This window comes from Acidaminococcus sp., assembly GCF_057597765.1.
Map to the genome: position 1 here is coordinate 1 of NZ_DBMBXK010000007.1, position 115,343 is coordinate 115,343.

92 protein-coding genes and 3 tRNA genes (1 of these 95 running past the window's edge) are annotated in these 115,343 nt (G+C 54.6%); 21 read left to right on the top strand and 74 right to left on the bottom strand.

Features of this window, described 5'->3' with window-relative positions; all coding sequences use genetic code 11:
- Positions 1 to 167 precede the first annotated feature (167 nt).
- Both ACZOF8_RS05985 and ACZOF8_RS05990 read right to left on the bottom strand, forming a co-directional pair.
- Positions 168 to 1,418, bottom strand: a complete 1,251-nt coding sequence (locus ACZOF8_RS05985; protein ID WP_022488252.1) for a dicarboxylate/amino acid:cation symporter — start codon at positions 1,416 to 1,418, stop codon at positions 168 to 170.
- A gap of 31 nt (positions 1,419 to 1,449) precedes the next feature.
- Positions 1,450 to 2,634 (bottom strand): MalY/PatB family protein, encoded by a 1,185-nt coding sequence (locus tag ACZOF8_RS05990; protein ID WP_487426674.1) that lies wholly within the window; start codon positions 2,632 to 2,634, stop codon positions 1,450 to 1,452.
- Positions 2,635 to 2,866: 232 nt separating this feature from the next.
- Here ACZOF8_RS05990 and ACZOF8_RS05995 point away from each other — a divergent pair, with 232 nt between their 5' ends.
- Positions 2,867 to 3,442, top strand: a complete 576-nt coding sequence (locus tag ACZOF8_RS05995) for a MarR family winged helix-turn-helix transcriptional regulator (protein ID WP_487426675.1) — start codon at positions 2,867 to 2,869, stop codon at positions 3,440 to 3,442.
- Between the two features lie 36 nt (positions 3,443 to 3,478).
- Here the strand turns inward: ACZOF8_RS05995 and ACZOF8_RS06000 are convergent, their stop codons facing one another.
- The 7 genes from ACZOF8_RS06000 to ACZOF8_RS06030 all read right to left on the bottom strand — a co-directional run bounded on the left by ACZOF8_RS06000 (position 3,479) and on the right by ACZOF8_RS06030 (position 11,553).
- Complete coding sequence (locus tag ACZOF8_RS06000; protein WP_487426676.1) at positions 3,479 to 4,585, bottom strand: ABC transporter ATP-binding protein; 1,107 nt, start codon at positions 4,583 to 4,585, stop codon at positions 3,479 to 3,481.
- A gap of 3 nt (positions 4,586 to 4,588) precedes the next feature.
- Positions 4,589 to 6,313 carry an ABC transporter permease gene (locus tag ACZOF8_RS06005; protein ID WP_279125680.1) on the bottom strand — a complete coding sequence of 575 codons (1,725 nt, stop codon included), beginning with the start codon at positions 6,311 to 6,313 and terminating at the stop codon, positions 4,589 to 4,591.
- Entirely contained in the window at positions 6,300 to 7,394 is a 1,095-nt protein-coding gene (locus ACZOF8_RS06010) for an ABC transporter ATP-binding protein (protein WP_022488257.1), read from the bottom strand. The genes ACZOF8_RS06005 and ACZOF8_RS06010 overlap by 14 nt, the downstream gene beginning before the upstream one ends.
- Positions 7,395 to 7,447: 53 nt before the next feature.
- Positions 7,448 to 8,485: an ABC transporter substrate-binding protein gene (locus ACZOF8_RS06015; RefSeq protein WP_022488258.1), complete on the bottom strand. Its 1,038-nt coding sequence runs from the start codon at positions 8,483 to 8,485 to the stop codon at positions 7,448 to 7,450.
- Positions 8,486 to 8,751: 266 nt separating this feature from the next.
- Positions 8,752 to 9,231 carry an L-2-amino-thiazoline-4-carboxylic acid hydrolase gene (locus ACZOF8_RS06020; protein ID WP_288174892.1) on the bottom strand — a complete coding sequence of 160 codons (480 nt, stop codon included), beginning with the start codon at positions 9,229 to 9,231 and terminating at the stop codon, positions 8,752 to 8,754.
- Between the two features lie 61 nt (positions 9,232 to 9,292).
- On the bottom strand, positions 9,293 to 10,276 hold the full coding sequence (locus ACZOF8_RS06025; RefSeq protein ID WP_487426677.1) for an agmatinase family protein: 984 nt from the start codon (positions 10,274 to 10,276) through the stop codon (positions 9,293 to 9,295).
- Between the two features lie 47 nt (positions 10,277 to 10,323).
- Entirely contained in the window at positions 10,324 to 11,553 is a 1,230-nt protein-coding gene (locus tag ACZOF8_RS06030) for an Nramp family divalent metal transporter (protein WP_022488261.1), read from the bottom strand.
- Positions 11,554 to 11,745: 192 nt separating this feature from the next.
- Between ACZOF8_RS06030 and ACZOF8_RS06035 the strand changes: the two genes are divergently transcribed.
- On the top strand, positions 11,746 to 12,528 hold the full coding sequence (locus ACZOF8_RS06035; RefSeq protein ID WP_308664181.1) for an IclR family transcriptional regulator: 783 nt from the start codon (positions 11,746 to 11,748) through the stop codon (positions 12,526 to 12,528).
- Entirely contained in the window at positions 12,525 to 13,748 is a 1,224-nt protein-coding gene (locus ACZOF8_RS06040; protein WP_487426678.1) for a hydantoinase/carbamoylase family amidase, read from the top strand. The genes ACZOF8_RS06035 and ACZOF8_RS06040 overlap by 4 nt, the downstream gene beginning before the upstream one ends.
- Before the next feature lie 221 nt (positions 13,749 to 13,969).
- On the opposite strand, the gene ACZOF8_RS06045 is transcribed toward ACZOF8_RS06040, so the two are convergent.
- The gene (locus ACZOF8_RS06045; RefSeq protein ID WP_022488264.1) at positions 13,970 to 14,614 is read right to left on the bottom strand and encodes a GntR family transcriptional regulator; all 645 of its coding nucleotides are present in this window, start codon (positions 14,612 to 14,614) and stop codon (positions 13,970 to 13,972) included.
- A 160-nt stretch (positions 14,615 to 14,774) separates the two neighbouring features.
- Here ACZOF8_RS06045 and ACZOF8_RS06050 point away from each other — a divergent pair, with 160 nt between their 5' ends.
- From ACZOF8_RS06050 to ACZOF8_RS06070, 5 genes are all read left to right on the top strand, one after another.
- The gene (locus ACZOF8_RS06050; protein WP_022488265.1) at positions 14,775 to 15,788 is read left to right on the top strand and encodes a TRAP transporter substrate-binding protein; all 1,014 of its coding nucleotides are present in this window, start codon (positions 14,775 to 14,777) and stop codon (positions 15,786 to 15,788) included.
- A gap of 69 nt (positions 15,789 to 15,857) precedes the next feature.
- Positions 15,858 to 16,400 (top strand): TRAP transporter small permease, encoded by a 543-nt coding sequence (locus ACZOF8_RS06055; protein ID WP_022488266.1) that lies wholly within the window; start codon positions 15,858 to 15,860, stop codon positions 16,398 to 16,400.
- Complete coding sequence (locus tag ACZOF8_RS06060) at positions 16,397 to 17,695, top strand: TRAP transporter large permease (RefSeq protein ID WP_022488267.1); 1,299 nt, start codon at positions 16,397 to 16,399, stop codon at positions 17,693 to 17,695. The genes ACZOF8_RS06055 and ACZOF8_RS06060 overlap by 4 nt, the downstream gene beginning before the upstream one ends.
- A gap of 10 nt (positions 17,696 to 17,705) precedes the next feature.
- Positions 17,706 to 18,869 carry a mandelate racemase/muconate lactonizing enzyme family protein gene (locus tag ACZOF8_RS06065; protein ID WP_022488268.1) on the top strand — a complete coding sequence of 388 codons (1,164 nt, stop codon included), beginning with the start codon at positions 17,706 to 17,708 and terminating at the stop codon, positions 18,867 to 18,869.
- Between the two features lie 139 nt (positions 18,870 to 19,008).
- The gene (locus ACZOF8_RS06070) at positions 19,009 to 19,944 is read left to right on the top strand and encodes a LysR family transcriptional regulator (protein ID WP_441374121.1); all 936 of its coding nucleotides are present in this window, start codon (positions 19,009 to 19,011) and stop codon (positions 19,942 to 19,944) included.
- Between the two features lie 136 nt (positions 19,945 to 20,080).
- Here the strand turns inward: ACZOF8_RS06070 and ACZOF8_RS06075 are convergent, their stop codons facing one another.
- Both ACZOF8_RS06075 and ACZOF8_RS06080 read right to left on the bottom strand, forming a co-directional pair.
- Positions 20,081 to 21,388, bottom strand: a complete 1,308-nt coding sequence (locus ACZOF8_RS06075) for an SLC13 family permease (protein ID WP_022488270.1) — start codon at positions 21,386 to 21,388, stop codon at positions 20,081 to 20,083.
- Positions 21,389 to 21,409: 21 nt separating this feature from the next.
- Positions 21,410 to 22,750 carry an enolase C-terminal domain-like protein gene (locus tag ACZOF8_RS06080; RefSeq protein WP_154487975.1) on the bottom strand — a complete coding sequence of 447 codons (1,341 nt, stop codon included), beginning with the start codon at positions 22,748 to 22,750 and terminating at the stop codon, positions 21,410 to 21,412.
- A gap of 199 nt (positions 22,751 to 22,949) precedes the next feature.
- Here ACZOF8_RS06080 and ACZOF8_RS06085 point away from each other — a divergent pair, with 199 nt between their 5' ends.
- Positions 22,950 to 23,870 carry a LysR family transcriptional regulator gene (locus tag ACZOF8_RS06085; RefSeq protein WP_154487976.1) on the top strand — a complete coding sequence of 307 codons (921 nt, stop codon included), beginning with the start codon at positions 22,950 to 22,952 and terminating at the stop codon, positions 23,868 to 23,870.
- Positions 23,871 to 24,316: 446 nt separating this feature from the next.
- On the opposite strand, the gene ACZOF8_RS06090 is transcribed toward ACZOF8_RS06085, so the two are convergent.
- Positions 24,317 to 24,823, bottom strand: a complete 507-nt coding sequence (locus tag ACZOF8_RS06090; protein ID WP_288174905.1) for an HAD family acid phosphatase — start codon at positions 24,821 to 24,823, stop codon at positions 24,317 to 24,319.
- Between the two features lie 422 nt (positions 24,824 to 25,245).
- Between ACZOF8_RS06090 and ACZOF8_RS06095 the strand changes: the two genes are divergently transcribed.
- Positions 25,246 to 26,442, top strand: coding sequence for an ATP-binding protein (locus tag ACZOF8_RS06095; RefSeq protein WP_154487978.1), 1,197 nt, complete (start codon positions 25,246 to 25,248; stop codon positions 26,440 to 26,442).
- Between the two features lie 854 nt (positions 26,443 to 27,296).
- Here ACZOF8_RS06095 and serA read toward each other — a convergent pair.
- Both serA and ACZOF8_RS06105 read right to left on the bottom strand, forming a co-directional pair.
- A complete protein-coding gene (serA, locus tag ACZOF8_RS06100) occupies positions 27,297 to 28,886 on the bottom strand; it encodes a phosphoglycerate dehydrogenase (RefSeq protein WP_487426679.1) in 1,590 nt (529 codons plus the stop codon).
- Between the two features lie 322 nt (positions 28,887 to 29,208).
- Positions 29,209 to 30,192, bottom strand: a complete 984-nt coding sequence (locus tag ACZOF8_RS06105; protein ID WP_022488281.1) for a DNA recombination protein RmuC — start codon at positions 30,190 to 30,192, stop codon at positions 29,209 to 29,211.
- A 150-nt stretch (positions 30,193 to 30,342) separates the two neighbouring features.
- Here ACZOF8_RS06105 and ACZOF8_RS06110 point away from each other — a divergent pair, with 150 nt between their 5' ends.
- Complete coding sequence (locus ACZOF8_RS06110; RefSeq protein WP_022488282.1) at positions 30,343 to 30,951, top strand: TetR/AcrR family transcriptional regulator; 609 nt, start codon at positions 30,343 to 30,345, stop codon at positions 30,949 to 30,951.
- A gap of 41 nt (positions 30,952 to 30,992) precedes the next feature.
- On the opposite strand, the gene ACZOF8_RS06115 is transcribed toward ACZOF8_RS06110, so the two are convergent.
- From ACZOF8_RS06115 to ACZOF8_RS06125, 3 genes are all read right to left on the bottom strand, one after another.
- A complete protein-coding gene (locus ACZOF8_RS06115; protein WP_481143558.1) occupies positions 30,993 to 33,107 on the bottom strand; it encodes a heavy metal translocating P-type ATPase in 2,115 nt (704 codons plus the stop codon).
- A 42-nt stretch (positions 33,108 to 33,149) separates the two neighbouring features.
- Positions 33,150 to 33,434, bottom strand: a complete 285-nt coding sequence (locus tag ACZOF8_RS06120; protein ID WP_487426680.1) for a DUF6110 family protein — start codon at positions 33,432 to 33,434, stop codon at positions 33,150 to 33,152.
- A 451-nt stretch (positions 33,435 to 33,885) separates the two neighbouring features.
- Entirely contained in the window at positions 33,886 to 34,434 is a 549-nt protein-coding gene (locus ACZOF8_RS06125; protein WP_441374114.1) for a helix-turn-helix domain-containing protein, read from the bottom strand.
- Positions 34,435 to 34,603: 169 nt separating this feature from the next.
- Here ACZOF8_RS06125 and ACZOF8_RS06130 point away from each other — a divergent pair, with 169 nt between their 5' ends.
- Positions 34,604 to 36,097, top strand: coding sequence for an alanine/glycine:cation symporter family protein (locus tag ACZOF8_RS06130; protein WP_481143560.1), 1,494 nt, complete (start codon positions 34,604 to 34,606; stop codon positions 36,095 to 36,097).
- 13 nt (positions 36,098 to 36,110) lie between these two features.
- Positions 36,111 to 37,307 carry a MalY/PatB family protein gene (locus ACZOF8_RS06135; protein WP_441374113.1) on the top strand — a complete coding sequence of 399 codons (1,197 nt, stop codon included), beginning with the start codon at positions 36,111 to 36,113 and terminating at the stop codon, positions 37,305 to 37,307.
- A 201-nt stretch (positions 37,308 to 37,508) separates the two neighbouring features.
- Here ACZOF8_RS06135 and ACZOF8_RS06140 read toward each other — a convergent pair whose 3' ends face one another.
- From ACZOF8_RS06140 to ACZOF8_RS06220, 17 genes are all read right to left on the bottom strand, one after another.
- On the bottom strand, positions 37,509 to 38,816 hold the full coding sequence (locus ACZOF8_RS06140) for a transposase (RefSeq protein ID WP_441374112.1): 1,308 nt from the start codon (positions 38,814 to 38,816) through the stop codon (positions 37,509 to 37,511).
- Positions 38,817 to 39,317: 501 nt separating this feature from the next.
- Positions 39,318 to 45,944 (bottom strand): YadA-like family protein, encoded by a 6,627-nt coding sequence (locus ACZOF8_RS06145; protein ID WP_487426681.1) that lies wholly within the window; start codon positions 45,942 to 45,944, stop codon positions 39,318 to 39,320.
- Positions 45,910 to 48,351 (bottom strand): ESPR-type extended signal peptide-containing protein, encoded by a 2,442-nt coding sequence (locus ACZOF8_RS06150; protein WP_487426682.1) that lies wholly within the window; start codon positions 48,349 to 48,351, stop codon positions 45,910 to 45,912. The genes ACZOF8_RS06145 and ACZOF8_RS06150 overlap by 35 nt, the downstream gene beginning before the upstream one ends.
- 742 nt (positions 48,352 to 49,093) lie before the next feature.
- Positions 49,094 to 49,366: a type II toxin-antitoxin system RelB/DinJ family antitoxin gene (locus tag ACZOF8_RS06155; RefSeq protein WP_022487549.1), complete on the bottom strand. Its 273-nt coding sequence runs from the start codon at positions 49,364 to 49,366 to the stop codon at positions 49,094 to 49,096.
- 457 nt (positions 49,367 to 49,823) lie between these two features.
- Positions 49,824 to 51,431 (bottom strand): gamma-glutamyltransferase family protein, encoded by a 1,608-nt coding sequence (locus tag ACZOF8_RS06160; RefSeq protein ID WP_022488014.1) that lies wholly within the window; start codon positions 51,429 to 51,431, stop codon positions 49,824 to 49,826.
- 419 nt (positions 51,432 to 51,850) lie between these two features.
- Positions 51,851 to 53,164: an ATP-binding protein gene (locus ACZOF8_RS06165; protein WP_302157633.1), complete on the bottom strand. Its 1,314-nt coding sequence runs from the start codon at positions 53,162 to 53,164 to the stop codon at positions 51,851 to 51,853.
- Positions 53,165 to 53,270: 106 nt separating this feature from the next.
- Positions 53,271 to 54,539, bottom strand: a complete 1,269-nt coding sequence (gene pepT, locus ACZOF8_RS06170; RefSeq protein WP_308664510.1) for a peptidase T — start codon at positions 54,537 to 54,539, stop codon at positions 53,271 to 53,273.
- Between the two features lie 477 nt (positions 54,540 to 55,016).
- The gene (locus ACZOF8_RS06175; RefSeq protein ID WP_487426683.1) at positions 55,017 to 57,188 is read right to left on the bottom strand and encodes a Tex family protein; all 2,172 of its coding nucleotides are present in this window, start codon (positions 57,186 to 57,188) and stop codon (positions 55,017 to 55,019) included.
- A 522-nt stretch (positions 57,189 to 57,710) separates the two neighbouring features.
- On the bottom strand, positions 57,711 to 58,379 hold the full coding sequence (locus ACZOF8_RS06180; protein ID WP_022487548.1) for an energy-coupling factor transporter transmembrane component T: 669 nt from the start codon (positions 58,377 to 58,379) through the stop codon (positions 57,711 to 57,713).
- Positions 58,376 to 59,185, bottom strand: coding sequence for an energy-coupling factor ABC transporter ATP-binding protein (locus ACZOF8_RS06185; RefSeq protein ID WP_154487986.1), 810 nt, complete (start codon positions 59,183 to 59,185; stop codon positions 58,376 to 58,378). Before ACZOF8_RS06185 ends, ACZOF8_RS06180 begins: the two co-directional genes overlap by 4 nt.
- A complete protein-coding gene (locus ACZOF8_RS06190) occupies positions 59,182 to 60,045 on the bottom strand; it encodes an energy-coupling factor ABC transporter ATP-binding protein (protein WP_022487546.1) in 864 nt (287 codons plus the stop codon). Before ACZOF8_RS06190 ends, ACZOF8_RS06185 begins: the two co-directional genes overlap by 4 nt.
- Positions 60,038 to 60,607 carry a tryptophan transporter gene (locus ACZOF8_RS06195; RefSeq protein WP_022487545.1) on the bottom strand — a complete coding sequence of 190 codons (570 nt, stop codon included), beginning with the start codon at positions 60,605 to 60,607 and terminating at the stop codon, positions 60,038 to 60,040. The genes ACZOF8_RS06190 and ACZOF8_RS06195 overlap by 8 nt, the downstream gene beginning before the upstream one ends.
- A gap of 110 nt (positions 60,608 to 60,717) precedes the next feature.
- Positions 60,718 to 61,071, bottom strand: coding sequence for a TetR/AcrR family transcriptional regulator (locus ACZOF8_RS06200; RefSeq protein ID WP_487426684.1), 354 nt, complete (start codon positions 61,069 to 61,071; stop codon positions 60,718 to 60,720).
- 282 nt (positions 61,072 to 61,353) lie between these two features.
- A complete protein-coding gene (locus ACZOF8_RS06205) occupies positions 61,354 to 61,797 on the bottom strand; it encodes an Hsp20/alpha crystallin family protein (RefSeq protein ID WP_022487543.1) in 444 nt (147 codons plus the stop codon).
- A gap of 263 nt (positions 61,798 to 62,060) precedes the next feature.
- Positions 62,061 to 62,873, bottom strand: a complete 813-nt coding sequence (locus tag ACZOF8_RS06210) for a C39 family peptidase (protein ID WP_022487542.1) — start codon at positions 62,871 to 62,873, stop codon at positions 62,061 to 62,063.
- Positions 62,874 to 62,971: 98 nt separating this feature from the next.
- On the bottom strand, positions 62,972 to 63,670 hold the full coding sequence (locus tag ACZOF8_RS06215) for a TetR/AcrR family transcriptional regulator (RefSeq protein ID WP_022487541.1): 699 nt from the start codon (positions 63,668 to 63,670) through the stop codon (positions 62,972 to 62,974).
- 110 nt (positions 63,671 to 63,780) lie between these two features.
- Complete coding sequence (locus tag ACZOF8_RS06220) at positions 63,781 to 65,049, bottom strand: S-layer homology domain-containing protein (RefSeq protein WP_487426685.1); 1,269 nt, start codon at positions 65,047 to 65,049, stop codon at positions 63,781 to 63,783.
- A gap of 334 nt (positions 65,050 to 65,383) precedes the next feature.
- Here ACZOF8_RS06220 and ACZOF8_RS06225 point away from each other — a divergent pair, with 334 nt between their 5' ends.
- The gene (locus tag ACZOF8_RS06225) at positions 65,384 to 65,728 is read left to right on the top strand and encodes a heat-shock protein Hsp90 (protein WP_302574495.1); all 345 of its coding nucleotides are present in this window, start codon (positions 65,384 to 65,386) and stop codon (positions 65,726 to 65,728) included.
- A 38-nt stretch (positions 65,729 to 65,766) separates the two neighbouring features.
- Here the strand turns inward: ACZOF8_RS06225 and fumC are convergent, their stop codons facing one another.
- From fumC to ACZOF8_RS06265, 8 genes are all read right to left on the bottom strand, one after another.
- Positions 65,767 to 67,143 carry a class II fumarate hydratase gene (gene fumC, locus ACZOF8_RS06230; RefSeq protein WP_279128303.1) on the bottom strand — a complete coding sequence of 459 codons (1,377 nt, stop codon included), beginning with the start codon at positions 67,141 to 67,143 and terminating at the stop codon, positions 65,767 to 65,769.
- A 176-nt stretch (positions 67,144 to 67,319) separates the two neighbouring features.
- Positions 67,320 to 69,248 carry a TRAP transporter permease gene (locus ACZOF8_RS06235; RefSeq protein ID WP_347567413.1) on the bottom strand — a complete coding sequence of 643 codons (1,929 nt, stop codon included), beginning with the start codon at positions 69,246 to 69,248 and terminating at the stop codon, positions 67,320 to 67,322.
- 22 nt (positions 69,249 to 69,270) lie between these two features.
- Positions 69,271 to 69,822: a DUF1850 domain-containing protein gene (locus ACZOF8_RS06240; protein ID WP_022487536.1), complete on the bottom strand. Its 552-nt coding sequence runs from the start codon at positions 69,820 to 69,822 to the stop codon at positions 69,271 to 69,273.
- A 9-nt stretch (positions 69,823 to 69,831) separates the two neighbouring features.
- Positions 69,832 to 70,830 carry a TAXI family TRAP transporter solute-binding subunit gene (locus ACZOF8_RS06245; protein WP_022487535.1) on the bottom strand — a complete coding sequence of 333 codons (999 nt, stop codon included), beginning with the start codon at positions 70,828 to 70,830 and terminating at the stop codon, positions 69,832 to 69,834.
- Between the two features lie 532 nt (positions 70,831 to 71,362).
- Positions 71,363 to 71,438, bottom strand: a tRNA-Lys gene (locus ACZOF8_RS06250).
- A 45-nt stretch (positions 71,439 to 71,483) separates the two neighbouring features.
- Positions 71,484 to 72,710: an NAD(P)-dependent oxidoreductase gene (locus ACZOF8_RS06255; protein WP_022487534.1), complete on the bottom strand. Its 1,227-nt coding sequence runs from the start codon at positions 72,708 to 72,710 to the stop codon at positions 71,484 to 71,486.
- Positions 72,711 to 73,196: 486 nt separating this feature from the next.
- The gene (locus ACZOF8_RS06260) at positions 73,197 to 74,138 is read right to left on the bottom strand and encodes a threonine ammonia-lyase (protein ID WP_022486604.1); all 942 of its coding nucleotides are present in this window, start codon (positions 74,136 to 74,138) and stop codon (positions 73,197 to 73,199) included.
- Positions 74,139 to 74,202: 64 nt separating this feature from the next.
- Complete coding sequence (locus tag ACZOF8_RS06265) at positions 74,203 to 74,514, bottom strand: hypothetical protein (protein WP_022486605.1); 312 nt, start codon at positions 74,512 to 74,514, stop codon at positions 74,203 to 74,205.
- Between the two features lie 296 nt (positions 74,515 to 74,810).
- On the opposite strand from ACZOF8_RS06265, the gene ACZOF8_RS06270 reads away from it, so the two are divergent.
- A complete protein-coding gene (locus tag ACZOF8_RS06270; protein ID WP_229778445.1) occupies positions 74,811 to 75,806 on the top strand; it encodes a gamma-glutamyl-gamma-aminobutyrate hydrolase family protein in 996 nt (331 codons plus the stop codon).
- A 108-nt stretch (positions 75,807 to 75,914) separates the two neighbouring features.
- Here the strand turns inward: ACZOF8_RS06270 and ACZOF8_RS06275 are convergent, their stop codons facing one another.
- The 5 genes from ACZOF8_RS06275 to ACZOF8_RS06295 form a co-directional block, all read right to left on the bottom strand.
- The gene (locus ACZOF8_RS06275; protein WP_487426686.1) at positions 75,915 to 76,076 is read right to left on the bottom strand and encodes a hypothetical protein; all 162 of its coding nucleotides are present in this window, start codon (positions 76,074 to 76,076) and stop codon (positions 75,915 to 75,917) included.
- Between the two features lie 48 nt (positions 76,077 to 76,124).
- Positions 76,125 to 76,277, bottom strand: coding sequence for a hypothetical protein (locus ACZOF8_RS06280; protein WP_022488018.1), 153 nt, complete (start codon positions 76,275 to 76,277; stop codon positions 76,125 to 76,127).
- 186 nt (positions 76,278 to 76,463) lie between these two features.
- Positions 76,464 to 77,798 (bottom strand): RNA polymerase factor sigma-54, encoded by a 1,335-nt coding sequence (gene rpoN, locus ACZOF8_RS06285; RefSeq protein WP_022488019.1) that lies wholly within the window; start codon positions 77,796 to 77,798, stop codon positions 76,464 to 76,466.
- A 116-nt stretch (positions 77,799 to 77,914) separates the two neighbouring features.
- A complete protein-coding gene (locus tag ACZOF8_RS06290) occupies positions 77,915 to 79,099 on the bottom strand; it encodes a MalY/PatB family protein (RefSeq protein WP_022488020.1) in 1,185 nt (394 codons plus the stop codon).
- A 102-nt stretch (positions 79,100 to 79,201) separates the two neighbouring features.
- Positions 79,202 to 80,452 carry an Nramp family divalent metal transporter gene (locus ACZOF8_RS06295; protein ID WP_487426687.1) on the bottom strand — a complete coding sequence of 417 codons (1,251 nt, stop codon included), beginning with the start codon at positions 80,450 to 80,452 and terminating at the stop codon, positions 79,202 to 79,204.
- Between the two features lie 343 nt (positions 80,453 to 80,795).
- On the opposite strand from ACZOF8_RS06295, the gene ACZOF8_RS06300 reads away from it, so the two are divergent.
- A complete protein-coding gene (locus tag ACZOF8_RS06300; RefSeq protein WP_022488022.1) occupies positions 80,796 to 81,791 on the top strand; it encodes a LacI family DNA-binding transcriptional regulator in 996 nt (331 codons plus the stop codon).
- A 164-nt stretch (positions 81,792 to 81,955) separates the two neighbouring features.
- Here the strand turns inward: ACZOF8_RS06300 and ACZOF8_RS06305 are convergent, their stop codons facing one another.
- Together ACZOF8_RS06305 and ACZOF8_RS06310 are read right to left on the bottom strand one after the other, a co-directional pair.
- The gene (locus ACZOF8_RS06305) at positions 81,956 to 83,218 is read right to left on the bottom strand and encodes an Nramp family divalent metal transporter (protein ID WP_487426688.1); all 1,263 of its coding nucleotides are present in this window, start codon (positions 83,216 to 83,218) and stop codon (positions 81,956 to 81,958) included.
- A gap of 147 nt (positions 83,219 to 83,365) precedes the next feature.
- Complete coding sequence (locus ACZOF8_RS06310) at positions 83,366 to 84,340, bottom strand: dihydrodipicolinate synthase family protein (RefSeq protein ID WP_022488024.1); 975 nt, start codon at positions 84,338 to 84,340, stop codon at positions 83,366 to 83,368.
- A 298-nt stretch (positions 84,341 to 84,638) separates the two neighbouring features.
- On the opposite strand from ACZOF8_RS06310, the gene ACZOF8_RS06315 reads away from it, so the two are divergent.
- The gene (locus tag ACZOF8_RS06315; protein WP_487426689.1) at positions 84,639 to 85,601 is read left to right on the top strand and encodes a metallophosphoesterase family protein; all 963 of its coding nucleotides are present in this window, start codon (positions 84,639 to 84,641) and stop codon (positions 85,599 to 85,601) included.
- Positions 85,602 to 85,635: 34 nt separating this feature from the next.
- On the opposite strand, the gene ACZOF8_RS06320 is transcribed toward ACZOF8_RS06315, so the two are convergent.
- The 20 genes from ACZOF8_RS06320 to ACZOF8_RS06415 form a co-directional block, all read right to left on the bottom strand.
- Complete coding sequence (locus ACZOF8_RS06320; RefSeq protein ID WP_487426690.1) at positions 85,636 to 86,223, bottom strand: hypothetical protein; 588 nt, start codon at positions 86,221 to 86,223, stop codon at positions 85,636 to 85,638.
- Between the two features lie 325 nt (positions 86,224 to 86,548).
- Positions 86,549 to 86,625 (bottom strand) — tRNA-Val (locus ACZOF8_RS06325).
- A 45-nt stretch (positions 86,626 to 86,670) separates the two neighbouring features.
- On the bottom strand, positions 86,671 to 87,375 hold the full coding sequence (locus ACZOF8_RS06330) for a DUF554 domain-containing protein (RefSeq protein WP_487426691.1): 705 nt from the start codon (positions 87,373 to 87,375) through the stop codon (positions 86,671 to 86,673).
- A gap of 9 nt (positions 87,376 to 87,384) precedes the next feature.
- On the bottom strand, positions 87,385 to 88,401 hold the full coding sequence (locus ACZOF8_RS06335; RefSeq protein WP_487426692.1) for a ParB/RepB/Spo0J family partition protein: 1,017 nt from the start codon (positions 88,399 to 88,401) through the stop codon (positions 87,385 to 87,387).
- Complete coding sequence (locus tag ACZOF8_RS06340; RefSeq protein ID WP_022488029.1) at positions 88,391 to 89,155, bottom strand: ParA family protein; 765 nt, start codon at positions 89,153 to 89,155, stop codon at positions 88,391 to 88,393. The genes ACZOF8_RS06335 and ACZOF8_RS06340 overlap by 11 nt, the downstream gene beginning before the upstream one ends.
- A 391-nt stretch (positions 89,156 to 89,546) precedes the next feature.
- Complete coding sequence (gene pepT, locus ACZOF8_RS06345; protein ID WP_487426693.1) at positions 89,547 to 90,788, bottom strand: peptidase T; 1,242 nt, start codon at positions 90,786 to 90,788, stop codon at positions 89,547 to 89,549.
- 286 nt (positions 90,789 to 91,074) lie between these two features.
- The gene (locus ACZOF8_RS06350) at positions 91,075 to 91,506 is read right to left on the bottom strand and encodes a hypothetical protein (protein ID WP_022488031.1); all 432 of its coding nucleotides are present in this window, start codon (positions 91,504 to 91,506) and stop codon (positions 91,075 to 91,077) included.
- A gap of 356 nt (positions 91,507 to 91,862) precedes the next feature.
- Positions 91,863 to 92,576, bottom strand: a complete 714-nt coding sequence (gene rsmG, locus ACZOF8_RS06355; RefSeq protein WP_022488032.1) for a 16S rRNA (guanine(527)-N(7))-methyltransferase RsmG — start codon at positions 92,574 to 92,576, stop codon at positions 91,863 to 91,865.
- The gene (gene mnmG, locus ACZOF8_RS06360; protein ID WP_022488033.1) at positions 92,573 to 94,453 is read right to left on the bottom strand and encodes a tRNA uridine-5-carboxymethylaminomethyl(34) synthesis enzyme MnmG; all 1,881 of its coding nucleotides are present in this window, start codon (positions 94,451 to 94,453) and stop codon (positions 92,573 to 92,575) included. Before mnmG ends, rsmG begins: the two co-directional genes overlap by 4 nt.
- A gap of 17 nt (positions 94,454 to 94,470) precedes the next feature.
- On the bottom strand, positions 94,471 to 95,841 hold the full coding sequence (mnmE, locus tag ACZOF8_RS06365; RefSeq protein ID WP_022488034.1) for a tRNA uridine-5-carboxymethylaminomethyl(34) synthesis GTPase MnmE: 1,371 nt from the start codon (positions 95,839 to 95,841) through the stop codon (positions 94,471 to 94,473).
- A 291-nt stretch (positions 95,842 to 96,132) separates the two neighbouring features.
- Positions 96,133 to 96,870 carry an RNA-binding cell elongation regulator Jag/EloR gene (jag, locus tag ACZOF8_RS06370; RefSeq protein ID WP_288310325.1) on the bottom strand — a complete coding sequence of 246 codons (738 nt, stop codon included), beginning with the start codon at positions 96,868 to 96,870 and terminating at the stop codon, positions 96,133 to 96,135.
- 43 nt (positions 96,871 to 96,913) lie between these two features.
- On the bottom strand, positions 96,914 to 97,537 hold the full coding sequence (locus ACZOF8_RS06375) for a YidC/Oxa1 family membrane protein insertase (RefSeq protein WP_022488036.1): 624 nt from the start codon (positions 97,535 to 97,537) through the stop codon (positions 96,914 to 96,916).
- A 26-nt stretch (positions 97,538 to 97,563) separates the two neighbouring features.
- Positions 97,564 to 97,773 carry a membrane protein insertion efficiency factor YidD gene (yidD, locus tag ACZOF8_RS06380; RefSeq protein ID WP_022488037.1) on the bottom strand — a complete coding sequence of 70 codons (210 nt, stop codon included), beginning with the start codon at positions 97,771 to 97,773 and terminating at the stop codon, positions 97,564 to 97,566.
- 15 nt (positions 97,774 to 97,788) lie between these two features.
- Entirely contained in the window at positions 97,789 to 98,127 is a 339-nt protein-coding gene (rnpA, locus tag ACZOF8_RS06385; protein ID WP_022488038.1) for a ribonuclease P protein component, read from the bottom strand.
- A 77-nt stretch (positions 98,128 to 98,204) separates the two neighbouring features.
- On the bottom strand, positions 98,205 to 98,339 hold the full coding sequence (gene rpmH / locus ACZOF8_RS06390; protein WP_075579283.1) for a 50S ribosomal protein L34: 135 nt from the start codon (positions 98,337 to 98,339) through the stop codon (positions 98,205 to 98,207).
- A gap of 140 nt (positions 98,340 to 98,479) precedes the next feature.
- Positions 98,480 to 98,956, bottom strand: coding sequence for a pyridoxamine 5'-phosphate oxidase family protein (locus ACZOF8_RS06395; protein WP_154487992.1), 477 nt, complete (start codon positions 98,954 to 98,956; stop codon positions 98,480 to 98,482).
- A 49-nt stretch (positions 98,957 to 99,005) separates the two neighbouring features.
- A complete protein-coding gene (locus ACZOF8_RS06400) occupies positions 99,006 to 100,418 on the bottom strand; it encodes an amidohydrolase (RefSeq protein WP_288310329.1) in 1,413 nt (470 codons plus the stop codon).
- A gap of 62 nt (positions 100,419 to 100,480) precedes the next feature.
- Positions 100,481 to 101,539: a GTPase gene (locus ACZOF8_RS06405; protein ID WP_441368988.1), complete on the bottom strand. Its 1,059-nt coding sequence runs from the start codon at positions 101,537 to 101,539 to the stop codon at positions 100,481 to 100,483.
- Positions 101,536 to 102,594, bottom strand: coding sequence for a GTPase (locus tag ACZOF8_RS06410; protein WP_441368987.1), 1,059 nt, complete (start codon positions 102,592 to 102,594; stop codon positions 101,536 to 101,538). Before ACZOF8_RS06410 ends, ACZOF8_RS06405 begins: the two co-directional genes overlap by 4 nt.
- Before the next feature lie 13 nt (positions 102,595 to 102,607).
- Entirely contained in the window at positions 102,608 to 103,549 is a 942-nt protein-coding gene (locus tag ACZOF8_RS06415; RefSeq protein ID WP_022488043.1) for an asparaginase, read from the bottom strand.
- Positions 103,550 to 103,732: 183 nt separating this feature from the next.
- Here ACZOF8_RS06415 and ACZOF8_RS06420 point away from each other — a divergent pair, with 183 nt between their 5' ends.
- Complete coding sequence (locus tag ACZOF8_RS06420; RefSeq protein ID WP_288310336.1) at positions 103,733 to 104,908, top strand: M48 family metallopeptidase; 1,176 nt, start codon at positions 103,733 to 103,735, stop codon at positions 104,906 to 104,908.
- 61 nt (positions 104,909 to 104,969) lie between these two features.
- Here the strand turns inward: ACZOF8_RS06420 and ACZOF8_RS06425 are convergent, their stop codons facing one another.
- The 3 genes from ACZOF8_RS06425 to ACZOF8_RS06435 form a co-directional block, all read right to left on the bottom strand.
- Positions 104,970 to 106,298 (bottom strand): uracil-xanthine permease family protein, encoded by a 1,329-nt coding sequence (locus tag ACZOF8_RS06425; RefSeq protein WP_022488045.1) that lies wholly within the window; start codon positions 106,296 to 106,298, stop codon positions 104,970 to 104,972.
- Positions 106,299 to 106,307: 9 nt separating this feature from the next.
- Positions 106,308 to 106,892 (bottom strand): xanthine phosphoribosyltransferase, encoded by a 585-nt coding sequence (locus tag ACZOF8_RS06430; protein ID WP_022488046.1) that lies wholly within the window; start codon positions 106,890 to 106,892, stop codon positions 106,308 to 106,310.
- A gap of 125 nt (positions 106,893 to 107,017) precedes the next feature.
- Positions 107,018 to 107,091, bottom strand: a tRNA-Gly gene (locus tag ACZOF8_RS06435).
- Positions 107,092 to 107,304: 213 nt separating this feature from the next.
- Between ACZOF8_RS06435 and ACZOF8_RS06440 the strand changes: the two genes are divergently transcribed.
- Complete coding sequence (locus ACZOF8_RS06440) at positions 107,305 to 112,035, top strand: EAL domain-containing protein (protein WP_487426694.1); 4,731 nt, start codon at positions 107,305 to 107,307, stop codon at positions 112,033 to 112,035.
- Positions 112,036 to 112,116: 81 nt separating this feature from the next.
- On the opposite strand, the gene ACZOF8_RS06445 is transcribed toward ACZOF8_RS06440, so the two are convergent.
- Positions 112,117 to 112,848 (bottom strand): gamma-glutamyl-gamma-aminobutyrate hydrolase family protein, encoded by a 732-nt coding sequence (locus tag ACZOF8_RS06445; protein ID WP_154487997.1) that lies wholly within the window; start codon positions 112,846 to 112,848, stop codon positions 112,117 to 112,119.
- Positions 112,849 to 113,175: 327 nt separating this feature from the next.
- Here ACZOF8_RS06445 and dnaA point away from each other — a divergent pair, with 327 nt between their 5' ends.
- Both dnaA and ACZOF8_RS06455 read left to right on the top strand, forming a co-directional pair.
- Entirely contained in the window at positions 113,176 to 114,327 is a 1,152-nt protein-coding gene (dnaA, locus tag ACZOF8_RS06450; protein ID WP_154487998.1) for a chromosomal replication initiator protein DnaA, read from the top strand.
- 925 nt (positions 114,328 to 115,252) lie between these two features.
- Positions 115,253 to 115,343, top strand: partial view of a hypothetical protein gene (locus ACZOF8_RS06455; protein ID WP_022488051.1) — the beginning only. The gene runs 533 nt beyond the window's last position; 91 of the gene's 624 nt are visible here — the first part of the coding sequence; the start codon lies at positions 115,253 to 115,255; the stop codon falls past the right edge of the window.

Sequence of the window (115,343 nt, forward strand, 5' to 3'; positions counted from 1 at the left end):
CATCCCATATTTACGTGAAATAGAAATACACCCTTCGTCACTGTTCAAATATTCCAGTACTATTTTTTTCTTAAATTCATAGCTGTGTTTTGCCATAAAAAACTGCCCCCCAATTGTTAGATTTTTGGTCTAACAATTGGGGGTCAGCTCACAACAGCTCCTTTTTTTCATGTAGCTTCCATGGTCGCTGCCATTCTTTTTCCTTCGGCCTGTTTCAGCCAGTCCTTGCCGTGGACCAGCCGGGCGATGATCATGGCCAGGCCCGTATCTCCGGTTACATTGATGGCGGTAGCGGGAGCATCGGTAATGGTCCCGATCAGCACCATGATGGGAATGGAAACGGTGGGGAATCCGAAAACCGATACGATGAAGATTTCTGCCACATATCCTCCCGCCGGGATACCACCCATGACGATGGAAGCAATGACGGCCACTACAATGGACATGATCAGGTTCCGGGGGGTGGCATAGTTGATGCCGAAAGCCGTGCACAGGAGGGAAATCTTCAAAATCTGGATGATGCAGGCGCCGTCTTTGTGGAGGTTGGCCCCCAGAGGAACGGCCAGGTCGGCCACATCATCCGGGATCCCGATCTGTTTGGCATGGAGCAGATTGATGGGCAGGCTGGCGGCAGAAGAACAAGTCCCCAGGGCCGTCAGGGTAGGAGCCGCAGCCCCTTTCCACCAGGCCCGGACTCCTTCCATACCGGCGCCCAGATAGGCCATCACCGTCTGGGACACCACAAAGTACGCCAATACCACAAAGAGGTACAGGATGATGCCTTTGGACAGGGGACCGATCACTTCATTGCCGTATTTCCCGATCAGGATGGCAAAATAGCAACCCAACCCCAGCGGCGCCAGTTTCATGACGATGTTGATCACATTCACGATGACGGCGGTAAGGCTGTCCATGGCCCGGACGATGGGTTTGCCTTTTTCACCGGCCATGATCACCGCAATGGAGAAAATGACAGTAAACACGATCAGGGCCATCAGATTGGCTTTGGAGAACAGTTTGGGAAAATCCCCTACGGTGAACATCCCCAGCACATTCAGGCTGCCGGAAGCATTGGTCACATCCTTGGACATATCCAACACCACTCCTTTGCCGGGATCCAGGATGACCGCCGGGATCATCATAAACAGGCAGGCGATGATGCCCGTGATGAAGGTCCCCGCCAGGAAATAGCCCATGATTTTCTTCAGCTTGGACAGGTCGTCCATCTTGGCAATGGCAGAAGTCAGAGAACAGAAGATCAGCGGGACCACACAACAGTACAGCAGATTCAGGAAGGTATCGGCAACGGGCTGCAGGATTTCTGCCCCTTCTCCCCAGAACATCCCGACGATGCCGCCAATGATCATAGATGCCAGCAAAAGGAAGGAAGATTTATAGGTTTTCCAGATTTTTCCCATGATGCAACAACTCCTTTGTGTGCTTCCCGGCTTACCGGCAGTGTTTTTCCAACGCGTCTTTCAGCTGATGGAAGGCCTTTTCCACCGTGGACCGGGGACAGGCCATGTTGAACCGTTCGAACTGGGCGGTAGCCGGTCCGAAGATCTTCCCGGAATCCAGCCACAGTTTGGCTTCATCCACCACCAGGTGTTCCAGCTCTTCATCGGTAAACCCATACCCGGAGAAATCGATCCACACCAGGTAGGTCCCTTCCGGTTCTACAAAGGTAGCCTTGGAGAAGTTTTCCTTCACGAAATCCCGGACCCAGGCGATGTTCCCGGCAATGTACTCCACCAGTTCCTTCACCCATTCATCCCCTTTGGTGTAGCAGCTCTTCACTGCCACCTGGCCCATGATGCTACCCTGGCTGTAGCCGGCGGCGGCATTGGCTTTCCGGTAACGCTTCCGCAGCTCTTCATCCGGGATGATGATATTAGCCGGCTGGAGACCTGCCACGTTGAAGGTCTTGCTGGGAGAATTGTACAGCACCAAGTTCTTCCGGTATTTTTCATCCAAAGTCAGGAAGCTGGTGAAATGGTGGGGAGCATAGACGAAATCGCAGTGGATCTCATCATCCATGATGATTACGTCGTGTTTCAGGCAGATATCCCCCATCCGGGTCAGCTCTTCTTCCGACCACACCCGTCCTGCCGGGTTGTGGGGGCTGCACAGCAAGAATACTTTTACATTGTTGTCTTCGATTTTTTGCTCAAAATCAGTGAAGTCTATGGTATATTTTCCATTTTCATAATGGAGCTGGCTATTGACGAATTTCCGGCCATTGTCTTCGATCACTTCCCGGAAGGGGTAGTACACCGGCTGCTGGATCAGCACCGCATCCCCCGGCTCCGTGAATGCCTTCACCCCGGTGGCCAAGCCATAGACCACTCCGCAGCCCAGGGTCACCCATTCCGGCTGGATGTGGTAGCCGTGATGGACGGAGAACCACCGGTCCAGCGCTGCGTAATATTCGGCATCCGGATCCGTGTAACCGAAGATCCCGTGGTCGATCCGTTTGTGGAAGTCAGCCAGGATCTCTTCCGGCAAGGCGAAATCCATATCCGCCACCCACATAGGCAAAAGATCCGTGCGTCCCTTCCGCTGCATGCCGAAGTCATATTTCAGGCAGCTGGTGTTCTTCCGGTCGATGATCCTGTCAAAATCGTAATGTCCCATGATTTCATTTCCTCTCTTTATTTTAGTTTAGTATTTAAACTTTTCTGATGGCTTTATTGTATCTGATTTTTCTAACACTGTCAATGATTTTTGTTTAGTTTCTAAACTGTTTTTATTGTTGTACAATTCTAATCAATTTATTTCCTAGAATTTTCCTTGACTTTTGGTTTGTTTTTGCTTAATATTGTTTTTGTATTAACCATTTATTTTTTATTTAAAGAGAGGTTCTATCATGCTTTTAAAAAACGATAGTTCTGAGATTAACGAAAAGCTCAATTCCGCTTCTCCAGATCCCAGTTTCATCAACACCACTTTCCAGACCCTGAACAACCGTCACCAAATCATCTATGAATTCGTCATGCGCTATGATGATTACATCTATGACACCCATGATTACGGCACCGGGGTGCCCTTGACCATGATCGAATCCCACACCTTGACCTATATTGATGACTATCCGGGGACTACGGTGACGGAACTGACCCATTTCTGGCATAAGACAAAGGGAGCCATCTCCCAGATTGTCACTCGCCTGGAACAGAACGGCCTGGTCAGCAAACAAAAAAAAGCAGGCAATGCCAAGCTGGTCCGGCTCTATACCACGGAAGCCGGGGCCCGTGCCAGCAATGCCCACAAAATGTACGATATCATCGATATCACCAAGACTTTGGGAGAAATCGGAGAAAAATGCACACCGGAAGAGATCGATACTTTCTTCCGGGTCATGCAGGTCTACTATGGAGTGATCAGCAAAGATTTCGAAGAAAACCAGATACCCAAAAGGCAGGGACGGCGGAAGAAGAAATAAAAGACGGGGCTGTTGCGTACGCAGCAGCCCCTCTTTTCATACCAACTGTCTCCTGGCCCGTTCTTCTTCTTTGCCAGGATCTTCTTCCGGATACCACATGACCTTCACCAGGTTGACCCGGCATTCTTCTCCTTCGGCAAAAGTAATCCGATGGGGAGTCTGGACCTTCAGGAGCTGATCGCCCATGCGGACCAGATACTGAGTAGAATCGGTGAGGAAAATCCGGCTTTCGATCTTTCCTCGGAATCCCTTGGTCCGGTTCAAGTCGATTTCATTGGGCCGGATGGCAATGACCATCTCCCGGTCCACATTCTCCGGGATGGGAAGATCCAAGGTCTGTTCTGAACCTCCCCGTACATAGACTTGATTGTCCTTTAAATAAACGTGCAAAAACGTAGATTGTCCCAAGAAACTATGGACAAACCGGTTGCACGGCCGGTTGTACAGATTTTCTGGGGTATCGATCTGGACGATGTTCCCCATATCACAGACCATCATCCGGTCCGAAATGGCCATGGCTTCGCTCTGGTCATGGGTCACGAAAATGATGGTGAAGCCGAATTTCTGCTGGAGGCTCTTGATTTCGAACCGCATGCTTTCCCGGAGTTTGGGATCCAGGTTGGACAAAGGTTCGTCCAGCAGCATGACCTTAGGATTGGTGACGATGGCCCGGGCCAGGGCGATCCGCTGCTGCTGTCCTCCGGAAAGATCGCTGGGATAGACTTCTTCCATCCCATCCAGGCTGGTATGGTGCAGGGCCTCTTTCACCCGCTGTATGATGTCCGCCTTGGGCAGCTTCCGGATCTGCAGCGGGAACGCTACATTTTCGAAGATATTCATATGGGGCCAGACAGCGAAGGCCTGGAACACCATCCCCAATCCCCGCTCTTCCGGAGGCACATAGATGTTCTTCTCTTTGACGGAGACGGGGCGGCCGCACAGTTCGATTTCCCCTTCTGACAGGTCTTCGAACCCGGCGATCATTCGCAGGGTGGTACTTTTGCCGCAGCCCGATGGTCCCAGGAAGGAAAAACATTCCCCTTCCCGGACGGTCAGGTTGAAATCATTGACAGCTGTGATGGTGCCCAATTTTTTGGTGGTAAAACGTTTGGTCACGTGCCGCAGCACAATTTGGTCAGTCACGTTTTACACCCCCTTCTTGTCTTTGGTGATCTGGGTAACGATGAAATTGCAGATGATGATGATGCAGATGGCCACGGCCGCCAGCGCCGAAGCCTGGGGGATCTGTCCGCTGTCCCGCAGGGCGAAGATCTGCACCCCCAGAGTCCGGGTATAGGGTCCATAGAGCAGGATGGAAGTGGTCAGTTCCCGCATGGAGGGCAGGAAAATCAGGAAGAACCCAGCTACCATGGCCGGCCGGATCAGAGGCAGGGTGATGTCTTTCAGGGATTCCGTATGAGACGCTCCACAGGCACGGGCCGCTTCTTCCAGGGACGGGTGGACCTGCTGGAGGGATGCGGAAGCGCTCTTCATAGAGAAGCTCAGGTACCGGGCCATGTATGCCACCAAAATGATCCAGATGGTGTTATACAGACTGATGCCCAATTGGCCGGACCAGGAGAGGATGACCCCGATAGCCAGCACAGTCCCAGGGATGGAATAGGGCAGGACGGACAGCATTTCCAGGATTTCCTTCCCTTTGGGTTTGATTTTGATGACCACGTAGGCAATCATCACGCCCAGGAACATACAGAGGACCCCGGCACTGATGGACAGGAACAGGGAATTCTGGATGGCATCCATGGTCTGTTTGCTGGTGATGATGCTGTGGAAATTGTCCAGGGTGAAGTTCGCTGGGATCAGCGGCAGCCCATAGGCTTTCACCAATCCTTCCAGGAAGATCATGATGAGGGGGACCAGCACGATGAGGACCAGAGTCAGCACCGCAAGCAGCAGCAGAGGATATTTGGCTCCCCGGAGCTTGATTAGGGTGGGGCGCATGCTCTTGCCTTTGATGATATCATAGGACCCGCTGGAAAGGACCACTTTCTGCAGGATCAGGGCCATGGTGACCACAAAGACCAGGAGGATGGACAGTGCCGCGCCTTGGCGGATCCCTTCAAAGCTGCCCCCAGCCCGGTCGATGTAGGCATAGATTACCGTAGGCAGGGTATAAATCTGTTTGGAGAAGCCCAGGATGGCCGGCACCCCGAAATGGGCCAGAGAAGAAATCAGGATCAGCAGGGCCCCTGCGGAAATGGCCGGAGTCACCAGTGGGATGGTGATTTTCCGGATGACGGTCCCCTGGCTGGCCCCAGCGATCCGGGCACTTTCTTCCAGGGTGGGATCCATCCGTTCCAGGGCGCTGACCACCTGCATGAACACAAAGGGGAAATAATAGGAGACTTCCACGAAAATGATGCCGCCCAGGGAATTGATATTGAACGGCGGCGACGCCAGGTGGAAGGTGTTCATCAGCCAGGTGTTCACATAGCCGCCCCGTCCCGAAAGGAGCATATCCCAAGCCATGGCCCCGAAGAAGGGGGGGAACATGTAAGGGATCATGAACAGGGCCCGCATCAGGTTCTTGCAGGGGATATCGCTGCGCCCCAGCAGCCAGGCATAGAAAAGACCGATAATCGTCCCCACCACCGTCACGCTGAGGCCGATGATGACAGTATGGGTCATGGCACTGATATTATCCTGGCTGAATACAACGGTCTTGAACATCTCGATGTCCAGATGCCCTTCATAGAAGAAGGCATTGTAGACGATCATGAAAATGGGGATAAAGACGATGACGAACAACAGGACGAAGCTGACCAGCGTCATGGCCTTATCCAGGCTGAAGGTTTTTCCGTCCAGGGCCGCCAGATCGGATGTCCCCTGGCGGGTTCTACGCAGATTCATCATGGTCCTCCTTTCTGGCTTCATAATACCGAGGCTGGAGGAAACGCAAACCCACTTCCTGGCCTTCCTCCACCTTATTGTTCTGCATCACATCCAGGGCATTGACCTGCATCCGGATCTCCCGGTTCCCCAACTGGATGAAATACACGTATTCGCTTCCCAGGAACACGCTCCGGGTGATTTTTCCCCGGATAGGAGACTGGTCGTCAAAGACCATATCGTTGAGCCGGCTCCCCATTTCCATGGGCTTGCCGCTGGCAAAGATTTCCGGAGGGCATTCATCATAGAGGAATTTCTCTCCGGCCACCAGATAGGTGTGTCCATTTTCCCGCACCAAAGGGAAGAAGTTGGATACCCCGATGAATTCAAAGACAAACCGGTTGGCCGGCCGCAGGATGATGTCCTCATCTTCCCCGATCTGGCACAGCTTCCCTTCCCGGTCCATGATGGCCATCCGGTCACACAGCTGGAGAGCCGCCTCCTGGTCATGGGTGATGTACAGGATGGTAGTCCCGATATCATGCTGGATCAAGCGGATCTCGGTGAGCATTTCTTCCCGCAGCTTGGCATCCAGGTTGGTGATGGGTTCGTCCATGACGATCACTTCGTCGCTGCTCACCAAAGCACGGGCGATGGCCACCCGCTGCTGCTGCCCCCCGGAAAGCTGGCTGGGGAGATGTTCCTCGTATCCCAGCATCCTTACCTGTTCCAGGGCATGATGGGCTCTTTCCTTCATCTCTTCTTTGGGCAGCCGCATCTTTTTCATGGGATACAGCACGTTTTCCAGCACGGTCATATGGGGCCACACCGCATAATCCTGGAATACCACCCCGATGTGACGATGCTCCGGCGATACGTCGATACCTTTTTCCGCGTCGAACAGACAGCGGTCCCCTACATAAATGGAGCCTGTCTCCGGTTTGATGAACCCCAAGAGGCAGCGGACCAAGGTTGTCTTGCCGCAGCCGGAAGGGCCGACCAGACACATGATCTGGCTTTCTTCCACGGTCAGGGAAAGATCTTCGAAGATGCACTTTTTCCCATAGTGGAAGGTAATATGGTTGAACCGAACATCGGCCATACTTTCACCTCCTGAAAAACGGACGGCAGACTGTCCTGCCGTCCGTTCCGACGTTAATTTTTCTTGAAGATGGCATCGAATTCATCCAGTACATTCTTGGCATTGGCAGCTAGTTTCTCCAGATCCACCTTCATGGCATTCTTGGCGATTTCCTCAATGGTCACACCCTTCTGTTTCACATCTTTGCGGACGGACAGCATATTGTTTTGTACCAAGACTTCCTGCCCTTCTTTGGAAAGGATGAAGTCATAGAGCTTTTTGGCATTTTCCTCATTCTTGGCTCCCTTCACCAGGGCGATGGGGCTGTAGATGGAGATGATGTCCTGCTTCGGATAGACGAATTCGATGGTGGAACCTTTGCTCTTCAGGTTTTCCGTGACATAATCCAAACACATCCCTACTTTATAAGCACCGGCCGCAATCTGGTTGTGGGTTGCAGTGGTCCCGGACTGGAGTTCCGTGCCGTTTTCCTTCAGTTTTTCAAAATAGGCCTTTCCGTACTTGGAATTGGAAATCAAGGCTCCTACAGCATATTTGGTAGTCCCCGCTGTTCCAGGATCCGTCATGACAATCTGGCCCTTCCATTTGGGATCCAGGAGATCATCCCAGGTCTTGGGTGCTTCTTCCTTGGAAACTTTCTGGGGGTTGTAGGCAATGCCCATGTTCATCATCCGGGCCCCCGTATAATAACCTTCCTTGTCGATGAAGACTGGATCGATGGCCTTGGCTTCCGGAGAACTGTATTTCTGGAGGATTCCCATTTTCTTGAACCCGATGTAGTCTGCCGGGTCCCCTACCCAGATTACATCTGCCGCCACCTGGCCGGATTTCGCTTCCGTAGCGATTTTTGTAATGACCTTCCCCGTCCCGGCAAAGTAATAATCCAGTTTGATGTCCGGATATTTCTTTTCAAATGCTTTCTTGATGGCATTCAGCTGATCTTCCTGCATGGAAGAATACAGCATTACCGTATTCCCTGCAGATTTTTTGTCCTGTTTGGAACCAGGAATCGCCCCGCCTCCGCCACAGGCGCTGATCCCTGCAGCAAGCACGCACAGCATCCCTACAGACAGCCACTTCTTCAGATTCATGGTAATTCAGCCTCCCTTATTGAAATCTCTTTCCCGGGTAGAATACTTTATGTGCTAATTTTACCATATTTTTACTGAATATTTACATGTTTTTTACAATTCAAATAAAATTAGCTGATAGTGTATAGTATTTAACAACTACATCGCTCAATTCTCATAAAGCCCACCTCCAACAGTTCTTTTGCATAATGGCTTAAGCAAAAAAAGACTGTGCAGGAATCCTGGACATATCCTGTCCATATCCTTGCACAGCCCCTTATATCTTTTTATTTCTTCATCCGGAAGCAGAAGGTACAGTGATGATCTTTGTACATAATATGGTCATGCACACATTCCAGGTCTTCATTGTATCCTTTGCAGATGGCCGGATCGATGTTTTCACAGTAGATGCGGCCATACTTCTCTTCCCCGGCGTCCATCCAGGTCTTGGCGAATACGCACCGGTCGAAATCCTGGTTGATTTCATCCTTGCCATATTCCGTATCATATCCGAACAGCTCGCTGCGTTCCATGTCATAATTGGGCAGATAGGCAGCCAAATCGTTTTTCTGACCCCGTTGGGCAGCTCTGCGGGCAATATCTTTACCCCGTGCCACACCCCAGTCGATGACGCTTTGTTTCAGGATTTCCAGGCCTTTTTCTCCGAATTCCTTTTCCAGATTCTTTGCCAGGATGGAAAAAAATCTGGCGAACAGGACAAACATGGAAACTGGTTCATCCATTTTTTGCGGTTTCAAGTTTTTCACTCCCCTTTTATTACAGGCAGTCCAACTGTGGTTTGGCCAGCTAGACAACCAATCAAACGAATTATTTGCTGTCTCTGATGTGCTGTGCCAGACCGTTCAGGTAATACAGGAAAGCCCAGTTGACCACATGGGCCGCCGTCTGCAGAGTAAATACCTCAGGGTAGGTTTCCACAAAGTCAATCCCCCGTGCTCCTGCCAGCCCTGCTTCATGGAGCATCATGAGCAGTTCATAAGAGGTCAGCCCACCCATATCCTGAGGTGCCTGAGGCATATTGGCTGCATCCAGGCTGTCTGCGCAGACGGTGATATAGATATATTCCGTATCCTTGCTGACCACTTCCAGAGCTTTGGAAATAGAGGCTTTCCAGCCGTCTTCATGGACATCGATGGCACGGATCACCGTGGCACCGTATTTCATGGCATTGTTGTATTCTTCTCGATGGTTTCTGGGCCCCCGGATGCCAATGTGGGCAATCTTGGTGGGATCCATGTTGGGATCGTTATATACCCGATAGAAAGGAGAACAACGGGACAGTTCATCATCACCGAAATGAGAGTAGTTGTCCAAATGGGCATCGAAATGCAGAACGCCTACCTTTTTCGGGTACCGTTTGGCAATTTCACTGATGATGGGATAAGCAATGCCATGGTCACCACCAATGGTAATGGGAATGATTTTGGCATCGGCCAGTTTGCCGATCCGTTCCCGGATGGATTTAAAGGTGAAGTCATAGTTCCCGTTCTGGGTGGCAACATCCCCGGAATCAGCTACCTTCAGATAGTCGAAGCAGTCCAGATTATAATCCGGCAGGAACCCGGTGTAACGGATGGAAGTGGACCGGACTGCCTTCGGGCCTTCCGTAGTGGAAGAATAGCCACCGATGGTGCAGCCCCCTTCCCATGGCACCCCTACCACTGCTGCATCGATTTTCTTCAGGTCCTCATCATTTTCAATGACAGACAGATTCAGCCAGGACGGAACCCCGCTGTAAATCATATTGGGCAGGAAATTGGGATCATAAATCGTAGGTTTGCTTTCTCTCATTTCAGAACATCTCCTCTAAAAATTAAACAGACAGGTCAAAGACCTTCTTATAACAAACTGATGACACTGCTGACACCCAGGATCAGGGAAATCACGAAGATGGCAGCCCCCAGGACATTTTCCAGAGTACTGTTGGCAAACTGGCCCATGATTCTCCGGCTGGCCGTCAGATAAATGGTCACACCTACCACAACGGGAAGTACCACACCATTGACCATCTGGGCCGCCATAATCAGAGCAATGGGATTGAATCCGGCCCCGGCAATGACAATACCCGTCAGGAGCACCAGGAAGTTGGTAATGGTATACCGTTTGTCACTGCGGTTGGTTTCCCAACCGAACAGTCCGGCCAGTACATAAGAAACGCCCATGGGAGTGCAGACGGCACTGGAAACCCCGGCGGCCACCAGACCGATGGCCATAAAAGGTTTGGCAAAAGTCCCCAGAGTGGGTTCCAGCTGGATGGACATATCCATGGCATTCCGGACAGGCATCCCCAGCATAACCGTTGCCGCCGTTACCATAATGGCCCCGGTAACGATGCCCCCGATGATCATGGGGACATTGGTCCCGAACCGGCAGAGCGGCAGTTCATCGGTGCTGTGCCAGGTCCGTTTGGCGGAAGCGGCATGGAGGAACATATTGTAGGGCACTACCGTAGTCCCAATCAGAGACAAACAGGTCATCAGCCCGCCTTTAGGAATATTGGGCACACATCCAGCCAGCAGTTTTCCCAAATCCGGTTTCACCACGAACATGGTCACCAAGAAAACCACAGCCATAATAACCACACAAGCTCCCAGCAATTTTTCCAGGTATTTAAGGGCATCCCCGGCAAAACTCAGGAGCAGCAGGATGCAGAAGCCCCATACTGGCGCAATGATTCGGGTAGAAATTCCCGTAAGGGCACTGATGCCAATAGCCGTCCCAGTCAGGTCCCCGCTCATATAAGCAAAGCCGCCAATGGTAATGGCCACGGCCACCAGTCCGCACAGCAGATTCCGCAGCACAGGCCGGTCTTCAAAATCCTTCACCAGATTCTGAGCCAGCCCCATCTGGGTCACAATGCCCAACCGGGCAGCCATACCCTGCATAACAATCACTGCAATAACCGAGAAGATCACGCACCAGAACAACTGAAACCCATAATCAGCCCCGGCTTTTGTGGAACTGGTTACCGTCCCCGGTCCGATGAACGAGCCCACAATCAGGAATCCAGGTCCCAGTGCCCCTAATTTTTCCCTTAGGGTAAACTGCTTTTCCTTCTTTTCTGCCATAATACTCTCCCCTTCGCAAGTAAATTTCTACGCCGCATTACCCTAGCAACTCGCTCTTGATTGACTACATTATCGTTTTTATTTTTGCATTGTAGTTTTGTACATTTTTATATCACTCTATTTTCTGTTTGTCAATCAAATTCTTTTGTGTTACTCTAATAAAGAAAATCATGCTGCCAAAGGAGGGCATTTATGGAAAAAAAGTTACAGAAACCCATCCAGTCCATCCAGCGGGCCGTACAGATACTGGACTGTTTTACGCCTACGGATCCCAGCCTGCCACTGTCTGCCATCAGTGAAAAAACCGGGCTGAACATCAACACCACCCGTGGGCTGGTCAATACGTTAGTAGAAAGCCAGTTGCTGCTCCGGGACCAGGATACGGGCTGTTACAAATTGGGATATTACTTCGTAACCAAAGCCTCCATGATCCGCCAGGATATCGACCGGTATGTAGAACTCTTCAAACCACTGGTGGATGCGGCCGCAGAAAAATACCATTTCTCTGCCAGCCTGCAGATGGTTTATCAGAACCAGATTTTCAGCGTCTACTGTGCCTACCCCACCAAACAGGCCTACTACATCGTTATGAGTGAATATACCGATCTGCCCCTCCATGCAACCAGTTCTGGAAAGCTGCTGCTTCTGGATCAGATTACCCATGGCCGGAAAAAATTATTGGATCAGCTGGAATACAAGGCTTTTACCCCAGCCAGCATCCGGTCCCGGGAGCAGTTGGAGGCCCAGCTGAAAACCATCAAAAAGAATGGGTATTCTACAGAAATCGAAGAGTTTGTCAATGATGTAGGCAGTCTGGCAGTCCCCTTGTATGATGAAAAAGGCCGGCTGCTGCTGACTCTCAGTGCCACCTTCTTTGTAAAATCTCTTCCCAAAATCAAAGAGGACCTGCTGAAAGATTTCCAAAAAGCCATTGACACCTGGAAACAAGTTTTAAAAAAAGGAGAATGTTTATGAAAACACTAAAAGATCTTTGGCTGGATCTGTTCCGGCCCCTTTCCTCCTTTGGCTATACCGAAGGCCAGGGAACAACCCGCCTGTCCTGGTCCCCTGCCTTTCTGGCTGCCCAGGACTTTCTTCAGCAATATGCGGGAAAAAATGGCCTGCATTGTGAAAAGGACGGCTGGGGGAATCTGTTGATGACCGTACCGGGGAAAGAAGACCTTCCGCCGGTCTACACAGGCTCACACCTGGACACGGTCCCCCATGGCGGAAAATATGACGGGGCCTTGGGAATTACTGTACCACTGGCCATTGCCCGCTTCTGGCGTGAAAAAGGATTCCTTCCCCGCCGGCCGCTGACCATCATTGCCTTTGCCGAAGAAGAGGGGACCCGGTTTGGAACACCTTGCATGGGCAGTCAGGCTCTTACCGGCAGACTTCAGGGACAGTCTCCGGAAGCATTTGTCACTCCAGATGGCTGCCCATTGCCCCAGCTCCTTCAGCAGGCAGGGCTGAAAGGCGATTTTTTTGCCCCCCATCTGCTTCCGGGAAAATGTTTCCTGGAACTCCACATTGAACAGGGCCGCTCTTTGGAAGATGCCCAGCTGCCTCTGGGAATTGTATCCGCCATTGTGGGGATTCGGCATTTCATGATCACCGTCCAGGGCAAAGCCAACCATGCCGGCACCACTGCCATGAAAAACCGTCAGGATGCCCTGGCCGCAGCCGCTGCGGAAATCACCGAAATCTACCAGAGCGCTCTGGCCTCTCAGGGACAGTATGTGGCTACCGTCGGTCATATCCGTGTTTCTCCCGATGCCGGAAATGTAATCCCAGGGGAAGCAGAAATGTCTTTGGAAATCCGTGCCGCAGAAGATTCCGTTATGGACCAGGCCATTGCTCGTTTCAAAGAATTTTCTCATGGTTTGGAGCAGCAGTATGATGTAATTTTCTCCTGGAAACAGCTGGACCAGATTCCTCCACTTCCTATGGACCGGAAAATCATGGAACTTTTTAAAGATTATGCCACGAAAGAAAGTGTTCCTTTCCAGATACAACCCAGTTGGGCAGGTCACGATTCCATGATAGTGGGCCATTTTCTCCCCACCGCCATGCTGTTTGTTCCCAGTAAAAACGGGATTAGCCATTCCCCGGAAGAATTCACTTCAGCAGAAGATATTGGGCAGGCAGCTGAAGTCCTGGAAAAAGTGCTGATGCATCTGACGATGGAGTAAAAAGGATTCCAGGTCAGATCAGATTTCCAAAAAAGAACAGGTTGTTGCAAATGCGTAATTTCACGCATGCAACAACCTGTTTCTTTTCACTAGATAACGTTAAGACGCATCATGAAAACCCTTAGGACTGTGCCAATAATATGTTATTCACTTTTCACTAAAATATTATCCCAGAAAAAACATTTGATACAAGTCCGGATACAACAAGTTTATTTTAATAATTATTGATTGGACAAACTCCGTAATGCCGTTTCTCTGGAACCTTTTAAATGGTACAGCATGGCATCTCCCGCCTTTTCCCGTTCCCCCATGAGAATTAGATCGATAATTTTCTGATGTTCTTTAGCCGCTTCCTTATGCCTTTCCCAGATATCACTTCCTGAAAGGACACGGATCCGCATATGCTGGTCAAAGATATGGGCCAGCATGTTTCGGAAGTAAATATTCGAACACCCTTGAGCCAGGAGCCTATGAAAACGATCATCCAGTAGCGCGAATTGTTCTGGATCCGGTGCAGCTTCAATCAGTTGCTGTGAACGATCACGTATCTCATGAAGCCCTTTTAAATCCAAATATTTTAAATCATTTCTGATAATAAAAGGTTCAAGCAACATACGGGCTTCGAAACTTTGGTTGATTTCATTTATCGTCAAAGGCCTGACCATAACACCCTTTTTAGGAAGGACAGTAACCAAGCCCTCTTGTTCCAACCGTGTCAGAGCTTCTCGAATAGGAGTCCTACTGACCTCCAGTTCTTCCATAAGAGCTGTTTCATTCAGGAACCCATTACTTTCATACTGGCATCTTAAGATTTTGTTTTTGATTGCATAATAAGCTTTATCCCGTAAACTCATCATGACAGCCATTTCACCTCTATTCCAGTCCGCTCTTGTATACAACAGATATATTTCAATTATACTGGATATATCCTTTGGATGCAAAAAAATTCTATGCTAGAATCAAATTAGAAAGAGTGAACGGAATTTTTAGAATCTTTAATGAACTGTTTTGAAGGAGGAATCTGCAATGAACGTCAAAAAAACACTTGCGGCACTGTGTCTGGCATCGTTGGCCGTATTCGCTCTCACTGGCTGCGGAACTGAAGAAACTGGGAAAGCAAAAAGTGAAGGCGGCAAAGTCCAAATGGATTTGGCTACCGCTTATTCGGCAGATTCTCCCGCTGGCAAAGCCATGAAGAAGTTTGTAGATGATGTCAAGAAAAAGTCCAATGGAAGTATTGAAATCAATCTGTTTACAGACGGAACTTTAGGAAATCCCAAAGACAACTATTCTTCTGTAGCCAGTGGCGATCTGGACATGACGATGTCCGGATTGGAAGGACTTGACTTGTATGCTCCAGAATACACTTTCCTGGATGCACCCTTCCTAATGAAAGATTTGAAACAGCAACAGGCTATTCTGAACAGTGGTATTGGTGATAAGCTCAAAGCCATCTATAAGAAAAATGGCTTTACCACTCTGGGCTTCCACAACCGGGATATCCGTGAACTGGCCGGGACAAAGCCCATTAAAACACCTGCCGATCTTCAAGGATTAAAGCTGCGGTTGCCAGGCATGAGAGTCTATGTGGATACCTGGAGTCAACTGGGTGTCAGCTCCACCACCGTTGCCATGAACGAACTGTACACGGCACTGCAGACCAAAGTAGCCGAAGCTTGCGAAGGTGGATATGAACAAATGGCAACTTTAAAACTGTATGAAGTACAGCCTTATATCATGGAAACCAACCATGTATATGAATTTGTGGGTCTCTATATCAATAACAAGGCGTTCGAAAAATTGACTCCTGACCAGCAAAAAATCATTCAGGAATGTGCAAAAGAAGACTTGGCCTATGCTGACAAGCTGGCAGAAGAAAGCCGTCAGGAATACAAACAGCAATGCCAGGACAAGGGCATGAAAGTCGTTGAAGTTGATCAAGCTGCATTCCGCAATGCACTGGAAAATTACTATAAAGAACAATTCAGCAGCAAATGGACGGTCACCACGTATGATGAAGTCATGAAATACGCCAAATAATTCCCAGCATAAGGGTGCCGCACTATAAAGTACGGCACCCTTTCTCTTAGAAAAGGAGGGTATTCTGTCATGTTCCATAAAATTGCACGGGGATATTTGAAAACTGTTGAAGGCATCTGCATAACTCTTCTGTTTATCATTTTTCTGCTGATGGTTATTCAAGTTCTCTGCCGTCTCTTTACCATTGGCCAGAATTTCACAGAAGAACTGGCTCGTATCTGCTTCTGTCTGATGATTTTTTTGGGAGCACCGCTGACTCTTGCAGAAGGAGCTGATATCTGTGTGGATATGGTCGTCAATAAATGCCCGCCTAAACTACAGAAAGTCATTAATATCCTGATCAATATTCTAACCTGTGTTTTTTCTGTGCTCTGTCTTAAAAGTCTCATGGTTCTGATTAATACCAACACAGGAGTTTCTGCAGTAGCACTCCCCTGGATAAAAATGAACTGGATTTATTCTGCCATGTGTGTTGGATTTGCTTTTCTCTTTGTGGTAGCAGTATGCAAAATCGTCGCTCTGTGCAAAGGCTGCCCGGATACCATGGATATCAACAAAGAAGAAAAAGCTATCGCCCGGAAAAAAGAAAGTGAGATGAATTTGGGAATATGACTACGAACACGATTATTATCATGCTACTGGTTTCCATGCTGGCTCTCTTCCTGCTGAAGGTTCCAGTCTATATCAGTATGTCTCTGGCTGGCTGTGCCGTTCTGGCTACCCGCTTTGGAATGAAATGGAGCCTTCTCAGCCAATATCTCTACACTGGCGTAGATTCCTTTACTCTTCTTTCCATCCCGCTTTTCCTGCTGGCTGCAAAAATCATGAATACCGGCAGCATCACAAAAAAGCTCTTTTCTTTCTGCATGAAGGTTGTTGGATGGCTCCCTGGAGGTTTAGGCCATGTAAATGTTCTTTGTTCTGTAATTTTTGCCGGCATGTCTGGTACAGCTGTATCTGATGCCGGTGGGCTTGGTTCCATTGAAATCAAAGCCATGAATGAAAACGGTTTTGATAATGACTTTTCCTGCTGCGTTACGGCCGCTTCCTCAACACTGGGGCCTATTATTCCCCCTTCCATTCCTCTGGTCGTCTATGCAACCGTATCCGGGGCCTCCGTAGGTGCCCTGTTTATGGCTGGAATCATCCCTGGCCTGGTCATGGCCATTTTGATGATGGTACTGGTCAGTGCTTATGCTATTATGCGTCACTATCCCCGTACCAAATTTCCCTCTGGAGGCGAATTTTTTACCGCTCTTAAAGACGGCTTCCTCCCGCTGATGGCTCCTGTTATTCTGCTGGTAGGAATTTACGGGGGTGTCTTCACCCCTACAGAAAGTGCAGCCATTGTAGTTTGTTACAGTCTGTTTTTAGAAATCTGCATTTATCGTGAACTGACTCTGACAAAATTTATTTCCATCCTGAAAGAAACCTTCCGGGATTCTGTTACCATTGCTCTGATCATTGCCGGTGCCACTTTCTTTGGGTACGTGGCAACTCGTGTACGGATTCCCCAGCTGATTCTGAAAGAAATGACGGGGCTTGTTTCCTCTCAGTTCATGCTGCTCTTGCTGATCAATATTTTCCTGCTGATTATCGGCTGTTTCCTGGAAACCGCTTCCGCCATCACCATTGTTGTACCGTTGATTATGCCGCTTCTGAAAGCGTACCATGTAAATCTAACGCAGTTTGGCATCATCATGGTATTGAATCTGATGATTGGCCTGTTAACGCCTCCTTTTGGCCTGGTTTTATTCGTTGTCAGCAAGATTGGGCATATATCGGTAGGTCATTTCTCAAGAGCACTGCTTCCCTGGCTGGCCTGTCTGCTGATTGCCCTGATGCTAATCACATTTATTCCCTCCATCAGCCTGTGGTTCCCCACTTTCCTGGGCATGACCGTTTAGGAGGCCTGTTATGAAAATAACCTCTGTGAAAGGGATTCAACTGCGTTGTCCCTGTGATGAAATCCATGACGCTTTAAGCACCTCTACAGCACGACAGGCCTTCCTGATCCGTGTTGATACAGACAAAGGAATTTGGGGAATTGGAGAAGCCTTTTCTTTTGGAGCCCCTCTCAATGTCCTTCAAGCACTGCTTGATTACCAGATTTCTCCCATTATTTTGAGTAAAGAGGCGGAAAACATTGAAGAGCTTTGGCAAACCATGTATTGGCGCACCCTGGCCAACGGCCGTCGCGGTCTGACAATGGCTGTCATTTCAGGTATTGATACCGCTCTCTGGGATATTCTAGGCAAAGCTGCTCATATGCCCATCAGCCATCTTTTGGGAGCATCTTCCAATAAAGTTCCCACCTATGCCAGTGGAGGATTTTATGCTCCTGGAAAAGGACTGGACGGACTTCAACAAGAGCTGTACGGATACCGTAAAAAAGGCTATACCAGTGCAAAAATAAAAATAGGCCGCACGAATACCAATGTTTTTCTAAAATATATGGCCAACCAGAAAGATACAGTCAGTACAGAAGAAGATTGGAGGCGGATCCAAGCAGCTCATGAAATCATGAAAGATGGTACTTTGATGGTCGATACCAATGCTTCCTGGACGGCCGATCAGGTGATTCAAAATACGCCTCGCCTTCTGGACACTGGTGTGCAGGTCATTGAAGAACCTCTTCCTTTCGAGGATATTGCTGGCTACCGAAAAATAGCCCATGCCGCACCAGAGTTGATTACTGCAGGGTGTGAGACTCAGCAGGGCCTTTCCAATTTTAACCATCTAATGACTGAAAATCTTATTGACATTCTCCAACCAGATGTAGGCTGGGCAGGCGGCATATCTGAAGTCAAAAAAATAGGAACAGCCGCATTGACTGCCGGAAAAAAGATTTCACTGCATTGTTTCGGTTCTGCCATCCTGTTTGCAACCAGCCTGCAGGTCGCGGCATCCATGACCAATACCATTGCCATGGAGTCAGAAGAAAATCCAAATCCGTTGAAGACTGGTATCTTGAAAACTCCCTTTCAAACAGATGCCGCCATGAATTTTCTGGTTCCTGACAGTCCCGGTTTGGGTATTGACATCGATTGGGACTGTGTAGAAAAGTATGTTGTAAAATAAAAAACAGCGTAAGGATAAGAAAAAACCGTCGAATTACCGACGGTTTTTTCATTTTTACCAAATATGATAAAATCAATTAAAATATTATTTCAATGAGCACAATTAATTTAGAGAAACTGCAGGGAGGTTCTTTCCACTTATGGATACCAGACTTATTGAACACATCCTGAAAATTGCAGAAGAAAAGAGCATCACCAAGGCGGCGGAAAAGCTGTTCCTGACCCAGTCGGCCCTGAACCAGCAGCTGCTCCACCTGGAACATGAGCTGGGGACGCCTCTTTTCAAGCGCAGCAAGGTAAACTGGGGCCCTACCCGGGCCGGGGAAATCTACCTGGAAGGGGCCCGGGAAATGCTCCGGGTGAAGCAGAACACCTACAGCCAGATCAGCGACCTGACCCACGGATACACGGGAACCATCCGGGTGGGGATGACTCCCGTCCGGGGGCCGGACATGTTCATCCATGTGTACCCGGCTTTCCACAAGGAATATCCCAACCTGGTGGTGGTCCCCTATGAACTGAACGTGTTCCAGATGCAGAAGCTGGTCACTGCCGGGGATCTGGATCTGGGGTTCATGACTCTGTTCGGGAGCCAGCGGGACGACAATGAATATGAAGACCTGTATGAAGAGGATATCCTCATTGCAGTACCGGAAGACTGGAAGCTGGAAGGAGAATTGCCGGCGGCAGAGGGACAGCGTCCCCGTCTGCCTCTCCTGGCCCTGAAGGACCGTCCCATAATCCTGCTGCGGAAGCAGACCACCATGCGTCCGGTGCTGGACCGACTGTTCCGGGCCCGGCAGATGGTGCCCCGGATCCTGTTTGACACCGCCAATCCGGCCACCATCCTGGAAATGGTCCGAGCGGGAATCTGCTGCGGTATTGTGGCGGAATCCACCACCCGGGGCTTTGAACAGGGGATCCGGTATTATGCCTTTGAAAAGCCCCTCCACTGGAACGTGGCGGTCAGTTATCCCAAAGGAGCTTTTTTGAATCAGGCAGAAAAGCTGTTCATCCAACAGGCCCGGGAATACTGGATAAAGAAAGCCAAGGCTAAAGTGCAGAGTAAAGAGTAAAGAGTGCAGAGAAAAGATAAGAGTGAAGTGCAGGACGTAAAACAGACCCAAAGGGCCGCTCCCGCGCAGGGGCGGCCCTTTGGGTCTGTTGGTTTCCAAGGATGTATGGTTTTGATACATTGTTGGCGATGGAAGATCACCGGAAGATGCCCAGGGCATAGCCGGCCACCAGCCACAGGATGTTCATGATCCACAAAGGAGCGAAGGAGAACTTCACATAATCCTGGAGCTCGGTCTGGTCCGCCAGGTCGCAGGCCAGGTAAATCTGAGGCTGGGCCACCGGGGAAACCATGGCCCCCATGTTCATCAGAAGGGTCATGACCACGATTTCCTTGGGCACGCCGTAGTTGGCGCTGACCCCGGCCACAATGGGCACCAGGGCATACTGCCAGATATCGTTGGTGAAGATCAGCATCAGCGGAGCACTGAAGATGGCGATGATCAGGTACACCCAGGGTCCCAGGACGCTGGGGATGATGCCCACCAGGAACTGGACCATGGCGTCCATCATGCCGCTCTTGGACAGGACCCCTACCACCACGCCGGACAGGAACACGGCGCAGGCGGTGGAATACATTTCTTTGGAGTACTTCTTCAGCAGCTGGTTCTGGAGGCTCAGATCCGGATAGTTCACGGTAAGGGCGATGACCAGGCCCAGGGCGAAGATCACATAGCCGGGAGCAGGCACCACACTCAGGCCCACAATCAGCAGCACGGTGAGCAGCAGGTTGAACCAGAACAGTTTGGGCCGCCGGAGTTCGGACTGGTCTTTCTTTTCCAGGTCTTCCATGATGACGCTTTCATCCACCTGGCCGGCGCCTTTCTTCATCTGGAACCGGGCCAGCAGCACAGCCAGCCCAAGGCACATGGCAATGTAGATCAGCATCAGGGGCAGCATGTGGACGAAAATGTAGTTCTGAGGAGCGGGAATCCCGTCCAGCAGGGTGGCTGCCCGGAGGGTACGGCCGTTCCAGGGCGTAATGAACAGGGCGCACATGGTGGCGGAGCACAGGAGCAGCAGACATTTGGGATCGATCTTCAGCTTCTTGTACAGAGGCAGCATCATGGGCACGGTCACCAGATAGGTGGAGGTTACGCTGCCGTCGATTTCCGTAATCAGAGAAACGAACACGGTAATGATCATCACAATGGTGACGCTGAGCTTGGTCCGCTTCAGCAGGAATTCCACCATGGTGTCGAACAGTCCCACTTCATTCATCAGAGAGAAATAAGGCAGGGAGAAGAAAATGATGAACATCAGGTCCCGGGTCTTGCCCAGGCCGAATTTCACGTAATCGCAGACTTCCTTTACGTTGGCCCCCAGCAGGAAGGCCCCGATAATGGGGATGATGGTGAAGGCAAACAGAGTACTGACTTTCTTTTTCAGCAGCAGTGTGGTGATGAGGATCATCATCGCAAAGCCGACAAAGGCCGCAAAGCTCATGGATAGGTTCCCCCTTTTCTCTTACCGCACCAGACAGGGTTTCTTGCAGTCGTATTTCCAGTTGGGGATCAGGTACTGCATGGCCATGGCGTCGTCCCGGTCGTGGGAAGGCATCTGGTTGTACAGCTTGTTGGCTTCCATGACCCGGTCCATGTCCAGGGTGACCCCCAGCCCCGGTTTCCTGGATACTTCCAGGAACCCGTCTTTGATCTGGGGAGTATCCTTCAGCAGGTTCTGCCCATCCTGCCAGATCCAATGGGTATCCAGAGGAGCCGGATTCCCCGGTGCCGCAGCCCCCACTTGAGCGAAGGTGGCCAGGGTGATGTCAAAGTGGTTGTTGGAGTGGCTGCCCCAGGTAAGGCCCCATTCCTTCAGCAGAGCTGCCATCCGCAGGCTCCCTTCCATACCCCAGAAGTGAGGATCCGCCAGGACGATGTCCACGGCCTTCAGGGCGGCTGCATGGTAGAACTGGCGCCAGTTGGTGGCGATCATGTTGGTGGCTACCCGGAGAGAAACGGCGTTCTTGAATTCCGCCATCACTTCCCGGCTGGAGAAGCCCGCTTCCGGGCCGGTGGGATCTTCGATGTAGCTCAGGACCCCTTCCATGGGTTTGCACAGCCGGATGGCCTCATCCAGGCTCCAGGCCCCGTTGGGGTCGATGTTGATCCGGGCATTGGGGAATGCTTTCTTCAGAGCCCGGCAGGTGTCCATTTCATAAGACCCTTCCATGACCCCGCCTTTCAGCTTGAAGTTCCGGAAGCCGTATTTTTCGTGGAGGATCTGGGCTTCTTCCACCACCTGTTCGTGGGTAAGGATTTCGCCTCGGCGGTACCGGAACCAGGGATCCTTGCTGTCAGATTCGTCCAGGTAGGGCAGGTCCGTTTTGTTCTTGTCAGATACATAGAACAGATACCCCAGCATTTCCACCTTGTCCCGCTGCTTGCCTTCCGCCAGCAGTTCGCACATGGGAACACCCAGGTACTGGCCCAGCAGGTCCAGGAGAGCACATTCCAGGGCCCATTCTGCCCGGACCACGAATTTCAGTTTGGAAATGTCCAGGGTCTGGATCCCTTCCCCGTCATCTCCTTCGGCTTTTTTGCCTCCTCTGTGGATGGTGCCCAGGATGGAACGGTATTTGCCGATTTCCTGCCCCACCACCAGGGGAATATAGCTGTCCAGACATTCTTTCGTATATTCGCCCCCGTGGATTTCCCCGATGCCTTCATGGCCGGCATTGTCGTGGAGAATCACCAGGTTCCGGGTGAAAAGCGGTGCGTGGGCCCCGCTCAGAGTCATTTCCATGCTGTCATACCCGGCTACGGGGATGACCTTCATATCTGTTACAATCGGTGTAGTTGCCATTGTTTTTCCTCCTTGCAATCCTTATCGCGCGCTTTTGAATGTTTCAAATTGTCTGTAATCAATATAGCCAATTTGCTTTTCCCTGGCCAATATGTAATAATGATTCCTGCAATCAGTTTTGCTAATATTATCTGATTATTTGAATAGTTTTTCTAAGAGGCACTCTTACTTTTTCTAAGTCTGCAAGGAGGCTTGTTTTATGGATACCCGTCATCTCCAGTACATCCTGACCATCGCCCAGAAGCAGAACATGACCAAGGCGGCGGAAGAGCTGTACATTTCCCAATCCTCCCTGAGCCAGTACCTGGCCAAACTGGAACAGGAAATCGGTGTGCCGCTTTTTGAAAGGACTCGGAACCGGATGCTCCTGACTCCCGCAGGAGAATTGTATGTGGAAGCGGCCCAGCGGGTCCTTTCCATTGAAAAGCATCTGTACGAAAACATCCGCTCCATGAACAACAAAAGCCACATCACCCTGGGTCTCACTTCCCAGCTGTGCCTGAAAATGCTCACGGCGGTGGTCCCCAGTTTCAAGGCGGAATTCCCGGAAGCCACTGTGGAAATCACCGAAGGGAACGTGATCGATCTGAGCCGTATGCTCCAGGAAGAAGCCATTGACTGTGCGGTGATGGCCATCCATGACACTTCTCCCTTTTCCCCGGACCAGGTGGATATCCTGGGGGTGGAGGAAATCCTGCTGGCAGTACCCAAAAACCATCCCTACTGCAAAAAAAATCCAGGGGATACGTTCCCCTGGAAAGATCTGGAGGAAGAACTGGGCGAAGACAATTTCCTGATCTGCAAAAAAGGCTCCACCCTGAGGGAAGTGACGGACCTGATTTTCGAAGCCATCCGCCTGGACCCCAGCACCATGTGCGAAACCAACAGCATCGTCACTACCCGGGCCATGGTGGCCATGGGCATCGGCATCACCTTTATCGGAAAATCCTGCATGGAATATGAAAACAAGATCCATTATTACCGGCTGGATCCCCCGGTGACAAGAAAATTCGCCCTGGTCCGCCGGAAGAACTGGGTAATGCACACCCCGGAAAAAAAGCTGTGTGAAGAGATCCGGAAATATTTCAAAAGGAAAAGTGTGAAGGCGCTGATGAAGTGAAAAAGGGGCTGTTGCATGGGCAGCAGCCCCTTTCTGTCAACGGTCAGCGGCAGGGGATTCTATGGGATTACACGAAAACAACAAATGTTTTAGGCTAATTTTGCACGAAAACGATAAATCTTTTTATGATTTTCTCCGTGTTTTTAAGCGACTTTGAATAAATAGATTGCTGCAGGGGCTGTACAACAGGCCGTCTGCGGGCGGCCGGGCCTGCCGCCCCTACGGACCCGGTACAATCGTATTGTCCATTGCAGTAGTGCCCTGCCGGGAGGCCGGGACGGGCTTGCCTGCAGCAAGCCCCTACGCCGTTGGGGTCAAGGGTCCGGGCGAAATCACAATAACGGCATTGCCGAAGCCCCCGTTTCTCCGACCATTGGTAACCATAGTCCGACAGCAACGAGGTAGGGGCGTGCCGCAGGCCGTTGACCGTTAACAGCTGACCGCCTTCATTTCCCCATATGTTCCAGGATCACCTGGCTCTGCTGCTTTTCGGCGGCTTTTTTCCAGGTTTCCCGGTTCTTCTTGGTGGGTGCCGGTTCGGATTCCCCGAAAATGGCCCGTACCCAATGGCCGTCGGTGGGGTTGGGCATGAGGATGAATTTTTTCCCGAACAGGTCCTTGTCCTTTTCCATCAGGGCATTCCGCTGATCCACGTCCTTTACATAGTACACCCGCTGGAAATCATTCAGGCTGTCCCCCAGATACACGGCAATATTGTGGGTCTGGGCGATTTTTTTCTGTTCCTTTTCCTTGTTGGAGGTGTCGACGAGCACGGTAAGATGATCCTTATCTGCATAAGGGAAGGACAGGTCCTGGAGGTTCTTCAGGGCATAGCCGTAGGTGCCTTCTCCCTGGTCCCGGCTGGTGACGTAGAACACTTCCACTCCTTTGGATTTACAGTAGTTGAGGAAATCCAGGGCTCCGGGCCATGCAGGTCCCCAGCAGTCCGGCAGTCAGGATGGCAGTCATCAGTTTTTTCATGGCAGTTCCCTCCGTGTATATTTATGCTTTTATTTGCATATTATATAGCTTTTAATAAAATTCTGCCATGGGTATTTAAAACAATATTGGTTGTACGAAGGTTGTATTTTGGGTTGATATACCCCGTAGGGGATGACCCAGGGTTGCAACCCAATCCCGCCCGGTCGTCCCGGACCTGCTGTACCGATTGTTGGGGCATTGGCGGGCGGCTCTGGCGGCATTTTGCTTTGCAAAAGTCCTGAACCGGCCCCTACGGAGTCGATTTTATCATTTCATATGATTATAAGCTTTATGGAACTCTTGATTTTATATTTTTTGTTAGTCTATACTTTACGGTTTTTTATATATATGATAAAGTGTTAAATATAGAATTTTATTGAAAGGGTGTGAATCCATGATTCTTCGCACACACTACTTGGAACAGGCCATTCCTTTTGTGGACCAGGACCTGATCAAAATTTTCACCGGGATCCGCCGCTCCGGGAAAACCGTTTTGATGAAACAGATGAGAGACTGGCTGCTGGACCATGGACGCCATCCGGAACAAGTCCTGCTGTTCAACATGGAATCTCTGCAAACCCGCCGCAAGGCGCAGGAAGGCCGTTTGTACGATGATATCCTGTCCTATGCCAAGGCCCATCCCCAAAAGCTCTATCTTTTCTTTGATGAAATCCAGGATATTCCAGACTGGCAGATTTTCATCAACTCCCTGCGTGTGGATATTGACTGCGATCTGTATATAACCGGTTCCAATGCCACCCTTCTTTCCAATGAACTGGCCACCTGCCTATCCGGCCGTTATATCCAAATTCCGGTCTATCCTTTTTCCCTGAAAGAAGCCCGGGAGTTCCAGAAGCAGCAGGGAACCTTCCAATCCGATGAAAAACTTTTCCAGGACTATCTCCGGTTTGGGGGCTTCCCACAACGTTTCTATCTGCCGGACGCCGCCTCCGCAGAAACGTATCTGCGGGATCTGTTCGAAGCGGTGGTCCTCCGGGACGTGCTTTCCCGCCACAAGACCCGGGACACCGTTTCTCTCCAAAGGGTCCTGGCCTTTGTCCTGGACAACATCGGCAATCCCTGTTCTGCCCGCAAAATCAGCGGGGCCCTTACATCTGCCGGCCTGAAGACATCGGTTCCCACGGTCCTGAACCAACTCCAGTGGTTCCAGGATGCCTTTATCATTGAACAGGCTTCCCGCTACGATATTATAGGCAAAGAACTGCTGACCACAACGGAAAAATACTACGCCGCTGATCTGGGCCTGCGCAATGCCATCAAATCCAGCGAAAAACTGGATATCAGCAAGCTGTATGAAAACCTGATCTATCTGGAAATGCGCACCCGGGGCTATCAGGTCCGGGTAGGGAAACTCAAGGACCAGGAAATCGATTTTATCTGCCAGAAGGGACGGGAAAAGTTGTATATCCAGGTGGCCTATCTGCTGACTCCCAAAGACATGGACCGGGAATTCGGCAATCTGAAAGCCATCCAGGACAATTATCCCAAATACGTCATCAGCAGCGATCTGGCAGACATGAGCCAGGATGGTATCATCCACAAGAATATCCTGGAATTTTTGTTGGAATAAGGGGCTGCCGCCTCCTATGACTGCCCCAATTGCCGTCTCCCTCCTCACTGCCATCCCACAAAAGTCCCAAATAGGATGGATACGCACAGGACTATAGCCACCAGGCTGTAACAGGGCAGGATGAACCGGTACCACCGCTGCAGGGAAATGGCCGAAAAGTGTTCTTCTATACTTTATGAAAATCTTATTTCTAGGTTTTTATTAGTCTACACTTTACGGTTTTTGGTTTACTCTCTTCGAGGAAACAGATTTGATGGGGCTAAAATAAATTTCGTACTAAAAATATTTGATTTTTGATATTTTTAGTACGAAATTTATTGATTAGCTTGTCTATTTCCCTTGAAAAATATTTTTCATAAACAGAATCCCCGGTGTGGCCACACCGGGGATTCCTGTGCTTCAAGAGCACTGTCAACATTTTGCCTGCTGCCAGTATATCATCTGACCTGGAGAATTACAAGACAAGGGAAATCAGCCGCCTGTACCCCGTAAGGGATGACCCAGGGCTGCATCGCAATCCCGCCCGGTCATCCCGCATACAGGACAACCGATGGAATGGAGGCCGGGATGGGCTCGCCACGGCAAGCCCCTACGCCGTTGGGGTCAAAGGTCCGGGCGAAATCACAATAACAGCATTGTCGAAGACCCCGTTTCTCCGACCGTTGAAACCATGGTCCGACAGCAACGAGGCAGGGGCGTGCCGCAGGCCCGCCCTTCCCGGCCGGCTGCAAAAAAACGCAGCCCGAAAGCTGCGTTCTCAATAAAAGGAACCCGCTGCCCGGGTTCCTTCCTTCCGCTAGTGACTAGTGACCAGAGACCAGTGACAGAACGGCTGCCTGCGGCAGCCGTTCTCTTTACAGGGTCACAAAATCCGCGCTCTGGATCCCGTCCAGGCCGGCGATCATCTGCAGGGTGGCTTTTTCCACCGGGCTGTCCACGGTCATGATCATCATGGCGTTGCCGGTTTTGGGCTTCCGGGCCACCTGCATGTTGGCAATGTTCACATGAGCCGCCCCCAGGAGGGTCCCCATCTGGCCGATCATCCCGGGCTTGTCGTCGTTCTTGGCCAGGATCATGTAGTGTTCCGGCACCAGGTCATAGTGGTAGCCCTGGACTTCCGTAATGTGGGGCTTTTCGTCCGGTGCCACCATGCCGGCGGCGGTGAATACCTTGTTCCCGCTGGAAATCTTCACGGATACCCGGTTCAGCCGGTCTTCCCCGTTCATCTTCCCTTCCACCACGGCCACCCCACGGGTTTCCGCAGCCAGTTCCGCATTGACCATGTTCACCCGTTCCTTCAGGATGGGATCGAACAGGCCCTTCAGGATGCTCCGGGTGATCAGGGTGGTTTCCAGGTTGGCGGCAGGGCCTTCATAAACCACTTCCACCTTATCCACCGGATCCTTTTCCAGCTGGTAGTACAGTTTGCCCAGGCATTCACCCAGCTGCAGGTATCCCAACATCCCTTCCAGTTCCTGAGGATGGAGGGCCGGCAGGTTTACCGCGTTGGGCACCATCTGACCATTGAGCACGTTCACCACTTCCTGGGCAATGGAAATGCCCACCTTGTCCTGGGCTTCCACGGTGTCCGCTCCCAGGTGGGGCGTCAGCACGCACTGGTCCAGACCGATCAGGGGAGAAATGGGTTTGGGTTCGTCCACCAGCACGTCCAGACCGATGCTGGCCACCTGGCCTTCCTGGATGGCTTCCGCCACTGCCTGTTCATTGTACAGGCCGCCCCGGGCGCAATTCACCAGACGGACGCCCTTCTTGCATTTCTTCAGTTCTTCCTTGCCGATCATGTTGATGGTTTCTTCCGTTTTGGGAGTATGGATGGTGATGATATCGGCCTTGGCCAGCAGATCATCCAGGGTTTCGCATTTTTCCACACCCAGCCGTTTGAACCGGGCATCCGGGATGTAGGGATCGTAGGCGATGACCTTCATTTCAAAAGCCTGCATCCGTTTGGTTACCAGGGTACCGATCCGGCCCAGGCCGATGATCCCCAGGGTCTTGTGGTACAGTTCCACTCCCTTCAGGTTCTTCCGGTCCCAGACCCGGCTTTCGATCATCTTCTGGGCCCGTACGGTGTTCCGGCAGGAGGCCAGCATCAGGCCGATGGTGTGTTCGGCAGCGGAAATCACGTTGGCTTCCGGAGTGTTCACTACAATGATTCCCCGTTTGGTGGCACCTTCGATATCGATGTTGTCCACCCCGTTGCCCGCACGGCCCACCACTTTCAGGTTCTTGGCCGCCTTGTAGAATTCTTCGTTGACTTTGGTGACGCTGCGGACGATGATGGCGTCATAGGCCCCTACGATCTTCAGCAGCTCTTCCCGGGGAATGTCGAACTTTACATCCACTTCCAGGTCCGGCTGGGCCTTCAGCATTTCCACGCCCTTGTCCGAAATCCGTTCCACCACGATGACTTTTTTCTTGTCCATGATTGTCTCTCCTTCGCCCCTCACGGGTACCTTGTATAAAATAAAAACTCCCGTGCCTGACCCCCTAAACGGGTATGTCAAGGACGGGAGAACCTCTCACGTGGTGCCACCTTATTTCGCTGCACTGCAGCCTCATTTCCAGGATAACGGCTTGGCCGGATGGGTTGCTGCCCCCATCGTCTCAGGAGTGGATTCCACAGGGTCTTCCGCTGCTTCCCACACCCAGCAGCTCTCTGGAAGAAAAGGCCTTGTGTACTTGGTTCCTTCATGGACAGTTTATTCAGTATATCTATTTAGGTACATCAAGCACTTGCTTACGATTTTACTCATTCTCTACTGTATTGTCAAGTGCTTTCGTAAATTTTTCTGCCCGGTCCAGGTGCTTTTTCAGAATCCGCGTACGGTCCCCCACGGACTCCATGGCGGACTGGGCTTCGGCCAGTTTCTTTTCCGCCCGTTCCACTGCCGTTTCGAAGGCACCCAGGTCGGTGTTGATCTGGGCCACCAGCCGCCACACCTGGCTGGTCTGTTTCTGGACCACCAGGGTACGGAAGCCCATCTGGAGGCTGTTCACCACAGCGGCCAGGGTGGTGGGCCCCACCAGGGTCACCCGGTATTTCCGCTGGAGTTCGCTGATGAGGCCCGGCCGGGACACGGCTTCTGCAAAAAGCCCTTCCAGAGGCAGGTACAGCAGGCCGAAATCCGTGGAATAGGGAGGGGCGATGTATTTGTCCCGGATGTCCCTGGCCTCGCTTTTCAGCCGGATTTCCAGCTGTTTCAGGGCCAGGGTTTCGGCGTCGGCGTCTCCGTCTTCCCGGGCCTGGACCAGCCGCTGGTAGTCTTCCAGAGGGAATTTAGCGTCAATGGGCAGCCATACAGGGGCATCCCCGGTGCGGCCGGGCAGCCGGATGGCAAATTCCACCCGTTCCTGGCTCCGGGGACGGATGGCCACGTTGGTGCCGTACTGTTCCGGAGCCAGCATGTCTCCCAGCAGGTTTCCCAGCTGCATTTCCCCCCAGATCCCCCGGTTCTTCACATTGGTCAGGACCTTCTTCAGATCCCCCACGCCCTGGGCCAGGGACTGCATGGACCCCAGGCCCCGGTTCACCATAGCCAGCCGGTCGCTGACCACGCTCATGGACAGGGTCACCTTCTGGTCCAGGCTGTCCCGGAGCCGGTCCGCCTCCTCCCGGGCCTGCTGGGCCCGGACTTCTTCCTGGGCCCCCAGGGATTTCTGGAGCTGGACCAGCAGCACGATCAAAACAAGGAGGGCGCACAGCACCGCCCCCAGCAAAATGGTTTCCATGACAGTTTCCGCCTTTCGTAAAATTCTTCTTCCATTATAGCAAAAAAGAAGGGCAGCAAACAGGTGTTTTTGCCTTTACCCCCTCCCTTTTCTGCGTTATAATTAAATTAATCACATAACTAATTATTTTAAGTAAAGAGGGGAGCAATCATGCACAGACGGAATTCGGAAGAAACCATGCAGCGGCTGATGGATGCCGGGGCGGAACTGTTCGACAAAAAGGGATACCACAATGTTTCCATCAAGGAGATCGGCCGGCTGGCCGGATGCAACAGTGCCCTGATTTCCTATCATTTCGGCAGCAAACAGGCCCTGTACCAGTCCATTATCGACAGCCAGCTGAAAGTGCTCCACCGGTTGGAAGAATCCATCGAAAAAGAGGAAAAACCGCCTCTCCAGCGGCTGAAGAAATACCTCCACGCCATTTTGCAAAGTCAATTGGATCCCCACCAGCACATGATCATCCTGTACCAGGAACTGCTCACCCCCTCCGGGCTCCTGAACGACGATTCCTGGCAGCGGCTCACCCGGCTGGGAGACTACATCCAGAGCCTGCTGGTAAAAGCGGTGGAGGCTGGCGAGCTCCGGACACCCCAGCAGGACCACGGCTATGAATATGTCACCTTCATCCTGACGGCCATTACGGAAATGCTGTTCCTGATCAAAGACCGGCCCCTGTCCCTGAACCCGGAAGGATGTCCGGCGGAACAGCTGCTGGATAAGCTGATCGGGTTCGTGCTGGAACCGTTGAAGCCGTGAAAAAAATGGTGTGTTGCACAGAACGCGCAACACACCATTTTTTACGCTTCCATCAGATCCGTCATGCTGTGGAGACTGATGGCAATGGTTGAACCATTGTGGAGCAGGGCTGTGGTGGCCGGGGGCAGGATACCCATGACCCCCAGGCCGATCAGGCCTGCATTGAAGGATACCACGAAATCGTAGTTGAAGTTCACCCGCTTCATCAAGAGGGTGCTGATCTGTTTCAGCACCACCAGCTGCCGCAGGTCGTGAGCCGAAATGGTGATGTCCGCGATTTCCCGGGCAATATCCGCCCCTTCGGCAATGGCCACACCGGCATCCGCTTCGGACAGAGCCGGGGAGTCGTTGATCCCGTCTCCCACCATGACCACCCGGTGGCCGCTGGCTTTGGCCTCTTTCACGAACCGGGCCTTGTCTTCCGGCAGCACTTCCGCGTAGAACTTGTCCACGCCGATTTTCGCCGCCACTGCCGCCGCAGTCCGTTCGCTGTCCCCGGTCATCATCACCAGCTGTTTGAAGCCGGCTTTCCGCAGTTCCCGGAGCACCGCCGGCGCTTCCGGCCGGAGCGGATCCTGGATGCAGATAATGGCCACCAGTTTCCCGTCCAGGGCCATGTAAATATGGGAATATTCCTCCGGACGGCTTTCGTACAGGGCTTCTTCCCCTTTGGGGATCACACATTTCTCGTCGTCGAAGATGAAATGGCCGGACCCGATGACGATCCGCTTCCCATCCACCATGGAAGCGATCCCGTGGTCCACGATGTATTCCACCTTGCTGTGCATTTCCTCGTGGGTGAGCCCTTCATCCGCCGCCTGGCGCACAATGGCGTTGGCCACGGAATGGGGAAAATGTTCCTCCAGGCAGGCCGCATACCGGAGCACTGTGGCCCGGTCGTACCCGTTGAAGCAGAGCACATCAGCCACTTTGGGCTTGGCCAGGGTCAGGGTACCGGTTTTGTCGAAGACAATGGTATCTGCCTGGGCCACCGCTTCCAGGAATTTACCCCCTTTGACGGTGATCTTGTGAGTGCTGCATTCCCGCATGGCGGACAGTACCGCCAGAGGCATGGACAGCTTCAGCGCACAGGAGAAGTCCACCATCAGGATGGACATGGCCCGGGTCAGGTTCCGGATCAGCAGATAGGTGAGCAGGGTCCCGCCCAGGCACCAGGGCACCAGACGGTCGGCCAGATGGCTGGCCCGACTTTCCAGGTTGGATTTGAAAGCTTCGGAATCCTGGATCATCTTCACGATCCGGTCGTACCGGTTGCTGCCGGCGCCGCCTTTCACCCGGACGGTGATCTCCCCGTCTTCCACCACGGTGCCGGCGTATACCGTCAGCCCCGGAGTCTTGTGGACAGGCATGGATTCCCCGGTCATGGAGGCCTGGTTCACCATGGCATCGCCCTTGGCCACTTCCCCATCCAGAGGGATGGTGCTGCCCATTTTCACGCTGACCAGATCCCCGGCCTGGACATCGGACAGGGATACTTCCACTTCTGTGCCATCCACCACTTTCCACACCGTGTCGATGTGGAGGGACATATTGTCCGCCAGATCATGGACGGATTTCTTGTAGGTCCATTCCTCCAGCAGTTCCCCGATCCGCAGCAGCAGCATCACGGAACCGGCAGTGCTGATGTCCTTCTGGAGCATGGCCGCCGTAATGGCCGTAGCATCCAGCACCGGTACATCCAGACGGCCGTGGCGCAGGGATTTCAGTCCCAGGCGGATGAAGCCCAGGGTATGGTACCAGCCTCTTGCCATCCGGATCGGCAGGGGCAGGAACCACTTGCAGGCAAAATGCCGGGCCAGGAGGGTCAGCAGCCGGTTCCGGTACTGCCGGTTCAACATCAGGGCTCCGGCTTTTTCCTTGGTGGCTTTCCGCAGTTCCGGATCGTTCATGTTCAGCCGGGCCAGGGCCTGGAGGATCCCTTCCCGGATTTTCCCCAGGTCATCGGGACGGTACAGCACGGCGATCCCGGCAGCGCCGGAATACAGCTTCACCTTCCGGATCCCGGGGACCCGTTCCAGACCGCCCAGGATGGCCGCTCCCTGTTCCAGGCTGAAGGAACGGACCATCCGTCCCTCCTGGGCCAGGCAGCGGACCCGGAGACGGCCGGCTGTTTCATGTTGAATTTGGAATTTCATAAGGCTTCCGCTCCTTTCCCTGAAGAAAAGAGCTTATTTGGCCTAGTCTTCAACAACGGCAGCCGCCGCTTCTTCTTTGGCTTTTTCAGCCGCTTCCGCGTCTTCCAGTTTCTGGTTTTCTTCCTTGGCAGCGGCTACGATGTCATCAGCCTGTGCCTGGAGGGAAGCAGAGCTTTCAGCAGCGCATTTCTGCACCCGCAGGGCCGCAGCAGTGGTCTTGACCAGGGCTTTCTTCACCAGCTTGGATTTGACCACCCGTTCTCCCAGAAGGCCCAGTACAGCGCCTCCAGCAACCAAACCCGTTTTGATCCAATCTTCTCTTTCCATTGTAAAATGGCTCCCTTCTCCGGCTCCATAAATCCTATGGGCCTTCGTAAATTTTCCCCGGAGCATTTCACCTATTAGGAAGCTGTGTAAACATGAGCATGGCAGAGCGCCCGATCTTTGGGAACGTCCTAATCCACGTCCCCAAAGCCGCATTGAAATCAGATCTCAGATACCTTACTCCAGTATCAACCGGGATAATAGAATATTATAGCACAGGTGTAGGGAATCGAGGAACAGGAGATTCCGTCACTTTCTCACCCTCAATTGTTCCACCAGGGCATTCAGCCGGCCGTTCCTGACATCCAGCTGGGTGTCAGATCAAACTTTGTTGGAAGAACAGCAAAATTTACCGTTTTTCATTTGAGCAGAAATAACTTATAGAAGTCATAATAACTATCTGGAAAGGTCTACCACTGAGATCCTGCGATACCCTTTAATCGGTTTCGGCTGCTTATGGGTTGTAAAGGATGTTGTGAAAGATGAGACGGCTATCACTGATATTCCTATAGGCATGACGGACATCTGCTTTAAAACGGATGCTTTCCCCTTCACAAAGGCGAAAGCTTTCATGTTCTATTTCCAGTTCCAACGCCCCAGAGAATACGGTGATAAACTCAATGGTCCCCCGCATATGCATCTCAGACTCCCACTGAGCCCCAGGATCTATATCCATGTAATAGACACTGAAACGCTGGGAGCCATCCCCAGGAAAAATAACATAGTTCCTGACCCCTGCATCACCTATGATGGGATCGATATCCGCTAATTTCACAACTTCATAAGGCAAGTGAGGCCGTGTCACAAGCGTGTTAAAGGGAACCATGAGACCATTGGCAATCTTCCAAAGCGTGGACAGCGACGGATTTCCTTTACCCCGTTCAATTTGAGCCAGCATAGATTTGCTGACGCCACTGATTTTGGAAAGCTCCTCTAGGCTGATACTTTTTTCATTACGGATCCTGCGAATATTTTTGGATACGATCAAGTTGATAGTGTCCAATATAAAAAACCTCCTTGACAATATAATAACACGAAGTGTATTATTATATTAGCATTTGGCATGCCAATATATTGCTACTTGTTCTCTCATCAGGATATCCTATCTGCTGTTTTTTTTCAACCTCCATGCAGCTTCATCGTAAAAGATACCGAGAAAGGATGAGTCTATCGTGACTTTTGATGAATTGATCACTGCGGTTGATAATTTTGCCTGGGGACCTACGTTGGTCATATTTTCCCTGGGCTGCGGCCTTTTATTTTCTATTGCCTTAAAGTTTCCTCAGATACGCCTCTTTAAGGAAATGGTCCGCTGTTCTTTCCGCAATAAAAAGGGAAAGGCCGGGCTGACCCCTTTCCAGGCGTTGTCTATCGCTATTGGGGGAAGGGTTGGAACAGGCAATATAACAGGGACTGCTAGTGCCATTATGTTTGGGGGTCCGGGTGCTGTTTTCTGGATGTGTGCGATGGCCATTGTCTGTTCTGCCTCTGCTTACATTGAATCAGCCTTAGCCCAGATATGGAAACGCCGTGTCAATGGTGAATATGCCGGTGGCCCTTCCTTTTACATGGAAAAAGGCCTTGGCTCTTCCTGGATGGCGGGATTCTATGGTTTTGTCAGTGTCGTTTTTTTGATCATCTTCGCAGGCGTGCAGACAAATGCATTCAGTTCCATTGTAACGACCAGTTATGATGTGTCTCCACTCACAGTCGCAATAGGATATACACTCCTCCTGGTCTTTGTGATATTTGGAGGTTCAAAGGTCATTGCCAGCGTTGCTGACAAAGTAGTACCTTTTATGTCCATTGCGTACGTAGGGGTTGCACTCCTACTTATTTTAATCAATCTTTCTCATGTGCCGTATGTACTTTCATTGATTGTATCATCTGCGTTCAGTACCCATGCAGTTTTTGGCGGAATGGTGGGAACATCTATATCATGGGGTGTCCGCAGAGGTGTGTTTTCGAACGAAGCAGGTCTTGGTACAGGAGCTTGGGTGGCAGGATGTGCCGACGTATCCCATCCTGCACGCGCGGGTTTATCTCAGGTCTTTTCTGTCTTTATTTCTCTCTGTATTTGCTTGGCCACTTCTCTCATGATCCTCGTGACGGAAAGTTATAGTGTCGTATCGAGTGATGGCAGTTATGTCGTGCAGCATATCCAGGGAGGCTACGATGTCTTCGTCACAGAGGCTATCAATTCAACCGTTCAAGGGTTCGGTTCCTTTTTCATAACAGCTGCCATGGGGCTCTTCACTTTTACGACCATCATGGCCTATTCCATGTATCTGTCTCGGATTTACTACTATTTTTTCAGTGATTGCTTAGATAAACCCATTGTAAAAGCCGTCAATATCGCTATCAATGCAGCTACTGTCGCACTTGGATTTGTCGGTCCATTGGTCCATTCTACGTTAATATGGAATATGGCTTCAGCACTTTGCGGCCTGCTCTCTCTCGTAAACCTTGCATGTCTTGCTTTTCTGTATAAACCAGGTATCGCTACCCTTCGCGACTACGAGCGACAGCTTGCGAAAGGCATTGAACCGGTTTTTATTCCGGAAAGATGTGGCATCAAGGGTGCTGAGTATTGGAACCAAATTATAAAAGAAGATTATCCTGAAGAGTTATCTGCCTACCAGAAAGCTTTTGCAAAAAAATCATGAGGAGGAACCAAGTATGAGCAAATTGAATCTTGATGAATTGCATGACAGAAGAGGGACCGATTGTGTAAAGTGGGATTTCATGGATTTCGTCGATCCCCGTGTCCCTAAGGATGCCCAGCCATTATGGCTGTCCGATATGGAATTCCCGGTAGCCAAAGAAATCCAGGAGGCATTGATTAACCGGATCAAACAGGGGTTCTTAGGGCATTCCATGCCTGGCAGCCGCTATTTTGAATCCGTCCAGGGATGGTATAAGAGACGTTTTAACTGGGATATCGAAAGACGCTCTATATTCTACTCTCCTGGTACCCTACCTGCACTTGGATTTGCCATCCGGGCTTTCACAAAAGAAGGTGATGGCATAATCATTCAAGAACCCGTTTTCTATCCCTTCGCTGAATTGATTGAAGGAAATGGCCGCAAAGTTGTTAACAACCAGCTGATCAATGAAAATGAAAACTATAGTATGGATTTCGATGATCTGGCCGATAAAATCAAAGATCCTAGAAATACCATGATGATTCTTTGCTCACCACATAATCCCGTAGGCCGTGTATGGACAGAAGAAGAAATTAAAAATGTGGCTGACCTCTGCCAAAAGTACAATGTCCTTCTTTTCTCTGATGAATTGCACTGTGATGCAACGAGAAAGGATGTGACACATCATCCTACTATGACAGTTACCGATTACCCTAAGGTCATTACAGCTGTAGCTTTAGGGAAAACGTTCAATGTCGGAGGTGTCCCCATTTCCCAAATCATTGTCCGGGATGAAGAACTGAGAAAGATTTGGTATCATGAAACACGGCTGAAACATTATATCAGTTTCGCACCGCCTCTTGATATGGTACTGACAGAAACTGCCTATAGCAAATGTGACGGATGGGTCGATGAAGTCATGGAATACATCGAAGGAAATTTCGATTTTCTGGTCGAATATCTCCAAAAACACTTGCCTCTGGCAAATTATAAGAAACCAGAAGGGACCTTCCTTGCTTGGATTCATTTGGGAGCATACGGCGACCCTGAGCGGCTCTTTGAATTGATGATAAAAAAGCACAAGGTCCTTATTGAAGATGGCCGTGTTTTTGGTCAAGGAGGCAGCGGGTATTTCAGGATGACGGTTGCCTGTCCGCGTTCCTTCCTAAAAGAAGGACTCGATAAAATCGTGGCCGCAGTCAATGATCTGCAAGCTGAAAACAACAAATAGCACACATGGCTATCTAAGGAAATGGAGGGGCTGTTGCATGTGTGAGATTTTCACACATGCAACAGCCCCCCTTCTTTCTTCAGTTTCAAAGTCTTCAATGGAAAATCAAAAAAACATCTCAAATTCCCTGAAATTGAGTACAACAATGTAAGCCGTCCATTTTGGCGGCTTTTTTTGCCACTTTTTAGTTCTTCAAGTGGGTCAGGCCAACTCTTTCAAGGGAAATAGATATCTGCCCTGGGTTCCGTTCTGGATCTTGTGGTGCAATTTGTTGAAGTTGTGCGCTAGGACGCAGATTACAGTCTCTGTAAGCGCGTTCAGATGCCCGGTCCCCAGGAATCGCCGGAACAACTGAGTTTCCTTCACATCTGCAAAGACACCTTCAGCCTGGATCGACCGGTTCATCCTCAGCAGTTTTCTCTCTTCCGACGTTATCCGTTCCTCATCTTCTGCCCGCAGTTCCAGGAGCCGTTTTGAAACCTCAAAATGTTTCTCTCTCTGCTCCAAGGGCTGCTTGGAATTGTTGCCCCTGATGCAATCCTTCTTGTACGGACATCCCGTACAATCGTGGCACGCATACACTGTATTCTCAATCACGTATCCGCTCCGGCTCTTTCTTTTTTTCGTGCCTTCGCATTTTACCTGTTTTCCATTGGCACAGAGATAACTGTCAGTTGCCGCATCATAGGCCATGTTTTCTCTGCGCCAGATTGCGTCTTGGAAAGAATGCTTCTTGGAGATTTCGTAGTTATTCGGCTTAATGAAGGAGATCATTCCATTTTTCAGGAGATACTCGTAATTTTCCTCGCTTTCATACCCCGCATCGGCAACTATCTTACGGTAGTTGCTTCCCAGATGTTCCCGCAGATCTTCCAGGAAGGGAATCAGTGTTTTCACATCGGTGGGCCAGGGGCTCTCTCCCGTCCACACTACATATTCCACATCTACAGCAAACTGGATGTTGTAGCCCGGCTTCAGCTGCCCATTGAGCATGGCGTCTTCCTTCATTCTTATGAAGGTGGCATCATGGTCTGTCTTTGCATAGCTGTTGCGGTCTCCGCAGATATGCAGCGCCGTTTCGTAGTCCTTCAAACGGGAGATGTAACCCTGCAGCCGTTCCACAGCCTTCTGCAGAGGAGTCTTCCTTTTGCCGGTCCCATGGACGAAGACAGTGTTTGACGCTTTCTTCATCTTAAGAAGTTTGCGCAGTAACTTCTTAAGATGCCGCTTATGCAGTTCATCTCCATGACGGATGCAGATCCCGAAGGTCGTTTCAGTTTTAAGGAAGAAGTCCGGAATCTCTTCCAGCATCTGGCGTGGGTCCACTTCATTTCTCTCCAGATGAGAGTAAGTGCTAAACAATTTGCCTAGGTTCATCCTTTCTACACCATCGCGAACCAGCCAGACCGAATTATCTTTAGGAATCGAATATTCAATATCCATAGGCAAATGGAGTTGCAAAACTGTGCCCAATTTTGTATAATCCTTAGGTAAATTTTTTTGTTGCATACTGAAATTTTACACCACTTCCGGCCTCCTAGAGACCGGAAGTCCTTTTTTATTGTAATTTTTTAGACAACAGAAAGGACAGAGCCAGGCGGGGTACCACTGAACGACCCTTGAGCGGAGCGTGAAAAAATTTCCGGTTTCGCTCATCCGCTGGGAGCCTCGTTCAAGCGTCAGCGCGTTGGCGGGAAGCGGATTCGAATGGCGAGGCCGAAAATTTTAGCGACGGGAAGCGGCGTCGGGCAGGGGTGCCCCGCCTGGCGGTGACAGCAACGGAGACAACCGGCGTCAATCGACAGACACCCCCACCACCGGGCAAGCACGGTCCCCCGCCCCCAAGGGGGCGGACTGAAAGACAAAGAAAGAGGCATTGAAAAATGATCCATCATTTTTCAATGCCTCTTTCAGTCCATAATGACAAGACACAGATAAAAGGGCTTTCAAGAGGTCTCATCGACCATTAACGTGCAACAGCCCCTTTCCTTGGGCTGCTGACAATCCCCATTACTTCTTTGCACTCAGCTGTTCCACCAGAGCCGTCAGCTTGTTCAGCCGGTCGTTCATGGCGTCCAGCTGGGCGTGGACTTTCTGGTTGTCCTGACGCAGGGTTTCGTTGTCGCTGCGCAGCTGCTGGACCGTCCGCATAAGGACGATCCGGCTCTGGAACCGGTCTCTCCGTTTGGAATCCAGGGAGAAGGTCACCCCGGCATTCACCATGTTCTCTCCGCCGCCAAAGCTGCCGCCCACATTGAAGCGGACGCTTTCCGTAGGCTGGTAGAAAGCCCCGATGGCCGCCGCATTGGCGCTCCGGTAATGGCCGAAGCCGGCGGCGAAGTTCAGCTTGTCTTCCGGATCGAATTCCAGCGGATGGAGGGCCGCCAGAGCAGAGGCGCCGGCCCCCACCCGGTCCACCCGGCTGTCCAGACGGGTAATGGCATTGTTCACTCCATTGACCACACCCCCCAGCTGGCTTACGTTCACCGCATCAGTGGGTGCCGTGCCGGGAGCCACATCGTGGATCTGCTGGCCGCCCATGCTCACGTTGCTGCTGCTGATTTCCACATTGTGGGTCCCCTCCCCATTGGCAGCGATCCTGATGCCGCTGCTGGTGAGGGTGGTGCCGGCTGCCCCGGTACTGCTGTTGATGGTGAGGCCATCGTTGTTCAAGGTGCTGTTGCCGGTGGTGACGCTGGTAAGGCCCTTCAGTTCGCTGGAGAGCTTGATGTCCAGGCCGTCCCCGTCGGCGTTCTTCACCACACCGATGTTCTTATCGGTGAGTTTGGACGTATCCGCCCCGCCGGACAGTTTCATGGATTTGCCCAGTTTTCGGGAGATTGTTTCTCCGTCATCCCCGGTAAAGTCCCGGGTACCCAGGCTGTCCACAGCTCCCTGGGCCGCTTCACCGGCCAGTTTCTTCACATCGCCGATGTTGGCGGCGTTGTTCCAATTTTCCTGACCTTCTTTCGTGGTGTCATAGACATTTCCAATACCGCTGGCAACATCTCTAATCTGCTTATTCCCAGCATTAATGCCGTCTTTACTGATGGTCACACCGCCGGCCGTGATGGAGCCTTCATCTCCCAGATTCACCTGATTTTTCAGCTTGATATTGATGGACTTGCCATCGTCGGAGACAGAGGTGGTAATATTGCTGTCCCCATGAACACCAATGGTCCCGCCCAGATTCTGTTTAGCATCGGACGTACCACTGGCATTGGCATTATCCGCCGTGAGTCCGAAGCCGCCGCCCTTTGCAGAATCGGTAAGGCTTCCCTTCATCAGGACCAGCTGTTCTTCGGTGGCTGCCCTGCCTTTGGTGGCAAAATCAGAAGAGGTAATGGTGGTATTGGTCAGCCCGGTGATGCTTTCGATGCCGGTAAGATTTTTGGCCAGCTTGATTTCCAGGCCATCCCCGGCAGTATTCTTCACTACCCCTATATTCCCATCGGACAGTTTCGTAATATCAGCGCCGCCGGACAACTTCAGCGTGTTGTTCAGCGACCGGCTTACTGTGTTCTCAGCGACATCCCCTGCAAAAATCATCCCATCCTCCAGGGTAGCCACATCGTGATCTTTGTTGCCCTGGTCCGTGTAGGTAAGCCGAGTCTGGTCCTCCTGGGCCAGGTTCTTGGCAACGGTATGGACGGATACCGCAGCTTGGGTTCCAGCCGTCCCCGTCAGATCCAGATAGCCTGCGCCGTCAGTCTGGCGGAGAGCAGCGGCCTTTTTGCCATTGTCGCTCAGGGTGATCCCGGTATCGCCGGTAATATTTACTTCTTTGGCAGACTTGCCTTTAAACTGCATACTGCCGTCCGTGCCTTCGATGGTTTTACCATCCCCATGGACACCCACGTCCAGATGATCCTGGAGTTCTACGGAAACGTAATCATTTCCATCGTGGTCTTTCTTCACCTTGGTCAGGATATTGGCCTTGCTCCGATCCCAGAAATCCCCGGAGCCATCGTTTTTCTCGTTGGTTACAGGGGCATCCCCAAAAATCCGGATGGCACTGCCCAGATTCTGTTCAATGGTGGCATCCACGGCTTCCCCTCTGCCACCGGCCGTAATGGCAAATATCCCATTGCCCAGGACTTTGGTAATGGAATCATTGACCTTTTTCAGCTGGTCTTCCGTAGCCGCCCGGCCGGAAACATAATCCTTCCCATCCCAGTCTGTGTTCTCAAGCCCGGCAACAAAGTTTCCTGTTTCTGTAACCTTGCCGTCACTGACGACACTCTGATTCCCCATAACAACCGTGCCGGCCGTCACCGTATTAAGGCCGGTGATATCCTTGGCCAGCTGCAGGGAGAGAGTGGTATTGCCATCTTTATCCTGGCTGGCAACGACGCCGATGTTGTTGTTCTTCGTGGGGTCCGTGGTATTGTCCACCAGCTTGTCCTTCGCGACGCCGCCCTTGATGGTCACCTTCTTGTCCAGGGTGGTATTGAGGGCTTCCCCATTGTCCCCGGCCAGCTGCAGCCCGTCTTCCAGGGTAGCCACGGTGTGGTCATTTCCATTACCGCCCTTATAGGTAATCCGGGACATGGCCGTCTTCATGGCTTCTTTGTCCTGATTTCCCCGATAGGTGACACCGATGGATACCGGGCTCATCCCATTATCCTTGTTGGTCCCATTGAGGATCAGCTTCCCTGCTTCCCCTGTTCCCGTTCCGGTGGATGCTTTCCCCAACGTCAGGGTATGGGCATTGAGGTCACGATCCAGCTGGACCGTCAGCGTATTGGCATTCTTATCCGCCTTGACCTGCACATTGGCGCCGCCGTCGTAGTCACGGCCATCCGCGCCGGTTCCCTGGATGGTCAGGGTGTCGCCCAGATTTCTATGGACAGTGGTGGTAGCGTCATTGCCCTTGAAGTTCAGGCCCTTGTCCGTCAGTTCTGTTTTCACACCATTGCTGACGGTCTGCAAATCGCCGATAGTGGCCCCATTTTGCAGCATAGGGCTGCCTGCCGTAATGGTGGAGATATCCACCGGCTTATTCTGTGCCGTATCATAGAGTCCGCTCTGTACATTGGTAATCTGCTTACCGCCATTGGACAGTCCATCGGTGGTCAGTTTCACTTGGCCATTTGTGCTGCCGTTCTGGGGCGTAATGGCAATGCCCTTGCCGTCAATTACGGTCATAGCACCAGTCGTCGCATCCTTGAAAGTAGCACTGGTCATGTCTTTCAGTTCCTTACTCAAACCAATGGTGATGGCTTTGCCAGTGGTATCCGCTGTGGTGGTCAAATTGTCGTCTGCCGCCTTCAGCTGGATGGAACCGCCCAGATCCTGCTTCACCACCTTGCCTGCATTGTCGCTGAGGCCGAAGCCACCGCCGGTTTCCTTCCCGTCCACAATGGACTTGGCCACCTGCTGGAGCTGGTCTTCCGTAGCCGCCCGACCGCTGACGATGCCATCTTTCGACCATTTGGTGTTGGTCAGGCCCGTAATGTAATCCCCAGCAGCATCATTGGGGCTGGTGCCATTGTTGGCGATGGTCTGAGAACCAATCTTGATTCCCGCCTTGCCCGTTTCAGTAGGCGCAAAGCTGATGGTCCCCATATTGGTAAGATCCTTGTTCAGCTTGATTGCCAATCCATCATCGCCATTCTTCACCACGCCGATGTTGCCATCCGTCAAATTACCAGTAACAGCACCGCCGGTGATATTCAGGGTACTGTTGAGGGTTGTGCTGACGGCCTTGGTCGTATCCGTCTTGGCATCATCTCCGGCAAATTTCAGGCCGTCTTCCAGGGTTGCAATGGTATGATAGGTGCCTTTGGCGGTATCCACATCATATTTCAACCGAGGTGAGCTGTCTGCAGAATTCAGGAAACTGGCACCGCCATAATCCTGATAAAGAGCAGAATACCGGCCGCCATTGTTCCCCATATGGAGGGACCCATCACTGCCATCCATTTCAATATAAGCTCCGCCGGTACCGGTCACTCTGACCGTACCGTTGACCGTACTGGACCCGGCCGTCAGGCTGTGAGCCGTCAGGTCATCGTCCAACTTCACCGTGATGGTGCCGTTGTCCATGGTAGTAGTAATATTGTCTGTATTGTAGGTGTGCTTATCCTTTGCCGCACCGCCCAATACACTGATTTTATCCCCCAGCTGAGCATTGTAGGCAGCACTTCCGTCCTCCTTTTCTGCCCCATTGGCTTCGAAGTTCAATCCCTTCTGCAAAGCCGCATTGCTGGCAATACCAGAAATCACCACATCCGTAGGAGTGCTTCTCGCTGCGTTATTTTTCACCTTCAGCGTTACCGTGCCATCGCTGCCTACCGTGTATTCACCACTGTCAGCAGCCACCAGATGGCTGTCCTGATTCAGCACATTGGTCATATCAATGCCCGGAATGGCATCACCGCCATTTTTCGTCAGCTTCAGGGTCTTCCCATCGGTGCTGACACTGCCGCCGGTCACATAGTAATCGTGGAGCCCAGTGAGTTGCCCAGTGGTCTTGTCATTTTTCCTGACTAAAGTCCCTGTGCCTTCCCCATTATTGCCATAAGAAACGGAGCCACTTTCTACATAAATATCCGAAGCACTGGCTTCCCCTTTGATGGTTTTCGCTACTTCATTCAGCTGATCTTCCGTAGCTGCCCGGCCGGACATAAAATGGTCCGTCACCCATGCTGTATTTTTGAGTCCTGTAATACTGGTAATGTTTGACGTGGCACTGCCGTTGGCACCGCCGCCGGGCTGGCTGCCGATGTAAATACCATCGGTTCCATCCGTACTTCCCACACGGACCGTAGTGAAGTTTACATTGGGTTGGGTAGCAATGGTAATGGTTTTGCTGCTGTCAGTTGGTGTAAGAGCAATATTGTCTCCCGCTGCAAAAGTGAGGGTATTATTGGCAGGAGTAACCGCCAGGGTCTGGTCTCCCACTTTGGCATTCCAGCCGGCATTCACTGTATCAGACACACTCTTCAGCTGATCTTCCGTAGCCGCACGACCACTCACAGCTGTACCATCCCAAGTGGTATTGGTCAGGCCGGTCAGATAGGTATTGGCACCATCATTGCCAAGGGTTGCCCCGCCAATGGTGGCTTTTCCAGTATTGCCATTTAAAGTAACTTGATTCCCCACCGTTACGGTTCCGGCGGTACCGTCCAAGGCGATTTTCTTGTCGTCATCGCTGCCCAGGGTCACGCTGTCCTTGAGAGATACTTTGTAGTCCACCGTCCCATCTGTGGTATTCGGTGTTCCTACAACATTTGTATTCTTGTCATCTCCGCTGACGGTTACGGTCTTGGCGGCAATTTTCTTCACATCGCCGATGTTGGCGGCATTGGTTTCTATTCCATAAACAGGGCTACCGGAGTCATCATCCCCGGACTTGCCGCTGGCTACATCGGAAATCTGCTTACTGCCACCGCTGATGCCGCTGGTGGTGACACTGGGGCCGCCATTATTAATGGTCAGGCCTGTACCGTCCAAGGTGGAAGAACCGGTGGTCAGGGTGCCGTCGGAACCATCGATGGTGATGGCTTTATCGCCTGTTCCCACAGTTACCTTATCCGCCGTGAGCTGGGTGTCCATCTTCACGGTGATGATGCCGTTATCATCAATTTCCGTGGTCAGGTTGTCCGTCTTGTAGGTATGGCCGAGCTGGGCATCGTTGGCGCGGATGGCCACGGTATCGCCCAAAGCCCTGTTGACCGTCTTGTAGGTGCCATCTACCTTGTTGCTGGCCGAGAAATTCAGGCCTTGGGCGATGGCTTCCGTATTGGTGGTAATCTGGGTCTTGTTGCTGTCCACCACATCGGACACGCTCTTCAGCTGGTCTTCCGTAGCAGCACGGCCGGTGACAGGCTGTGTCTGCCCTACGGTCCAGGCGGTATTGTCGAGACCGGTGACGTACTTCCCGCTCTTGGTGGTATCATTGCCGTCGGACTGGGTACCCATCTTGACGCCGCCGGCTGTCACGGTATCCAGACCTGTGATGTTCTTGGCCAGCTTCAGGGAAAGAGTGGAGCCATTGGCGGTGACGCCGATATTATTGCCGTCTGCCAGATTTGTGGCACCGCCGGACACCGTAAGGGTTTTGTCCAAGGCTACACTGCCCGTTCCCGTGTCACCGGCCAGTTTCAGCCCATCACCGAGAGTAGCGACCGTATGGGGCGTACCATCCCCATCGGTGTAGCTGAGGCGGCCGGTGCCATTGGTGCCGGAGAGTTCCGGTGAAGCAATATAGCCCGCCGTAATCGAAGTAGCCTTGTTGGTACTGCTGCTGTTGGCCCCTACGATCTCGAGGGAGCCGGCCTGTCCGCCGCCGGAGGTGCTGTTTTCCGTACCGGCGGTGACAGAATCAAAGGTGGGGTTCTTGTCCAGAGCGATGGAAAGGCGTTTATTGTCCGTATCCGTCAGCACCTTGATGTTCTGGGTGGAGTATTCCGTATCTTCCTTACGGCCGCTGCCCTGGATCTGGAGAGTCCCCCCCTGGTCCACATGGACAGAAGTGGCAGTATCATTGCCCTGGAAGTTCATGCCCTTGGTTTCCACAGCCTTCAGCTGGGCCACGTTGACCGCATCGGAATCCGCAGACCCGGCAGCCAAATTGGTGATCTGGCGGCTGATGGTCTTACCTTCTGCATCTGTCCCCCCCCAGGGAAACACCCCCGGAAGTGGACACCCAAGTGGCTGCCTTAGCTGCATTGGCAGGATCCGTCATATCCGGAGCCAAATAGCCGGTAGATCCTTTTTCCCGATTGGCCACAGAGTGTGCGCCTAAAGCTACGCCACCATCTGCCGTGGCATTGGCACTGGTACCAAAAGCGGAAGATTCGACAGCATTTGCCCCAGCCGAATAGCCGTAAGCAGCAGAACCGGTTTCCACCGCTTCTGCACCATAACCCACGGCCACAGCGGCTCCATGGTCGGTGGACTCTGCATCATCATTTTTCGTACCGGCCTGGGCTCCAAGGCCCATAGCAACCGAAAAATTTCCGCTGGCGTTGGTACTGTTGCCCACAGCCACCGACTGGGTACCAGCAGCCTCATTGCCATAGCCGATGGCCAAGGAATTGATACCTGAAGCAGCGCTGTTCACACCCATGGACAAAGACAAATCGCCGGATGCTGTAGTTCCCACGCCAAAGGCCATGGAAGCCGAACCCCTTGCTCCATCATTGTAGTAATTGGCCAAGCTGTTTTCCGCAACTGGCGTTGTCAAATTGCCATTATTATCTTTATAAGCCGTCTTGATGCTCAGGAAATGGCGCCCCGCCTGTTCCAGCTGGTCTTCCGTGGCAGCCCGGCCGGTCACATAGTTTCCGGGCGTCCAGGTGCGGTTGGAAAGGCCCGTCACAAACAGCCCTTCTGCATTGGCTCTGGCAGATTCCAGCCTCAGAGTACCATTTTCAGTAACGGGCTTCATATAGTCATAGGTAAAGCTCTGATAGCCAGCGTTGAGGGTCTGGCTGGTCCCGTCACCGCCCGTATGGGCAACCGTGACCCCATTGGTTTTTACTGTAGTATTCCCTACGGTCAGAGACCCGGCGCTGGTGAGACCCACGTTCTGGGCCAGCTGGACCTTCAGGGTGCCGTCAGAAGCGTTGACCCCGATGTTGCCATCGGTGAGTTTGGTGCTGTCCGCTCCCCCCAGGATATCCAGTTCTTCGCTGAGATTCCTGGTGAGGGTGGTGGTGGCATGGTTGTCTCCGCCGAATTTCAGGGCTGTTGCATAGTCCTTACCGTTGATGGAGAGGCTCTGCAATTCGCTGGACCCGGTGGCAGCCGTATTGGCCACCACTTTGGAGCCGGTGGTGAAAGTCTGGGACACCTTGGCTCCATTGGTGGTGTTGGACAGGGTCACGGAGGTATCCTGGCCATTGGTGCCGCCCCCGCCGGTCACGGTAATGGCCCCGTCCACTGCCTCAGCGGTTCCGTTTCCGTTCCGCATGGCGGTAATGGTAGCCGTGGGCGCAGTAGTCGTGCCCCCTTTGGTCATATCCACCGACTTGATGTCATTGTGATACAGGGCCACGTCATTGCTTTTCAGCACATCTAAATCTTTGTTGTAATCCGATACCCGGTAAGTGTCCATAGTGGCACTGGGATCCGTCACAGGAGCCGCCCAATAGCTGTAATATTTTCCATCTTTCATGGCGGTCATGAGGATTTCGTTGTTAGCCCCATAGACAGTTCCTTCATAGACTTTGGACCCATCATAGCTGGTAAAGACGCCGATTTTACCACCGATGACATACAGGTGAGAAGTATCCACAGCTGTACCTTTATAGGTATACTGGTTCAGGGTCCCGTTCCATACCAGATCCGTGCCCACGGACACGAATCCCCGGGGATTGCCATTGGTCCCTGCAGAAGGGTTGTACATATCTGCATAGCCGTCTTTGTAATAGGTACGGTTGTTGGTGTTGGCCTGGGTATGGCCTTCCCAGGAAGGATCGTAGATGATGTAATCCCAGTTCCCGGGCACCTGGGTGCCTCCGGCCTGGCTCAGCCCTTCAAAAGCACTGGCGGTGACCTGGTTCAGGGATTCCCCAACATTGGTGGAAACGCCGGTGGAAGAAACGGCCGAAGTTGTGCTGGACAGGATATCCGCCGGCTGCCCCCCACTGCCGGTAAAAGCCACATCGAATTTTTTGTCCGACCGGGACAGGGCCGTATATTTTTCGTTCGTCCCTTCCTTCAGGGTATAGCCGTCCCGGACCCAGTACTTGGTCCTGCCGTCAGCCAGGGTCACTTTGTGATAGGTGGCCCCGTTGAAAGTGTTGGTATCCTGACCGTTGTCATTGCCTTTTACAGTACCGGAATCCACGGTCACCAGAAACGCCACATACTGGTTCTGGGTGGTGGCTGCCACCGTAGCTTCCCCGGCTGCTTCCGCCGGGAACACATGGCCTCCCAGGGTCAGCAGGCTCACACACAGGGCTCCTGCCGCCAGGTGGGCCGCCGGACCCAGATGGCAGTTCTTTTCCTTTCCAGCCCGTTTGGCCAGCTCGGACACCACCACATAGCAGTGCCGGACCCGGCTCCAGATGACTTTGTAGATTTTGTTCATGACCGTATCCTCCCTGAAAGATTCCTCTTTCTGCTGTAAAAAAGTTTACTCTTTTACTGTACTTTTAAATTATAGAAAACATAACATCGTTCTATACATATTATATTTCCATTATATGTGGCTGTAAGATACTTGTCAATATTGGTTATTTATTCGGTTTTTCTTTGTATTTGGTGTCATTTTACATGAGGCTGGAGGGGGACAGGGGGGATAAGTGGCTAAGTGGTTAGGTGGTTAGGTGCCTTGGGGTTCATCGTTGGTCGTTGTGGAGACCGGCTCCGCCGGCTTGAAATGGAAACGCAGCCGACGCTGCTAGCCCACCACCCTTGCGCAAGCGCAACGGTCCCCCGCCCTTGAAAAGGGCGGATATACGCTGGGGCTGACGCCCTCGCTTCTGGCCCCAGGGCGAAGCCTGCGTGCCATTTATCCGTCCCTTTGCAAGGGCGGGGGGACAGGGCTTCCAGCACGTAGATGCTCCCGATCAATTTATCCGCCCTTTGCAAGGGCGGGGGACCAGCCGCCAGGCTGGTGGTGGGTTAGCAGCCCATGGCTGCGTTTCCCTTCAACAGCATCTGCCTCCGGCAGATGGGTTCCTTTCCCATAGGATGCCAAACCCTGAAAAAATTAAAAAGGGGGTGTGAAAAAATTCACACCCCCGGTTACTGTTCTCTTGTTACTTGTCACTGGTCGAGTGACAAAAATCCGGCTGCTCCAGTTTTTTCTGGCGGCAGCCGGATTTTTTTCAAATATTGAAATCCTGCTTGATTTCCTCAAACATGTCTTCCGGTCTCTTGGTGGCCGTTCCCTGGGCCGGAGTAGGATCCACCGGTACCTGGTGGATGGCTGCCCGGCGGCAGTCGGCGGACACTTCAAAGGGAATCCGGTTTTCCCGGACCGTTCTTCTGGCAAAAATGGTGAAAGCAGTGGTCATGTTCATGCCCACGTTGCTGCAAAATTCCTCAAACTCTTTTTTCAGATCCGCATCCATACGGATATTTACATTAACGGATGCCATAATCCATCAACCCCTCTGTACTTGATGTTTTGCATTATACAGCCGTTGCAATGGAATGTCAACAAGGAAGTGTTGCCAGATGCAGCACTTCCTGTCACTAGCCGGCAGTCACTAGTCTCCAGCCGAAGGAAGAAACCCGCGGCAGCGGGTTTCTGGAAAGGAAACGCAGCCAGAGGCTGCTAACCCACCACCATCCTTACGGATGGTCCCCCGCCCTTGAAAAGGGCGGATATACGCTCGGGCCAGCGCCGACCGTAAGTACGGCAGCCAGTGTGTAGGCTTAAAAAGGGCGGATATAAAAAGGGGGGAGAGAGCCAGGCGCACGAGATGGGTCCAGATGCGCGAAAGCGGGGAGTTTCAAATGCGGCATAGTACTAAAAGGTACATGCCGCTTTCGAAAATCCCCGCTGACAAAGCAGATGGGCCCATATCGTGCGCCTGGGTTATGCGTTAGCCCCTAGTACGCCGCCACCGTCCCATCCGTCCTCCCCTCCGTGGCCCCCACCAGGGTGCCGTCTTCCCGGCGCCAGATGATCTGGCCCCGGCCGAAGGTGGAGCGGTCCTGTTTCACGACGATTTCGTGGCCCCGGGCCCGGAGGCCTTCTATAATGGCCGGATCCACCTGAGCTTCCACTTCCACTTTTTTCCCTTCGATCCACTGCCACCGGGGTGCATCCAGGGCGGCCTGGGGATTCATATGGAAATCCAGGGTGTTCAGGATGACCTGGAGATGGCCCTGGGGCTGCATGAAGCCTCCCATGACCCCGAAGGGGCCCACGGCCTTTCCGTCTTTGGTAAGGAAGCCGGGGATGATGGTATGGTAGGGTTTCTTCCCGGGAGCCAGGCAGTTGTCCATGGCCGGATCCAGACTGAAATTGTTCCCCCGGTCGTTGAGTGCGATGCCGGTGCCGGGGATCACCATGCCGGAACCGAAGCCCCGGAAGTTGCTCTGGATGAAGGATACCATGTTCCCTTCTCCGTCAGCGGTGCACAGATACACGGTGCCTCCGCTGAAGGGTTTCCCCCACCGGGGTTCCAGAGCCCGGTCCCCGATCAGGCTCCGGCGCTGATCCGCATAGTCCTGGCTCAGCAGGTCTTCCACCCGGGCGTGCATGAACCGGGGATCCGCCACATAGTGCCGGGCATCGGAAAAGGCCAGTTTCATGGCTTCGATCTGTTTGTGGTAGCTGTCCAGGGTTTCCCGTTCCTCCAGATGGAAGCCCTTCATGATGTTCAGGGCCATCAGGGCGGTGATCCCGTGGCCGTTGGGAGGAATCTCCCACACATCATAGCCCCGGTAGTCGGTGCGGATGGGATCCACCCACTGGGCCCGGTAGCCGGCCAGGTCTTCTTTCCGGAGATAGCCTCCGGTGGCCCGGCTGAACTGGTCGATTTTGTCTGCCAGTTCACCCCGGTAGAAGGCTTCGCCGCCGGTTTGGGCCAGCCGTTCCAGGGTCCGGGCATGATCCGGGAAGGCAACGGTTTCCCCTACTTCCGGGGCGGATCCTGTGGGCAGGAAGGTGGAGAAAAAGCCGGCAAAGGCCGGGTCGTCCCTAAAGGGAGCGAAGGTGGTTTCGGCGGCTTTCCACAGTTTTCCCGCAATGGGGGAAACCGGGAACCCGTCCCGGGCGTATTCGATAGCCGGTTCAAAGAGTTTGGCAAAGGGCAGCCGGCCGAACCGCCGGTGGAGTTCTGCCCAGGCAGACACAGCCCCGGGGACGGTAACCGGAATCCAGCCCCGCTGGGGCATTTCGGAATGGCCGGCGGCCAGGACCTTTTCCCGGGTCAGGAGCGCCGGAGCCGGGCCGCTGCCGTTGAGACCGTAAAGACGGTCTTTGATCCACACCAGGGCAAAGGCATCGCTGCCCAGGCCGTTGCAGTCAGGTTCCACCACCGTAAGGCAGATGGCAGTGGCCAGGGCAGCGTCCACCGCGTTACCCCCCTGGAGCAGCATCCGCAGCCCTGCCTGGGCCGCTAAAGGCTGACCGGTACAAACCATCCCCCGCCGGGCCATGATCACCCGGCGGCGGGAAGGATAAGGATAGGAAGAAAGATTGTAATCCATGGGAATACCTCCTTGTAAAGAAGACAGTGTACACCAGTCCGTAGGGGCCGCACGTCGGGCGGCCTGCTGTGGATTCGTCGTTTGTCGTTAAGGAAGAAAACCGCCCCGCGGTTTTCTGGAAAGTGAAACGCAGCCAAAGGCTGCTAACCCACCACCATCCTTACGGATGGTCCCCCGCCCTTGAAAAGGGCGGATATAAAAGGGAGAGAGGGCCAGGCGCACGAGATGGGTCCAGATGCGCGAAAGCGCGGAATTTGGTTCGTAGCATAACCTTCGGTTTCCCGCCAGGCGCGGAAGATGTGCCCAGATACGCGAAAGCAGCGGATTTTGGCTGAGGCATAGTACAAGGACGTACATGCCCCAGTCAAAATCCGCTGCTGACAAAGTAGATGGGTGCATATTCCGCGCCTGGTTATGCGTTAGCCCAGCAAAAATCCCATATACATCGGCATCTCCACCACCTGCCCTTTCCGGGACACGTTGTCGGTGGTCAGCTGGATGGCCTGTTCCACCTGGTATTTTTCCGGCTGCTGGAGGAGGGTCTTGAGGCTTTTGGTGTTGCCGGTGGAGGGAGTGGCCTTCACCAGGGTGCTCTTGCCCTGGCAGCGGATGACGAAATCCACTTCCAGGCCGGAGTTCTTGTGGTAGTAGTAGAGTTTCCGGCCGCCCTTGCTGAGAAGATCGGCAGCCAGGCTTTCGTAGACGGCGCCCTGGCAGCCGGAAAGATCTCCCTGGAGGAGCTTCAGCCGGTCGTCCCCGGTAAGCATGGCGGCATAGAGGCCCACATCCTTCATGTAGACCTTGAAAATGGAATCGATGGCGTGGCGTTCCAGGGGCAGCCCCGGTTCCGTCAGGTTGTAGCACCGGCTGACGATGCCCGCCTCTTCCAGCCAGGAAAGAGCCCCTTCGAACTGGGAGGCCTTGGAGCCTTTTTTCAGCTGGGCATACTGATATTTCTTGTTTTCCTTGTTCAGCTGGAGGGGCACCGCGTCCAGTACGGTCTTCAGCTTGGCCCGGGCCCGTTTGTTCACGTCCACGAACAGGTTCTCCTCATAATCCCGGAGGATGGCCTGCTGCTGTTCCAGCACTGCGTTCATGTCATGGGTCTGGACATAGGTTTCCACCACGGCAGGGTAGCCGCCTACCAGGGCATACTGGCGGAGCAGTTCGTTGAGCCGCAGGTGGAGGGCTTCCGGCACGGGGGTTTCCTTGTCCAGGCTCTGGTGGAGCATGTCCAGCACCGGAGTGGTGATCCCGTTGGCCCAGAGGAATTCCTCAAAGTCCAGGGGCACCATGTTCACCACGGTTTCGCAGCCCACCGCAATGGGAGCGGGCTCTTTGCCGTAGCCTTTCACCCCCAGCAGGGACCCGGCAGCAATCACGTCATACCGGCCGTCCATTTTAAAGGCCTTCAGGGCGGTACGGGCTTCAGGACATTCCTGGATCTCGTCCAGCACCAGGACGGTTTTATAGGGTTCAAACACCGCTTCGGGACCGGCCAGGGCGGTGATCAGCATCACCAGGTAGTTCACATCCATGGAGTCCCGGAAAATAGCCGCATAGTCGGGCTTTTCCTGGAAGTTCAGATACACCACATGGGCGTATTCCTTTTTGGCGAAATCCAGGATGGAAGTGGTTTTCCCACAGTGGCGGCAGCCCTTGACCACCAGGGGATTGTGCTGCGGAACCTGTTTCCAGGTCTGCAGGAATTTTTCGATCTTGCGCTGAAGCATAAGGATTCCTCTTTCTTTCCCTCAAATACAGAATGGCAATAGAAGCTCCTTACACTTTACAGGAAACGGGTCCATTTTTCAAGGAACTTTTCGGATTTTTTCCGTTTTATTTTCCAGCAGCTTTCCGAAAGACTTTTTCCACCAGTTTCAGGGTCACCTGGCAGGATTTTTCCAGGGAAGGCAGGGGCAGGAATTCGTACCGGGAGTGGAAATTCAGGGCCCCGGTGAAATAATTGGGGGTGAAGATCCCCCGGGTGGACAAATAGGAGCCGTCGGTGCCTCCCCGCATGGCAATGGTTTTGGGAGTAATGGCCAGTTCGTCCAGGGCTTCGTAGAGGAAGTCCACTGCCTGCCGGTTGTCCGGAGTCATGGCGTCAGCAATGTTCCCGTAGATGTCTTCCAGGGTGCAGCGGACCTGGGCCCGGGGTTCCTGGTGCTTCAGCCGTTCCACATTGGCCAGGATAGTCTGTTTCCGGGCCTCGTAACGGGCTTTGTCATGATCCCGGATGGCCAGCTGGACCGTAGCGTGGGTGGCGTTGGACTGGATGCTCTTGATCCAGATGTAGCCTTCCTTCCCTTCGGTGCATTCCGGAGTTTCCTTCCGGTCGAAGAAGTTGGCGAAATCCACCGCCAGCAGGGTGGGGTTCACCAGGTTCCCCTTGGCGTTCATGGGATGGGCGCTGACCCCCTGGATGTCCACCTGGGCGGAACCGGCATTGAAGGTTTCGTACACCACTTCTCCCAGGGCGCAGCAGTCGATGGTGTAGGCAAAATCCACCGGGAACCGGCTGATGTCCAGGGCTTTGGACCCTTTCAGCCCCACTTCCTCGTCCGGGACGAAGGCCACGTAAATGTCCCCGTGGTGGATCTCCGGATGGTCCGTAAAATACTGGAGCATGGTCATTACATTGGCCACCGCGGCCTTGTTGTCCGCCCCCAGGACGCTGGTGCCGTCGGTGAACACAATGTCCTGTCCCACATAATCCGCCAGCTCCGGGTGTTCGGCGGCCTTCATGAGGATGCCTTTTTCAGCGTTGAGGACCAGGTCTCCCCCTGGGTAATTCCGGACCACCTGGGGATGGACCTCCGGGCTCAGGTTCACATCCACCGTATCCAGATGGCAGCAGAAGCCGATTTTGGGCACAGAACCGGTGAAGCCTTCCGGCAGGTTGGCTGGCAGGTATCCGGTAAGGACGCACCGGTCGCTGAGATGCAGGTCCTCCAGATCCATGATTTCCAGTTCCGCTTCCAGCTGCCGGGCCATATGCCACTGGTCCTGGGTACTGGGGACGGAGGAAATTCCGGCCCGGCTCTGGGAAGGGATGTTCACATACCGGAGAAAACGGTCAAGCAGTTGTTGGGTCAGTTGAGACATGGGCAATTCCTCCTTGGGTGTTTTGGGGATATTATAGCATAGGATGCGGCTGCCAGGGCAGCCGCATCAGTCTCTAGTCTCTAGCCAAAGGAGGAAAACCGCACCGCGGTTTTCTAAAAAGAGAAACGCAGCCTATGGCTGCTAACCCACCACCATCCTTGCGGATGGTCCCCCGCCCTTGAAAAGGGCGGATATACGCTCGGGCCAGCGCCGATGCCCCCACTACCATGCTTCGCATGGTCCCCAGCTGCGGCATAAGCGACCGCCAACGCCGCTGAAGCGTCGGGCGCCTGCTTACGCCCCTCCCAGGGCGGACTTTTGTTGGTGCAATCCAATCCCCGGCTCCCGCCAGGGGCGGAAGATGTGCCCAGATACGCGAAAGCAGCGGATTTTGGCTGGGGCATAGTACAAGAACGTACATGCCACAGTCAAAATCCGCTGCTGACAAAGTAGATGGGTGCATATTCCGCCCCTGGGTTATGCGTTAGCCTTCACCAGAGAGAGTCCAATCCTCCCCCTCTCCTCCTCTACGCTGATCACCTTCACCTGGACCGTTTCTCCTACACTGACCACATCCAGAGGGTGTTTGATCTTTTTCTGGCTCAGGTGGGAAATGTGGATCAGGCCGGCGGTTTTGATGCCGATGTCCACGAAGGCGCCAAAGTCGGTGACGTTCCGGATGGTGCCCCGGAGGATGGTGCCCACTTTGATGTCGGAAAGCTTCACGATGTTCTGCCGGGTAAGAGGTGCGGGCAGGTCCGCCCGGGGATCCCGGCCGGGAGCCACCAGGGCATCCAGGATGTCATGGACCGTGGGTTCCCCGGCTTCCAGTTCCCGGGCCAGCCGGGCTTCATCCACCTGTTTCCGCCGGGTGGCCAGCCGGGCCAGTTTTTCCCTGTCCTTCAGGTCTTCCAGGCCGAAGCCCAGTTTTTCCAGGATTTTCTTGGCCAGATCATAGGATTCCGGATGGACCGGGGTATCGTCCAGAGGAGATTTCCCGTTGTGGATCCGAAGGAACCCGGCACACTGGGTAAAGGCTGCAGGCCCCAGCCGGGGCACCTTCAGCAGCTGCCGCCGTCCGGTGAACCGGCCGTTGGCGTTCCGCCAGGCCACTATGTTCCCGGCGGTGGCGGCGGTGATCCCGGCCACATGGCGGAGCAGGGCGGGGAACGCAGTGTTCAGGTCCACTCCCACATGGTTCACCACCCGTTCCACCACCCCGTCCAGGGTACCGGTGAGCGCCTTCTGGTCCACATCATGCTGGTACTGGCCCACCCCTATGGCCTGGGGATCGATCTTCACCAGTTCCGCCAGAGGGTCCTGGACCCGCCGGGCCAGGGATACGGCGCCCCGGATGGTCACATCGTATTCCGGCAGCTCTTCCTGGGCCAGTTTGGAAGCGGAATAGACAGAAGCTCCCGCTTCATTGGTAATGAGATAATGGACGTCCAGATGGTGGGCCTGGATCAGGCTGGCGGCAAACTGTTCTGTTTCATAGGAGGCGGTGCCGTTGCCAATGGACAGGAGGGTCACATGGTGCTTCCGGATCATGGAAAGGAGCAGGGCTTCCGCTTCCTTCTTCCGGGCTTCGTTCTGGGTCACCTGGATCACCCCATGGTCCACCACCTGGCCGGTGGGATCCACCACCGCCACTTTGCAGCCGGTCCGATAGCCCGGATCCAGGCCCATGACCGTATGGCCTCCCAGAGGTGCCTGGAGCAGCAGCTGGCCCAGGTTGGCCCCAAAGATCCTGATGGCCTGGGCTTCCGCCTGTTCCGTAAGCCGGTTCCGGATTTCCCGTTCCAAAGCCGGGAACAGCAGCCGCTTCCAGCTGTCTGCCAGGGCTTCCTTCAGCTGGTCCCGGTAGATGCAGGGACGGCGGAGGACCCGCCATTCCATTTTCCGCAGGGCGTTCTGTTCCTCCCACACCAGATGGACCTTCAGGCAGCCTTTCTTTTCTCCCCGGTTGATGGCCAGCACCCGGTGGGAGGGCAGGGTCCGGACCGGTTCCTGATAGTCCTTGTACATGAGAAAGGTCTGGGCTCCCTCAGCATCTTCCACCAGTTCCGTCCGGATCATCCCATGGTTCCACAGCTGGTCCCGGAGGGTCTGCCGGAGGGTGGGGTCTTCCGCCGCCAGTTCCGCCACAATGTCCCGGGCTCCGGCCAGGGCGTCTTCCGGGGTTTCCACCCCTTTATCCGGGTCCACATAGGCCCGGGCGGCGGAAAGGGCATCTCCTTTCTGGTCCCGCTGGAGAAGGAAGGCAGTGGCCAAGGGTTCCAAGCCTTTTTCCCGAGCCTGTTGGGCACGGGTACGCCGCTTTTGCTTGTAAGGCAGGTAATAATCTTCCAGTTCCGTCAGTTTCTGGGCCTTTTCAATGGCGGTACGCAGTTCCGGGGTCAGTTTCCCCTGTTCGTCGATTTTGGTCAGGATCTCCTCCTGGCGCTTCACCAGGTTCCGGAGTGTCCCCAACCGTTCTTCGATGGTCCGGATCTGTTCGTCCAAAAGGGATCCGGTTGCCTCCTTCCGGTACCGGGCAATAAAGGGAACGGTGTTCCCTCCGTCCAGCAGTTCCACGGTTTTTTCCACCTGCCAGGGCTGGACGGACAGTTCCCGGGCAATGAGAGGGGCGATGTCAGTTGGTTTCATTTTGTTGTCCTTTCGTGAAAAGGTATGTGGCTGTCAAGGCAACCGTATCAGTCACTAGTCTCTAGTCTCTAGTCACTAGCCAAAAGGAGGAAAACCGCGCCGCGGTTTTCTAAAAAGAGAAACGCAGCCGGGGCTGCTAACCCACCACCATCCTTACGGATGGTCCCCCGCCCTTGAAAAGGGCGGATATACACTCGGGCCAGCGCCGACGGCAGATATGCGTGTGGGCTCAAAAAGGGCGGATATAAGGAGGGCGGGCCAGACACACGAGATGGATCCAGATGCGCGAAAGGAGGGATTTGGAAGTTGGGCATAATACATAGTGGTATATGCCCGGCTTCCAAATCCCTCCTGACAAAGCAGATGGGCCTGGTTTCACGCCAGGCGCGGAAGATGTGCCTAGATACGCGAAAGCAGTGGATTTTGGCTGGGGCATAGTACAAGGACGTACATGCCACAGTCAAAATCCGCTGCTGACAAAGTAGATGGGTGCATATTCCGCGCCTGGGTTATGCGTCAGCCTTAAATATGCTTCACCCAGATCGGATAGGTGCTCAGGATAATAACGATCACCAGCGTCACATAATCCCCCAGATGCAGCTTCATGGGACGGCGGTTTTTATAGGTGTTGGGACCGAAACCTTTCAGTTCCATGGACAGGGCCAGGGTGTCGGATTTGGCTACCGCCCGCATGACCAGGGGTTTTACCACCGCCAGATAGGCGTAAAGCCGTTTGAAGGCGTTCCCCCGGTTGGAATAGCCCCGGCAGGACTGGGCGTCCAGGGTAATGGCGGAATCGGACAGGAAGTCCGGCACGAACCGGAGAGCCGTAGTGAGCATAAAGGCGTATTCATAGGGCATATGGAATTTTTCCACCAGAGCCTGGGCAATGTCCTGGATCCGGGTGGAGGCCAGAAGGCACAGAAAGGCGGTGGTCATGACGAACATCCGCAGGCCCCCGGTGAGGGCCACATACAAGGGAGAACCGAACAGCAGCTGGAGCAGCACCATCATGCCGGTGAACACGGTAAGGGTGCCGATGGCCGCCATGGTCATCCGGTCCCGTTTGATATACAGCAGGATCACCAGTTCCAGCACCAGCAGGGTGGCCACCGCCGGCACCGGCAGCAGGAACACCCAGGCGGTGACCGCCAGCACCAGGATCAGTTTGGTAAAGGCTGTGATCTTCATGCTTTGGCACCTTCTTTCGGCTGGATCTTGCTGCACAGATCTTCCGGACTGTCCGCCTGGACCCCGAACAGGGCTCCCAGCCGGGACAGCACCGGCTGCTTCAGACCCCATTCCTCAATGGGCCGCTTTCCGTCGAACAGATTGCCGGTCTTCCCGTCATACACCAGCTGGCCGTCGTGGAGCACCAGGGCATGGGTGGTGAATTTCCGGGCGATTTCCATATCATGGGTGATCAGGATCAGGGTCATGTGTTTTTCTTTCTGGAGTTTGGCCAGGTAGTCCATCATATGCTGTTTTTCCTGTTCGTCCTGACCGTTGGTGATTTCGTCCAAGATCAAAGTCCGGGGCTGGAGAGCCAGCGCCACTGCCACCCCCAGCCGCCGTTTCTGGCCGAAGGAAAGCCCCCGGGGATACTGGTCCAGGCAGGGGGTCAGCCCCATGGCTTCCACCGCATCCCGGACCTGCCGGTCCAGGGCCTCTTTGGGCATTTTCCGGTTCTGGAGGCCGTAGGCCACTTCATCATATACCGTATCCCCCAGCAGCTGGAGGTCTGGATTCTGGAACACATACCCCACCTTGTCCGCCAGGTCCGCCGGTTCGTAGCCGGCAATATCCACTCCGTCCACCAGCACCTGGCCGCTCCGGGGATGGTTCAGGGCCATGAACAGCCGGCTGAGGGTGGTCTTGCCGCTGCCGTTGTGGCCCAGGAGAGCCACCGCTTCCCCGTCTTCCACTTGGCAGCTGATGTCCTGGAGCACAGGTATGCCTCTCCGGTAGGCAAAGTTCACTGCTTTTGCTTCAATCATTCCTTGGCGCCTCCCTGAAATTTCTGGAGCAGTTCCTTTTCTGCTTCTTCTTCCGTTCTCCAGTCTCCCAGCTTCACCTGGTACTTTTCTTCCAGGCCCAGTTTCACCTGCCACAGTTCCGGCAGGTTCTCCCGCAGGTCCTCCTGGGCGAAGGCGTTCCGGGCGGCTTCGGCAAAGGGTCCCTGGACCCGGGCCTCTCCCTGGCTGATGAGCACCAGGTCCGTCATATAGGGCAGCAGGTAGTTCAGGTCATGTTCCACCACCACTACGGTCATCTGATGCTGCCGGTAAATCTTGTACAGCAGGGCATACAGGGACCGGGCCCCGTCAGGATCCAGGGCGGACACCGGTTCATCCAGGATCAGCACTTCCGGACGGCAGGCCAGCACGGATGCCAGGAGCAGCCGCTGCCGCTGGCCTCCGGACAGTTCGTCCAGCTGGTAGTTTTCCCGGCCGGGAAGCCCTACATCCTCCAGGGCCTGGCTCACCCGGGCATCCACCTCTTCCGGGGAGAACCCGTGGTTCAGCAGGCCGAAGGCGATTTCTTCCCCGGCAGTCAGAGACACCATCTGGCTTTCGTAGTCGTCCATCATGATCCCCACCCGCATGGCGATTTCGGAGATCTTCCGGCCCTTCAGGTCTTCTCCCAGCACTTCCACCCTGCCGTGGTACCGGCCCCCGTAATAATGGGGGACGATGCCGGTCATGGCCTTGCACAGGGTGGTCTTGCCGGCGCCGCTGGGCCCGGCAATGGCGGTGAAGCTGCCTTTCTGGATGTCCAGGTTGATGTCTTTCAGCACCAGGTCACTGTTCAGATAGGCAAAATAAAAATCAGAAATCCGGATGGCTGTTTCACACATGGTGTTTCCCCTCCGTAGCAAAGAAAATCTTCCGTACCGGGCCGTAGAGCACCTGGGTGACCACACCGTTCAGGACCCCTACGGTGAGCACCACCGGCAGCATGGCATGAGTCCACACGGCAAGGGGCAGCCCCAGCACCAGTTTCAGGATGTAGGTGAACACACTGCCGCTGACGGAAGTGGCCAGGAACCCTACAATAAAAGGCTTCACCTTCAGCTGTTCCAGGTGGGCCAGGGCGAAGGCCTTCACCAGGATACAGGCGGTAAGGGCCCCGCACAGTTCACTGGCAATGTTCCCCAGCGGGAAGGCGGATTTGGACGAAGGGATCAGGGTGAGCCCGGCCACAAAGCCGATGCCCAAAGCCCGGGTGGGCCCTGGCTTCGTCAGACAGATGGTAATGGAATACATGGCGATGGTCCAGTTGGGGGTGACCCCGCCCACGTTGGGGCTGATGGTATGGAGGATGACCCCAATGGCCAGCAGCAGGGCCGTCATGGCCACCCAGCGATGGGTATCACGGGCTGCTTCCACCGTAATCAGTTCCGGAATCGGTTTTTCCATGCTGCGATGCTCCTTTGCTACAATACAGTATAGAATATAGTTTATGGGGACTGGGGGAGGATGTCAAGGAAAAAGGGGCTGTTGCCTAAGCAACAACCCCTTCAACGGTCTCACAGCTCTTCAAACAGCTGCTGCCCGATTTCCAGCATTTTCTCTTTTTGGGTTTCCAGTTCCACCAGGAGCAGTTCGATCTTTTTCTCCGGCACCCCGAAAATCTCCAGGGCCTGGGTCAGGATCAGCCGTTTCAGCTGCTCCGTCAAAGCCGCCAGGATTTCGTCCTTGGTTTTGTACCAGCGGCGGATCTCCAGCCCTCCCACTCCGGATTCCTCACTGATCCGGCTGAGAGTCATCCGCTGGTAGCCTACATCCAGCAGCAGTCTGGCTGCACTTTTCAGGACCCGTTCCCGGCCGGTCAGGTCCTGTGGAGTAACGTCTGCCAACGGTTGTTTTCGATTTCTGCCCATAAATCCTGTGACTCCATTCTTCCTGCAATATTTTGCGGTATGATTTTAGTGTATCACGGGGCAAAAACTTCATCAATCAATAGCGAAAAAATTCATTGTTTTCATTTTTCTGCCACAAGTATCCCTCGAAAATCCTGTAACTTCTTGCACTTGAGCCATGACTAAACAGTCTGTTTCCGACTATACAGTCATACATTTGTTGCACAAAAAAAGGACTGCCGCTCAAGCAGCAGTCCTTTTTCTCTATGGAGCTCCGACTTTCCACGGAGTCTCCCGCCCTCGTTATCCTTCGATGGCGATATATTTCTTGTTGTCCACCTTCTGGGGTTCCTTTTTGGGGATGCTCAGTTCCAGGATACCGTTTTCGTACTTGGCCTTCACATCAGCCTCGGTGACCCCTTCGCCTACATAGAAGCTCCGGGCGCACTGGCCAAAGGTCCGTTCACGGCGGATATACTGGCCTTTCTTGTCTTTTTCATCCTTGTCCACACCCTTGCTGGCACTGATGGTCAGATATCCGTTTTCCAGCTGTGCATGGATTTCATCCTTCTTGAACCCCGGCAGGTCAATGTCCAGTTCATAGTGGTCGCCCACATCCCGCACATCGGTCTTCATCATATTTCTGGAGTGTTTCCCGTACAGAGGATTTCTGGCCGTAAACACATCATCAAAGTCATTCATGAGATCATCGAACACATTGTCATTGAAAACGCTAGGCAGTAACATAAGCCATTCCTCCATTCAATCTTGGCCTTGAAGGTCAGCTTTTGGAACTACCGAAAGGCTGGATTCCTGCGGCCCCTCAGGGGCCCGTCCTACGTTCCAGGTTCTCTTGGGAACCCTTCTCTGTGGTCTTTCCTTCGTTCTGGTATTATAATAGCACAGGTTGTTAGCACTGTCAAGCGTTGAGTGCTAAAAAGTCAAAGTTTTTTTGACTTTTTAGAGGAGAGGAATGGGGCTGTTGCATGTGCAGCAGCCCCTCTAAAAAATCACAGCTTCACCCGGGCCGGAGAGGCGATCAGGAACAGATTGTGGTTCCCTCCCTCTTTTTCCGGGAACTGGCCGTACATGTCGAAGGTGGAGAAGAACCGGGCGGCCGGGTAGATGCCGTAGCCGTCCTGGTTATGGTCCGTGGTGTCGTAGGGATCCGCCACGATCAGCACATCGTCCTGGGTGTCGGCGGTGCCCATGTCATCATAGCCGATGATTACCTGCCAGTGGCCGCCCCAGTCGATCCATCCTGCCAGGATGGGCTTTCCGGCCTTCAGGGTGGCCTTGATGTCTTCCGGTCCGAAGGTCTTCCCGGCCTTTGCATAGTCTTCCGTGGTCACCAGGTCGAACCCTCCCACCTTCTGGAACATGTCCTTCATCTGTTCCAGGGTGGTGCCCGGATAGCCGTCCGGGAAACCAGGGACATTCACGTCCTTCAGGGGATGGCGCAGATCCGCCAGCTTCTGTTCCGTCCAGTCCTTCTGCCGGTCATACCATCGGAGCACCATCAGGGCTGCCGCCGGTCCGCAGGACCATTCACTGGACTGCTGGATGGTCTTGAAAGCCGGCAGCAGCACCAGGGACCCTTTGGAATGCATATGGTAGAAGTCCGGGTGAGTGTAATAAATGGTCTTTTTGTGATCCAGTTTCCGCTCTATGGAAGCAGCCCCCTGGTCCTGGGTGATTTTCGCCGGTTCCTGGAATTTCATGTCATCGCTGAAGTTCCGGTTGGCCGCCAGCACCGGCAGAGAGAAGCCGGCGGCCAGCAGGCCGGCCAGCACAGCAGAAGTCAGTTTTGGGAAAAGTTTCATATCCATCCGTTCCTTTCACGGCCCGGCCCTTTTTCCGGAAAGGGCCCTCGGGCATCCGTATTTCTTCTCCCTATTATAAAAGATTTCCGCCGGAATGCCTATAAGCTCCCCAGGATTTTCCCGCTGATTTCCTCCAGCAGGGGCCGCTGCTCCTCCAGCCGGTCCAGCATTTTCTGGATGGTCCCGGAAGAAATCCCGAAGATCCGTAGGGAATGGGTCAGGAAGGTCCGGCGGATCCGGTCCCAGTGGTAGGGCTTCCGGAACCCGTGGGCCATCACATAGCCTCCCAGTCCGGAACACACCAGCAGCATCTTTTCGTAGCTGAACTGACTGGACATCCGGACGGAAAACAGTCTGGTCACATACCGGTAATGGCGGGCCACCACTCGTTCGAGCAGATGGGGGATACAGTAGGCAGTCTTCCAGAAACTCCACAGCATGGTGTTGGTGTCCAGTACCTCCATTTCCATCCCCAGCAGCATCACATACCGGTACAGGGCCATTTCCTCCCGGGTCCAGGATTCGGGGAAAGCCTCATCTGGCAGGAAGGTGTGGCAGATATAATCCCGGGTCCGTTCCATCAGCTGGGCAGCCAGGTCATCCAACAGTTCTTCCTTGGTCCGGTACCAGAGACTGATCTGCCGCTGGGGAATCCCCAGGGATTCCGCCAGTTTGGGCAGGGTGGTCCGCACATATCCCAGTTCCAGGAACATCTCCTTGGCCCGGTGGCGGATCTTCCGGTGCAGGGCCTCATCCTTTTCTTCCAGCAGTTTTTCTTCCTTTTTCCGTCTTCCCATCAGAACATCCTCCTTTGCCGCAGCTTCTGTTTCCATTATACCAAATCCCTTCCGGCTAAAAAAACAAGAGGACTGCCGCCAGTATGCAGTCCTCTCGTGTTGGTTGCTGATTAGAAGGTTACGACCATCTGAGACCACAGGGTCCGTGCATGTTCGTCGCTGTCCTTGCCTTTCAGGTCGAAGTATTCCACCTGGGCCACCATGTTCTTGGCCAAGGTTACGTTGCCGCCGAAGTGCCAGCCCTTGAACCCTTCTTCCGGGAACACATCATACCGGCCGTTCATGGTATGAGCAATGGTAGTGGTGGCCGCCTGATCATAGTATTTGGTGAACAGGCCCCAGCTGCCGGGTTTGGAAGCGGTGGCGCCGCCGTATTGCAGCCAGGCAACGACCCCGTCGTCATCTTTACCCATGTCATCCAGGTGATCATTGTCCCCGTTCAGGTACATGGCCCCGAATTTGAACTTGCCTGCGGTGTAGTCGGCACCGACCGTCCAGATGGAGTCATCATCTTTGCCCATGCCCATGGCGGTTACATCGTCTGCCCGGACGTAGTTGGCTGCCATGTTCAGGTTGCCCCAACGGCCGCCTACTTCCGCCCTCCAGTATTTGTCGGCCACGGAATCGTTGTTGGAATCGCTCCAGCTGTATTCGCTCTTGTTGGCCATTTTGCCCCAGACCCCGGTGATGTAGGCCTGGCCAATCTTCACATCGGCTTTGATGGCATCCACACGGCTATCGTAGATGTTCCCGTCAGCGATGAAGTCCTGGAACCGGCCGCCGGTCAGGTTTACCACCCCGATGTTCCCGGTCAGGTAAGCTCTCTGGAATTCCGTGTCATCGTCACCGGATTCGTTCTGGCCGATGAAGTGCTGGTTGTTTTCCAGCATGGATACGTAATGCCAGTTGTCGTTGACTTCGCCGGTGAGGAACAGACGGGTACGGAGCCGGGCGTCGTCGTTGTCACGGCCGGCTTTGGCAGCCTGCCATTTGTTTACGGCACCGCCGGAGCTGTGATCATAGCTCAGCCGGACGTTCCCGGTGATCTTCACATTGTCGGCGTTCTTTTCCAGTTTGGCCACCCGGACACCCAGGTTGTCCAGTTCATCAGCGAATTCGCTGACCAGCTTGTCATCGGCACCGATGGCTCCTTTGGCCAGAGCTTTGGCTACAATCTGTGCCATTTCATACCGGGTCATGGTTTTGTCACCTTTGAAGGTGCCATCAGGATATCCGTCCACCACACCGGCAGCAGCCAGTTTTGCTACAGCTCCATAAGCCCAGTGGCCTGCAGGCAGATCAGAGAACGGGTTGGCGGCAAATGCCGTGGCGCTGATGCCCATAGCCATAGCCAGAGCACACACTAAGTTTTTTTTCATGATAAAAATCCTCCTTCTGGTAATTTCCTGTCCGGAAGGGGTTCGCCTGCTTCCCGGGTTCTGTGCGAGTGGCCTTGTTTCCTCTACAGGTGCCGGCAATCCTGCGCTTCTCTTCGTTCCAGGATCTGTGGTAGTTTTCCACGTCTTCACTATACCAGAGGAAACTTTCTCCCGTCCCGGAAAACGCCTTGTGTTCCCAAAGCCTTCTTTTTTACAAGTGTATATTTCACGAACTTTTCATTTTTATCACAATATCGATGGAAAAGAGACGCTTGCAGTTTTGGAGAAAAGAGGGTATGATGTAATTAATCTTATTACAGGAAGGATGATTCCCATGGCAAATCATGAAGAACTGGTTGCTGAAGTAAAGAATCTGGCCGCAGCCCCCAGCGTGTACAGCGGTCTGAAAGATCTGGCGGAACAATGGCTGGCCGCTGAGGGCACCGCCGCCCAGGCCAACCTGACGGCCCTGCTCCGGGCCGCTTTGAAGGAAGATGTGTGCACCATCGACCAGGTGCTGCCCTTCTTTGCTTCGGAAGACGCCAAAAAGGCCTTCGGAGCCGAAACCGCTGCCCAGCTGCTGGCCCAGGGCCAGAAAGTAAAGGCAGAAGGAGGCAAGTACTGCTTCTGCCCCGCCTGCACCGCCGGAGCGAAGATTCTGGAGATGTTGGGGGAATAAAATAAAAAGGAGCTGTTGCATGTGCAACAGCTCCTTTTTTATACCATCTTCTCCGGATGGAACACTTTGTCGAATTCTTTTTCTTCCATAAAGCCCAGTTTCAGGACGGCTTCTTTCAGGGAAATGTTGTCCTTGAAGGCCAGTTTGGCCACCTGGGCACATTTGTCGTAGCCGATATAGGGGCTCAGGGCCGTCACCAGCATCAGGGAATTGTGCAGGTTGTGGGCCATTTTTTCCTTGTTGGCCTTAATGCCCACCACACAGTTCTTCCGGAAGGATTCCATTACATCTCCCAGGAGCCGTACGGACTGAAGGAAGTTGTAGATGGTCACCGGCAGGAACACGTTCAGCTGGAAGTTCCCCTGGGAAGCGGCAAAGCCGATGGCCGCATCGTTGCCCATGACCTGCACCGCCACCATGGTCACCGCTTCGCACTGGGTGGGGTTCACCTTCCCGGGCATAATGGAGGAACCCGGTTCGTTGGCAGGGATGGTAATCTCTCCCAGTCCGTCCCGGGGGCCGGAAGCCAGCCAGCGCACATCGTTGGCCATTTTCATCAGGTTGGCGGCCAGAGCCTTCAGGGCCCCGTGAGCAAAGACCATATCGTCCAGGCTGGTGAGAGCATGGAATTTGTTGGGGGCTGTCACAAAGGGGAACCCGGTGTTCTTGGCAATAAAGCCCGCCACCTTTTTGTCAAAGCCTTTGGGGGCATTGAGGCCGGTACCTACGGCCGTGCCCCCCAGGGCCAGTTCCAGCAGCCCTTTTTCCGCGGCTTTGATTTCCTGCCGGTTCCGTTCCAGCATGGTCCGCCAGCCGGAGATTTCCTGGGAGAAAGCCACAGGCACTGCATCCTGGAGATGGGTCCGGCCGGTGGTCACAATGCCTTTATTTTCCTTTTCCAGCTTTTTGAAAGCAGCCACCAGCTCATCCAGGGCCGGCAGCAGGTGTTTTTCCAGTTCCCAGACAGCAGCAATGTGCATGGCGGTGGGGAAGGTGTCGTTGGAGCTCTGGGACATGTTCACATGGTCGTTGGGATGGAGTAGGGCTTCCCCGGCCAGTTCATTGCCCCGGTGGGCGATCACTTCGTTGACGTTCATGTTGCTCTGGGTGCCGCTGCCGGTCTGCCATACCGCCAGCGGGAAGTTTTCGTCCAGTTTGCCCTTGAGGATCTCGTCGCAGACCTTCCCGATGGTCTGGCAGCGTTTCTTGTCCAGTTTGTCCAGAGCCTCATTGGCCTGGGCTGCGCTTTTCTTCAGATAGGCAAAGGCCCGGATCACTTCCAGAGGCATTTTTTCCGTACCGATCTTGAAGTTTTCAAAGCTCCGTTCCGACTGGGCACCCCAGTACTTGTCCGCCGGGACTTTGATTTCACCCATAGAATCCCGTTCCAGACGCCATTCCTCTTTTTTCGCCATGATATCCCCTCGCTTTTCCTATGATATCTGCATTATTCCATAGCCCTGGGGGTTTGTCAAATGAAGAAGGGCTGTTGCATACGCAACAGCCCTGTCAACGGTCAGCAGCCGAGGGAAGCCAGATGCCTGGCATCTGGTTTTGGACGCAACCTTCCGCCCGTCCCGGCCGTCTTTCTTTATGCCGCCTGCAAAGAAGCAGCTTTCTTTTTCTGTAGGAAGATCACGGCGATGAGGATCACGGCTCCGATGATGTCGGTCTGGATTCCCGGGATCATCAGCAGCAGGGCCCCGACCAGGGACACCAGCCGCATGACCACATTCACCGGTGCGTACACATATCCTTCGCAGGCCACCGCCAGGAGGAACACCCCCAGCGCCGCCGTTGCCGCCGTAAACAACCCTTCCCCTAAGGTTGTATTGATCAGCATCAGCTGAGGCGACAAGACGAAAATATAGGGAATGATGAACCCGGCCACTGCCAGCTTCACCGAGGTCCAGCCGGTCTTCATGGGATCCCCGCCGGATACCCCTGCCGCCGCAAAGGCCGCCAGGGCCACAGGAGGCGTCAGGTTGGCAAACATGGCAAAGTAGAAGCTGAACATATGGGCCGCCGCATTGGGGATGCCCAATTTGAACAGGGCCGGCGCCGCAATGGAGGAAGTGATGATGTAGGAAGGAATGGAAGGCAGTCCCATCCCCAGGATCATGCAGGTGATCATGGTGAACACCAGGGTGAACATGATGCTGGTATTCCCCAGACTGATGATGGTGTTGGCCATGGTGAGCCCGAACCCGGTTTTGGAGGAAACCCCCACCACAATGCCCACGCAGGCACAGGCAATGGCCACGCTGACCGTCTGCTTGGCTCCTTCCGCCAGGGCATCCACAATGGCTTTGGGTTTCATCCGGGTGGCTTTTTTCAGAGCGGCCACCAGGATGGTCACCCCGATGGTGAGCACCGCCGCATAGACTACGGTGGAGCCGGACATGAACAGCATGTACAGCAGGAACACAATGGGAATGATCAGATGGCCCTGGGCCTTCAGCACATCCCGGGTACGGGGCAGCTGTTCTTTGGGTACCCCTACCAGACCGTCTTTGGACGCCCGGAGCTGGACCTGGATCAGGATCCCCATGTAGTACAGAAGCGCCGGAATGGCCGCCCAGACGATGATTTCCGAATACTTGACCCCCAGGATTTCTGCCATGATGAAGGCTGCCGCCCCCATAATGGGCGGAAGCAGCTGGCCTCCTACGGAAGCTGCCGCCGACACCGCGCCGGCAAATTCCGCCGAATAACCGGTCTTCTTCATCAAAGGAATGGTAAAGGACCCGGTGGTCACCACATTGGCCACCGCAGAGCCGTTGATGGAGCCCAGGAGCCCTGCTGCCACCACGGACACCTTGGCGGGACCGCCTTTGGTGTGACCGGCAATGGACAGAGAAATGTCATTGAAGAACTTTCCCATGCCGGATTTGGTCATGACGCAGCCAAACAATATAAACAGGAAAATATAGCTGGAAGATACGTTGACGGAAGTGCCGTAGATCCCTTCCGTATTGGCGAAGAAATGGTTGGACAGACTGAGCCAGTCGTAGCCCCGGTGCATGAACATCCCGGGAAACTCCCGGCCATACATCCCGTAAAGGATGAAGCAGATGCTCAAGATGGGCAGGGCTTTGCCGCTGCAGCGCCGGGTGGCTTCCAGCACCAGCACCACCAGCAGGGTAGCCATGACCATATCCATATCGCTGGCCCGTCCGGCCCGTTCCACCACACCCAGGTAATCATGCCAGATGTAGAAAGGAATCACGAAGGAAATGGCCGCCAGGAACCAGTCGAACCAGCTGGGGGTAGTCCGGCTGGATTTTTTCCTCATGGGATACATCAAAAAGCACATGGAACACATCATGGCCACATGGAGAGACCGGTGGACCAGGGTCACCGGAGGTCCAAAAATAGCCGTATACAGATGGTAGAGAGAAACCAGGATGGCAAAAATGTAAAAGAAACTTTTGATTTTGCCGGTGAATTTCCGGGTGGCGCTTTCCTTGTCCACCTTTTCGATGATGGCATTGGTCTTGGCCGCCATTTCTTCCGTCATGTCTCCCGTGATGATCCCGTCCTTATTGACGGGAGCCTGGGAGAAAGCGTCGGAGCCCGGAGCTGCAGAGCGTTTCTTCAAGTCGTCCATCAAAATACCCCCTTTTCTCTATGATCAGGGTCAGCCGGGTATGTTCCGGCAACAGCCGGCCGCTGGTGAGCAGCTGGTCGTTGATCCGGATCTCCCGGGTGGCGTAATGGGAGTTCAGCCAGTCGATCCGGGGAAACACCTGGTCGATCTGGTCCATGTAAATGTTCCCTTTTTCATCGATCCAGGTCTTCTTCCCCCTGTTTTCCGGAATCCCCGCCCCGAAAGCCGGGAAGGAAATGGTATCCAGCACCAGGCTGTTGTCCGGCGCCACATGGAAATATTCATGCCAGTGGATGTGCTCCAGAGAATGGATCCATCCGAAAAACAGCCTGTCCCCCGGCCCGGCGGGATATTCCACATAAATTTTCCCTGTCTGATAATCCCTGATCCGCAGGACTGTCCGGCCGGCCCAGTGCCACCAGAACAGCAGTCCGATGGCAAAGGGCAGGGCCAGACAGGCCAGGATCCTTGTTTTACCCTTCACGGGACAGCCTTAGAGCTTCCCTTTTTCTTTCCAGAATTTTTCCGCCCCGGGATGCAGCTTCAGAGAGGTCCCTTTGATGCCTCTCAGACCGGTATCCAGGGTGATTTCCCGTTTGGCCGTAGCATGGGAAGCTCCGATGGTTTCCAGCCCCTTCTGGGAATAGATCCCGGTAAGCAGGTCATACACCACATCATCAGGCAGCTTCTTGTCCACCAGCATCACGTTCATAACGGCAGCGGTAGGCGTATCCGCGTCCGTGTCATAGGATTCCTTGGGAATCTTGAAGGGCATGTAGAAGGGATACTTGGCGGTCAGGTTCTTGATGGCTTCCCCGTCGATGGGAATGAACCGGATTTTCTTCATGGTGCCCAGTTCCTTGATGGTGGCATTTCCCAGGCCGGAAGTCACGAAGGCCACGTCGCACTGGCCGTTCTTGATCTGGTCGATGGCTTCCCCGTAAGACAGGTAGTCCACCTTGGCGTCCTTGTAGCTCATGCCATTGGCTTCAAAGATCATCCGGGCATTCAGTTCCACCCCGGAGTTGGGAGCCCCGACCCCCACTCTCTTGCCTTTGATGTCCTGGAAGGTCTTGATGCCGGAATCTTCCGTAGTAACGATCTGGACCACGTTGGGCCACAGACCCATCATCACCCGCAGGTCCGGCTCCTTTTTCTTGCCTTCAAAGGCCCCGAAAGCGTCCTGGCACTGGATCACCGAGTCGGACATGGCAATGGCCATTTCACCCTTGCCGGTAAGGATCCCGTTGATGTTTTCCACCGTAGCCCCGGTAGCCGTAGCAGAAGTCTTGTAGCCCATTTCCCCGACGACTTTGGAGAAAGCGCCTCCGATGGGGAAATAGATACCGCTGGTAGGACCGGTGAGCACGGTGATGAACTGTTTGCTCCGGTCCAGTTTTCCGTCAGCAGATTTCTTGTCCCCGGAGCCGCCGCAGCCTGCGGCTGTTACGGCCAGCATCCCTGCCATCAATACTGCAAACCACTTTTTCACAATAATCCCTCCTTAGATTGATGGAATAAAGGCTCTTCAAACCCTGTGAAGGGCTGAATTCAGAAAGAAAAGGGGGTAAATCATAAAAAGGCAATCCGCCATCAGCAGAATTTATATTTGATGAAATTATTGTTTATTTTCATATTTCCGTGAATTCTATGGATTCAGTATAACATACAGTTTTCTCGGATTCAACATGAAATAGTTCAATCCATTGTATACAATAGATTGCATAAAGACATTATTTGTTCATAATAATTGATTTTTATATGTTCAAATTCACAGTTTTATCAAATTTATTTATGGCGTTTTTGTGTCTTACGGCTTGGTTCCATGCAGAAAAAGTCCGTAGTGCCTGCGGGCGGCCGGGCCTGCCGCCCCTACGGATCCGGCGTACACGCTTAAACAGGCCGGCAAGCTGCAGGCGGCTCTGGCCACATTTTACCCTGGACCGGCGCAGCTGTGCCGCCCGGTCCGCCCGCCGCACACAAAAAAAGACCTGTCCCAACGGGACAGGCCTTTGGCTTTCAAATGGTGATCCACCCGGGACTCGAACCCGGGACACCCTGATTAAAAGTCAGGTGCTCTACCAACTGAGCTAGTGAATCATTGCGTTACAGCTTAATCATTATAGCGTGAATCAGCGGATTTTGTCAACCCTTTTTATCCAAATTTTTCATGTAAAGATCCATTTCGTCGGCGATCTTCTTGGAATACTCCACCGCATGGACCACGGTCTTGGCTCCGGTGACCACATCCCCGGAGGCAAAGACCCCGGGCAGGGTGGTTTCCCCGTCTTCGCTGGTCTTCAGGTTCCCCCGGTCGTTGAGCTCCAGGCCTTCGTTGTGTTCCACCAGCCGGCGCTTGGGCACCTGGGATACGGCGATCACCACGCTGTCCACCGGCACCAGACGGGCGGTGTCTTCCAGCACGATCACATGGCCGTCTTCCACTTTGGTATCCGCCACCATGGGGCCTTCGTCCTTGATGGCCACGGCGGTTTTGTTGAATTCGTACTTCACTCCGTCCAGCAGGGAATATTCATATTCATCCTGGGAGGCGGACACATGGTCCCGGCGCACATAGACGGTGACGCTTTTGCAGCCGTGACGGACGGCGGTACGGGCCACGTCCATGGCGGAGTTCCCGGACCCGAAAATGGCCACGCTCTGGCCCAGATCCACTGCATCCGGGTTGTTCAGGTAGCTGATGGCATAGTGGACGTTCCCGAAGGTTTCCCCGGGGATCAGCATCCGTTTGGGCCGCCAGGCACCGGTGCCGATGAACACGGATTTGTACCCGTCGGCGAACAGGTCCTTCAGGGTGATGTTGCCTCCGATGGTGAAGTTGAACCGGAACTTGATGCCCATTTTCTTCATCCGGTCTTCGAACCGGTCCAGGATGTACCGGGGCAGCCGGAATTCCGGGATCCCGTACCGCATGATGCCTCCGATCTTGTCCCGGGAATCGAAAACGGTGATCTGGTAGCCCCGTTTGGCCAGGATGATGGCAATGGTGATCCCGGCAGGGCCGGCGCCGATAATGGCCACTTTTTTCCCGTTGGAGGGAGCCTGGTCGATCTTCAGCCGGTCGAAGCAGGAATCGGAGATGTAGTTTTCAATGGCGGAAATGTGCACAGGAGCTCCCTTGATGCCCCGGATGCAGTGACCTTCGCACTGGGCCGCATGGTTGCACACCAGGCTGCAGACTACGGAAAGAGGGTTGTTGTCAAACAGCATCTGGGCGGCCGTCATCAGGTCGTTTTCCTTGAACAGCCGGATCATTTCCGGAATATTGGTATGGATGGGACAGCCTTCCCGGCACCGGGGCTTTTTGCACTGGAGACACCGGTTGGCTTCTTCCAATTCGTGAATGGACATAGGAAAAACCTCGTTTCCTTTAAAATGGTATTTTTTATAGTCTATCGAACTGGCAGGGATTCTGTCAAGGGAAAAGGGGGCTGCAGGTATGTGTCAACAAGTTCTCGGTAAAGCCTTCATCACAGTATAGTTATGCAGAAAGGGGCTGAAAGTGCAGAGTGAAGAGTGAAGAGCATGGGCCCGTAGAGGCCACACAACCGGCGGCTCGCCAGATGTACGAATCTCTGACCCCAACGATGTAGGGGGTCGCCGCAGGCAAACCCGTCCCGGCCGCCCAGAGGGCAAAAACTTCTATACCCATACACCCGCGAGGGCTCTCCGCCGGGAGGGCAGACCCGTTCGTCCCTGGCGGGAGGCTCACAGCCTATCGCCTTGCCCTGACGGTCAAAGGCTGCGGCTACGGACCAGGAAGCCGGACCCCATCTGCCTCCGTTTTTTTTCATTTCAAGATCAATTTGCAAAAATTGATTTCCAACAGCATCGAATTTACAATCCCTGTACCAGGGAAAAATCCACATTTCCTCCGGAAAGGATAAACACCACTTTGTCTTCCGGTTTGAAGGCCAGTTTCCCGCTCTGGATGGCCGCCAGACCAATGGTGGAGGAGGGTTCGGCCAGGACCTTGCCTTCTGTAAGGAGCAGCTTCATGGCTGGGAGCAGAGCATCTTCCGGCACGTCGATGACCTGGTCCACTTTATCCCGGACAAGGGGGAAGGTTTTGTCTCCCGGGCACAGGGTAGCCACTCCGTCGGCAATGGTATCCGCCTGAGGAACTTCTATGGGCCGCCCTTCTTTCAGGCTTACGGTGAAACGGGGGATCCGGTCCGGTTCGCAGGCAACGACCCGGGTTTCCGGACGGATGCCTTTGACAGCCGTGGCAATCCCGCTGGTAAGACCGCCCCCGCCCAGAGGAACAACCACTCCATCCGGATCCGGCAGATCTTCGAAGATTTCCAGTGCAATGGTCCCTTGACCGGCCATGACATCATAATCATTGAACGGTGGCACATAGCAAAGTCCCTGTTCGTCCCGCATCCTTTCCGCAATGGCAAAACGCTGGGACTTTTCACACAGGATCACATTGGCCCCCAGGTCACGGACGGCCTGGATCTTGATGGCCGGCGCATGTTCCGGGATGACCACCGTAGCCTGGATTCCCAGCATTTTTGCCCCATAGGCCACGCCCCTGCCATGATTGCCGCTGGAAGCCGTGACCACACCTTTTGCCCGTTCTTCCGGAGTCAGCTGCAGGATCCGGTTCAGAGCCCCCCGGATCTTGAAAGAATGGGTCAGCTGCATGCATTCTGCCTTCACATAGACCTGACAGCCCAACAGAGCATCCAGAGACGGAAGACGGAGCAGCGGCGTGTGCAGCACATAGGGCCGGAGCCGGTTCTGTGCCTGAAAGATGGATTCAAGAGTCAGCATGATACAACCTCCTTCAAGTCAACGATAATTCCTTTTCAGCCTGCCAGCAGGATTTTTATCCGGCTTACCTCTCCACAATCTCCGCTTCCTTCACCGCCGGCTGGCCCAGCCAGGCCAGGGCCTGGTCCAGGTCCAGGGTGACTTTTCCCTCTTCGTTTACAAAGGCGGGGATGCCAATGAAGGAACGGCCGTTTGCCCCTTCCCGGGCCGGGGCAAAGGCAGCTTCCCGGTCCCGGAGGGTAAGGAAGTCTTTCATATTGTCAGTATTCGCCGTCATGTCGATGAACCGGAACTTGTCCTCCAGATTCCGGGCCTTCAGGATGGCCAGGGTATTCCGGCAGTCGATACAGATTTCACTTCCATAAAACAGGATCATGGTGTCTCGCTCCTTTTTGTCTCTTTTGACCGTATTGTACCGGGTAGAGGAAAGGAATGCAAGGGGGACAGCAGCCCTGCAGCAGCTTTAATTTCCGAACTGCACATCTTTACTTATAAAAATAGTTCAGTATAAGCAGACGCTTATACTTATTTTCCTGTATCATTCCTAACAAGTTTAACATTTCTTTACGAACCATTCACATATTTTTTGACTTTTTGTGAATAATCAGCTACACTGACCTTGTTCTGTTCATTATGAATCCGGAACCATTCTAAAAAAGGAAGTGCATGTCCATGAAGCTGAAGAAACTGGAAAAAGTCCTTGCGGTAACTGCCCTATCCCTGAGTTTCTCCCTGGGGATGGCCTATGATGTCCATGCCATGGTGGGAGGGAAACCGGTGATCGGGATTTCCTGGAAGAGCAACAAACAGGATTATGCGGCCTTCAAAAAGATCATCGAACTGGCCGGCGGGGTTCCGGTGGAACTGGGCCAGATCAAAAGCACGGATGTGAAATATGACAGCGACGGTGCCGTGGACAAATCTGCCCTGGAAAAATCCGGCATGCTGAAGCAGAAATACGCCAACAAGATCAAAGCCAAAGACTTTGCCAAAACCAACATCGCCACGGTGATGCAGGGTGTGGACGGGGTCTTCGGTACCGGCGGAGAGGACATCAGCCCGTCCCTGTACAAAGATGCGGAAAAGGAAAAGAACCACGGGGAAGGGATCAACGCCACCCGGGATATTTCCGACTATACCCTCCAGGCCTACTGCCTGGCCAACAACATCCCTACTTTGGATGTATGCCGCAGCGAACAGATGCTGGGGGTTGTCTCCGGAGCCAAAATGATCCAGGATCTGACGGATTACTACAAGGAACAGGGGAAGACCTATCATGACGACTTCCACCGGATGCCTCCGGGAACCCCCAACCGGGATTATGCCCGTCATGATGTGCACATCCTGCCGGCCCATTCCCATCTCCGGGAAATCGTGGGAGCTGACGAACTGAAGAACGTTTCTTCCTGGCACCATCAGGCTATCGGCAGCATCACCGGAACGGATCTGGTCCAGACGGCAGAAACTACCTACAATGGCATTTCCATCATCGAAGGGGTGGAATATCCCAAGAACACCTTTACGGTGGCTCTCCAGTTCCATCCGGAAAACGACCTGAAACAGGTGCTGATCAACAAAAAAGACGCCAAAGACTACTGCGACACCAAAGTGTCCCTGAAATTTTTCCAGGCCCTGGTGAAAGCGGCAGCGGATAAGGCGACGAAATAAAAAAAGGGGCGCAGGCCCCTTTTTTTGTCAGCGGTCAATGGTCAATTGTCAATGGCCGGTATAAAAAATAAGGTGTGCTGCAGTTTTTTCTGCAGCACACCTTATTTTTTATACCCGAAATTCCCGTCTTACCATCCCCGGTATTTCTACTTCATACCTGGTGACTTTGGATTTCGCTTTACTGGTGGCCAGGACACCCAATGTCAGGATATCCAGCAACCCTTCCACTTTTTTCGTCATTTCGTAACCGCTTTTCGCTGTCATTCCCATGATCCATCCCTCCTACTTTCTTGCCATCATGCCAGGGACCGGTTCCGTTTACTCGAAATCGAAATACCCCATGGGATCCCAGTCTTTCAGGCTGGGGACATCGCTTCCGGACAGGCTGGGAGCGAACAGTTCCAGGATCTTCTCTTCTACGCTGCCGGCTTCCGTACGAGCCATCGTTTCCATTTTACCATTCATTCCCATAAGAACCCCTCCTTTTTTGTTCGGCTATTTCCGAACTATCTTTATTATAATTCATATATTGTTTATGTATAGTACTTCACATTCAGTTCACATTTGGATGTTTTGTTCAGGGGTAAATTGTAAACAATTTTACGGAATTTGAGATAATTCAAAGGAAACTGCTGCCCATGCAGCAGCCCCTGCCACTCACCACTCCCTTCTGGCACTTTTATCCCCGATTCCCATCTTTATCCGGTATTTGTTCACAGTCCGGCGGGCCACCTGGATGCCCTGTCGTTCCAGGGCCCTGCAGAGAGCCTGGTCGCTGAGGGGGTGGTGCTTGTCTTCTCCGTTGATCAGTTCCCGGATCAGCTGCTGGAGCTTCTCTTCCGTCACCTGGCCCTCTTCCCGGGAGGCCGCCTGACCCTGGAGGAAACTGCCGGCGGTGAAGCTGCCCCACCGGCACCCCAGGATCTTGTGCTGGAGGGCCCGGCTCACCGTGGACAGGGACAGTCCTGTATCTTCCGCCAGATCCGCCAGCTTCAAAGGCTTCCGGTGGCCGGGACCCAGCCGGAAAAAGGCTTCCTGGTGAGTCACCAGAGCCTGGAACACCAGGAGCAGGGTCTGATGCCGTTCCTTCAGCAGCTGCTGAAGCTGCCGGGCTTTTATCAGCTGTTCCTTCAAATAGGATTTCACCTGGGTTCCCTGGTTCCGGCCCCAGTCCATGTACGCCTGGTTCAGGATGAATTTCCGGCCCCAGGGATCATGGACTGTCACCTGAAGCTCTTTTCCCGTATCTTCCACCCATACGTCTTCCCGCTGATAGACCACCGGTCCACTGGCAGCATACCGGCTGCCGGGCTTGGGATCCAGAGCCCGGATCCGTTCCCGGGCTTTGAGGACTTCTTCCTGGGTGCAACGGAATTTCCGGGCCAGAGCCGGGATCTGGTTCTGCCCCAGGAGATCCAGTCCTTCCCGGACGATTTTCCGGGCCAGGTCCGCCTCTTTCCCCTGGTTTTCCAGCTGGAGCAGCAGACACTGGGACAGATCCCGGGCTCCCACCCCAGCCGGTTCCAGCTGCTGGATCAGCCCCAGCACCTTCCGGACCTTTTCTTCCGTGACCCCGAAGGCCCGGGCAGTATCCGGGACGCTTTCCGTCCACCAGCCCCGGCTGTCCAGAGTCCCGGCTATGTAAAAGGCCAGGTGCCGTTCTGCTCCGGAAAGCCGCAGACACCCCACCTGTTCCTCCACCACCTGCTGGAGAGTCTTTTCCTGCCGGCCTGCATTGGCTACCGGGTCCGGCAGGGAATCATCCTCCCGGTCCCGGACGGTCCGGTCCCGCCTCTGTTCTCCCGCCGTCTCCCGCCAGTCCGGAGCCGTCCCTTCCCCGGGAAAGTCCAGCAGAGGATTGGCTTCCACCGCCTCCTGGATGTACTGTTCCATTTCCAGAGCTCCCAGCTGGAGCAGCTTCATCTGCTGGACCAGATACAGGTTCAGCTGCTGTTTCTGCTGGGGAGCCAGAGTGAGTTTTGTCATGTTCATAATAGGTTTTCTTCCTCCTTTCTGCCCTGTTTTTTATCCTGTTTATAAAAAAATAATATACTCTAGAGTATAATACTTTAGAGTATATTATTTTACAAGACAGAGAATTTTCTTTTTTAAAGCCCCTTTTCCTCCAGTGCGTCTTTCAGCTGGTGGAAGGCCTTTTCCACGGTGGCACGGGGACAAGCCATGTTGAACCGTTCGAACTGGGAGGTAGCCGGTCCGAAGATCTTCCCGGAATCCAGCCACAGTTTGGCTTCATCCACCACCAGGTGCTCCAGTTCCTCATCGGAGAGCCCGTAGCCGGAAAAGTCGATCCACACCAGATAGGTGCCTTCCGGTTCCACAAAGGTGGCTTTGGGAAGGTTTTCCTTCACAAAATCCCGTACCCAGGCAATGTTCCCGGCAATGTATTCCACCAGTTCCTTCACCCATGCATCCCCTTTGGTATAGCAGCTCTTCACTGCCACCTGGCCCATGATGCTGCCCTGGCTGTAGCCGGCGGCGGCGTTGGCCTTCCGGTATCTCCGGCGGAGTTCTTTATTGGGGATGATGATGTTCCCGGGCTGGAGTCCCGCCACATTGAAGGTTTTGCTGGGGGAGTTGAAAACAACCAGATTGTCTCTGTACTTTTCATCCAGGGCCAGGAAGCTGGTGAAATGGTGGGGCGCATAGACAAAGTCGCAGTGGATCTCGTCGTCCAGGATGATCACCCCGTGCTTCAGGCAGATATCTCCCAGCCGGGTCAGTTCTTCTTTGGTCCACACCCGTCCTGCCGGGTTGTGGGGACTGCACAGCAGGAATACCTTTACCTGGTTCTCTAGGATTTTCTGCTCGAAATCAGCGAAGTCAATGGTATATTTTCCGTTTTCGTAATGGAGCTGACTGTTGATGAATTTCCGTCCATTGTCTTCAATCACTTCCCGGAAGGGGTAGTACACCGGCTGCTGGATCAGCACGGCATCCCCCGGTTCGGTAAAGGCCTTGACCCCGGTGGCCAGGCCAAAGACCACTCCGCAGCCCAGGGTCACCCATTCCGGCTGGATGTGGTATCCGTGGTGAAGGGAGAACCACCGGTCCAGGGCGGTGAAATATTCGGCGTCCGGATCCGTGTAACCGAAGATCCCGTGGTCGATCCGTTTGTGGAAGTCTTCCAGGATCTCTTCCGGCAGGGCGAAATCCATATCTGCCACCCACATGGGCAAAAGATCCGTCCGCCCCTTCCGTTTCATCCCAAAATCATATTTCAGGCAGCTGGTGCCCTTCCGGTCGATGATCCGGTCAAAGTTGTATTTTCCCATACGATCGCTCCTTTTCCCAGTTGTTTTCTATATTATATTACCGGATGAAAAGGAAGTTGGCAACAAAAACGGGGGGTGTGGGGTGATTTTCACCCCACCTCTTTACAACTTCGCCACCAGTGCGTAGATGGTCATGCCCAGGGCGAACAGGTAGCAGATGGTCATGGAAATCTGGAGGAGCCGGGGCGGTTTCAGCCCTTCGTTCACGTCTTTCCGCCAGATCATCCGGGTAACGAAGAACCCGGTGGTGGGGGTACCGATGGCCGTGGCCAGGTTGGCAATGAAGATCAGCTGGGTGGGAGACCCGTTGTACAGGAAGCAGATCACCGTCCCGAACACGATGCAGGCGGTACAGCTCCACCGGACCAGTCTGCTTTCCAGGCTCACATCCTTGTCCAGCCCTGCGTTCAGCAGCACCACGCCCCGCTGGGTATTCCCCAGCAGGCTGGAGAAAGCGGCTCCCAACAGAGCCAGTCCCATGACCAGGTTGGCATAGCTGCCCAGGAAGGGCCGGAGCATATCCGCCAGCTGGACAGGGGATTTGATCCGCAGTCCCTGAGGATGGAGGACGATGACCCCTACCAGCACCACAGCCCCGGAAATCAGGATCACCGTCACCACATGGGCAATGGCGTCCGCCAGCATAGTGCCGTTGAACATGTCCTTTTTGTTCCATTTCTTTTCCGCTCCCAGGTAGGTGCCGTAGACCCCGGCGGTAATGGCCGCATGGGTGCTGATAAACGCCAGGGAGTGGCGGATGCTGCCGTTGGGGAAGCCCCAGTGGGTAACACCCCGGAAAAAGCCGCCCCATTCCGGTCCCCCGGATACATACAGGGTGGCGTAGAAGGCGGCGATCATGGCCAGGATGCATACCAGGATCCCCTTTTCCACTTTGGAATAGGTATTCTTGGCAAAATACATGGCCAGCAGGATGGCGATCATGATCAGGGACCCGATCTTCCAGTCGATGCCGAAAAGCAGGTTCATGCCGGCGCCGCTGCCGGAAATGTTCCCAAAAGTGAAAAACAGGCAGGCCAGGAACAGACAGCAGCCTACAAAAGCGGCTGCGGCTTTCCCGTAAAAATGCCGGATGGCGTGGATGATGGGCAGTCCGGTGATCATGGTGATCCGGTAGCAGGTCAGCATGAAGGTGATGCCCATGACGAAAATGGGGATGAACAGCCACAGCATGTCATAGCCATAGTTGGCCCCCAGCATGGAGGCGGTGGTAATGGCTCCCGGGCCTATGACCACCCCGGTCAGCACGATGCCGGGACCGATCCGCTTCAGCATCTGCAGAAAAGTCAATTTGGGAACCGTCTCCGGGTCAAAGCCCAAATGTTCAATGTACATAATACCTTCTCCTTGTCCATGTCCGCTGCTGCCGGTTCCCGGCCGACAGCAGCGGGTAATTTGGGATTGTTTGGGGCAGCTGCTTGCAATCGTTTGCATTATTTCTGGTTATTTTATAGCATTTTCCTCCTGTTTCCGTCAATGTTTTCTGATACTTCTGCAATTTCTTGCAGGGTGAGCAGCACTATATAATCAGTATTCACGGGCTTTTTCAGCTTTTTATTGACTTTTTTCACCAGGTATGATATGTATTTCTTATCTGCAAACGTTTTCAGAAATCAGCGGAAATAGAAAAAAATCCAGACGCAGTCCGAAAAGGTCCGTCCGGAAAGGAGGGAAACCCATGCCAACCCTGAAAGACGTGGCCAGGCTGGCCTGTGTGGACGTAAGCACGGTCTCCCGGGCCCTGAATAACAATCCCTGTGTCCACGCGGAAACCAAAGCCCGGATCATGGCCGCCGTGGAAAAGCTCAGCTACCGGCCCAACCTGCTGGCCAAAGGTCTGCGCCAGGGCAAACGCCACACCATCGGAGTGGTGGTTCCCCGGCTCCACTTGACAGTGTTCTCCACCGTGGCCCAGGCCATCGAGGAGGCGGCCCGTGACCAGGGATACGCCACACTGCTGTGCAGCACGGAAGATGACCCTCAGATGGAAAAAGACGGCCTCAGCCGGCTGCGGAACGGCCTGGTGGACGGGATCCTGCTGGCAGGCACCGGCAAGAATAAAAAACTGGTCCGGGACATCCAGGCCTCCGGGATCCCGGTGACCCAGGTGATCCGGATCCAGGACGATACCTTGTCCAGTGTTACCGTGGACTATGTAAAATGCGGCTACGAAGCGGTAAAGTACCTGTATGCCAAAGGCAGCCGCCATCCCGGTCTCATAACCGGTTCTTTGAAACTGTCTCCCTATAAATTCCGGTATCAGGGCTATAAGGAGGCCCTGGAGGAATTGGGATTGAAAGAGATCACCTCCGAAGCCAAAGGTTTCACCAATTCCCTGGAATATGGCTACCAGGCCACCCGGCAGATGCTCCAGGAGCATCCGGAACTGGACGCCATCCTGGCGGCCATGGATGCCCAGGGGATCGGAGCCATGCGGGCCCTGAAGGAAGCAGGGAAAAAGGTCCCCAGAAATGTGCGGATCATCAGCCTGACCGGTCACGAAATCGGCAGTATGCTGGAAACCACCATGACCACTCTGGAAATGCCCGCCCGGGAAATCGGCCGGAAAGCCGCCCAGCTGGTGCTGGAACAGATCGAAGCCAAAGATCGGAGTGCCGTGGCCATCCAGCATGTGGTCTATGATTCGGTGCTGATCGAACGGGAAAGTACGTAATACAACTGTTGTGCAACCATTGTAGGACAAAGGTTGGATGAAAAAAGGTGTTGCACATTGTGTGCAACACCCCTGTCACTAGCCTCTTGTCACTGGTCACTGGATGCGGGCGGACCAAGGGAACTGTGAAAAAATGAGAAATCATTTTTTCACAGCTCCCTTTTTTACATAAATTTTGAACCGAAGCTGTATACTGTCAAGGCCGTGGTGAACAGATAGCATACAGTCATGGCAATCTGGAGCAGCCGGGGCGGCTTCAGGCCGGCTTGGACGTCTTTCCGCCAGATCATCAACGTAACGAACAGACCGGCTGTAGGCGTTCCGATACTGGTGGCCAGGTTGGCCAGGAAAATCAGCTGGGTGGGAGACCCACTGTAGGCAAAACACACAGCCACCCCCAGCAGCAGGCAGGCCACGCAGCTCCACCGGACCCGTTTGCTTTCCAGGCTCACTTCCCAGTCCATTCCGGCGTTCAGCAGCACCACTCCCCGCTGAGTGTTCCCCATAAGAGCGGAAAACGCAGATCCCAGCAGCGCTGCCCCCATCACATAGCGGGCTTTGCTTCCCAGGACCGGTTCCAGCATCCCGGCCATCTGTACCGGACTGCTGATCTGAAGGCCCCTGGGGTGGAGCACAATGGCTCCCACGGTCACAATGGCCCCGGAAATCAGGATAACCGTCAGGACATGGGCGCAGGCATCGGACAGCATGGTCCCATTGAACAGATCCTGCTTCTTCCATTTTTTCTCTGCCCCCAGATACGTTCCATAAATCCCGGCGGTAATGGACGCATGGGTGCTGAGAAAGGCCGGAGAGCTTAGGACACTCCCTTCCGGAAATCCCCAGTGGATGATTCCCTGGAAAAAGCCCTGGGGATCCGGTCCCCCGGAAGCGTACAGCGTGGCATAAAACGCCACGATCATGCCCAGGATACAGACCATCACCCCTTTTTCGATTTTGGAATAGGTGTCCTTGGAAAAATACAGCCCCAGCAATAGTGCCAGCATAATCAGCGCCCCTACCTTCCAGTCCACCCCAAACAGCAGATTCATCCCTGCCCCGCTGCCGGAAATGTTCCCAAAAGTGAAAAACAGGCAGGAAAAGAACAGGCAGATGCCTACAAAGGCCGCTGCTCCTTTGCCATAATAATGCCGGATGCCGTGGAGCAGAGGCATCCCGGTAAGCATGGCCAGCCTGTAACAGGTAAGCATAAAGGTAATGCTCATGATGAAAATGGGAATGAACAGCCACAGCATCCTGTACCCATAGCTGGAACCCAGCATGGCTGCGGTGGTAATGGCTCCCGGCCCCACCACCACCCCGGCCAGGATGATCCCGGGGCCGATCCGTTTGAGGATTTCCAGGGCAGTCAGCCGTTTGACTGTCGCCGGGTCGAAGCCAAGTTGTTTATTGATTGTTGTTTCCATTGTGTATTCCTTTGCTGATAATAAAGCGGCTGCCCGTCATTGGATGAGCAGCCGCTTTGCAGTTTCCTTTATAGAAGGTAAGAAGGGTGGATTGAATCAATCCGTTAAAAGGGATTGTTTTCGCCTGTTTTAGGAGGATGGGTTTGTTTATTTTTCAAACGGTTTCATATCCACTTTAGGCAGGCCGCTCTTTTTCAGACCTTCTGCCACCCAGTCTTTTTCTTCCTGGTCCAGAGGCAGCACCGGTTTCCGCATGAGGCCGCTGGTGAATACGCCCCGCTGTACCAGAGCTTCCTTCAGGCGGGCATGGGCTTCACCGGAAGGCTGGCCGCCGCCATAAATGGCCTGGCTGATGGGGTAGATGTTGTTGGAAGCATCCTGGGCTTCCTTCAGGGTGTGGTTGGCCGGATCCTTGAAGACGCTCCAGGCTGCAGTGATCAGTTCAGGCACGCAGCCGGCAAACCCGATGAGAGCGCCGTCCATGCCAGGGAACCAGGATACGCACAGGGTTTCGTCATGGCAGGTGATCAGAGATACATCCGGGCAGGCTTTCCGCAGTTCACGGACATCATGTTCGTAGATGGCGGTGACACGGGTGCCCATCTTGATGGCCTTTACATGGGGGATTTCCTTGACCATCTTGATCAGGGTTTCCACCGGATAGAAGGCTTTGCTGGTGGCCGGATACAGATGGATGATAATGTCGATGTCGGCACCGTCAGCCACGTCTTTCACGAACTGGAAGGGAGCTTTGGGGTTCATCCCGAAACGCAGCCACATATGAGGAGGCATCAGCAGGATCCCGTCAGCCCCGGCGTCTTTGGCATCTTTGGCCATTTCGATGGCGCCTTCGGTATTTTCACAGTTGACCCCGGAGATGATGGTCATCACATCCCCGCATTCTTCCGCACAGATTTCCGTAACCCGTTTCCGTTCTTCCCGGGTCAGGCCGGTGACTTCGCCGGTATGGCCGTTGCAGACCAGGCCTTCGATGCCTTTGTTGTAGAAGGATTTGATCCAGCGCAGGTACGCTCTGAATTCCGGTTCGTTGATGGAATAATCAGCGTTCAGAGGAACGGATACCGCCGGGAAAATGGTCTTGAAGTTCTTTACTTTTGCCATGGTGAAAACCTCCTGAAAATGATCTTATATTTTTTGCTTGTCTCTGCAATCGTTTGCATCAACCTTGGCTATTTTATATCATGTTTCCCGGTTCCCCGTCAATATTTTCTGACAGTTTCGCAATTTTTTGCATTGCAATTTTTAGGACTATTCTAGTATTGATGCGCTCCTTCGGCTTTTTTCCATTTTTTATCTTTTTCCGTTTTTCTCCTGCAAACGATTTCACACCACGCCTGTGCTGCTCTGCAGCATCCTGGAAAACTGCTATAATGGGTCCTGTCTGAAAGGAGTGTTCCCCATGTATAAAAAATTTTGGCTTTCGATGACCGCCTTGCTGACGGTCCTGGCCTGTCTGCTGCCCATGGAGGTCCTGGCCCCCACCGCGGAGGCCCGCCGGTACCAGCGGGTGGTGATCCTCAGTGACATCCATTATGGGAGCAAATCCCAAAAGCCGGACGTCCGGACCCGGAAGATCCACAACAAGGAACAGGCGGTCCGGGACATCAACCGCTGGCAGGATGTGGACCTGTGCGTCTTTACCGGGGATATGGTCCAGAAAACCGGCAGCCCGGCAGATTACAAACTGGCCCGGAAGCTGACGGACCATCTGAAAAAGCCCAAGGAATTCCTGGCCGGGAACCACGAAATCATCTACCACCGGGATCTGTCCAGCACCGGAAAACTGGTTCCGGCAGATTCCTACGAACGGGGTCTCCATATGCAACAGTATGAAAAGGACTTTGGTCCCCTGTATCATTCCCGGAAGTTGGGACCCTACTTCCTGCTGTTCCTGTCCCCGGATACCCTGGAAAGCAAATATGCAGTGGAACTGTCCAAAGAACAGCTGGACTGGCTGAAAAAGGAACTGAAAGACCACCGGCAGGAACCCACCCTGATCTTCTGTCATGCCCCTGTCACCGGAACCATGATCCCCGGCAGCAAACTGGACAAACCCCGGAATTATGTCCAGCCGGCCAAAGCCATAGGCAAACTGCTCCGGGCCAATCCCCAGATCCTCCTGTGGGTTTCCGGCCATACCCATACTTCTCCCAAAAATCCCAGTTTTTCCAATCCGGTGAACCAGATTGCCGGTACAGCCATCCTGGATGTGTACAACCCCACCTGGGACGGAAAACAGGTATGGACCAATTCCCTGTACCTGTACCCGGAAAAGATCCTGATCCGCACCTACAGCCACAAAACCCATCAGTGGCTGCCCCAGTTTGACCGGACGGTATGGGTTAAGGGGCTCTACCGCTAAGGGGTGCTGCACGCAACGTGCAGCACCCCCTTTCTTATAAAGTACTGTAGACTGTTTTCTTCCCGCTTTTTTCCGGATTCTTTTGGATGGATGCGAAATAATGCTCTGTGTCTTCCACCAGGCTGTTGGTGAGAAGGGTCCGGAAAGCGGCTGGTTCCATCCCTTCACCCAGGACGGCGAACACATAGTTCCCGGTTTCCCAAGTTGCGGCGTAGGATTGGGGCCCGATCTGGGCCAATTCCACTTCTGTCTCATTTACGCGTTGCTTCTTCCATTCAGCACCGTAAATTCCGCTGAGATTGTCGTTTTTATTATCTTTTTTTAATGCAGTACGGATTCTCACCCTGCTGTCCGGCTGTCCCATCCGAACGAAGGCAAGATCTGAAGCCCGGCCGCCGATCACGGAAATCCCCTCCAGGGCATAGCCGGAATCCCGGCTGAGAGTCAGCGGGCAAAAGCCCAGGACGCCGGCAGCGGACTGATAGGTTCCATAACTGACAATGGGGTTGGGGATCTGGACGGATCCTTCGTCAGCAGGAGCGGCAGCCCCCAGGCCGGCAGTGCCCAGGACCAATACAGCCGCCCCGGCAGCCAGGGAATGTTTCAGTTGAGAAGTGTACATGGCAAGACCTCATTTCCGATAGAGTAAAAAACTGTATTTCCAGAAGGAGTGTAACACCGAAAGGCCCGTGGAACAAGAGGAAAAACAGTTTTGGAATGGGGAAAACAGCCTTAACGGGGAAAGTGCATAAAAAAAGTGCAGGAGTTTGCAGGAAAAAGGGGAGGAGGCTGCTGCAGATGCAGCAGCCTCCGATCAGCAGTCAATGGTCAACAGCTGAAGGAGGAAACCCGCGGCTGCCAACCCACCGCCCTTTTCCTCTTTTTTCTTTTGGCACAAATAAAAAAAGAAGCTGTTGCCGGAGCAACAGCTTCTTTTCATTTTCAATTGGTGGGATTATGCGGATTCGAACCGTAGACCTCATCGATGTGAGCGATGCGCTCTAACCAACTGAGCTATAATCCCGATAAATTGTATTATACGCTACTTGTCCAAATAATGCAAGGGTTTTTAGAAAAAAATTCCGGCAGCCACGCCCGCCACCAGAAGACCGGGGAGCATATTCCCTACCCGGATCTTCAGGAGCTTGGTCATGTTGATGCCGATTCCCAGGATCATCAGTCCGCCGCAGGCGGCAACTTCCTGGACCACAAGCTGGCTCATCCAGGGCCCCAGGAATCCTGCCAGGGCGGTAAGGATTCCCTGATAAACCCCAACGGACAGAGCCGAGAACAGGACACCGACCCCAAAATTGGAAGCATAGATAATGCCGCTGAGACCGTCAATCAGCGCCTTGGTGTAAAGGGTGGTGGGATCCCCGGACAGCCCGTCCTGGATGGACCCCACAATGGCCATGGCCCCTACACAGTACAGCAGACTGGCGTTCAGGAACCCTTCCACAAAGGCGTCCGTCCCGGCATCCCCCTTCTTCCGGGATTTTTGGAATTTTTCAGCCAGGAGGGTTCCCACCTGTTCCAGTTTTTCCTCAATACCCAGGGCTTCTCCCAGGATGGAGCCCACCACCAGACTGATGATGGTCAGCAGGATGTGCTGCCCCTGGAGAGCCATCTGGATCCCCAGGACAATGACACACAAAGCCAGTCCGTAGATCACGGTTTCCTGGTATTTTTCCTTGATTCCCCGGCCCACCAGAAGACCGAACAGACTGCCCCCTGCAATGGCGGCCACATTCACAACCGTTCCCATTCCCACCATAGCCGCCTCCTACACGGTAAAGAGGCCGGGCTTTTTCCGGCCGGCGTTTTTTTCCGGCCCTTTCAGCAGATCATAGAGCCGTTCCAGATCTTCCGGCCCGTAGTATTCGATGAGGATCCGTCCTCCTCTGTCCTTTTTGAACGGTTCTATCTTCACCCGGGTGCCCAGATACTGGATCAGTTTTTCCTGGAAGGCATGGGTATCCGTATCCTGGGGCTGGCTTTCCCTGCCGGCGGCTTTCTTACCGCCCTTCTTCTGTTTTTCCGGTTTTTCCGGAGGAATCAGGTCCTCTTCCGTCTGGAAATACAGATGCCAGGGCTTCCCTTCCCGTTCCGCCTTGGCCACTTCTTCCACCACCCGGGCGGACCAGCCTCCTTCCGCTGCCTTCCGGGCCAGTTCCGTGATTTTCTCCGGCGCATCCAGTCCCAGGAGCGGCCGTACCTGGCCGGGGGTAAGTTTGCCTGCAGAGACCATTTCCGCCGCCTCAGGAGGCAGTTTCAGCAGCCTCAGGGCATTGGCCACCGCAGCCCGGCTCTTCCCCAGCTTGGCCGCAGCCTCCTCCTGGGTGAGCCCCAGGCTTTCCATCAGGTTCTGGATGCCCCGGGCCTCTTCCATGGGATCCAGATCGCTGCGCTGCATGTTTTCCACCAGGGCCACTTCCATCATGGCACTGTCATCGTATTCCCGGACCACCACCGGCACTTTGGTGAGCCCGGCGGCTTTGGCCGCCCGCCAGCGCCGTTCTCCGGCCACGATTTCATACTGCCGGCCTTTTTTCCGGACGATGAGAGGCTGGATCACCCCGCTTTGCCGGATGCTTTCCTCCAGTTCCCGGAGCTTGTCCGGATCGAAGGTCTTCCGGGGCTGGTAGGGATTGGGCTTCAGATTCTTCAGGGCCACTTCCCCTACGGTTTCCCCGGCTTTCTTTTCTTCCACTACCGGTTTGGGAGCCGGTGCCTTGGTCCTGCGCCCTCCAAACATCTTGTCCAGGCCCGTCATGCCCAGACCGCCTTTCTTACCGGCCACGGCGCTTCACCTCCCTTGCCAGGCTCCTGTAAGCTTCTGCCGCCTTCCCGTGGGGATCGTACACCGTAATGGGCTGGCCGTAGCTGGGCGCCTCTCCCAGCCGTACGGAACGGGGGATCATGGTCTTGAACAGAAGATCCGGGAAATGTTCCTTCACCTGGGCCACCACATCATTGGACAGGTTGGTCCGGCTGTCGGTCATGGTCATGACGATCCCTTCAATGGCCAGGTCCGGATTGGTGGACTGGCGGATCCGGTCCACCGTAGCCAGCAGCTGGGTCACCCCTTCCAGAGCATAGAATTCGCACTGGATGGGAACCAGCACTCCATCCGCCGCCGTCAGGGCATTCACCGTCAGGAAACTGAGGGAAGGAGGACAGTCGATGATTACGTATTCATAATTGTCTTTTATTTTGGACAGATGCTTCTTCAGGGCATTGGCGGGATTCTTCTTTTCGATCAGGTCGATTTCCGCCCCTGCCAGGTTCATGGTGGCGGGAGCCACCCACAGGTTCTTCCAGGCAGTGGGCTGGATGATGCTGTCCAGCTCCGTATTGTTGATCAGCACATCGTACATGCAGCAGGCCAGGCTGTTTTTATCGATACCCAGACCGCTGGTGGCGTTTCCCTGGGCATCCAGGTCCACCAGCAGGGTCTTTTTCCGGCTTTCCGCCAGACAGGCCGCCAGGCTGATGCTGGTGGTGGTCTTCCCCACCCCGCCCTTCTGGTTGGCCACGGCAATGACTCGGGTCATAGGGTCCACTCCTTTCGTTTCTTTTTGGGACACTGTAGGATATTGTAACATAGAAAAGCGGGTCTGTGAAAATTCTTTTCACAGACCCGGTCAACGGTCAGCAGCCAAATGGAAAAATTTGCCAGCAAATTTTTCTGAATGGAAACGCAGCTGCCGCTGCTAACCCACCACCAGCCTAATGGCTGGTCCCCCGCCCTTGAAAAGGGCGGATAAATGGCACATCGGGCTTACGCCCTTGTGCTGCAAGCAAGGGCCAGAGGCCCGAGCGTATATCCGCCCTTTCCAAGGGCGGGGGTATCCATGCGCAGCATGGGTGGTAGGTTAGCAGCGTGAGCTGCGTTTTATTTTCAGGAAACCTGCTGCACAGGTTTCCTCTTTCGGCCGCTGACCATCAAATCCTGTACCCTCTCTTCCCGATTTCCACCACCGTCTCACAGGCTTTGACCAGGCTGGGGATGGGGAGGTATTCGAACCGGCCATGGAAGTTGGTTCCTCCGGTGAACAGGTTGGGGCAGGGCAGACCCCGCCAGGACAGCCGGGCTCCGTCGGTGCCGCCCCGGATGGGATCCACCGACGGAGTGACCCCTACGGCTTCCATGGCCTCTTTGGCCAGTTCCACTACGGCCATGTGCCCGTCCCGGATCTTTTCCCCCATGTTGAAGTACATGTCCCGGTGCTCCACTTCCACGCTGCCGGCCCCGTACTTTTCATTCAGGAAAGCGGCCATACGGTCCAGGAAGGCTTTCCGTTCCTCAAAATGCTTTTTGTCATGGTCCCGGATCAGCATGTGGATTTTGCAGGTCTCCACATCCCCGGTGATCTTGTGTACATGGAAGAATCCTTCGTACCCTTCGGTATATTCCGGCTTTTCCCCGGCAGGCAGGGCCTGCTGCCATTCCATGGCCAGGGTCAGGGCATTCTTCATCTTCCCTTTGGCGGAGCCGGTGTGGACGCTGCGGCCGTGGAAGGTGATCACCGGATTGTCCGCGTTGAAGTTCTCATATTCCAGGCCTCCCAGTTCGCCCCCGTCCACGGTATAGGCAAAATCCGCCCCGAATTTTGCCACATCGAAGGCAGAGGAACTCCGGCCGGTTTCCTCATCAGGGGTAAAGCCCACCCGGAGAATCCCGTGGGGAATTTCCGGATGGTCCCGGAAATATTCCAGAGCCGTCACAATGGCCGCCACCCCGGCTTTGTCGTCCGCCCCCAAAAGGGTGGTGCCGTCGGTGAACAGGATATCCTGGCCCCGGTACTTTTTGACCTCCGGGAAATCTTCCGTGGAAAACAGGATCTGTTTGTCCCGGTTCAGCAGGATGTCTTTTCCGTCATAGTTCCGGACCAGGAGCGGTTTCACGTCCTTGCCGGAAGCTTCCGGACTGGTGTCCATATGGGCGATGAATCCCACGGTGGAACCGGTGATCCCTGCTGTGGCCGGCAGGGTGCCCATTACATACCCCTGGTCATCCAGGGACACATCCGTAAGCCCCAGGCTTTTCAGTTCTTCCGCCAGGAATCTGGCCAGCACCATCTGGCCCGGTGTGCTGGGCAGTTCCCGATCATTCTCCTCGCTGGATTGGGTATCGAAAGAAACGTATTTCAGGAACCGGTTGATGATGGTTTGAGAATCAATCATGGTATCATTCCTTTCTGGAGGATTGGGCTGCTGCCAGGGCAGCAGCCCAATTTAGTGTCTCGGGCCTCGAGTCAAGAGTCTCGAGGCCCTGGATAGAACCTGTCTTTCAGTCAGGTTCTTTTGAAAGTACAGACCAGAAACGTTCTGGATATGGAAACGGATATCTTATGGATAACGGACCAGGTTTTATACGTTCAAAAATTTGCCTGCAAATTTCTCATTTGGCTCGAGACGCGAGACCCTGGGCCCGAGACCAGGCTATTGCACAAAATGTGCAATAGCCTTATCACAGCTTAAAATCCACAATGGCTCCCACGCCCACTCCGTCAACCCGGTTGATGTTGGTGATGCTGGTGGCGTCGATGGGGATCATGGCCTTGACCCGGGCCACGCTGAGGAATTTTCCTTCCAGCTGGCCTACGGCTTTTACCTTGTCCACTTGAGCTTTGGGGCCCACCACCTGGACGGCCCCGATATAGCTTCCGCTGCCCATACTGAGAATGGGCACCACTTTGGTGGCATAGTGGGTATCCAGGCCTTTCTGGAGAGTCAGTTTGTTGATAAAGGTGTTGATCTCCCCGCCGAACCGGCTGACCAGGTAGCTGATGCCCCCCAGTTTCAGCACGGATCCCAGGTCAAAGGCCTGAGCCGGCAGGGCAGCGGTACCTGCCCCCAGCAGATAGGCGGAAAGCACCGCAGCTGCAATTTTTTTGTTCATGATGGAGCCTCCTTCCGGTTGTATCTCCCCTAGGATACCATAAAGAAGTTACGTTTGTGTGACAAATGGGATTGTTGCACGTTCTGTGCAACAACCCCAAGCTGTAGAGCCGCATGGCGGCTCAAGTCCGGAGTCTGAAGTCAGGAGCCGAAGGATAAATTTGCAGGCAAATTTTTGAATGTGTAGAACCTTTGGGCAAAATGATATCCCGGGTCGATTTCGAGTCCGGTTCTATATAATCGAAAGGATCCGCCCAACCAGGCAGATCCTTTCCTGAGGCTCCAGACTTCAGACTTCCGACTCTCGACTATAAAAAAGGCAATGTTTCACGTGAAACATTGCCTTTTTGGGGCTGCTTACAACGGCTTCTTTACTGCCGTCCCTGCTTTTCTGGGATACTGTTTCGGGGTGGAGCGGACTTTTTCTATGGTGATGATGGCCCGTTTGTCCGTGAGCCCCGGCAGCTGTACCGGCCGGATCTCCCGGATCTTTCCGCCCAGCACTTCCACTGCATGGCGGGCGGCATCCGCTTCTTCCTGGTATTTGCTGCCCTTCATGGCGTAGAACACTCCGCCTACCCGGACCAGTGGCAGGCAGTATTCCGCCAGCACCGGCAGAGCCGCCACCGCCCGGGCCACCGCCACATCGAATTTCTCCCGGAGAGCCGGATCCTTCCCGGCATCTTCCGCCCGGCCGTGGACCAGCCGGACCTGCCCCAGTCCCAGGGTCTCCACCACCTGTCCCAGGAAGTTCAGCCGTTTCTGGAGGGAATCGATCAGGGTCACCCGCATCCCCGGATCATAGATCTTCAGGGGCAGTCCCGGAAAACCGGCCCCTGTTCCCACGTCCACAATGGTGTGGTTGTGGAAGGCTTCCCGGTTGTACACCAGCAGGGAGTCCACCATATGCTTCACCGCCACTTCCTCCGGATCCGTAATGGCGGTCAGGTTCAGGCTTTTGTTGGTTTCCAGCAGCAGGTCCCCATACTGCTGGAACTGGTCCAGCTGTCCTTCCGTAAGAGGGAAGCCGGCAGCCTCTGCCGCCTGTTTCAGGGTTTCCCGGTAACTCATGCTTCTTCTCCCTTCCGCCGCTGGGTCTCCAGATACACCATCAGCACGCTGATGTCCGCCGGGGATACCCCGGAGATCCGGCTGGCCTGGCCGATGGATACCGGCCGCTGTTTGGTGAGCTTCTCCATGGCTTCCGAAGACAGTTCCTGGATCCGGCTGTAGTCCAGGTCCTCCGGCAGCAGCTTGTCTTCCAGTTTCAGGGCCCGTTCCACTTCCTGTTTCTGTTTCCGGATATAGCCCTGGTACTTCACCTGCACATCCACCTGTTCCGCCGCATCCACCGGCAGTTTTTCCAGGCCGAAGGCGTCCGCCAGTTTTTCATAGGTCACTTCCGGCCGCCGGAGGAGATCCAGCATATTGATGGAACTCCGGAGGGCCGTGGATCCCAGGCCGGTGATCTTTTCCTGGTTTTCCTCGCTGGGGGCCAGGTTGATCTTGGACAGATTGGCCAGGGTCCGTTCAATGATGTCCCGCTTCTTCGTAAAGGCGTCATACCGCTCATCGGTGACCAGCCCCGCATCCCGGCCCTTCTGGGTCAGCCGCAGGTCTGCATTGTCCTGGCGGAGGAGCAGCCGGTATTCCGCCCGGCTGGTCATCATCCGGTAGGGTTCCGTGGTCCCCTTGGTCACCAGGTCATCGATGAGCACCCCTATGTAGGCATCGCTCCGTTTCAGGATCAGGGGCTTCTTCCCCTGGAGCTTCAGGGCTGCGTTGATCCCGGCCATAAGGCCCTGGGCAGCGGCTTCTTCATACCCGCTGGTGCCGTTGGCCTGGCCGGCACTGAACAGGCCGCTGATGGCCTTGTGTTCCAGGTTGGCTTTCAGCTGGAGAGGATCCAGGCAGTCATATTCGATGGCATAGCCGGCCCGCATCATCTTGCAGTGTTCCAGCCCCGGGATGGTCTGCATGAAGGCCACCTGGATCTCCGCCGGCAGGGAAGAGCTCATGCCCTGGACATACACTTCGTTGGTCCGGAGCCCTTCCGGTTCCAGAAACAGCTGGTGCCGGTCCTTGTCGGCGAACCGGATGATCTTGGATTCGATGCTGGGGCAGTACCGGGGCCCCACCCCTTCGATCATGCCGTTGAACATGCAGCTCCGGTCCAGGTTGTCCCGGATGATCTGATGGGTCCGGGGATTGGTGTAGGTCAGATAGCAGGGCACCTGGTTCCGGGTGGTAATGGTGCTCATGAAGGAGAAGTTCCGGACCCGTTCATCCCCATACTGAGGTTCCATCTTGGTGTAGTCCAGGGTCCGGGCATCCACCCGGGCAGGGGTGCCGGTCTTGAACCGCATGAGCTGGAGTCCCGCTTCCTGGAGGGACCCGGTAAGCTTCATGGCGGACCGCTGGCCGATGGGGCCGGACATGTAGGCCACTTCCCCGTAGAGGATCTTCCCCCGGAGATAGGTACCGGTGCACAGGATCACCGCATCCGCTTCGAACACTTCCCCGGTTTCCGCTTCCACCCCCTGGACCTGGCCGTTCTTCACCAGCAGCTTGTCGATCATCAGCTGCTTCACATCCAGGTTGTCCTGGTTTTCCACCACTTCCTTCATGATGGTGTGATACAAAGGCTTGTCCGCCTGGGCCCGGAGCGCCTGGACCGCATACCCTTTCCCGGTATTCAGCATCCGCATCTGGATGCAGGCCTCATCTGCCGCCAGGCCCATCTGCCCGCCCAGGGCGTCGATTTCCCGGACCAGGTGTCCCTTGGCCGGTCCCCCTACGGAAGGGTTGCAGGGCATCAGGGCGATATTGTCCATGGACAGGGTAGCCAGAAGGGTCTTCTGTCCCATCCGGGCTGCTGCCAGAGCCGCTTCGCACCCTGCATGGCCGGCTCCCACAACAACCACATCATAATGATCCACTACGATCATGCTGTTTTCCTCCGCTTTTACTTGCCCACACAGAACTGGGCAAAAATCTCATCGATGATTTCATCCGGCACATCTTCCCCGGTGATCTCCCCCAGGTCATGGAGGGCCTGGGTCAGGTCGATGGTAAGACAGTCATAGGGCAGGTGCTGCCGGGCCCCTGTCAGGGCATCCTCCAGGCTCTGGAGGGCCTTTTCCAGCAGGTTCTGCTGCCGGGCGTTCTGGGTCATGCTGCTGCTTTCGCTGTCAGAGCCTTCCCCGTACACGAAATCCCGGAGCCACTGTTCCACCTGGTCCAGGCCCCGGCCTTCCTTCACGGACAGGACGATCACATCCCTGTCCCCACAGGCTTTCCGGAGGGCTTCCACGTCCAGGGCCAGAGGCAGGTCCGCCTTGTTCACCAGGATCAGTTTCTTCCGGTCCCGGAGGCTGTCCAGCAGCTGCCGGTCCTCCGGATCCAGCGGCTGGGAGCCGTCCAGCACCACCAGGGCCAGCTGGGCATCTTCCAGGGCCGCCCGGGACCGTTCCACCCCGATCTTTTCCACCAGGTCGCTGGTGTCCCGGAGCCCGGCAGTATCGGTGAGCACCAGAGGGATCCCTCCGATGGTCATCTGTTCTTCAATGATGTCCCGGGTGGTGCCGGGGATGTTGGAAACAATGGCCCGGTCCGCCTGGAGCAGGCTGTTCAGCAGGCTGGATTTCCCCACATTGGGCCGGCCCACAATGGCAGTCCGCAGCCCTTCCCGGAGGATCCGTCCGGCAGTGCCCCGGCGTACCAGGGTCTCCACCGCCTGTTTTCCTTCTTCCAGGATGGACACAGTCCGGTCATAGGTCACTTCTTCAATATCGTCTTCCGGATAGTCGATGCAGGCTTCCAGCTGGACCACCAGATCCCGGAGCTTCTTCCGCAGGGCCTTCACCTGCCGGGACAGACCGCCCTGATGGCCCCGGTTGGCTGCCGCCAGGGCCTGCCGGCTCCGGGCGTTGATGATGTCCATGACGCTTTCCGCTTCCGCCAGGTCCAGACGGCCGTTCAAAAAGGCCCGTTTGGTGAATTCCCCCGGTTCCGCCGGCCGGGCCCCTGCCTGGAAGGTCAGGGACAGGATCTCCTGGAGGGCTTCCCGTCCTCCGTGGCACTGGATCTCGCACACATCCTCCCCGGTATAGGAATGGGGGCCGGGCATGTACACTGCCAGCACCTCATCCACCACCTGGCCTTTGCCGTCCCGGATATGGCCGTACAACAACTTCCGAGCGTTTTCCTTCCCCAGCTTTTCCCGGCCGTCGAACAGCCGGTCTGCAATGGCCAGGCTGTGGGGCCCGCTGATCCGGATCACCCCGATGGAGCCCACCCCCAGGGCAGTGGCAATGGCACTGATTGTATCATCCATCTTTTTTTCCTCCAAAAAAAGGGGTTGTTGCCTGAGCAACAACCCCTTGTCAATTGTCAATTGTCAATGGTCAATTGCCGAAGGAAAGAATCTGTCCTGTCAGACAGATTCTTTTATTATGCAAAAACATATCGTGCTTACTCTAGCAATGACTGTCTATTTTAAGACCAGGTTTGATTCAATCCAAAAAAATTTGCCTGCAAATTTTATCATCCGGCCACTGACCATTGACCATTGACGGGGGTGCTGCATATCCGCTTTTCATGTGCAGCACCCCCTCATGCAGTTCCATTATTTCAAATCAATGACCACTTTCCGGTAAGGTTCTTCCCCTTCGCTGTAAGTGGTCACCGCCGGATCGTTCTGGAGACTCATGTGTACGATCTTCCGTTCGTAGGGATTCATGGGTTCCAGCATGGCTTTTTTCCGGGTCCGTTTCACCCGGTCCGCCAGGTTCCGGGCCAGCCGTTCCAGGGTTTCCCGCCGGCGTTCCCGGTAGTTTTCCGCATCCAAGATGATCCGGTTCCAGTTCTTCCGTCCCCGGTTCCCGGCCAGGTTGGTCAGGTACTGGAGGGCATCCAGGGTCTGGCCGTGTTTGCCGATCAGCACGCCGATGCCGTCCCCGTGGATCTTCAGGATGATTTCCTCATCCTTCCGGCTGATGAATTTTTCGATGAGCAGATCCATGCCCATGGCCCGGAAGATTTCTTCCAGGAAGGCCTTGGCTGCCGCTGCTGCCGCCTGCCGTTCCTCTTCCCGGTCCTCCGGAGCCTTGGCATCCTCCTGGGGAACCGCTTCCGTCTTCTCCACAGGGGCTTCCGCTGCTTCCGGAGCCGCCGGAGCTTCCGGTTCCGCTTCCTTCACCGTTACCCGGACTTTGGCATCCCGGCCTCCGAACAGGCCCAGGAGGGAAGGTTTGGATTCTTCCAGGACTTCCACCTCCGCCTGGTCCCGGCTGACGCCCAGTTCGGCCAGCGCTGCCTTCACTGCATCCTCGACGGTTTTGCCCGTCTTTTCCACCATGTTCATCTTCAAGCCTCCTTACAGGCCCCGAGGCACCTGTTTTGTCTTCTTATTTCTTCCGGTCCAGCAGGAACTGCTGTCCAATCTGCATAATGTTCATGACTACCCAGTACAGCACCAGGCCCGCCGGGAACTTGAAGCTGATGTACCCGATGAACAGGGGCATGAAATACAGCATGACCTTCCCCTGGGGATTGTCAGAAGCCGGCATGGTCTGTTTGGACTGGATAAAAGTGGTCAGTGCGGACAGGATGGGCAGGATGTAATAGGGATCCGGATCCGCAATGCTCTGCATCCACAGGAAGGAACTGGGGCCTGCATACTGGAAATCCCGGATGCCATAGAAAATCCCGATCATGATGGGCATCTGGATCAGGAGAGGCAGGCAGCCTGCCAGGGGGTTCACCCCTTCGGCCTTGTACAGTTCGGACATTTTCTGGTTCAGGGTCACCTTGTCATCCTTGTACCGGGCCTGCAGCTCCTTCATCTTGGGCTGGATCCGGCTCATGGCCCGGGTGGACGAAATCTGTTTGGCGGTAAGGGGCCACAGGATCAGTTTGATCAGGATGGTCATGATGATGATGGCCAGGCCGTAGCTGGGTTCACCGATAAGACGGGTCAGTTCATAGATGTGGGCCACAACCTGTTGGACAAACGAGCTTAAAATTTCCAAAGTTCGACTCCTTTTCTTCCTGTCCGTTACGGTACAGGATCATATCCTCCCTTGTGGAAAGGATGACATTTGAGTATTCTCTTCACAGCCAGAAAGGATCCCTTCAGGAACCCGTATTTCCGGACTGCCTCCAGCGCATATTGGGAACAGGTGGGTACGAACCTGCACCGGGGCGGAAAACAGGGAGAAATCCATACCTGATAAAAACGGATCAGGGCAATGGCAATTGTTTTCATAGACCCTCCGGGGTTTTACAGCAGCCCGGCCTTTCTGGCCAGCCGCCGGAAAACTTCCTCGTAAACTTCATAGGGAGCGTGTGCCAGACGATGACGGGCTACCCAGACAATGGCGTGTTTCCCCTTCAGACGGGCCTGTTCCTTCCGGAACACCTCCCGCATCCGGCGCTTTACCTGGTTCCGCAGCACAGCATGTCCCAGCTTTTTGCCCACAGCCGTCCCCAGCTGGTTCTCTCCGTTTTCGGAAGGGAGCACGTAAAAGACCCCGTACCGGTCCGCAAAGGAACGGCCTTTTTCATAGACCTCCTGGAACCGCTGGTGGGACTTGACCCGGTTGGCCTGGGTATATTTCATTGGAGGAACATTCTGTTCCAAAGTCCTGCACCTGCCTTGTAGTAAAATAGGCCGCGAAGAGCGGCCTATCTTGATCTTTATGCAGACAATCTCTTTCTGCCTTTTGCACGTCTTCTTTTCAAGACTTGTTTACCACCCAGAGTCTTCATTCTTTCTCTGAAGCCATGAGTCTTTTTTCTCCGATTGTTATTCGGTTGAAAAGTTCTCTTCATGTTCCTAACCCTCCCTTGCCTCCAAAGATACGTCAAGATCTATAATAAGTAAATCGTTTGACAGCTCATATCATTATAAGAGGAAAAAGGGAGGGTGTCAATATATTTACAAAGAAAAGAGGAGAAAATGACTGATTTTTTTACTTTTCATGGACCCGTTTCCCGGTAATGTGTTCCGGCACCAGTTCCAGCATGGTCACCCGGCTGGCCGCCCGGGCCATCACCTGGTCCACTTCCTCCGCCGAAGGGTAGTATTTCAGGCCGATCTGCCGCAAAAGGGCCATGGCCCGTTCCGGATCCTCCAGCACATGGAGCCGGCCGAACACGATCACCGACCGGACTGTGTAAGCCCAGTCCCCCGGGAGCTTCACTCCGGCATCGTGGACGCAGAAAGACACTTTGTCACAGCGCCGGATGGCATCGATCTTGTGGCCTTCCCCGGCTCCGTGGAAATAGATCCGGCCGGTTTCCCGGTGGTAATAATAGTTGATGGGCAGGGCATAGGGATATCCCTCATCCCCGGCCAGAGCCAGGGTCCCCCGTTTTTCCTCTTCCAGCACCTTCCGGCATTCCTCTTCCGGAAGGGCCTGTTTGAATCGCCGCATGGGACGGAACATGGTATCAACCTCCTTTGTGTATGGGGCTGCTGTCTCTGCAGCAGCACCCTTATTTTCCATACCCTCTGGGCATCACGTCCGGAGGGATGGGACACTGGTAAGTGCGGCCGGCCATACGCTTTTCCAGTTCGGCCCGGGCTTCCTGCAGCACCGCCGGCTGTTCATAAAGGGTCCGGGCCCCTTCCGCCAGCACCCGGGCAGCGAAGAAGCAGCCCTTCAGGGCCACGGTGCCCTTGTCCTGGGCCACCCACTGCCAGGAATGGGCACTGGTGCCGATGGCAAAGCAGGCGGCGGCAAACTGGGCCAGAGGAGTCACATAACTTACATCCCCGGTATCCGAAGACCCCATGGCCACCGCGTTGGTGGGCTGGTAGGGCAGGATATAGGCTCCGGTGGGGTCCTTCCGGATCAGTTCCTCCCGGAGTTCCGGATCCGGGAAAGGCGCCATCCCGGGATCCTGCCACACCCGTTCCGGAGCCAGCTGGTCCTGGAACTTCTTCAGGAAGGCTTTTTCCGCTTCCGTACGGAGGGGAGCGCCCACCTGGACCATGGCATCATGCAGCACTTTTCCCAGGGTCCGGTTGGGCACCAGGTTGGACACTGCCTTGTCGAACCGGACGGACAGCTCCGTTTCCGTCATGAGAGCCGCCCCCCGGGCAATGTTCACCACCCGGTCATACAGCCGTTTGGTCTCTTCATTGGTCCGGGAGCGGACCAGATACAGCACTTCCGCCTTGGGTTGTACAACGTTGGGTGAAACCCCGCCGGTGTCCAGGATGGCATAGTGGACCCGATCATAATCCGCCATATGCTCCCGCATGTAGTTGACTCCCACATCCATAAGTTCCACCGCGTCCAGGGCGCTCCGGCCGTTCTGGGGAGCAGCCGCCGCATGAGCCGCCCGGCCCCGGAAGGTAAAGGCCGCCTGGATGTTGGCCTGGTTGGATCCCACCATCACTTCGTTCTGGGTCCCGGGATGCCAGGTAAGGGCTGCATCCACGTCAGCAAAAGCCCCTTCCCGGGTCAGGTAGGTTTTGCCGCTGCCCCCTTCTTCCGCCGGGCATCCATAGACCCGTACGGTTCCCCGGCCGGGATGGGCAGCCAGGTAATCCTTCAGGAGAAGGCCTGCCCCCACTGCCGCTGTGCCCAGAAGGCAGTGGCCGCAGCCGTGGCCGTTGGGATTCCCTTCCCGGGGCTTCTCCTCCCAGATCCCGTCTTCCTGGCTGAGACCGCTCAAGGCATCATATTCTCCCAGGATGGCGATCACCGGCTTCCCGCTGCCGTATTCCGCCACAAAGGCGGTGGGCATGTGGGCCAGTCCCCGGGTCACCTGGAAACCGTGGCGCTCCAGCAGATCCTCCATAGCCTGGGCGGACTGGAATTCCTGGAATTTCAGTTCTGCAAAGTCCCAGATACAGGCATTCAGTTTCTCCAGTTCCTTTTCATAGGGTTCCAGATTCATAGGTTTCGACCTCCCTTTTTCTTAAACAACTGTTGTACAACCATTGCCGGACACAGGTTGTTTTACTTCTTCCCCGGCTTGTCCCGTCGGGCGTCCAGCTCGTCCAGAAGCCGTTCCCGGGCCAGTTCATAGCAGGCATCGATATAGGTGAGCCCTGCCTGGCGCACCAGCTGGTACCCCAGGAGAGCCGAAGCTGCCTGGCCCACCACCGGCACCGCCTTCAGGAAACTCCGGGCGGCGAATTTCCGGCCCAGGGTCTTGATGATCACCTTGATCCCTTCCTTGCTCATGCCCCCCAGGACCATGGCCTTGTCCCGGAGAGACACCTTCCGGCTGCCGTGGATCAGTTCCGGGGTGATCCCGAAGGCATCCCGGATGCATCCGTACATCTGGTACAAGATCAGAAGGTCCACTGCCGCATCCACCCCGATGATGGGATTGATCCCGTTGTAGGCGGCGTAGGTGGAACTCCGGCGCACATAGCTCCGGGCCGCTTCCCGTTTGGCATCCAGCTGCTGCCGGGTCCGGGCCTCTGCGGTGAGGATGTACTTCTCCCGCCGGGCCGCAGGCATTTTCCGGATGATGGCGTCATTCAGTTCATCCAGCCCCGAAGGGGCATCCTTCCGGGCACACACAAAGACCAGTTCAAAGTCTTCCCGGCCCAGCTGTCCGGCCACATCCCGGCGGATGGCCTCTTCGCTTTCCTCCAGGCTCAGCCCCTCCTCATAGATCAGGTCCGTCTTGTTCCGGACAAAGATACAGGACTTGCCCTGGGCGGTCAGCTGCCGGAACAGTTCCGTATCCCCCTGGTGGAGCTTGTCGGAGAATACGCACAGGAACATATCATACTTGAAAAGATGGAATTGTTCTATGAACTCATTCCAGGGAAAGGATTTTGTCCCATAGCCCGGCAGATCGATAAAGGTGGCATCCCCGTGCTCCACCAACAACGGCTCCCGGGTGGTGTCCGTTTCCACCCCCACCGGGGCCGCCTGGTAGCCGCAGATGGCATTGATCAGGCTGGACTTCCCGGAGCCCGGCTGTCCGAACAGCACAATGGTCACATTCTCCTGATCCAGGTTCTTCAGTTTTTCTCTGATGGCATTTCCGTCTTTTGTCATGGTTCCCCCATCTGGATTTCCGCCTGGAGCCGTTCCAGGGCGTACTCCCAGCAGGCATCGATGTATTTTTCACCTAAAAAGTACATGCTTCCGGCGTTGAAGCCCATTACTGCCGCGCCCCCCACCACCGGGATCACTTTGGCCACTTTCCCGGAGGCCTTTTTCCGCAGGAGCCAGGTCAGCCCCTTGGTTACCCGTTCTCCGGTGACTCCTTCCGCCAGTTTCTTCACCACCTGGGAACTGGGCCCTTCCGGCTGGACTTCCTTTTCGCTGACTCCGAAGGCTTCCCGGATGGCCCGGTACAGGCTTTTCAGGATCTGGCTGTCCAGGGCCGCGTCCATGCCGATCACCGGGTTCAGGCCGTTGGCCGCCGCCAGGACCATGAATTTCTTCAGGGACCGTTCCGCCGCCTTCCGCTTCACCAGCAGGGCTTCTTCCGTATAGGCTTTGGCATGGCGGAAGAACCGGTCCCGCTGGGCTTCCGGCAAAAGCGCCCCCATGGCCCGTTCCAGTTCCAGGATCCCCCGTTCCGCCGCCGGCCGGTTCCGCCGGCAGCTGGTGAATACCACCTGTTCCCGGGGTCCCACCAGATGGTGGACATCCCGGGTGATCTTCTCCTCCAGCTCTTCCCGGCTGCAGGAAGGATCGTAGAGCCCGTCGCATTTGTTCCGGACAAACAGACACACCCGGCCGGTCCGGGCGATCTTCCCGAAAAATTCCACATCCGCCTCATGGAGCTTTCCGGCGAACACGCACAGGAACAGGTCGTACTGGAGAGGATTGAAGGCGCTGAAATAAGCATTTTCCGGGAACAGGCTGGTGTCATAGCCGGGCAGGTCCACATAGATCACATCCGGACACTCCACGATCTGGGCCTGACGGGTGGTGTCCGTGGCCTGGCTCACCCGGGCCACCCGCTGGCCGGCCAGTTCATTGATCAGAGAGCTTTTCCCGGCTCCCGGCTGCCCGAAGAGGCAGATCTTGATTTTATGGTCCCGTTCCCGCTGCCAGGCCTGCAGGAACTGGGATACCAGGGCTTTGGCATCTCCGGCCATACGATTCCCTCCTTTATGCTTCTTCTGTTTCGTTGGCCAGGCTCCACATAAGCCGGGTCACGGCCGCTTCCAGGGTCATGGGGCCCCCGGATTCCACTCCGGCCTGGGCCGCCAGGATCCCCATGGGATACAGGGACAGATCCACCCCGTCAAAAAGGCACTGGCTGACGCACACCACCCGGACGCCTTTTTTGATGGCCCGGCGGATGGCCGGCAGGAAGTTCTGCTGGTCCGTATTCACCCCGCCGGCTCCGTAGCATTCCAGCACCAGGCCCTTGTAGCCCCGGTCCACCGCATAATCGATGATATCCGGTTTCAGCCCGGGAGTCATGGTCACCGCCATCACCCGGGGTTCCAGTTTCTCTTCCACCCGGAAGCCACCCACGTTTTCCCGGCTGGGCAGGTTCTTTTTGACCCCCTCCTTGCCGAAATACAGTACGGGAGCTTCATTGACACTTTCAAAGGCATTGGGGTTCCGGGTGAAGATCTTCTTGGCGCAGTCCCCTTTGATCACCTTGTTCCCGAAGGCCACGAACACCCCGGGCAGACCGCTGGCCGCCACGGAAAAAGCCAGTTCCAGGTTGCTCCGGGCATCGCTGTTGGTAAGGCTGAGGGGGACCTGGGCCCCGGTGAGCACCACCGGCTTCCCCAGATTGATCAGCATCCGGCACAGGGCGCTGGAGGTATAGGCCAGGGTATCGGTGCCGTGGGTGAGCACAAAAGCGTCATAATCGCTGTAATTGTCCCCGATCAGCCGGGCCCAGGCGCTCCAGTGGGCCGGTTCCAGATTGCTGCTGTCCAGGAGGGTCAGATCCCGGACGGTGATCTCTCCCAGGGTCCGGAGTTCCGGCACCTGTTTCAGGATGTCCTCTCCCTTCAGGGTAGGTTCCAGGCCTTCATCGGTTACCGTACAGGCAATGGTGCCGCCAGTGGTCAAAAAGAGTATTTTTTTCATGGATTTCTGGTTCTCCTTGTTCTATTCTATAGAAACAATTATATCATATGTGGGTCATCCAGACAGAGGAAGTGACAGGTTTCCCGGATTTTTCAAGGTTGTATGCGGTTGTTTTGGTATAAAACAATGGTTGTTTTATGGTTGTTTATATATTTTCTGTTACCTTTGGAGGGGGGAATTCCCATGATCTGTCTGCACACCCGAAACCTGAAGAAAAAGCTGGCCCTGGCCCTGTCCGGCCTGGTCCTGACCACATCCCTGACCCTGTCCGCCCTGCCGGCAGCGGAAGCCTTTGACTGGAGCAATGCCATCGGCTCCATCGTCCTGGTGTCCGCCCAGTACAGCATGCTGAACAAGCAGGTGGCCTACCTGGACGGCAAGGGCCGGGGAGAATACCTGAATCAGATCAAGCAGCAGGAAGGGGTCAATGAGGATCCGGAAGCCAATGCCATGCTGGACCGGGTCATGGGTCGGCTGTCCGCCGCCATTGCCAAGACTGATCCTTCCATCGAAAAGAATCCCTATCATTATTTTGTCAACGACAGCACCAAATTCAATGCTTACTGCACCCTGGGCCACAATGTATCCGTAAACATGGGCCTGTTCACCACCCTGAACTACAACGAGGACGAACTGGCCTTTGTATTGGGCCATGAACTGGGTCACGGGGAGCAGCACGACCCGGCCAACGGAGTGAAGCGTACCTTCCCCATTGCCCTTCTGGCAGCCGTGGCCGGCAGCCAGAGCAATATGCTGGAAGCAGTGGGCACCAACCTGCTGGCCAACCTGGGCAGTGCCAAGCTGGTGACCCTGCCTATGGAAAAGAAAGCGGATGAGCTGGGCTTCACCTACGCCACGGAAGCCGGGTACAACCCGGGAGCCGGCAGTGCCCTGTGGCAGCGGGTAATGGAAAAGATGGGCAACAACCGGGAAACCTTCCTGGGCACCATCTTCATGCCCAGCGACCATCCCAACAACGGATCCCGCCGGGACAAGTATACCCAGCGGCTGTATGAATACAGCGGAAAACATGTGAATGTGGACAAAAAGACCGGAGCCATCCTGGTGAACAAAAAGAACCTGGGGCTGGTCCAGCCCGGAGGGGACATGAGCAGCCGGGAGCGGACCTACCTGGTGGCCGGCAGCCTGGCCAAAGTCTACCACGAACAACCCAATACACAACCTTCTGCTGAACAGGATGGCAGCAATCTCTACTTCGGAGGCCAGCGGATCATGAGCCTCCAGTATGGGGACAACGGAGCCCAATGGGTGGAAAAGCTGAACCAGGCGGCGAATAAAGGAAAACAACCGGTTAAACAACCTGTTGTTTCGAATAAAAAAGAAGGCTCCTCACGTTAACGTGAGGAGCCTTCTGGTCGCGGGCCGCGACCGGGCTGCTGCACGCTGCGTGCAGCAGCCCTTATTTCATCTCATCCGGCAGGATCAGATTCAGCACTACGGCCACCACGAACACTACCGCCACGCAGTTTTCTGCGAAGACGCTTTTCATCAGGTCCGGGAAAATCTTGAAGATGGAGGGATTCTGGGTGAAGCCGATGCCGATGGACAGGCTCAGGGCAGCGATGGTCATGTTCCGCTGGCTGTAGCCGCAGCTGCCCAGCATCCGGACCCCGCTGACCACAATGGACCCGAACATCATCAGGGTGCATCCTCCCAGCACCGCTTCCGGCAGGGAAGCCAGGATCACTCCCAGCACCGGGAACAGTCCGGCCAGGATCATAATGGCGGCCCCGCTGGCCACGGCCTTCCGGTTCACCACATGGGTCATGGCAATGAGCCCCACGTTCTGGCTGAAGGACGTAATGGGCAGACAGCCGAACAGGGAGGACAGGGCACTGATGAACCCGTCCACTCCGATGGACCCTTCGATTTCCTTATCCGTGGCATTCCGGCCGAAGCCCATCACCGTCAGGGCAGAGGTATCCCCCAGGGTTTCTGTGGCAGACACCAGAAAAATCAGGAATACGGAAAAAATGGCATCCGGATGGAATTCCAGCCCATAGGGCAGAGGCTGGGGCAGGGAAAACAGCCCGGCGGAACTGATCTTGGACAGATCCACCATACCGTAGAAAAAAGCGGTGATGTACCCTACCACCAGGCCAAACAGCACGGACAGCTGCTTGTAGAAGGATTTGGCCTTGATGTTGAACAGCAGACAGGAAACCAGGGTCACGGTACCCACGATCATGTAGGGAGCTTCCCCGAAATGGGGATTCCCGAAGCCGCCTCCGAAGGAATTGGCCCCGATCCCCAGCAGGGAGAACCCGATGGAGGTCACCACGCTGGCGGACACAATGGGAGGGATGAACCGGCGCCACCACCGGGCAATGAGCCCCAGGCACCCTTCCAGACAGCCCCCTACCAGAGCCGCCCCCAGGATGGCCCCATAGCCGTATTTGGCTCCGATGACGCAGAAGGTGGACACAAAGGTGAAGCTGATCCCCATGATAATGGGCAGCCGGCTGCCCAGAGGCCCCACCGGGAACATCTGGAACAGGGACCCTACCCCGGCCATGATCATGGCCGCCTGGATCAGGGCCGCCGCCTGTTCCGTAGGCATCTTTACCGCCCCGGTGACGATCAGGATGGGAGCGATGTTGGCCACGAACATGGCCAGTACATGCTGGAGTCCGAAAGGCGCCGCTTTCTTTAGGGAGATTTTTCCATCAAACTGGTAAATCGGGTCAGTGCCAGTCTGGGCCGGTTCCTGGATTTTTTCTTCTTCCATGGCGCCCCCTTACCGGAATACGATGGTGCCGGTGGCCGCATCCATCTTTTCGATGATGGCCAGGCTCTTTACATCATAGCCTTTCTTCCGCAGGGCGTCCCCGCCTCCCTGGAAACCTTTTTCGATGGCGATGCCCACCCCTTCCACTTCGGCGCCGGCCTGGTGGACCAGGTCGATAAGGCCTTCCACCGCGCAGCCGTTGGCCAGGAAGTCATCGATGATCAGCACATGGTCTCCTGCGTTGAGATACTTCTTGGAAACGATTACATGGTTCACCTTGTTGTGGGTAAAGGATCTGATTTCCGTGCTGTACACTTCTTTGTCCATGTTGCTGCCGGCGCTTTTCTTGGCAAACACCACCGGCACCCGGAAATGGACTGCCGTCAGGCAGGCAATGCCGATGCCGGAAGCCTCGATGGTCAGGATCTTGCTGATGGGCCGGTCCTTGAACAGCTGATAGAATTCTTCTCCCAGCTTGCTGATGAAGGGCACATCGATCTGGTGGTTCAGGAAACTGTCCACCTTCAGCACATCCCCGCTTTTGATAATGCCGTCCGCCAGGATCTTTTTCTGCAGTAAATTGTACTCCGCCATGTCTTCCTCCCGTTTCTTCCAGACAAATCAAATTCGTTTTCTGTAAAAGACAATTATATCATACCCTGGCTCCTGAGAAAACAAAAAAGGCTGTTGCCTCAGCAACAGCCTTCCGTCTTTCAATATGGAGCGGGCAATGGGAATCGAACCCACCTCTAAAGCTTGGGAAGCTTTCATTCTACCAATGAACTATGCCCGCATCAGATAAATTGTATTTTAGCAAATTTTTTCTTTTTTGTAAAGGGTGATCAGAATTTTTTTCTTTCCGCTGGCAATTAACTTCCCCAGTTAACTTTTTCTGGCAGAACCTCCCAGATGGGGTATAATAAAGGATATGATTATGGACATATGACCGGACACACTGCTTCCACAGCGGTTTCCGGATCTGTTACAGGCAAAGAGGGGGATTTTTTTGAATACACCGGGCAAATTCCAGGAACTCCACAGTTTTTACGATACCCTGCCCAGCGGGATTTGTCTTTTTACCACCCAGGGATCAGAACAGATCCTTTTTGTGAACCCGGGCTTCCTGTCCCTGTATTCCTGCACCACTGAAGAGGAATTCCAGGTCCTTACCGGAGGCACCTTCCAGGGCATGGTGGATCCGGAAGACTACCAGCCCCTGGAAACCCTGGGCCAGAAGGCCTCCGCTGTCTCTCACCAGGAAACCGGCATGACCCAGATTTACCTGACCTTCCGGATCAAGACCCGGGAAGGCCATTTCCGGCGGATAGAAGGGACCCTGTCCAAAGGCACCCTGCCCCAGGTGGGTACCGTATGGATCATGAACCTGGTGAGCAGCTCCCAGAAAGTGCTGGTCCGGAAACAGGATCCGGTCACCGGGCTTATGGGGGTCCGTGCCTTCTACCAGACTGCCCTGAACCTGTCCCTGGAAAAAAAGGCCCAGGGCAGACTGAAATCCTACAACCCGGTATACCTGAACCTGACCAACTTCAAATTGTACAATGCCACCTGGGGGATCCAGGCCGGGGACAACCTGCTCCGGTCCGTGGCCAGCATTCTCCAGTCCCTGTTCCCGGGCCAGCTGATGACCCGGCTTACCGGGGACGGATTTGTGCTCCTGGCTCCGGCGGAAAAGCTCCGGGACAAACTCCAGGAAGCCGCCCGGCAGGTGGACCAGTGCACCGGCAACCCCACCATCCAGCTGAAGGCAGGAATCTATCCCCCCAATGAAAAAGCTTCCCTGACGGATCTGCGCCATGCCTTCGACATGGCCAAATTCGCCTGCGATTCCATCAAGAAAAACGCCATCCAGTCCTGGGCTGTCTATACCCCGGAACTGGCCGCCCAGCAGGAGACCCGGGTCTTTGTGCTGGAAAACTTCTCCCGGGCCCTCCAGTCCGGCCAGATCCAGGTGTACTACCAGCCCATTATCCGGAGCCTTACGGGCAAACTGTGCAGCCTGGAGGCCCTGGCCCGATGGATCGATCCGGAACGGGGGATGATCTCTCCGGGGATCTTTGTGCCCATCCTGGAAGAAGCCCGGCTGATCCACCAGCTGGATCAGTATGTACTGAGCCAGGCCGGCAAACTGCTCCGGGAACAGCGGCGGAACCACCAGCCCATGATCCCCATTTCCGTAAACTTCTCCCGGGTGGATTTCCTGGTCACCGACCCCTTCCAGCTGGTGGAAAAAGTGGTACGGAAATACGGGCTCCAGCGGAACTTCCTGTGCATTGAAGTGACGGAAAGCGCTCTGGTCCAGCATTCCTCCCACATTTTCCAGACCCTCCAGAAATTCCACAACAGCGGCTACAAAATCTGGCTGGACGATTTCGGCAGTGCCTACTCCTCCCTGAACGTGCTCCACAACTACCATTTCGATGAGCTGAAGATCGATCAGGCCTTCCTGAAGAACCTGAACGACAAGGGGAAGGAAATCATCACCTCCATCGTGCTCATGGCCAAGACCCTGGGAGTCCATACCCTGGCAGAAGGCGTGGAAACGGAAGAACAGCTGGCCTTCCTGAAAAAGATCGGCTGTGAAAAGATCCAGGGATTCTACTACAGCCGTCCCCTGCCCTACGAAAAGCTCCTGACCCATCTGATGAAAATGCACATCAAGCCGGAAAACAGCCTGGAAAACCAGTGCTATGAACAGGCCGGTCTCATGAACGTGGTGTCCGAAGCCCCCCTGGGCCTGTTCCGATATACCCGGAAATACGCCACCCTGCTGTACATCAACGAGGCCTACCAGAAGGTTCTGGCCAGTGTGGGCACCCATTCCCTGGAAGAAGCCAATGAGAACCTGCTGGATCCCGCCTATCCCTTCCGGGACAAGTTCCGGATGTTCCTGGACCAGGTGGCGGACAGCACCGCCACCCATTCCCTGGTATATGTGGACAACGGCCAGTACATCCGGATCAAGGCCCGGAAAATCATGGGCAATCCCCAGTTCTGTCTGGGCCGGCTGGAAATCCAGAACATCACCTTTGACAAAAACACCCGGCTCCACCACAAACTGGACAAACTGTTCCGGAACCTGGTGCTCATGTACGACTCCCTGATGTATCTGGATATCGGGAAAGACCAGGTCCAGGTGCTCCAAAGCTCCGTGCCTTCCCTGAACAGTGACGCCGTTTATCCGGACATTGCCGGCTTCCTGGCCCGCTACGCCAAGAAATTCGTCCATCCGGACGACCGGGAAAAATTTCTCCAGTTCACAGATCCGGACAGTCTCCACGCCCAGGGCCGGGAACAGGGCCGGGTGGATGTCAAGGACCAGTTCCGGATCCGCCGGCCTGACGGAAACTACCGGTGGATGATTTTCCATGCCATGTTCCTGTACAAAGATCCCACCCGGAACATCCTGCTGACCGTCCAGGACAATGTGTGGGAACGGAAGGATCTGACCACCCGCCGGAAAGAACTGCCTCTGTTCAACATGTCCCTGGGAGTCCCTCTGGAAAAGATACCCCAGACGGAACACGACTACCAGACCCTGCTGTGGAATGCGGTGCGCACCTCCCCCCTGAAATTCTTCTGGAAGGACAGCCAGCGCCGGTTCCGGGGTGCCAGCCGCTCCTTCCTGAAATTCTACGGCCTGGAAGAAAAGGACATCCTGGGGAAAACCGACGAGGAAATGGGCTGGCACCCCATGCCCGGCACCTTTCAGAACGATGAGGAAGAGGTGGTGCATCAGGGCCGGACCATTACCCAGCACCTGGGGACCTGCATTGTCCGGGGCGTCCCCCATCCCATTGTAGCCACCAAATCCCCTCTGTACAAAGGGAATCAGATTGTGGGACTTTTGGGCTATTTTGACGATCTGGAGAACTACCCCGCCCAGGCGGAACTGATCCGGGACCTGAATCTGAAAGATCCGGAAACCGGCTTTCTCAGCTACCGGGGCATGCTGGAAGCCGGCCTCCAGTATGCGGATTCCTGGCGGTACCAGCAGGATGACTATGCCGCCTTCCTGCTGGACATCCCGGAATTCGACCAGTTCCGCCGGACCTACGGGCCGGAAGCGGGCCGGAAACTGCTGACCAAAGTGGTGGAAACCTTCCAGCATCTCCATCTTCCCACCATTTCCCTGGCTCACATCGGCAGCTGCTGCTTCCTGGGCTTTACCAAGACCACCCTGAAGGACCAGCTGGACAGCCAGATCCAAAAGCTGACCCAGGCCATCCACAGCATTACGGAAGTGGACGGCTACAGCTGCACCCTGTACCTCCAGTATGCCCTGGCCCGGGGATCGGAAGTGGACAACCTGGACAACCTGCTGGCCCTTCTCACGGAACGGCTGAAGGAATCCCGGGATCAGCGGTACGGGGAATCGGTGTTCATCGGAGACCGGATCGTCTTTGACCGGGAAAAATTCGACACCATGGACGAACTGGTGATGATCAGCGATCCGGAAACCTATGAGATGGTCTACATGAACCAGGCTGCCCAAAAGGCCTACCACGTGGACGGGCCCCGGGAGTATAAAGAGAAAAAATGCTACGAACTGCTGGAAGGACAGAAGGCCCCCTGTGCCTACTGTCCCCTGTCCATCCTCCGGCAGGACCGGTTCCACACCGCCACCCATCACAGTGTGAAATCCGGCCTGGACCTTCTGGTCCGGGATACTCTGGTACCCTGGCGGGGGCGGGTGCTCCACTTCTCCATGGCCCTGAACCTGAAGGAATATGTGGATATGGACATTGCCCGGAACGATCTGATCTTCCGGGAAGCCGCCGCCAATGACGCGATTGCCATCGGTCTCCGGGAAGAGGATCCGGACCTGGGGATCCAGAAAATGATCATCCAACTGGCGGAAAATATGGGAGCGGAACGGTTCTACATTTTTGAGGAAGGCCCCGATGACACGGTGAGCGCCACCTATGAATGGGTCCGGAAAGGGCTGGAACCCATGAAGAATCAGCTCCAGCACGTACCCAAAAAAGACGTACAACTGTTGTACAACTCCTTTGACAAGGAACAACTGGCCCTGATCCCGGATATGCCCCAGCTGCTGGCCAAACAACCGGATTTCCATCTCCGGATTCCCGGGATCCGCAGCATTGTGTCCGGCCATCTCACCCAGGGGGAACGGTCCCTGGGGTATACGGAAGTGGTGAACCCCACCCCGGATACCTTCCGGTCCGCCAGCCTGCTGTTGGCCACCCTGACCCGGTTCTTTGCCATTATGCTCCGGATCCGGAACAACCGGCGGACTCTCCAGGCCAACAGCCGGACGGACCAGCTCACCGGCCTGGGGAACCGGTATGCCTTCCACGACACCATAGCCTCCCTGCCCAGTGGACAGGATCTGGTCTTTGTGTTCGGGGACATCAATGGCCTGAAGCGGGTCAACGACACCCAGGGCCATGAAGCGGGAGACCGGCTGATCCGTTCCGCCGCCCAGGTACTGGACGAAATGAAGGGCCTGGGAAAGGTGTTCCGGATGGGGGGCGATGAATTCCTCCTGATCCGGGAAATCGACGCTCCAGCAGAGGCTGAGGAGCTGATCCACAGCCTGAAGGACCGGTACAAAGCCCGGGGCATCAGCGTGGCCCTGGGCGCCGTCACCTGCCGGACCCCCATCCCCGACGTGGACCAGATCCTCACCCAGGTGGACCGGAAGATGTACAAGGACAAGGGCGTGATGTACGGAAGGAGAAGTACGGATAGATAAACAGGGCTGCTGGGTACGCAGCAGCCCTGTCAGCGGTCAGCGGCCGTTGACCGCTGACAAGAAAAGGTGTGAAGCAGCGCTTCACACCTTTTCTTTTACCCGTGCCAGGAAATCCTCGAACAGCTTCAGCTGTTCCGGATGCTCCTGCCACATGTTTTCCGGATGCCACTGGACGGCTACTACCTGCTTGTGGTCGTGGGATTCCACACTTTCCTGGACCCCGTCAGGAGCCACGGCGGTGACTTCCAGGGCCTCTGCGACCCGGTGGATGGCCTGATGATGCCGGGAGTTGACATAAGCCTTTTCTCCCAGGGACCCAAATAGGCTGCTGCCGGGAACCAAAGTCACATGATGGGTGGGATACCCTCCCGGTGCCCCCTGGGAATGACGGATGGTGCACTGGGGATCCTCACTGGGCAGATCCTGGTACACATTCCCTCCCAGAGCGATGTTGATCAGCTGGCAGCCCCGGCAGATGCCGAAAATGGGTTTTCCGGCCTGGTAGAAGGCCCGGAACAGCTCCAGTTCGAACAGATCCCGTTTGTAGTTGGTCCGGCCGATCTTCCACTTGGGTTCCTCCCCGAACAGAGTGGGATCCACATCCGGCCCTCCGGGGATGATCAGCCCGTCAAACAGGTCCACATAGTCCTCCCCCCGGGCTCCGGGCACATCTGGAAGCACCACCGGGATGGCCCCCAGCCGGGCGATTACTTCCACCAGTCCCCGGGGGGCAAAAGGCGCCTCCACCAGGTTGGTCACCTCCGATGCATAAGGATAGGTATCCGCCGTAATGGCAATGCGGCATTTGCTCATAAGTTTCCTCCTTCCGCCGGTTTCCCGGCGCTGCAGTTGGTTCCATTATAGGAAATTGCGAAAGGAGATGCAAGGCTGCGGCTTCCCAGCATCCCTTTTCCACAGAACGTACGTTCACAAATCCCCCGTCCGGCCTGTATTTCCGGGGTTTTCCCCAAAGTTGTCCACACCTGTGGATAACTTTCTGTGGAAAACTCCCTTTCCTGTGGAAAAGTCCCTGGAGCCAGGTTTTCTGCGGGTTCCCCCCTCTTGCTCCCGGCACTTATCCACATGCCAGGGAATATGGTATAATGAAAAATATCCCTTACAGGAGAAAGGAGGTTTGTCATGGCCAAGAAAAAACTGGTGGAACTGGACCTGTTCGCCGAGCAGGAACCGGCAGCGGAACATCCGTCCCCCCGGCCCCCGGCCCGGAAAAGACCGGCTCCCCCGGTCCTGAAAAAGCCCTTTGTCACCAACCTTTCTCCCCGGTACACCTTCGACAATTTCGTGGTGGGAAATTCCAACCGGTTTGCCAAGGCAGCCGCCATGGCCGTGGCCAACAACCCGGCCTTTGCCTACAACCCCTTTTTCCTGTTCAGCGACTCCGGCCTGGGGAAAACCCATCTGATGAACGCCATCGGCAACCAGATCCGGAAGAACCACCCGGACATGAAAGTGCTGTACATTTCCAGTGAAACCTTCACCAATGAGCTGATCGAAAGCGTGGAACACAACCGGCTGGAAGCCTTCCGGGAAAAATACCGGAACATCGACGTGCTCCTCATCGACGACATCCAGTTCCTCCGGAACCGGGAATCCACCCAGGAGGAGTTTTTCCACACCTTCAACACCCTGGAAAAGGCCAACAAGCAGATCATCATTTCCAGCGACCGTCCCCCCGGGGAACTGGACACCCTGGAAGAACGGATGATCAGCCGGTTCAATTCCGGCCTTACCGCCGACATCCAGCACCCGGATCTGGAAACCCGGATGGCCATCCTCCAGAACCTGGCCCATACAGAGCAGGTTCTCTTTCCCAACGATGTGATCCTGCTGATTGCCAGCAGCATCACCAGCAATATCCGGGAACTGGAGGGAGCCTACAACCGGGTCTGCGCTTATTCCACCGTGACCCGGGAACCCATTACCCTGGATCTGTGCCGCCGGGCCCTGAAAGAACTGGCCCTGCTGGACACCCCCCAGTTCGTTACCGTAGACGCCATCCAGCAGCAGGTGGCGGACCATTTCCGGCTCCACCGGTCGGAACTGATCGAAAAGAAACGGACCAAACGGGTGGCGGTGCCCCGGATGATCGCCATTTACCTGACCAAGGAAATGGCCGGCCTTTCCCTGAAGAAAATCGGAGAATGTTTCGGGGGCCGGGACCACAGCACCATCATCCACGCCTGCGAAAAGATCCAGAAAGACCGGCAGAAAGATCCGGAGCTGAACAAGGAAATCGAGGCCCTGACGGCTGCGTTGAAAAAGGGAGTGTGAAAACTTCACATCCCAGTCCCGGGTCGCGACCCGGGACTGGGATGTTGCATTTTCCATGGAACACCCCCTATTGCATCCCAGCTCTCTGTAACCCCTGTCCCTGCTCTTTGCACAGGGACAGGGGTGTTTTTTGCCCGGTGGGAAGCAGTTTTCCACAGGGGAAATCCCTGTTCCACAGCCGGGAAGCCCCATAAAAAGGGATTATCCACATACTTATCCACACCTGTGGATAACTTTCAGTGGAAAACTCCCTGGCTTGTGGAAAACCCCTGGAGCCACAGCCCATGCCGGATCCGGGACTTTATCCCCAGATTTATCCACATGTCCACTGGAGGTGTTGTACAAAACCTGCAACACCTCCTAGCTGTAGAGCCGCATAGCGGCTCAAGTCTGGAGTCGGGAGTCTGGAGCCGAAGGTTAAATTTGCAGGAAAATTTTTTGAATGTGTAGAACCTTTGGACGAAATGATCTCTCAGATTGCTTTTGATTCTGGTTCTACAGAATCAAAGGGATCCGTCCAGCCAGACGGATCCTGTCCTGAGGCTTCCGACTTCAGACTCCTGACTCCTGACTTAAGTTATCCACACCCCCTCCTCCCTCTCCGCCCCCATAAAATGGGCTTATCCCCAAAGTTATCCACATCTGTGGATAACTTCCGGTGGAAAACTTTTTACCCTGTGGAAAACCCGGGGACCCCTGGCTGGCCGGGCTTTTTCCGGTTTCTTTCCTCCAGTTATGCACAGGGGCCGGACAAACGGGCCGGAATATGCTATACTATACTCATACAACCTTTGGAACCGGCCGGCTCCTTTTCCATACAACGTTGTGGGAACATTGCAGGACGCCGGTTGTCTGGAAAGCCGCCGGGCCCCTGGCGGTTTTCTTCCTGTTCTGGAAATCTATATCATATTGAGGGATGTCCGCCATGATCACCATTAAAGACTATGCCAAACAAAAGGGAGTTTCCTACGAAGCCATCCGCAAACAGATCAAACGGTATGAAGAAGAACTGGAAG

Excerpts from the sequence above, each read along its gene's own strand:
- ACZOF8_RS05985 (WP_022488252.1), bottom strand. The coding sequence starts at position 1,418 with ATGGGAAAAATCTGGAAAACCTATAAATCTTCCTTCCTTTTGCTGGCA.
- ACZOF8_RS05990 (WP_487426674.1), bottom strand. The coding sequence starts at position 2,634 with ATGGGACATTACGATTTTGACAGGATCATCGACCGGAAGAACACCAGC.
- ACZOF8_RS05995 (WP_487426675.1), top strand. The coding sequence starts at position 2,867 with ATGCTTTTAAAAAACGATAGTTCTGAGATTAACGAAAAGCTCAATTCC.
- ACZOF8_RS06005 (WP_279125680.1), bottom strand. The coding sequence starts at position 6,313 with ATGAATCTGCGTAGAACCCGCCAGGGGACATCCGATCTGGCGGCCCTG.
- ACZOF8_RS06010 (WP_022488257.1), bottom strand. The coding sequence starts at position 7,394 with ATGGCCGATGTTCGGTTCAACCATATTACCTTCCACTATGGGAAAAAG.
- ACZOF8_RS06015 (WP_022488258.1), bottom strand. The coding sequence starts at position 8,485 with ATGAATCTGAAGAAGTGGCTGTCTGTAGGGATGCTGTGCGTGCTTGCT.
- ACZOF8_RS06025 (WP_487426677.1), bottom strand. The coding sequence starts at position 10,276 with ATGAGAGAAAGCAAACCTACGATTTATGATCCCAATTTCCTGCCCAAT.
- ACZOF8_RS06030 (WP_022488261.1), bottom strand. The coding sequence starts at position 11,553 with ATGGCAGAAAAGAAGGAAAAGCAGTTTACCCTAAGGGAAAAATTAGGG.
- ACZOF8_RS06035 (WP_308664181.1), top strand. The coding sequence starts at position 11,746 with ATGGAAAAAAAGTTACAGAAACCCATCCAGTCCATCCAGCGGGCCGTA.
- ACZOF8_RS06040 (WP_487426678.1), top strand. The coding sequence starts at position 12,525 with ATGAAAACACTAAAAGATCTTTGGCTGGATCTGTTCCGGCCCCTTTCC.
- ACZOF8_RS06045 (WP_022488264.1), bottom strand. The coding sequence starts at position 14,614 with ATGGCTGTCATGATGAGTTTACGGGATAAAGCTTATTATGCAATCAAA.
- ACZOF8_RS06050 (WP_022488265.1), top strand. The coding sequence starts at position 14,775 with ATGAACGTCAAAAAAACACTTGCGGCACTGTGTCTGGCATCGTTGGCC.
- ACZOF8_RS06055 (WP_022488266.1), top strand. The coding sequence starts at position 15,858 with ATGTTCCATAAAATTGCACGGGGATATTTGAAAACTGTTGAAGGCATC.
- ACZOF8_RS06060 (WP_022488267.1), top strand. The coding sequence starts at position 16,397 with ATGACTACGAACACGATTATTATCATGCTACTGGTTTCCATGCTGGCT.
- ACZOF8_RS06065 (WP_022488268.1), top strand. The coding sequence starts at position 17,706 with ATGAAAATAACCTCTGTGAAAGGGATTCAACTGCGTTGTCCCTGTGAT.
- ACZOF8_RS06070 (WP_441374121.1), top strand. The coding sequence starts at position 19,009 with ATGGATACCAGACTTATTGAACACATCCTGAAAATTGCAGAAGAAAAG.
- ACZOF8_RS06075 (WP_022488270.1), bottom strand. The coding sequence starts at position 21,388 with ATGAGCTTTGCGGCCTTTGTCGGCTTTGCGATGATGATCCTCATCACC.
- ACZOF8_RS06080 (WP_154487975.1), bottom strand. The coding sequence starts at position 22,750 with ATGGCAACTACACCGATTGTAACAGATATGAAGGTCATCCCCGTAGCC.
- ACZOF8_RS06085 (WP_154487976.1), top strand. The coding sequence starts at position 22,950 with ATGGATACCCGTCATCTCCAGTACATCCTGACCATCGCCCAGAAGCAG.
- ACZOF8_RS06095 (WP_154487978.1), top strand. The coding sequence starts at position 25,246 with ATGATTCTTCGCACACACTACTTGGAACAGGCCATTCCTTTTGTGGAC.
- serA (WP_487426679.1), bottom strand. The coding sequence starts at position 28,886 with ATGGACAAGAAAAAAGTCATCGTGGTGGAACGGATTTCGGACAAGGGC.
- ACZOF8_RS06105 (WP_022488281.1), bottom strand. The coding sequence starts at position 30,192 with ATGGAAACCATTTTGCTGGGGGCGGTGCTGTGCGCCCTCCTTGTTTTG.
- ACZOF8_RS06110 (WP_022488282.1), top strand. The coding sequence starts at position 30,343 with ATGCACAGACGGAATTCGGAAGAAACCATGCAGCGGCTGATGGATGCC.
- ACZOF8_RS06115 (WP_481143558.1), bottom strand. The coding sequence starts at position 33,107 with ATGAAATTCCAAATTCAACATGAAACAGCCGGCCGTCTCCGGGTCCGC.
- ACZOF8_RS06120 (WP_487426680.1), bottom strand. The coding sequence starts at position 33,434 with ATGGAAAGAGAAGATTGGATCAAAACGGGTTTGGTTGCTGGAGGCGCT.
- ACZOF8_RS06135 (WP_441374113.1), top strand. The coding sequence starts at position 36,111 with ATGAGCAAATTGAATCTTGATGAATTGCATGACAGAAGAGGGACCGAT.
- ACZOF8_RS06140 (WP_441374112.1), bottom strand. The coding sequence starts at position 38,816 with ATGCAACAAAAAAATTTACCTAAGGATTATACAAAATTGGGCACAGTT.
- ACZOF8_RS06150 (WP_487426682.1), bottom strand. The coding sequence starts at position 48,351 with ATGAACAAAATCTACAAAGTCATCTGGAGCCGGGTCCGGCACTGCTAT.
- ACZOF8_RS06155 (WP_022487549.1), bottom strand. The coding sequence starts at position 49,366 with ATGGCATCCGTTAATGTAAATATCCGTATGGATGCGGATCTGAAAAAA.
- ACZOF8_RS06160 (WP_022488014.1), bottom strand. The coding sequence starts at position 51,431 with ATGGATTACAATCTTTCTTCCTATCCTTATCCTTCCCGCCGCCGGGTG.
- ACZOF8_RS06165 (WP_302157633.1), bottom strand. The coding sequence starts at position 53,164 with ATGCTTCAGCGCAAGATCGAAAAATTCCTGCAGACCTGGAAACAGGTT.
- pepT (WP_308664510.1), bottom strand. The coding sequence starts at position 54,539 with ATGTCTCAACTGACCCAACAACTGCTTGACCGTTTTCTCCGGTATGTG.
- ACZOF8_RS06175 (WP_487426683.1), bottom strand. The coding sequence starts at position 57,188 with ATGAAACCAACTGACATCGCCCCTCTCATTGCCCGGGAACTGTCCGTC.
- ACZOF8_RS06180 (WP_022487548.1), bottom strand. The coding sequence starts at position 58,379 with ATGAAGATCACAGCCTTTACCAAACTGATCCTGGTGCTGGCGGTCACC.
- ACZOF8_RS06185 (WP_154487986.1), bottom strand. The coding sequence starts at position 59,185 with ATGATTGAAGCAAAAGCAGTGAACTTTGCCTACCGGAGAGGCATACCT.
- ACZOF8_RS06190 (WP_022487546.1), bottom strand. The coding sequence starts at position 60,045 with ATGTGTGAAACAGCCATCCGGATTTCTGATTTTTATTTTGCCTATCTG.
- ACZOF8_RS06195 (WP_022487545.1), bottom strand. The coding sequence starts at position 60,607 with ATGGAAAAACCGATTCCGGAACTGATTACGGTGGAAGCAGCCCGTGAT.
- ACZOF8_RS06200 (WP_487426684.1), bottom strand. The coding sequence starts at position 61,071 with ATGGGCAGAAATCGAAAACAACCGTTGGCAGACGTTACTCCACAGGAC.
- ACZOF8_RS06205 (WP_022487543.1), bottom strand. The coding sequence starts at position 61,797 with ATGTTACTGCCTAGCGTTTTCAATGACAATGTGTTCGATGATCTCATG.
- ACZOF8_RS06210 (WP_022487542.1), bottom strand. The coding sequence starts at position 62,873 with ATGAAACTTTTCCCAAAACTGACTTCTGCTGTGCTGGCCGGCCTGCTG.
- ACZOF8_RS06215 (WP_022487541.1), bottom strand. The coding sequence starts at position 63,670 with ATGGGAAGACGGAAAAAGGAAGAAAAACTGCTGGAAGAAAAGGATGAG.
- ACZOF8_RS06220 (WP_487426685.1), bottom strand. The coding sequence starts at position 65,049 with ATGAAAAAAAACTTAGTGTGTGCTCTGGCTATGGCTATGGGCATCAGC.
- ACZOF8_RS06225 (WP_302574495.1), top strand. The coding sequence starts at position 65,384 with ATGGCAAATCATGAAGAACTGGTTGCTGAAGTAAAGAATCTGGCCGCA.
- fumC (WP_279128303.1), bottom strand. The coding sequence starts at position 67,143 with ATGGCGAAAAAAGAGGAATGGCGTCTGGAACGGGATTCTATGGGTGAA.
- ACZOF8_RS06235 (WP_347567413.1), bottom strand. The coding sequence starts at position 69,248 with ATGACGGAAGAAATGGCGGCCAAGACCAATGCCATCATCGAAAAGGTG.
- ACZOF8_RS06255 (WP_022487534.1), bottom strand. The coding sequence starts at position 72,710 with ATGTCCATTCACGAATTGGAAGAAGCCAACCGGTGTCTCCAGTGCAAA.
- ACZOF8_RS06260 (WP_022486604.1), bottom strand. The coding sequence starts at position 74,138 with ATGCTGACTCTTGAATCCATCTTTCAGGCACAGAACCGGCTCCGGCCC.
- ACZOF8_RS06265 (WP_022486605.1), bottom strand. The coding sequence starts at position 74,514 with ATGATCCTGTTTTATGGAAGTGAAATCTGTATCGACTGCCGGAATACC.
- ACZOF8_RS06270 (WP_229778445.1), top strand. The coding sequence starts at position 74,811 with ATGAAGCTGAAGAAACTGGAAAAAGTCCTTGCGGTAACTGCCCTATCC.
- ACZOF8_RS06275 (WP_487426686.1), bottom strand. The coding sequence starts at position 76,076 with ATGGGAATGACAGCGAAAAGCGGTTACGAAATGACGAAAAAAGTGGAA.
- ACZOF8_RS06280 (WP_022488018.1), bottom strand. The coding sequence starts at position 76,277 with ATGGGAATGAATGGTAAAATGGAAACGATGGCTCGTACGGAAGCCGGC.
- rpoN (WP_022488019.1), bottom strand. The coding sequence starts at position 77,798 with ATGAACATGACAAAACTCACTCTGGCTCCCCAGCAGAAACAGCAGCTG.
- ACZOF8_RS06290 (WP_022488020.1), bottom strand. The coding sequence starts at position 79,099 with ATGGGAAAATACAACTTTGACCGGATCATCGACCGGAAGGGCACCAGC.
- ACZOF8_RS06295 (WP_487426687.1), bottom strand. The coding sequence starts at position 80,452 with ATGTACATTGAACATTTGGGCTTTGACCCGGAGACGGTTCCCAAATTG.
- ACZOF8_RS06300 (WP_022488022.1), top strand. The coding sequence starts at position 80,796 with ATGCCAACCCTGAAAGACGTGGCCAGGCTGGCCTGTGTGGACGTAAGC.
- ACZOF8_RS06305 (WP_487426688.1), bottom strand. The coding sequence starts at position 83,218 with ATGGAAACAACAATCAATAAACAACTTGGCTTCGACCCGGCGACAGTC.
- ACZOF8_RS06310 (WP_022488024.1), bottom strand. The coding sequence starts at position 84,340 with ATGGCAAAAGTAAAGAACTTCAAGACCATTTTCCCGGCGGTATCCGTT.
- ACZOF8_RS06315 (WP_487426689.1), top strand. The coding sequence starts at position 84,639 with ATGTATAAAAAATTTTGGCTTTCGATGACCGCCTTGCTGACGGTCCTG.
- ACZOF8_RS06320 (WP_487426690.1), bottom strand. The coding sequence starts at position 86,223 with ATGTACACTTCTCAACTGAAACATTCCCTGGCTGCCGGGGCGGCTGTA.
- ACZOF8_RS06330 (WP_487426691.1), bottom strand. The coding sequence starts at position 87,375 with ATGGTGGGAATGGGAACGGTTGTGAATGTGGCCGCCATTGCAGGGGGC.
- ACZOF8_RS06340 (WP_022488029.1), bottom strand. The coding sequence starts at position 89,155 with ATGACCCGAGTCATTGCCGTGGCCAACCAGAAGGGCGGGGTGGGGAAG.
- pepT (WP_487426693.1), bottom strand. The coding sequence starts at position 90,788 with ATGATTGATTCTCAAACCATCATCAACCGGTTCCTGAAATACGTTTCT.
- ACZOF8_RS06350 (WP_022488031.1), bottom strand. The coding sequence starts at position 91,506 with ATGAACAAAAAAATTGCAGCTGCGGTGCTTTCCGCCTATCTGCTGGGG.
- rsmG (WP_022488032.1), bottom strand. The coding sequence starts at position 92,576 with ATGAGTTACCGGGAAACCCTGAAACAGGCGGCAGAGGCTGCCGGCTTC.
- mnmG (WP_022488033.1), bottom strand. The coding sequence starts at position 94,453 with ATGATCGTAGTGGATCATTATGATGTGGTTGTTGTGGGAGCCGGCCAT.
- mnmE (WP_022488034.1), bottom strand. The coding sequence starts at position 95,841 with ATGGATGATACAATCAGTGCCATTGCCACTGCCCTGGGGGTGGGCTCC.
- jag (WP_288310325.1), bottom strand. The coding sequence starts at position 96,870 with ATGAACATGGTGGAAAAGACGGGCAAAACCGTCGAGGATGCAGTGAAG.
- yidD (WP_022488037.1), bottom strand. The coding sequence starts at position 97,773 with ATGAAAACAATTGCCATTGCCCTGATCCGTTTTTATCAGGTATGGATT.
- rnpA (WP_022488038.1), bottom strand. The coding sequence starts at position 98,127 with ATGAAATATACCCAGGCCAACCGGGTCAAGTCCCACCAGCGGTTCCAG.
- rpmH (WP_075579283.1), bottom strand. The coding sequence starts at position 98,339 with ATGAAGAGAACTTTTCAACCGAATAACAATCGGAGAAAAAAGACTCAT.
- ACZOF8_RS06395 (WP_154487992.1), bottom strand. The coding sequence starts at position 98,956 with ATGTTCCGTCCCATGCGGCGATTCAAACAGGCCCTTCCGGAAGAGGAA.
- ACZOF8_RS06400 (WP_288310329.1), bottom strand. The coding sequence starts at position 100,418 with ATGAATCTGGAACCCTATGAAAAGGAACTGGAGAAACTGAATGCCTGT.
- ACZOF8_RS06405 (WP_441368988.1), bottom strand. The coding sequence starts at position 101,539 with ATGACAAAAGACGGAAATGCCATCAGAGAAAAACTGAAGAACCTGGAT.
- ACZOF8_RS06410 (WP_441368987.1), bottom strand. The coding sequence starts at position 102,594 with ATGGCCGGAGATGCCAAAGCCCTGGTATCCCAGTTCCTGCAGGCCTGG.
- ACZOF8_RS06415 (WP_022488043.1), bottom strand. The coding sequence starts at position 103,549 with ATGAAAAAAATACTCTTTTTGACCACTGGCGGCACCATTGCCTGTACG.
- ACZOF8_RS06420 (WP_288310336.1), top strand. The coding sequence starts at position 103,733 with ATGATCTGTCTGCACACCCGAAACCTGAAGAAAAAGCTGGCCCTGGCC.
- ACZOF8_RS06425 (WP_022488045.1), bottom strand. The coding sequence starts at position 106,298 with ATGGAAGAAGAAAAAATCCAGGAACCGGCCCAGACTGGCACTGACCCG.
- ACZOF8_RS06430 (WP_022488046.1), bottom strand. The coding sequence starts at position 106,892 with ATGGCGGAGTACAATTTACTGCAGAAAAAGATCCTGGCGGACGGCATT.
- ACZOF8_RS06445 (WP_154487997.1), bottom strand. The coding sequence starts at position 112,848 with ATGAGCAAATGCCGCATTGCCATTACGGCGGATACCTATCCTTATGCA.
- dnaA (WP_154487998.1), top strand. The coding sequence starts at position 113,176 with ATGGCCAAGAAAAAACTGGTGGAACTGGACCTGTTCGCCGAGCAGGAA.